A 111,046-nucleotide genomic window follows, 5' to 3' on the forward strand; every position below is an offset into this window, starting at 1 on the left:
CCGTGACGGCTCCTACGGTATTGCGACGGTGAGCGAGCGTGGCGAGATCATCGACCGTGTTGCGCTTCCCGCCCGCGCGCATGGAATGGCGACGAGCCACGCCACGGGCACGACCGTGGCCTTTGCGCGCCGGCCCGGCACCTTCTTCATGGCCTTCGATCCCGCGCGGCACCGCGAACCGATTGTGATGCACACGCCGGAGAACCGCCATTTCTATGGCCACGGGCAATTTTCCCCCGATGGCGCAATTCTCTATGCCAGCGAAAACGACTTCGACGGCAATCGCGGTGTTATCGGGCTTTACGACGCCAAAAATGGATTTGCCCGTATCGGCGAATACGATGCCCACGGCGTCGGTACGCATGATATGACGGTGAGCGATGACGGGCGGCTGATCGTGATCGCCAATGGCGGCATCGAAACCCACCCGGATTTCGGCCGTACCAAGCTCAATATCGACAGCATGCAACCCTCTCTCGTGCTTCTGGATGCCGCAACGGGCCAGTTAATCCAGAAACATACGATGCCGGACCGGCTGCGGCAGCTTTCCACCCGCCATGTAGACCTTGGCAATGACGGTCGCGTCTGGTTCGCATGCCAATATGAGGGACCACGCAACGATCTGCCGCCACTGGTCGGCCATTTCGCCAAGGGCGAGGATTTGGCCTTCGTCGACCTGCCGGAGGAAACGACGGTGCGCCTTGCCAATTATGTCGGCGCCATCGCCGTCAACCGGCGCGAGGGGCTGGTGGGTCTGACGTCGCCCAATGGCAATGCCGCGGTGACGCTGGATGCGAAAACCGGGCGGGTGGTTTCAGAGGTAAGCGTGCGCGACGCAGCGGGCGTTGCACCCTCCGCCCGGGGGATTGCGGTTTCTTCCTATGATGGATTTTTCGAAACCCTGCGCAGTGACGTGGCATGGGACCAGCATATCGTGCGCATCGCCAGCTAAAATACTGAAAAGGCACGGGAACCAAAGCGCGGCCGGCGCATTGGAAGCGTCATGAAAAACCTCAACGTGTATATTGTTTTCGTGGTTGCAGTTGTTGCCGTTGGGGCGCTGATCGGCGTCAACAATGTGCCCGGCGAATGGTATCAATCACTGCAAAAGCCGTTCTTCAATCCGCCTAACTGGATTTTCGGGCCGGTCTGGACGACGCTTTACGTGCTGATCGGCATCGCCGGCGCACGGACATGGATCAGGAAGCGGATGGGGACACGCATGCGCCTCTGGTTCACCCAGATGGTGCTGAATTTCCTGTGGTCGCCGATCTTTTTCGGCATGCAAAGCCCGGCGGGCGCACTGGTCATCATCGTGCCGATGCTGATCTGCATCCTCGCCTTCATCGCACTCACCTATCGCCGTGACAGGATATCGATGTGGCTTTTCGTTCCTTATGCCCTCTGGGTTGGCTTCGCCACCCTGCTGAATGCGAGTATCGGCCTCCTGAACTAAATGACTTCCGCACCCTTGCCTTGCCCGTCGTCCCACGCCATGTCAGTTTGCGGTGGAGACTTAGAGCAGGCAGGTAGGCCATGGAGATCACGGATCCCGGCGATTTTCGTCAGCGGATAGAAAGAAGCTTTGCGCGGCAGGGTGTCGTGCAGGCAATCGATGCGCAGATCAGCCGTATCGAACACCGGCTGGTGGAAATCGAATTGCCCTTTCATGAAAAGCTGACGCAGCAGCATGGCATATTGCATGCCGGCGTCATCGCCGCCGGTCTGGATACGGCCTGCACCTATGCCGCCTATACGATCATCGAGCCGGAAGCCTCGCTTTTGACCATCGAGTTCAAGGTCAACCTCATGTCGCCGGGTCGCGGCGATCGGTTCCTGTTTCGTGGCGAGATCATCAAGCCCGGAAATAATCTGATCGTTGCCGACGGCCGCGCCTATGCGCTTGCCGACGGACCGGCAAAACTGATCGCCTCCATGACAGGCACGATGATGGTGGTGAAGGGACGCGAGGACATTACCGGATGAGCTATCGGCTTTTGCATGTTGCGGATAAATCCGTTCTTTTTGTCATGGCGGCTCCCGCCGAATACGGCCCTCACCTGCAGGCGAGAATTTCACCCCTCATGATCGGCGTCGGCCCGGTTGAGGCAGCGGTTTCAGTCACGGCGGTTCTTGCCGGTCTCGATGCGGCGGATCATCTGCCCGACCTCGTCGTTTCGCTCGGTTCCGCCGGCTCGCGGACGCTGGAACAGACGGGCATTTATCAGGCGATTTCAGTTTCCTATCGCGACATGGACGCTTCCCCCTTCGGTTTTGAAAAGGGTTGCACGCCGTTTCTCGACCTGCCGGCCGAGGTGGCCTTGCCCTTCCGCATACCCGAAATTGCCGACGCACGGCTTTCCACCGGCGGCAATGTGGTTTCTGGCGCCGCCTATGGCTTGATCGATGCCGATATGGTGGAAATGGAGACCTTTGCCGTTTTGAGAGCCTGCCAGCGCTTCGGTGTGCCGCTTATCGGCCTGCGCGGTATTTCCGATGGCAAGGCCGATGTGAACCACGTGGACGACTGGACGGAGTATCTGCACATCATCGATGAAAAGCTGGCGGATGCCATCGACCGGCTTTGCCACGCCATTGAGGAGGGCGTGATCGCCCTTTGAAACCTTGCGATTTTCGCAAATTTCCGCTGGTTGATGCCCGCTTGCGGGTTGCCTAAAGCCGCCATTTTCTTTAAAGGCTCGCCATGACCCAGATAGCCCATCCCGACAGCATTCTCATCATCGATTTCGGCAGCCAGGTGACGCAGCTGATTGCGCGCCGCATCCGCGAAGCCGGGGTCTATTGCGAAATCCATCCGTTCCAGAATGCCGCAGAGGCGTTTGAGAAGCTTCAGCCCAAGGGCGTGATCTTCTCCGGCGGCCCCGCATCCGTGACGGCTGAAGGCAGCCCGCGCGCGCCGCAGGCGGTGTTCGACAGCAAGGTTCCGATCCTCGGCATCTGCTACGGCCAGCAGACGCTTTGCACGCAGCTCGGCGGTGTCGTCGAGGGCGGCCATGCGGCGGAATTCGGCCGCGCCGATATCGACATCAAAAAGGCGAGCCCGCTTTTCGAAGGCTTCTGGGATGAGGGCAAGAGCTATCCTGTCTGGATGAGCCATGGCGACCGCGTGACGAAGCTGCCGGAAGGTTTCGAGGTCATCGCCACCTCGGAAAACGCGCCCTTCGCCATCGCAGCCGACGAGACGCGTCACTATTACACCACCATGTTCCACCCGGAAGTGGTGCACACGCCTGATGGCGGCAAGCTGCTGTCCAACTTCGTGCACAAGATCGTTGGCCTGAAATCCGACTGGACAATGGCGGCCTATCGCGCCGAGATGATCCGCAAGATCCGCGATCAGGTCGGCACCGGCCGCGTGCTCTGCGCGCTCTCCGGCGGCGTCGATTCCTCGGTTGCGGCGATCCTCATCCATGAGGCGATCGGCGACCAGCTGACCTGCGTTTACGTCGATCACGGCCTGATGCGGCTTGGCGAGAGCGAGCAGGTGGTCGGCATGTTCCGCGACCATTACAATATTCCGCTTGTTCATGTGGACGCAGCCGATCTGTTCCTCGGCGAACTCTCGGGCGTTTCCGATCCGGAAGCAAAGCGCAAGACCATCGGTCGCCTGTTCATCGAGGTCTTCGAGGCCGAAGCGGCCAAGATCGCTTCGGATGGCAAGGGTGCACCGAAGTTTCTGGCGCAGGGCACGCTTTACCCTGACGTCATCGAAAGCGTTTCCTTCTCCGGCGGTCCGTCCGTCACCATCAAGAGCCACCACAATGTCGGCGGTCTTCCCGAGCGCATGAACATGCAGCTCGTTGAACCGCTGCGTGAGCTCTTCAAGGACGAAGTCCGCGCGCTCGGCCGCGAACTCGGCCTGCCGGAAAGCTTCATCGGCCGACACCCCTTCCCCGGTCCTGGTCTGGCGATCCGCTGCCCCGGCGCAATCACCCGCGAAAAGCTCGATATTCTGCGCAAGGCAGATGCGGTCTATCTCGACGAAATCCGCAAGGCCGGTCTCTATGACACGATCTGGCAGGCTTTCGCCGTGCTGCTGCCGGTGCAGACCGTCGGCGTCATGGGCGACTACCGCACCTATGACTTCGTCTGCGCGCTGCGTGCCGTGACCTCGGTGGATGGTATGACGGCAGATTTCTATCCCTACGACATGAATTTCCTCGGCCGCGCCGCGACCCGCATCATCAACGAAGTACGCGGCATCAACCGTGTCGTCTATGACGTTACGAGCAAGCCGCCCGGCACGATCGAGTGGGAATAACGGCTACAATCGACCCAGCTTAAACGATAACGCCGCGACTAGTTCGCGGCGTTTCTGTTTTGTCTTGCGAGGTAGATGATCTGGACGGTCAGGCCGACAATGAGGATCGCCAGCAACCCTGCCTGAACACCAAGAAGCAGCGGCGATTTCAAATCGGTGACAAAGGGATGACCGTCCGGAACACGGCGCAGGGTCTCCGTCGCCGTCGGTACCATCAAGAGAAACGCGCTGACACTGAGACAAATGGTTTCAACATATCTGGCGATGCGCGTTGAGCCGAGAATGCGCTCGATCCCGTAACCTGCAAGCAGGAACAGGATGGTGAGCGCGCCAATGGCGTAACTGACCGGCTGATGCGCCACGAGGAAGGCCGTCGCGGCACCAATCAACATGGACACAAAATAGATGGCGCCCGGCGTGGATCGGGGAACAATTCGACCGTGACGGGCAAACATGTAAATGGCCACGGGAATGGCCGGCAGGCTGCCGAGTGTGTGGACCCAGCCAAGCGGAGAAATTCCGAACATGAGAGATTACCTTTCTCTTCCCAAAGGTCGGGGGACCTGAGGAAGCAGACTGTTGACGACCTATCTGCAAGCGTAGTGCTGTCTATTTACCGGGTCTGGGTGTCGCTCAGGTCATGTATTCACCTCCCTGGCGACGTTTCGTTTTCAAGCGGTGATGCGTTCCAGCATGGGGCGGGTTATCGCGCCAAAGGTCGCGGCATCACCGTGGGCGCGGGCCGAGAGCATTGCGCCATGCACAGTGGCCATGAACATTTCAGCATTGGCCCTCGCCGTCCCGGTCATCACAAAGCGCCCTTGGGCGACGCCGCGCTCCAGCACGGCGGTGAGCCAGTCCGAGAGGCTTTGAAAATGCGCGCGCACTTCAAGAACGACAGATTCGGGAAGGACCGGTATTTCAGTGGCGAGCAGGGCGCAGACGCAGAAGGGATGGGTCGCGTCAGCGATACAGCCCTCCCAATAGCCGACATAAGCGCGAAGCTGTTCGAGCGGATCAGAGATGTTTCGCTCCAGTTCGGCGATCCCGGCTTCAGCTTCCTGCCTGTACTGCTCGACCAATTTGCGGACCAGGTCTGACTTGCTGGGGAAATGGTGGTGAATGCTGGCATTGCGAATGCCGACCACATTGGAGATATCCGCGTAGCTGAAACTGTTATAGCCGCCCCTTACAATGAGGGTGCGCGCGCAGCGAAGGATATCATCGGCTCTGGTCTGTGGGTTTTTCATATTCATTATCTACCAACTAGTAGGTAGAATGTCAACTTGACGCATCGTACTGTTATTTCCGGGCATTCCTCCTGCCTGTCGGGACGATTGTTCTCTTTTTGTTCTTTCAATTCCTTCTGACAATGATAATATCGCGGCCTTGGCAAAAGCCGTGGAGCATCGTCATGGGTTTCGAGTTGACGGATAAAGGAGGTGTAAGGCAGCTTTTCTTTGAAGGGCTGGAGCCGCCGAAAATACAGCGCTTCAATCCGCGATTGCGCAGCAAGGTCTTGATCGTGTTGAAACCGCCGGCAGCCTTGGCAGAGAGGATTTTTGCCGATGCCTCGCACCATGCGGAAGGACGGACGAGGCGTGCAGCCTATCCTGCGGAGCTTCTGCATATAACCCTGCTCTGTGTCGGATGTTTCGAGACTGCGCCTCGCGGGCTGATAAACAGGCTGAAGGCGGCACTGGGGGAAATCGAGGCGCGGCCTGTTCCTATCACTTTCGAAGAAACATCGCTTTTTGGTAATCGCAATAGTCTGGTGCTGCGAAGCGGCCGCGACATGCCGGAGATCAAGGCTCTGGTGAAGATGCTGCAACGTGCCCTTTGGCGGGCAAATCTTCCCTTTATTACGGCATCATCTTTTACGCCGCATCTCACCATGGTCTATGGCTGCGGAAAGATTGAGCCGATGCCGGCTGGTAAACCCTATAGCTGGCTGGCGGGCAATTTTGAGCTCGTCTTCAGCCACAATGGCGAAACACGGCACGAATCTCTGGCACGCTTTGCGCTTTCAGCGAAGGCGGATCGTTATGAGCGGCCGGAGAGCCAGTTATATTTATCGGAAAGAATGATCGGCCCGTCGAAGCGGCCGAAGCAGAGTGCAGCGGTGCGATGACGTGCGCTCAAAACGGCGGAGCAATCCTGTGCTGACAATTTATCCCGCATCTGCCGTTCGAGGACAATGCGGGAACCTTCCGGCGTGAATACAGAACGCTTCTCGAGCCATTCGCAGCACATCCAGCTCGCGCGTCGAAAACCGATATGAATTTCGACCCGAAGCGCAAGCGAGGCGATGCCGCCTCGCTACAAGTAACAACCAGCTTAGAGCTGTACCTTGTCGAAAGCCTTGCCGTCGATGCCGAGGGCTTCGAGATCGGCACGGGCCGGCTTGCGATGTGCGCGAACAGCGGCCGAAACCGAGAGCGCAGCACCGAGAACGGCGAAAGTTTCGCCGAAGAAGTTACGCGATGTCTTTGCAACCTGACGCATTTTTCTCTCCATCTTTGATACGCAAATAATGGGTATTTTCGGCCTCTTCTACAACTCATGATGTAGCAGGGAAGCCATGCAGCTTTGCTCGCGCTCGTTTAGATATCAGCCATGGCGATTCCGCATGGCTCAGATGTCACGCCTCTCAAACGGCGCAGAGCACTTCAGCGAGCGGGTTGAATAAGGTGGATATTTTGTTATGCCGGAGAGCTTGAAGACAACGAGGCTGGCAGCATGACGATCACCATTTACGGCATCAAGAACTGCGACACGATGAAGAAGGCCAGAAGCTGGCTGGAAACCAACGGCATCGACTATTCTTTTCATGACTACAAGGCGGCCGGCATTGACCGCGCCCATCTGGAGACATGGTGCGATGCCGCGGGTTGGGAAACGGTTCTCAACCGCGCCGGCACGACCTTCAGGAAACTGGATGATGGCCAGAAGGCCGATCTTAGCCGTGAGAAGGCCATCGGATTGATGCTGGAGCAGCCCTCGATGATCAAGCGTCCGGTACTCGAGGCCAAGGGCAAGATAACCGTCGGTTTCAAACCGGAAACCTACCAGACCTTCTTTGCCTGAGCCCAGCCGCCATGTCGAAAACGACCCGCGCCACCCAGATACTGACCAAGGCCGGTATTGCCTTTAACACCGTCACCTATGACTACGACCCGAATGCCGACCGCATCGGCCTGCAGGCGGCCGAGGCAATTGGCGAACCGCCGCATCTGGTGCTGAAAACGCTGATGGCGGAGCTGGACGGCAAACCGGTCTGCGTCGTTGTCCCTTCCGACCGTGAGGTGAGCATGAAGAAACTCGCCGCCGCCTTCGGAGGTAAATCCGCCAGCATGATGAAGCCTGCCGATGCGGAGCGGGCCACCGGTTACCACGTCGGCGGCATCAGCCCTTTCGGGCAGAAGAAGCAGGTGCCGACGGCCATTGAGGCCGAGGCCATGGCGCATGCGCATGTTTATGTGAATGGCGGGCAAAGGGGGTTGCAGGTGAGACTTTCGCCTCGCGATGCGCAGGCGGCACTGAAGGCCGTCATCGCTCCGCTGGTAGCGGACTGACGCTTTTCCCACCGCTTTTGAAAGCATTTGGCTTTCGAAAGGAATGGGCTATGGTCGGCGCCTCCGATTGAAATATACGAAGGCAGATCATGACCGTTTCTCCCATCGATCCCGTCAAACTCGAAAAACTGGCCGAAGTCGCCGTAAAAGTCGGCCTGCAATTGCAGAAGGATCAGGATCTGGTGATCACGGCACCGCTGGCGGCGCTGCCGCTGGTGCGGCTTTTGACCAAACATGCCTATCTCGCCGGCAGCGGGCTGGTCACCACCTTCTATTCCGATGAGGAAACGACGCTTGCCCGCTATCGCCACGCCAGCGACGCAAATTTCGACCGGGCTTCCGGCTGGCTCTATGAGGGCATGGCGAAAGCCTATGCCAACGGCGCTGCACGGCTGGCGATTGCCGGTGACAACCCCATGCTGCTGGCGGAGCAGGACCCTGCCAAGGTGGCGCGCGCCAACAAGGCCAATTCCACGGCCTACAAGCCAGCGCTGGAGAAGATTTCCAATTTCGACATCAACTGGAACATCATCTCCTATCCGAACCCCTCCTGGGCAAAGCAGGTCTTCCCGGATATTGCCGAGGACGAAGCAGTCCGAAAGCTCGCAGACGCCATCTTCGCCGCCTCGCGGGTTGATCTGGCCGATCCGGTCGCGGCATGGGCGGAGCATAACGCCAATCTTGCCAAGCGTTCGGCATGGCTGAATGGTGAGCGCTTCGCATCGCTGCATTTCACCGGTCCCGGCACGGATGTGACGATCGGGCTGGCGGACGGCCATGAATGGCATGGCGGCGCTTCCACAGCCAAGAACGGCGTAACCTGCAACCCGAATATTCCGACGGAAGAAGTGTTTACCACGCCGCATGCGCTGCGGGTGGATGGTTACGTTTCCAGCACCAAGCCCCTGTCGCATCAGGGAACACTGATCGACGATATCAGGGTGAAGTTCGAAGCCGGCCGCATCATCGAAGCCAAGGCTTCCATGGGCGAAGCGGTGCTGAACAAGGTGCTGGATACCGACGAGGGCGCGCGGCGTCTGGGCGAAGTGGCGCTGGTGCCGCATTCCTCACCGATCTCCGCAAGCGGTATCCTGTTCTACAACACGCTGTTTGACGAAAACGCCTCGTGCCACATTGCGCTTGGCCAATGCTACTCGAAATGCTTCGTTGATGGCGCTTCCTTGTCGCAGGATCAGATCAAGGCGCAGGGCGGCAATTCCAGCCTCATCCACATCGACTGGATGATCGGTTCCGACAAGGTGGATATTGACGGCGTGAAGCGGGATGGCTCCACGGTTCCGGTTATGCGCAAGGGCGAATGGGCCTGAGGGCGCTTACCTCGGCAACTGGCTGCGCTGACTGAGCCAGATGCTGAAAAGCACCGCGACAAACCCGGCGATCTGCGCTGGCGTGAGGCTTTCGCCGAGCGCCAGCCAGCCCAGAAGAGTTGCAACGACAGGGCTTAGAAAACCGAGCGATGCGGCAGCCGAGGGCTCGATGCGGGCAAGCCCGCGAAACCACAAAAGATAGGTCAGCGCCGCGCCGATGAGGCCGAGATAGGCCATGCCGAGAATATTGGCGGCGGTCGGCGCTGGCAGGGCCGGTTCCAGAACAAAGGCAACCGGCAAGAGCAAAATGCCGCCTGCGGTCAATTGCCAGGCGGTGAAGGTGAGATTGGAGACCGGCGGTCGCCATTTGCGGGTCAGCACCGTTCCGAAAGCCATGGAGACGGCACCGGCAAGTCCTGCGGCAACGCCGATACCATCCAGCGCAGCACCGGGCGTCAGAACCAAAAATGCTACACCTGTGATGCCCAGCAGTCCGGCGGCGATGGCAAGCGGCCTGACGGGTGCGGCCAGAAACAGCCGGGAAAGGCCAATGACGATGAGGGGTTGTACCGCACCCACCGTTGCCGCCACACCGCCCGGCAGCCGATAAGCCGACACGAAAAGCATCGCCCAGAAAAACGAAAAATTCAGCGCGCCAAGAATGAAGCTGCGCGGCCACCAGATGCCTTCCGGCAGCTTCCGGACGAGCAGCAACAGCAGGATGCCCGCCGGCAAAGCACGCAGCATGGCGACATGCAGAGGGTAGCCCTGTGGCAAAAATTCCGTGGTGACGAAATAGGTGGTTCCCCAGATGGCCGGGGCAAGCGCGGTCACCAGCACATCGGCGGCGTAGGTCGGATTTTTCTTCATTTCAAGAATCTCTACATCAAGACAAATCTACCCTATTCGATTTTATCTTGACGTCAAGATATCAATTGTTATGCCTTGATGATGAGTAAAGAACCGCTAGACCACGTCGATCATATTCTGGCGCAATGGCGCAAGGAGCGGCCCGATCTCGATGTCGGCCCCATGGGCCTGCTCGGGCGCCTCCACCGCCTCAGTACACATCTTGGCCGTGAGGTTGAGGCGGTGCTGCTGAGACATGGGCTCTCCTCCTCCGCTTTCGATGTGCTGGCGACATTGCGGCGGGCGGGCTCACCCTATCAGCTCTCTCCCGGCGATCTGCTGGCCATGACCATGGTGAGTTCCGGCACCATGACCAACCGGATCGACCAACTGGAAAAGGCCGGGCTGGTGGAGCGCATTCACAACCCGCATGACCGGCGCAGCGTGTTGATATCGCTGACGGAGCGTGGACTTGCCATTGTCGAGGATGCCGTCGGGGCGCATGTCGAAAACCAGCATCGTCTGGTCGCTCATCTCGGCAAAGAGGAGCAGGCGGCGCTGAACGGGCTGCTGAAGCGCTTTTTGCAGGATTTCGAGGAATAGGTTCATCGATCAGACAAACATCCAATCGAACCAGCGATGGGTGCTTGTTTCGGCGCGAAAAATCCTGTAAGCAATTTTCCATAAACCTGTACTACAGGTTGGAGGAAAAATGTATAACGCCATTTCCCATGAAACCGGTCTCGTCAGCAGCACGATCGGCGCAATCACCCGCCATATCCGCGAAAACGAACTGGCCCCCGGCGCGAAACTGCCGAGCGAACTTTCGCTTTCCCAGCAGCTCGGCGTCTCACGCACCGTCGTTCGCGAAGCTTTCCGGTCCCTTTCGGCCATGCGGCTGATCGATGTCAGCGCCGGCAAGCGCGCCACCGTGGCAACGCTTGATCATGGGGCGATGTCGCTGATGTTCGAGCATGGCATTCATACCGAGCAGATCAACATCCAGCAGATTTACGACGTACGCCGTACCATCGAGGTCAGAACCGTGACGCTCGCGGCACTCAGGCGCACGGATGCGGAAGCGCTCACCATTCTCGACCATGCCAATAATATGGGACGGGATTTCGGCGACAACGACAAAGTCATGGAACATGACCTTGCTTTCCACCTCGCCGTCGCCCGGGCTTCCAAGAACCCGGTTTTCGAGCTCATTCTCGGCGCGTTCCAGAATGTGACGCGCCAGACATGGCCGATCGGCTGGAAAAGCCGGACATCTGACGCCCAGCGTCACGCAGCCGGCGAGCTTCACGTCGCCATCGGGCAGGCTATTGCCGCCGGCGACCCGCAAACCGCTTCAACGCTTATGGCGCGGCATTTCGATGAAAGCGTGCATGCGCTTCTGGCCGCCGGCATAGCCTGATTTTTTCAACGCAGTCCCAGGCGGAAACTGACTGCCTCTGGAGGAGACACTTCATGAAAATCACCAAACTCGAGACCGTCCGCGTGGCGGAACGGGCAAACCTGCTCTGGGTTCTGGTCCACACGGATGAGGGCATTACCGGGCTTGGCGAAACCTTTTATGGTGCCGAGACGGTGGAAACTTATGTGCACGAATATATCGCGCCGCGCGTGATCGGCCGCGACCCGTTGCAGATCGACCTTCTGGCGCAGGATCTCGTCGGTTATCTCGGCTTCCGTTCATCGGGTGCGGAAGTACGTGGCAATTCCGCCTTCGATATCGCGCTATGGGATATTTTCGGCAAGGCCACCAACCAGCCGATCGCCCAGCTTCTCGGCGGTTTCAGCCGCAAGGAAATCCGCACTTACAATACCTGCGCAGGCACTGAATATATCAAGAAGGCCACCGGCCAGCAGACGGGCAATTACGGCCTCTCCGGCGGCAAGGACTATGATGATCTGAACGGCTTCCTGCACAGGGCGGACGAGCTTGCCCATTCGCTGCTGGAAGACGGCATTACGGCCATGAAGATCTGGCCTTTCGATGCGGCGGCGGAGAAGACACGCGGACAATATATCTCGATGCCGGACCTGAAAAGCGCGCTGGAGCCGTTTGAAAAAATCCGCAAAGCGGTCGGCGACAAGATGGATATCATGGTGGAGTTTCACTCCATGTGGCAGCTTCTGCCCGCCATGCAGATCGCCAAGGCGCTCACGCCATACCAGACCTTCTGGCATGAAGACCCGATCAAGATGGACAGTCTTTCCAGCCTGACGCGGTATGCCGCCGTGTCGCCCGCGCCGATTTCCGCATCCGAAACGCTCGGTTCCCGCTGGGCTTTCCGCGATCTTCTGGAAACCGGTGCTGCCGGTGTGGTGATGCTTGATATCAGCTGGTGCGGCGGGCTTTCGGAAGCACGCAAGATCGCCTCCATGGCGGAAGCCTGGCATCTGCCGGTCGCGCCGCATGATTGCACCGGGCCGGTGGTGCTTTGCGCCTCCACACATCTGTCGCTCAATGCGCCAAATGCGCTGGTGCAGGAAAGCGTGCGCGCCTTCTACAAGACCTGGTATCGCGATCTCGTGACCGCCTTGCCGGAAGTGAAAAACGGCATGATCACCGTGCCGCCGGGGGCCGGCCTTGGCATGGAACTGCATCCCGATATCGAAAAGACCTTCACCGTCAGCCGCCGTTTTTCGGATGCGGCATCGATCTGATCAAAACAGACTGCCCTGATTGCCGGGGCCTGAAGAAGCCGGTTTCGCCGGCTTCTTTTTTGGCGCGGCAGCCGCATCCGGGGACGGCGTCCCCTCACCCGTCGTGATGGCGGAGACCCGGCCATCGGCAAATTCCATCGATACGACAGCGCCGGAGGCAATGGCGGCAGCGCGGGTCAGCGGCCGGTTTTCCTCATCGCGGATCACAGCGTAACCGCGATTGAGCACGTTCTTGTAGGAGAGCGACTGCAGGATACGGTTGTGGGCGGCAAGGCCCGCGCGGTTCTGCGCCATGCGATGCAGGACGGCGGTATCGGCGCGGCGCGCGGCGGTGACGACGCGTTCCTTCTGCCGCTCCAGCTGGCCAAGCAGGCGGGCGGGCAGTGAACGCAGCGCGGAATCGAAGGCATCGACGCGGCCTTTCCCCTGCAACAGCCGGCGTTCCACCAAAGCTTCGGCCCGGTGCATGCGCTCGGTGATCCGTTGCCTGTGGTGTTTGAGACCGTTCAGAAGGGTTTCCGGCCGAAGCCCCGAAGCGGAGCGCTCAAAAGCGCGACGCTTGTTCAGCGTGGTCATTTCAAGCCCACGGCCGAGACCGCTTGCCGCTTCGTCGAAACGGCGGCGCGGCAGGGCCAGAAGCTGGTCGAGCGACGGCAGCGCCCGCACCAGCGCCCGCAGGCCCTGACGGCGATTGTCCATCTGCCGCGATACCGAGCCGGAAAGACGGGCAGCGAGCCCGGAAAGCTGCGCCTCAAGCTCGGCACGCACCGGCACGGCCATTTCGGCCGCTCCCGTCGGCGTCGGTGCGCGAACATCGGCGGCATAGTCGATCAATGTCGTATCCGTCTCGTGTCCGACGGCGGAAATCAGCGGAATTTCACTTTCCGCCGCGGCGCGCACGACGATTTCGTCGTTGAAACTCCAGAGGTCCTCCAGACCGCCGCCACCACGCGCGACAATCAGCACGTCAGGACGGGCAATCTCGCCACCGATCTTCAGCGCATTAAAACCACGAATGGCGTTCGCAATCTCCTCGCCAGAACCTTCGCCCTGCACCTTGACCGGCCAGACGACGACATGGACGGGAAAACGATCCGAAATGCGGTGAAGAATATCGCGAATGACCGCGCCCGTGGGCGAGGTAACGACGCCGATGACATGCGGCATGAACGGAAGGCGGCGCTTGCGGGCCGGATCGAACAGCCCTTCCGCCGCCAGACGCCGCCGGCGATCTTCCAGTAGCGCCATCAGTGCGCCGGCACCAGCCGGCTCGAGGCTTTCGATGACGATCTGGTATTTTGATGAGCCGGGAAAGGTGGTGACCTTGCCCGTCGCAATCACTTCCATGCCCTCTTCCGGGCGAAACTTCAGCCGCGAAAACGTGCCCTTCCAGATCACCGCATCGATGCGGGCGCGATCATCCTTCAGCGAGAAATAAGCGTGGCCGGAAGAATGCGGGCCGCGATAGCCGGAAATCTCGCCGCGCACCCGCACCTGCTCGAAAGCCGTCTCCACCGTGCGTTTGATGGAACCCGACAGTTCGGACACCGAGAACTCGGCAAGATTGCTCAATGCGGCGTGGGAGAAGATATCGCTCATGACCGTTTGTAACCAAAACCCGTCGATTCGGAAATGCCGGTGCTCGCCAGCCCGATTTTAACGGCGATGAAACCATATCCTCAACTAACGAGTTAGGAAAACAGGGAACGGAGGAGAAAACAAGGGTTCGTTAGGGAAGAAGACGCTAGGTCTTGTCCCGGGCCCGGCAACCAAAGAGGAGGCGGCATCCATGATTTTTCTTACCGCCACAGTGCTTGGCGTCACCGCAGTTGCGTTGCGTTCTGTCTTCAGCATCATTTTCATCTGCATGATGATTATCGGCGCTTATGGCATAGCGATGGCGCTTTCTTCGACAGCCGTGCCGTTGATGTCGCTGCTTTTGGCGCTGGCCGGTTATAATTTTGGCGTCGTCGGTGTCGTCATCGGCCTTCTCGTGCTGCAACGCCCGCGCTCCACTCAGCCGACGCTTTAAAAGCTAACGGCCTTGAGGCTTCCCCACTTTGCGCTGACAGAGATTTACGGACTGGCCGTTGACCTTGCCGTGACCTGTCTGCTGATTTTTTATATCGGTATCGATCCGTTGGCCGCCCGCCTGCCCGGTGCTGCGGCAGGGCTGGCGGCAAGCTGGCAGCTGAACCGTTCAAAGGGCGATACATCCGGGAGGGTGAGCGGATTTCTTACGAAAGCCGTTACACTTACCTCGCGTATCGTCGGCGTTGCGCTGTTTGCCCTGCTACAATGGCGCAATCCTCTGGTGCAGCCACTTATCCCGCTTGCCCTGTCAACGCTCGCCGCATTGGCACTGGCGCTATACGGCTACTGGCGGCTTCAAAGGCAGCGGCTGGATCGCGACTAAACCGTTTCCCAGCCGTCTTTTTCAGCCGCCCGGTAAATGGCGTCGATGAAAAGCTGGTTCTTCCTCGAGCTTTCCAGAGTGACGACTTCGCCCTCACCCTTCGCCGCCCGGGCAAAAGCCTCCGCCTCCAGCTTGTATTGACGGCTATCCTGAAACCTGAAGACTTGCGACTGGTTATGGGCCTGATTGGTCAGCTCGATCTCTTCCGCACCCCAGCGATTGGCGTTGAAGGGTGATTTGACCTCGAGGTAACCATCCGTGCCATGGAAGACCATGAGCTGACGGGCGGCAAGCTGGGTCGACAGATAAAAGCTCAGTTCGAAATCGCCGAAATCGGCCTTGACGCTGGAATAGATATCCGTACCGAATTGCCTGTCGCGCTCAACCGTGCCCTGCACCCGCTTCGGCTCCGCGCCGGTGGCAAAACGGGTTACGATGGTCGGGTAGACACCGATATCCGGCAGGGCGCCACCACCCAGTTCGGGAATATTGCGCATGTTACCGGGATCGCGATTGAAATAGCTGAAAGCGCCCTGCACATGTTTCAGCGTACCGATAGCGCCGGATGCCAGCAACTCCTTCACCTTGGCCCAGACCGGCGCATAGGTGACCATGAAGGCCTCGGACACAATAACGCCGTTGCGGTCGCGTGCGGCGATAAGCGTATCGATCTCTTCCGCTTTCAGCGCAATCGGCTTTTCGCACAGAACATGCTTGCCCGCATCGGCCGCCTTGATGCTCCATTCCACATGCTGCGCGGTTGGAAGCGGAATATAGACCGCATCGATGACATCCGACGCCAGCATCTCCTCATAGGAACCAAAGGCATGCGGCACGGAAAAGCGGTCTGCGACCGCACGCGCCTTGGCGTAATCGCGGCTGGCGATAGCGCTTACCACACAGTTTTGCGCATCCTGTATTGCCGGAATGACGTGATCCTGAGCGATTTTTGCCGTTGAGATTATTCCGAAGCGCAGCATTCCCGTTCTCCACTCTGCCATTTCTCGGAAACTTACCACCCCGGCACCGTGTGGCAAGCCGGCAAAGTCCGATCGCTACAAAGTATGGCTGGATGTGTCCTGCCTTTGTCGGCGTTGTTGCTTTTATCGAAATTCATAAAGGGGAATTATGTTATGAATAAACCCAACGGAGAAACATGAAATGTCCTCTTCTCACACCGCACTGCTCGTTATCGACGTTCAGGAATCCTTTCGGCACACCCCTTATTTCGAGGACAGCGGACTTGCTACCTATCTGGAGAAACAGCAGGGATTGATTGACGGCGCCATGGCCGCGGGAATTCCCGTTGTGCAAATCTTCCATGTTGATGGCGACAAGGCCTTCTCGAAAGACAGCGGCTATGTCCGTGCGCTGGAGGGTGTGGAAATCGTGCCCGACGTAACCTTCCACAAGAACCGTCATTCGGCCTTTGCCGGCACCGGCCTTGAAATCTGGCTGACGCAGAAGGGTATCAACCGGCTGATCGTCTCGGGCATCCGCACCGAACAATGCTGCGAAACGACCACGCGGCACGCTTCCGATCTCGGCTATAGCGTCGATTACGTCACCGAGGCGACGTTGACCTTTCCGATGACGCACGTCTCCGGCACAGTGTTCAGCGCCGACGATATTCGCAAACGCACCGAACTGGTGCTGGCCGGCCGCTTCGCACGCATCGCCACGGTGAAGGACGCGCTTACAACCCTGAAAGAAGCAGCCTGATGGATAGAGGCGGCACACGCATTATTCCCTTTTATACGCTTGTGCCGCCGCACGCGCTGTTACTCGATATTGCCGGCCCCCTGCAGGTGATCCGCTATGCCAATGACGAGCAGAGCGACATATTTTTCGACTGCCGCTACATTGCGGCAAGGGACAGGCAACAATCCTCGATCGGCCTTGACCTGTGCGGGCTGGAGCCCCTGCCGGCGGCACTTCCGGAAAATGCGTTCCTGCTGATCTCCGGCAGCACATCGCGTTCCGAGAGTGAACCGGAAACGCGGCGGGAGCGGCAGGCATTGACGGCATGGCTGGGCCGCGTCGCGCGTATCGACACCACCGTCATTTCCATCTGCTCCGGCGCGTTGCTGGCGGGTGAGGCAGGACTTTTCGACGGGCGAAGCTGCACGACGCATGCGGATTGCATCGAGGCGCTGCGACGCATCGCGTCATTGTCCCAGGTGGCCGAAAACCGACTGTTCGTCGAGGATGGCAACCGCTTCTCGAGTGCCGGCATCTCCACCGGCATAGACCTGATGCTGCATGTGGTTTCCCGGCTGACATCCCCGGCCGTTGCGGCGCGCATAGCAAAAACCATGGTCGTCTATCTCAGGCGCAACGGCAGCGATCCGCAAATTTCGCCGTGGCTGACAGGCCGTAACCACATGCACCCCGCCATTCACCGCGTGCAGGACCGGGTGATGGCCGAACCCGCACGGGACTGGTCGCTGGAAAATCTGGCCAATATTGCGGCCCTTAGCGAAAGGCATCTGTCTCGCCTGTTTCGCGAACATACCGGCATCAGCGTCATCGACTATGTGAACCTGATGCGGGTCAATCTCGCCCGCGATATTCTCGCCAACAGCCGCCTCGATATGGAGTCCATCGCCGAACGGGCGGGTTTTGCCTCCGCCCGGCATTTGCGGCGTGTGTGGCAACAGCATAATCGCCTTCCGCCCAGCCACTATCGCGGCTACCGGAGCTGATCGCGTCAGCTTCCGTCCATTGCCTGATGAGTGCCATCAAAGGAATTGAATGGTTATGCGGATGAGCAGTTGCTAACCTTGCCACAAAGTCAGCAACAGGAGCATTCCCCGTGGAAAAACGAAACCTCGGCCGCACCGGCCTCTCCATCGCCCCGATCGTCTTCGGCGGCAACGTGTTCGGCTGGACAGCGGATGAGAAGACTTCCTTTGCCCTGCTCGACGCTTTTTTCGATGCAGGGTTCAACGCCATCGACACGGCGGATGTCTATTCCGCCTGGGTGGACGGGCATGAGGGCGGCGAGTCCGAGGCCATCATCGGCAAATGGCTGAAGCAATCGAGCGTCAAGCGCGAGGATGCGGTCATCGTCACCAAGGTCGGCTTCGACAATCGCGGCCAGAAGACCGGCCTCAGCGCCAAGTGGATCGCAGAGGCTGTAGACGCTTCGCTGAAACGGCTTCAAACCGACTATATCGACCTTTATCTCGCCCACAAGCCTGACGCCGACGTGCCGCTGGAAGAGACGCTTGCCGCCTTTGCAAAGCTGAAGGAACAGGGAAAAATCCGCGCGATTGGTTGCTCCAACTATTCCGCCAGCCAGCTTCAGGATGCGCTTGATACGGCTGCGAAAAACAATCTGCCGCGTTATGACGTGCTGCAGCCGGAATATAATCTCTATAACCGCGCGGATTTCGAAGGTCCGCTTGCCGATCTTTGTGTGAAAGAAGAGATTGGCGTCATCAATTATTACAGCCTCGCCGCCGGCTTCCTGACCGGGAAATACCGCGCCAAGGCCGATACGGAAGGCGTCGCCCGCAGCTATCGCGTCGGCGAATATGTCAACACGCGCGGCCTTGCCCTTCTGGGCGCGATGGATGCTGTAGCGGTGCAGACAGGGGCCAAGCTTGCCGATATCGCGCTCGCCTGGCTGTTGCGGAAAAAGGCGATAACCGCGCCGATTGCCAGCGCCACCAGCCTGTCGCAGCTTGAAAGCTTCAAACGCGCCGTCGAGCTGAAACTGACCGATGAAATGATGACCCTTCTCGACAAGGCAGGCGCATAAGATGGAGCTTATAATTCGTGATGCGCAGTCGGCTGACCGGGCGGAATGGCTGCGACTGTGGAACGATTATCTCGCCTTTTATGAGGTTGAACTTGCCGATGACGTGACCAACCACACCTGGGCACGCATCCTTGATCCTGCATCACGCGTGTCCATGCGTGTGGCTTCGCTGGGCGACCAGATGGCCGGTTTCGCCATTCATCACTTTCATGATTCCACCTGGGTGAAGACGCCGGATTGCTATCTGGAAGACTTGTATGTCGATGGTGAAATCCGTGGCAAGGGGACAGGCCGAGCGCTGATGGACGACCTCATCGGTATCTGCAAGGAAAAGGGCTGGTCACGGCTTTACTGGAACACCGACGAGCACAATCACCGTGCTCAGAAGCTCTATGATAGCTACGTGAAGAGCGACGGCCATATCCGCTATCGCATCAAGCTCTGATCATGTTTTGAAGCGAAAAAAATCGACGAAAGCCCTCAGCGCCGGCCGCATCTGCCGGCGCGAGGGATAGTAGATGTAAAAACCGTCAAAGGGCGCGCACCAGTCCTCCAGCACGCGGATGAGCCGGCCCTCCCTGATATCGTCCTCGACGCGCTGTTCGAAAACAAAGGCAAGCCCTGCCCCGTCGATCGCCGCCCGGCGGATGAGGCTCTGGTCCGACAGGATCAAGGGTCCCTGGACATCGACCACCAGCGGCTTGCCGTCCTTCTCCAGTTCCCAGCGATAGATAAGGCCGCTGGCGAAACGCCTGCGAATGCAGCGATGCCGGATGAGATCCCTGGGATCGCGTGGCGGTGGATTTTTCGCAAAATAGAACGGAGAACCAACAATCGCGCCGCGCCACGCGCCGCTGGCTTTCACCGCAATCATATCCGCATCGAGGTGTTCCCCGAGCCGCAGACCGGCGTCGAACCCCTTTGCGACGATATCTTCGAAACGATCATCCGTTGAGATTTCGAGCGAAATATCGGGATAGAGCCGCAGGAACTCGCCCAACCGTGGTACGATGAGATCCTCGGCGGCCAGTCGCGGCAGGGTGATGCGCAAGGGACCGGCCGGCCTCCCGCCATGTTCGGCAAGCGTCTCGATGACCGCATCGATATCGGCGAGCGCCGGACCCAGCGTCTCGAGAAGCCGCCTGCCCTCCTCTGTCGGCGAGACGCTGCGGGTGGTACGATGAAGCAGGCGCAGGCCAAGGCTTGCCTCCAGCGACGACACCGCGTGGCTGACGGCGGAGGGCGCTATCGCGAGTTCGGCCGCGGCCTTGCGGAAGCTGCGGCCTTCGGCAACGGCGGCGAGAACGGCCAGTTGGGAGAGTTGCACACGGTTCATTGTTCTAAATGATAGAACAACCCAAGCGGATTTGCAGCGATTATTTTTATCGCCATGAGACGCTATTTTCTGATCACGCCCTGATGACGGGCGGTTCCTTATGGAAGGACGAACAGATGAAACAAAGAACCCTTGGAAACAACCTATCCGTTTCGGCGCTTGGCCTCGGCTGCATGGGAATGACCCATGCCTATAGCCCGACCGGCGATGAAAGCAGTGCAATAGCGACGCTGCACCGCGCCGTCGAACTCGGCGTTACCTTTTTTGATACGGCAGAGGTTTATGGGCCTTACAATAACGAGATTCTCGTCGGTAAAGGCTTGAAGCCCTATCGCGACAAGGTGGTCATCGCCACCAAGTTCGGTTTCCGGATCGACGCCAGCAAACCCGCAGGCCAGATGATGGTGGGCACCGACAGCCGGCCGGAAAATGTGCGCGCCGTCGCCGAAGCCTCGCTCAAACGCCTTGACGTCGATGTCATCGACCTGTTCTACCAGCATCGCGTCGATCCTGATGTCCCGATCGAAGATACGGTGGGCGCTATGGCGGATCTGGTCCGAGAGGGCAAGGTGAAACATCTCGGCCTGTCGGAAGCCAGTGCCGAAACGCTTCGCAAAGCGCATGCCATTCATCCGATTGCGGCCATTCAAAGCGAATATTCGCTTTGGACCCGCGATCCCGAAGAAAATGGCGTGCTGGATACCTGCCGTGAACTCGGCATCGGTTTCGTACCCTTCAGCCCGCTCGGCCGCGGCGCCTTGACGGGTGCGCTGAAGTCACTCGACGGACTTGCATCCGATGATTTCCGTCGCGGCCTGCCGCGCTTCCAAAGTGAAAATTTCGACGCCAATCTGGCGCTCATCAAGCTTCTGGAAGACATGGCGGCTGACAAGGGCGTTACCGCCGGGCAACTGGCGCTCGCCTGGGTTCTGGCGCAGGGCGACTTCATCGTTCCGATCCCCGGCACCACAAAAATTGCCAATCTGGAGAAAAATGTCGCTGCAGCGGATGTTTCACTGACGGCGGACGAAGTCGCGAGCCTCGGTGCGCTGCTCTCGCCGGCAAAGGTTGCGGGGGAACGATATCCCGAACGCATGTCGCAGATGGCCAACCGCTAAAAACAAAAAGCCGCGGCAACCGCCGCGGCTTCTTTCATTCCATCATCCGCTTTCAGGCACGCAGAACGCCGCCCGTCGACTTCTCGACATTGCCGACGATCTTGGCCGTCAGCGCCTCGAAATCCTCGTCCGTCAGCGTCTTGTCGACCGGCTGGATCTGGACCTCGATGGCGACCGACTTGCGGTTTTCGCCAAGCGATGCGCCTTCGAAGATGTCGAAGACATTGACGCCGGTGATCAGTTTGCGGTCGGCGCTGGTTGCGGCCTTGATGATCGCGCCTGCTTCCACTGACTTGTCGACCACAAAGGCGAAGTCACGCTTGACCGCCTGGAAAGGCGAAAGCTCGAGCGCAGGCTTGGTGCGGGTCGCCTTCTTCTTCGGCTCCGGCATGGCATCGAGATAGATCTCGAAACCGCTAAAAGCGCCGGAAACATCGAGTTCGGACAGCGTCTTCGGATGGAACTCACCGAAATATCCGAGCACGACCTTAGGTCCCATCTTGATGGTGCCGGAACGGCCGGGGTGATACCAGGCGGGAGCGCCTGCTTCGATCTGCACATTGGCCATGGGCAAGCCGCAGGCTTCGAGCACCGAGAGCGCATCGGCCTTGGCGTCGTAGACATCCACCGGCTTGCCGCCTCCCTTTGCTGCATTCGACCACATGCGGCCGCTGCCTGCGAGCGAGGCCGTACCACGGCGCACACCGCCTGCGACACGGCGCTGGGCTTCCGGCGTATCGCCCTCATAGGTGCCGGAGACCTCGAAGATCGCGACATCACCATGGCCCTTGTCGGCATTGCGCTGTGCCGCAGTCAGCAGACCAGGCAGCAGCGAGGGCCGCATGTCCGACATATCGGCTGCAATGGGGTTGGCGAGCTTCAGGGCCGGCGACCCGCCGCCGAAGAGCTTTGCCTGCGCTTCCGGAATGAAGGACCAGGTGACGGCCTCGAGCATGCCACGACTGGCAAGCGCGCGGCGCGCAATGCGGGTGCGGATTTGCAGCGTGGTCAGGATTCGGCCGTTGACAGCGCCGAAGTTTTCCAGCGGTTCCGGTTTGATATTGTCGACGCCATGGATGCGCATGACTTCTTCCACCAGATCGGCCTTGCCATCGACATCCGGTCGCCAGGACGGGACGGTGACGGAAACGCGCTCGCCCGTACCCTCGACCCCGAAACCGAGACCTTTGAGAATGGCGAGGCTCTCCTGCGAAGAGACTTCAAGGCCCGTGAGGCGCTTGACTTCCGCCAGCGGGAAATCAACGATCTTGGGCTGGTGGCCCTTGTAACCGACGACGCGGGCTTCGCCGGCAACGCCGCCGCACAGTTCCAGAACCAGTTCTGTGGTGCGTTCCAGACCCGGAACCATATAGTCCGGATCGACGCCGCGCTCGAAACGATAACGGGCATCGGTGATGATGCCAAGCGAACGGCCAGTCTTGGCGATATTGATCGGATCCCAAAGTGCGGACTCGATCAGCACATCAACGGTGTTTTCATCGCAGCCGGAATGTTCGCCGCCCATGACGCCGCCGATGGACTCGAGGCCCTTTTCATCGGCAATGACGACATTGTTCGGGCCGAGCTTATATTCCCGCTGGTCGAGCGCGAGGATGGTTTCACCCTCCTTCGCGCGGCGAACCGTAAGGTCGCCCTTGACCTTGGCAGCGTCGAAGACGTGCATCGGCCGGCCCTGATCGAAGGTCATGTAGTTGGTGATGTCGACGAGCGCGTTGATGGGGCGCAGGCCGATCGCCATCAGGCGCTGCTGCATCCATTTCGGGCTGGGGCCATTCTTCACGCCGCGAACGATGCGCAGTGAAAAGCCGGGGCAAAGCGCCGCATCATCCAGTTCCAGCTTCACATCAACAGGCGTTGCACCTTCAACCTTGAAGGATGGCGCGGGTCTCGTCTTCAGCTTGCCGAGACCGGAAGCGGCGAGATCACGGGCAATGCCATAGATCGAGGTGCAGTCAGGACGGTTCGGCGTCAGGTTGATTTCGACGACCGGATCATCGAGACCGGCATAGGTGGCGAAGGACGTACCAACAGGCGCATCCTGCGGCAGATCGATGATGCCGTCATGGTCGTCGGAAATGTTGAGCTCTTTTTCGGAGCACATCATGCCGTGGCTTTCGACACCGCGAATCTTACCGATAGCCAGCGTGACATCGATACCCGGAACATACATTCCGGGACGCGCCAACGCGCCGACGAGGCCGGCGCGGGCGTTCGGCGCACCGCAGACGATCTGCACCGGCTTGCCGTCACCGACATCCACCATCAACACCTTGAGGCGGTCAGCCTCAGGATGTTTTTCAGCAGAAACCACCTTGGCAATGACGAAAGGCTTGTAGGCCGCCTTGTCGTCAACGTCCTCGACTTCGAGACCGATCGCCGTCAGCCGTTCGCAAATCTCGTTCAGCGTCGCATCGGTTTCGAGATGCTCTTTCAGCCAGGAAAGAGTGAATTTCATGTCTTTGCTCCTTGGCTAACCGGATTAAACGCTCAAACCGCCGAACAGCGTCGGCATGTCGAGCGGGCGGAAGCCGTAATGGTTCATCCAGCGGACATCGGCGTTGAAGAAATCGCGCAGGTCCGGCATGCCGTATTTCAGCATGGCGATGCGGTCGAGGCCCATACCCCAGGCAAAGCCCTGATATTCATCAGGATCCAGCCCGCCGGCGCGCAGCACATTCGGGTGCACCATGCCGCAGCCGAGGATTTCCATCCAGTCGTTACCTTCGCCGAACTTGACGATCGGGCCGGAACGGTCGCACTGGATGTCCACCTCGAAGCTCGGCTCCGTGAACGGGAAGAAGGACGGGCGGAAGCGCATGACGACGCTGTCGACCTCAAAGAAGGTCTTGCAGAACTCTTCCAGCACCCAGCGCAGATTGCCGACATGCGCTTTCTTGTCGATGACAAGACCTTCGACCTGATGGAACATCGGCGAATGGGTAGCGTCGGAATCCTGACGATAGGTCTTGCCGGGAATGACGATGCGGATCGGCGGCTTCTGGCTTTCCATGGTGCGGATCTGCACGGGCGAGGTATGGGTGCGCAGCACCTTGCGCTCGCCCTTTTCATTCGCAGGCAAGAAGAAAGTGTCGTGCATCTCGCGGGCCGGATGGCCTTCGGGAAAATTCAGCGCCGTGAAGTTATAATAGTCGGTCTCGATGTCCGGGCCTTCGGCGATCGAAAAGCCCATATCCGCGAAGATGGCGGTGATTTCATCGACGATCTGGCTGATCGGATGAACGCGGCCACGCTCGGCTGGAGACTGGCGAACCGGCAGGCTGACATCCAGCGTTTCCGCCTTCAGGCGGGCGGTAATCGCGGCATCCTTCAGGCCGTTCTTGCGCTCGCCGATCAGGTCGGTGATTTCGGTCTTGAGCTGGTTGATGGCGGCACCCCGGGTCTGGCGCTCTTCCGGCGTCATGCTGCCAAGCGTCTTCAGAAGCTCCGAAACCGAGCCCTTCTTGCCGAGTGCGGAAACGCGCACGGCTTCGATGGCCGGCTCATCGGCAGCGGCGGCGATCTCCGACATCAGTTGCGATTTCAAGGTATCAAGTTCAGTCATCTTTTCCTGCCTTGCCGGTTTTTTTGAGAGCGGCTTCGGGGTTCACAGCATTCATCAGATAGTCGGTCGCCATGATAAAGCGTCGCAGATCACTACCCATCCGCACGCGCCCGATCAACCGGGCAACCGGTAAAAATCGCCCGAGAATGCCGGTGAGGCGGCACAATTCTTCCAGCGCCCGGGGCGGGGCGTTTTCACGCCAGCGGGAAAAGGCGGCGTCACAGGTTTCCGGCGCGTCACAGGCGCGTGTCGCGACCTGTAAAAACAGTAGCCAGATATCGCGCGCCTGCGCCGTTTCCAGTGGCATGACCTCCTGAGGGCGCTCCTCGAAATCCATGAAACCGACACGGCCCTCTTCAAGAAAGAAGTCGCGCACATGCGGGCGTCCATGGCACAGACCCGCCGCATGCAATTCACCGAGCGCCTCTGCAGATTTCACGAGCAGGGCATCGTGCTCGGCCGGTCGCGCTGCCTTAATCACATCCATCCGCTCCATGATGGTGGGGCCGACATCGCCCAGAACGACGGCCGTCAGCGAGGAATAGATGATGGGTGGCACGGGAAAACCACGGGCCTTGAAGACCTCCAGCGTTTCGAGTTCGCGGCGCATCAGTCCGACACCGTCTAGCGGCGGCGAAGGCCGCATGAAGGTGTAGGGAAGGAGTTTTGCGAGAAAAGTCTGCAGCTTCATCCACCAGGACGGCGTTTCCGTGCCCTGACGCTTGATCCAGACTGTGGCGGTGGAAAGCTCAAGTTTCTGCACACGGCGCTCGCTCTGAAGCAAAGCCCGCATCAAGGCCGCGATATCGCCATCCTCAAGATGGACGCGGAAACCCTTTGCCTTTTCCACTTCGCTTGCGGCAACCAGCATTTTTTGCCCCCGGGAGCCTCCCCGGACAAATACCGGCCGATGCCCCACCCTTTTGTCTCCGACAAATCCGGTGAACAGCGCCTGACGCTTTTGCCGGAATTGCCATGAACGTCTAAAACGAAAAACCCGCGCCGGAGGACCGGCGCGGGTTTTAAATGAACAACAGATTGTCCGCGCCGTAATTACTTTACAGCGGTTTCAAACTCATTGGTCGTACCGGCATCCTTGAGGTACTCAAGAGCCTTCTTCGCCGTTTCGACGAGTACACCGAATGCTGCCGGCTCATGGATAGCCATGTCGGACAGAACCTTGCGGTCGACTTCGATACCAGCCTTGTTCAGGCCGTCGATGAAGCGGCCGTAGGTCAGGCCGAATTCGCGAACAGCAGCATTGATACGCTGGATCCACAGAGCGCGGAAGTTGCGCTTGTTAACCTTGCGGTCGCGGTAAGCGTACTGCTTGGAACGATCCACGGCAGCCTTTGCTGCGCGGATGGTGTTCTTGCGGCGGCCGTAGAAGCCCTTGGCTGCCTTGAGTGTCTTGGTGTGCTTGGCGCGGGAAGTTACGCCACGTTTTACGCGTGCCATGTCATGATCTCCTTAAAGTGTCCAAAAGTGCGGAAAAGTCTCAGAGACCGTTCGGCAGGTAGTTCTTGACGACTTTCTTGCCGTCAGCTTCGGCGAGAACCATGGTTCCACGCGCGTCGCGAATGAACTTGTTGGTACGCTTGATCATGCCGTGGCGCTTACCGGCGGCGGCTGCAACAACCTTGCCGGTAGCGGTGATCTTGAACCGCTTTTTTGCAGCGGACTTCGTCTTCATCTTGGGCATTTTGCTACTCCGTGTTTTTGTATCGAAACAGGCAGACGAGGCCTATTTCAAGCTATTCAGGAACGGCCTCGGCATGCCCTGCCGGACCGTTCGGACGCGCGCTTATAACCGCAGTAGGCTAAAAGCGCAACGGGGAAAGAAAATTTCCCCTTGCGGCGGTGATTTACGCAGCTTTCAGGACTGGCGCAAATTATCTCGGGGCAAGAACCATCATCATCTGACGGCCTTCCAGCTTCGGCTCGGCTTCAACCTTGGCAATCGCCTGGGTATCTTCCTTCACCTGGAGGAGAAGCTTCATGCCAAGTTCCTGGTGGGCCATTTCACGGCCACGGAACTTCAGCGTCACCTTCACCTTGTCACCTTCGTCAAAGAACCGGTTCATCGCCTTCATCTTCACGTCATAGTCATGCGTGTCGATGTTGGGGCGCATCTTGATTTCTTTAACTTCGACGATCTTCTGCTTCTTGCGCGCTTCGGCGGCCTTTTTCTGGGTCGAGTATTTAAGCTTACCGAGATCGAGGATCTTGCATACAGGCGGTTCGGCGTTCGGCGAAATCTCAACGAGATCGAGACCGGAATCCTCCGCCATTTTCAAAGCCTGATCCGTCGGCATGCTACCGAGGTTCTGGCCCTCTTCATCAATAAGCTGAACTCTGGGAACCCGAATTTCCCGGTTGGAGCGCGGGCCCTCCTTGACGGGGGCATCGGCTTTGAAAGGTCTGCGAATGGTCGTATTCTCCTGATCTGTTTCTGGATCACGTCAGCAAAAAACAGCTTGTTTGGTACAAGCGGCGGAAATGTCGTTATTGCCGTGGCGAAGTCAATAGCATATCTGCCCGAAAAGATCACCTCTTGCCACGGTTTTTGCAAATACGTCGCCGATATTGCACGAAAATCAGGAGAATTGCATATACATGACCGAACAAGCCGCGGAATTCCTGCATATAGGAACGGGTGACGACGCCCGCAACATTGCTTTTCTACATCGCCGCGCGACATCACAGCCGGATGCACCCCTGCTCGTCTGGCTCGGCGGCTACCGCTCCGACATGACGGGAACCAAGGCGGTCGAGCTCGACCGCTTTGCAGAGGAAAACGGTCTTGCCTGCCTGCGGCTCGATTATTCCGGCCACGGAGCTTCTGGCGGCGATTTCAACAAAGGCACGATTTCCCGGTGGCTGGAAGAAGCGCTCGCCGTGGTGTGCACCAAGGCACCGTCGCGCGTCGTGCTCGTCGGTTCGTCCATGGGCGGGTGGATCGCGTTGCGCATGGTCGAGGAGCTGCGCAAGGCGGGCGACGCGCCCTCCGTCGCCGGTCTGGTTCTGATTGCCCCCGCTCCCGATTTCACGGCAGAACTGATAGAACCCAGCCTGACGGAAGCGGAAAAGACCTCGCTGGTGGAGAGAGGCTATTTCGAGGAACATTCGGAATACAGCCCCGAGCCCAACATCTTTACCCGGGCGCTGATGGAGGACGGAAAGCAGAACCGCGTGCTCACCGGCATCATCACCACCGGCTGCCCCGTTCACATCCTGCAGGGCATGCGCGACCCCGATGTTCCCTATCAGCATACGCTGAAGCTTGTTGAACATCTTCCCGCCGACGATGTCGTCCTGACGCTGATCCGCGACGGCGACCACCGGCTTTCCCGACCGCAGGATATCGACCGGATGCTGGCTGCCGTCAGAGCCCTTGCAATATAGGCATTTGCGCAACGCTCTTAACCATATTCAACGAGTCTTGCGTGCCACCCATTGGTAGCGATTGACTCACCCCCCCATCCCTCTTAACTTTTCGTTAAGAATTAAGGGACGGGTTTCATGATGAACGCACCGCTGGCGCGTGCACTGCTGTTTGCAGTTGCTGCCGGGCTAATGACTGCTGCCTCCGCCACGGCGGAAACCAAGGGAAGCCCTTCCATGGTGACGGGCGGGATTACCTCCCAGCCGATCGGCCATTACGAGTTCTGTCAGAAATATGCGGATGAATGCAACATTCGCAACAAGATGACGCCGCCGCCGCGTGTCACGGAATATGGCTGGGGCGTCATTCGTGAGATCAACACCTCCGTCAACACCACCATCGTGGCGATGACCGATCTGGAAATCTACGGCAAGGACGAAGTCTGGGAATATCCGACGACCGCCGGTGACTGCGAAGATTTCGTGCTGCTGAAGCGTAAGAAGCTGATCGAGCGCGGTTTCTCCGTGGCCGACCTGCTGATCACGGTCGTGCGCAAGCCGGACGGTGAAGGCCATGCCGTGCTGACGCTTCGCACCACCGATGGCGATTATATTCTCGACAACCTGACCGACGACGTGAAGCTCTGGACAGATACCAATTACACCTATCTGAAGCGGCAGGCGTCCTTCAATACGGGCCGCTGGGTCTCCATCGAAGATGGCCGCGACGTTCTGGTCGGCGCGTTGCGCTGATCGACAGCGATCATAGACTTGACGCAAAAAGCCCGCAGCAGACGCTGCGGGCTTTTTTATTCCTCAGCCATTGCCGATGATGATACCAGCCGCCAGCACCAGCGAACCGCCCAGCACCACCTGAAACACTGCCCGCAGGAACGGCGTTTCCATGAAGCGGTTCTGAATGAAGGCGATGGCCCAGAGTTCCACGAAAACAATGATGGCGGCGATGGCTGTGGCGACCCAGAAGTGCTGGATAAGATAAGGCAATGTGTGACCAAGCCCGCCGATCGCGGTCATGATGCCGGAGGCAAGGCCGCGCTTTAGCGGAGAACCCCGACCCGAAAGCTTGCCATCATCATGGGCGGCTTCGGTAAAGCCCATGGAAATACCCGCGCCGACGGAAGCCGAAAGGCCGATCAGAAAAGTCTGCCAGGTATCCTGCGTTGCGAAGGCGGCCGCGAAGATCGGCGCAAGCGTCGAGACGGAGCCATCCATCAGGCCCGCAAGGCCCGGCTGCACATAGGTTAGCAGAAATTGGCGTTTTGCGGTTTCAGCCTCTTCGGTCTTGCCATCTTCATCGAGATGCTTCTCTTGCAGCATATGCGCGACGTCTTCGTGACCCCGCTCCGCCTCAGCCAGATCACCGAGCAGCTGGCGCGTCGAGGCATCGGTGGTGCGCTTGACCGCTTCATCGTAGAACCGGATCGCCTGCGCTTCCATCAATTCGGCCTGGGCACGAATTTTCTCCAGCGACAGGTTTTTCACCAGCCAGTCCGGCGTGCGCTCGTAAAAACCACGCACATGTTCGCGGCGGATCAGCGGGATGGTTTCTCCAAAGCGGCGGCGATGCATATCGATCAGCACATTTCGATGCTGCTGCTCGACTTCGGCCATGTCATCGAAGACTTTTGCCGATTGCGGATATTGCCCGCGCAGGTGATCGGCGTAGGAGCGGTAAATACGGGAATCGTCCTCTTCCGACGAGATGGCGAGTGCCAGGATTTCCTGCTCGCCGAGCGAGGAGAAGGGGCGCTTGGACAGGGAAAAAAGACTGTGGAACATGGCTGAAACCTTTTTAGAATAATTCTAAATACAGCGACGCACCATCACAATCAAGCTTTTTAGAACAATTCTAATACGGCAATGCGTCGCATTGCCGAGCGTGGCCAAGCAGCGTAAATTCGCGGAAAAGGAAGTACGATGCAGGATCCGATTGCGGCAAGGGCCGCCCATAACGCGGAAATTCAAAACCGGGCGGAAAGCGCCATGGCGCAGATCGGCGTCGATGCCGGTTTCATCGATCTGCTGGTGGAGACATTTTATGGCCGCGTTCTAAAACATCCGACGCTCGGACCGGTCTTCGATGCGCGTCTGTCCGGGCGTTGGCCGGAACACATGGCCAAAATGAAGCAGTTCTGGTCGGCTGTCGCCTTCAAGAATGGCAGTTACGGTGGCAAGCCGGTGCAGGCGCATCTGGGCGTCAAAAACATGACAGCCGAACTTTTCCCGCAATGGCTGGCGCTGTTTTCGGCAACGCTTGACGATATCGCGCCGAGCAGAGAGGCCCATGACTGGTTCATGGAAACGGCCGAACGCATCGCCAGAAGCCTGACGCTCTCGCTGTTTTATAACCCTGCGCTGGACGATCCGGCGTTAAAACGCACGCAACCCTGACCACGGCGGGGCAGAGACCACAAGAAGAACGCGATCACGTGCCAAAACGGCGATCGACAGGCATTACAAAAGAGCGCGCAAGTTTGAAACATTCCCTCTTGATGGTTGCAAGGATAAATGTTTAGTAGCCCTTGGGAGGCGTACCGTGCGGTTCGCCTGTAATATACGGACGTATCAGGGCTTATCGACATGGATCGCAGATCATTTATCCGCAAGGCGGGCGCTCTTGGCGCCGGTGTTACCGCAACCGCGCTGGCCGCTCCGGCCATTGCGCAGGAAAACCCCAAAATCACCTGGCGCATGACGTCGTCCTTCACCAAGGGCCTCGACATTCTTTTCGGTGCCGGCCAGATGGTCGCCGATCACGTCAAGGAAGCTTCCGGCGGCAACTTCGTCATCCAGCATTTCGCCGGCGGTGAAATCGTGCCGGCGCTGCAGGCGGCGGATGCGGTGACGGCCGGAACCGTCGAAATGGCGCATACCTGCGCCTATTATTACGTTGGCAAGGACCCGACCTTCGCGCTTGGAACCTCGGTTCCGTTCGGTCTCAACGCGCGTCAGACGAATGCCTGGTTCAATCAGGCCGGCGGCAATGAGCTGCTCAACGAATTCCTTGCCCAGCACAATATCTACTCGATCCTGCTCGGCAACACAGGCGCTCAGATGGGCGGCTGGTTCCGCAAGGAAATCAATACCATCGACGACCTCAAAGGCCTGAAGATGCGCATTGCCGGCCTCACCGGCCAGGTGATGCAGAAGGTTGGCGTTACCCCGCAGCAGATCGCCGGTGGCGATGTCTATGCCGCTCTGGAAAAGGGTACAATCGACGCCACCGAATTTGTCGGCCCCTATGACGACCAGAAGCTCGGCTTCTACAAGGTCGCAAAGTACTACTACTATCCGGCATGGTGGGAAGGCGGCCCGGCCGTGCATGCCTTCGTGAACCTGCAGAAGTTCAACGAGTTGCCGGAAAATTACAAGCGCATCCTGAAAGACGCCTGCGCCGCCGGCAGCGCCAGCATGCTGGAGCGTTACGACGCGCACAACCCGAAGGCGCTGAAGGAACTCGTGGCGCAGGGCGCCATCCTGCGGCCGTTCAGCCAGGAAATCCTCGACGTCTGCCATAAGGCGGCGGTGGAGACCTATGCGGAGATTTCGGCAAAGAACGAGAGCTTCAAGAAGATCTACGAAAGCCAGCAGGCGTTCAAGAAAGACGCCTATCTCTGGGCGCAGATCGCCGAATATACCTATGACACCTACATGATGATCCAGCAGCGCAACGGCACGCTCTGATCCTCATCATTTCCCGACCATCTTCAGACGGTCATCCGGCATCTGCCGGGTGGCCGTTTTGTTTGGCGAAACCAGTTTCCATACTTCCCGTTCACGCCAGTCCACCGGGCTCATGCCGGTGACACGGCGAAATTCCCGGTTGAAGTTGGACTTGGTCTGGAAACCCGAGGAGAACATGATCGCGGTCACCGATTGCTCCGTCTCTTCCAGCAAACGACAGGCTTCGCGGATACGAAGCTGATTGACATATTGCGAGACATTGATGCCGAGGGAACGATTGATCGCACCGGAGATCTGCCGGCTTGGCAGGCCGAGGCGTCTGGCCAGCCGCGTCAGATTGAGGTTGTCGTCACGGTAAAGCGCCTGTGTTGTCATCAATTGGTCGAGGCTTGCGACGATGTCCCGGTCCTGGTCCGATGGCTCTGAGGGAGGCGGCAATTCACCAGCCGGCTCCGCAGCCGTTTGCGACGCTTTGCTTTTTCCAGCCAGGGCGGCCATCAGCCCGATCAGCAACAGCCCGAAAAGATTGGCATTGCTGACGAGCGCGGCGACATTTTCCCCATGCGCCCATTCAAAATCGAGGAACACGAGAAGATCAAACAGCGCCGAAACACATAGCGCCACGGCGGCGATGATCAGTGCCCTGTGCGCCGAGGTGACGCTGGCGAATTGCGCCTCGTCCAGCCCATCCGGCCCTTGTCCTCCCAGAAGAAGCAGTGCGGCGGCATGGCCGACAAAGATGAGGATCAGGGCAAGATCGATCGCGGCGGGCAAAGCGAATTCCAGAACGACGATCAACAAAGGCGAGAGCACAAGACTTGCCAGCATCGCCCTCCTGCTGTCTGCCTCGACCCTCATCAAGCCACGGAAGGCGATATAGACAAGTGGCGGCAGGCAGGCGGCGAGGACAGGCAAAACATAACGCACCGCATTCACGCCATACCCCCAGCGCAGGCCGACAAGAACCGATTGTACCGCGCAAAGCGCAATCAGAGCCAGAAAGGCGCGGTTCGTCCGCACGTCGTCTCCGCTTCGGAAAAAGACGATGAACATAACGACCAGCAGAAGCGCCACGACGAATGGCAGGGGAATGAAAAGCACGAATAAATATCCCGGATCGACGACCTGTTGTCTTTCCATGGACCAGATCGTGTTTCGGTACGACCTCAAACGCGATCAAGGACGCGAAAAACAGGTGACGGTGCAGATTGGGTCTCGTTCTTTCCGACCGCAAGAGGTTTTTCATGCGCCCCATCGTCACCATCACCACCATGCTGTTTTCCGCTCTCATTACCCAGCCGGCTTTTGCAAATGAAGCCGTTGGCGTCAGCGAAATCGCCATACCATCTCCCGAACGTGGCAAGGACCTTGCCGTCACCGTCTGGTATCCTTCGGAGAGCAACGGCACGCAGACGCTTTCCGGCGAGGACCGGATTTTTCAAGGCACGCCCGTCTTCAAGGACGGTGCGGTGCAATCGGGTCGCCTGCCGCTGGTGCTTCTGTCACACGGCTCGGGCTCGAGAGTAAGCGGCATGGCCTGGATCGCCGCAAAGCTTGCGAGCGAGGGTTTCATCGTCGCCGGCCCCAACCATCCCGGCACCACCAGCGGCGATTCAACACCTGCCGATACGCCGAAAATCTGGGAGCGGACGGGTGATCTTTCCACGATCCTTACAGCGCTGACGACGCAGGGCAAATGGTCCGGCGCGATCGATGCGCAGAGGATCGGCGTGCTCGGCTTTTCGCTCGGCGGCAGCGCGGCGATGGAGATTTCGGGCGCACGCGCCGATCTCACTGCCTACGCGCGTTATTGCGGAGAGTATGCCACGATGATGGATTGCCAATGGTTCGCTGGTGGCCGGGGTTATCTCAATAACGAGCCGGTCAGCGTGCCGAAGCTCGACCTCGGAACCCTCGACAAGGCCCGTTTCGAGCAGCAGAACCGCGACCCTCGCATCCGCTCTGCCGTGCTGGTAGATCCTGGCCTCGCACTCGCCTTCCAGCCGGTCAGCCTGAAAACAATCGATATTCCGCTGACCTTCATCAATCTCGGCAGCAAGGGGAAAATTCCACCGGCCGTGCTGGTGGACAGAATGGCGGCCGAGGTGCCTGGCTCGACCTATCAGCAGGTCGATGAGGCCAACCATTTCAGCTTCCTGCCCCTATGTAAGCCGGATGCCGATGCGTTTCTCAAATCTGTCGGCGAGCGCGACCCAATCTGCGAACCGGCCGGACCGCGCGAGCGCGCAGATATTCATGCTGAACTGGAAAAGATGATTGTTGCCGCCTTCAACCGCACGCTGAAACCGGGGCAATAAGCGGCGGAAATGCTCTAGCCGATCCGCTTATAAAACAGGGTCGTGCCGCAATAGCGCCCATCTGGAAACAGGGCGTAATCCGGAATGACCCCCACCCGCTCCCAGCCGAGGCGGGGATAAATCGCCTCCGCATCGCTGCCCGTGGCCGTATCCAGCACCAGCAGGGTACGGCCACGGGCTGCAGCTTCCTCTTCCACCTTTTGCATGAGCTTTCGGGCAAGCCCGAGACCGCGGGCCGACGGATGTACGAGAAGCTTCATCAGATCGCCTCGATGCGGCTGGTTGGGTTTGGAAGCAAGGCCCACCTGCACGGTGCCCACCACCTTGCCATCCACTTCCGCCACGGCATGGATTGTACCGCCCTCACCCGCCACTTCCGCCACGGCTCGCCAGAACGGTTCGGCATCCTGTGGCGAGAAAGGCAACATGAAACCGACGGATGCACCGCCATTGACGCAGGCGGAAAGGACTTCGCAGAGTTCCGGTAGGACGTCGAGCGTCTCTTGCCCGTTCAGCACTCGGATGGTGGCCATAAAAACTCCTGTCGGGAAAAATCAGCGCTGTCTTTGGTCCAGCACGACGGCGTAACGGGCGGGCTTTTCGGAAGGATTGTGAAAGACATGTCCTTCACCGACCGGCATGAAAAGGCAGTCTCCGGGCTCCATCAGATGCACCGTGCCGTCGCTCGTCATCTCCATAACCCCTTCGAAAAGCCAGACATATTGCGTCATGCCCCGGCTTGCCGCATGCGGCGGAAAGCCGACACGCGCGCCGGGTGGAAACTCGACCTCGACAATATCGACATCGGAACCGACACGCGGCGGGGAGATGGCGCGGCGGACATAACCGGTTTCGGGATCTTTCCAGAGCTGCTGGTTCCGCTTCTTCACCAGCGGGGAAACCGCCTGTTCATTTTCCGCGAAGAAACCGGAAAGCGACAGGCCGAGCGCGGCGCAGATGCGGGCGAGCAGCGACGCCGTCGGGCTCGCCTCACCCCGTTCGATGCGTGAAATCATGGCGCGGCTGACACCAGATTCAGAGGCAAGCCGATCCAGTGTCAGGCCGTTTTCAGCCCGCAGTACCCTGATCCGCTCACCAATCGAACGTTCGAGAATATGATCTTCGTTTTCCATCATATGATGATTATAATTCTCATATGATGGAGTCAATATCCACAATAGTGGAAACAACGATTACTCTCGGATGGCCATTATGGCGGAAGCGACGAAAGCCTCAGGCGCCGACCTGGGCAATCCAGTCGTTCAGATTATAGTAGTTTGTTACTCGGCTAACTTTTCCGTCTCTGAGGTCGAAGAAGGCACCGGCGGGCAGGACGTATTTCTGGCCATTAGCCTCGGGCAATCCTTCGTCGGTCTTGAGATATTCGCCATTGACGATGAATTCGGCGGAAGCGTGCTGGCCGTCCTCGCTCACCATGATGACCATGTCGGTGAGGTTTTCCTTATAGGAGCGGTTCATATGGTCCATGAAGGAAGCAAAAGCGGCCTTGCCGGTCTGGCGCTCACCCTGATTGATGTCATGCACCACCTCGTCATGAAGAAGCGCCAGAAAGGCATCCATGTCCTGACGGTTGAAGGCATCGTAATAGGCGCGGATGGTCTCTGTGGCGGTCATCGTCTTCTCCGTTCAATGCTTGCGCGGGTTTTCCATGACGGTATAACCAGTGCAACCGAAAGTGAAAATGCCCATGACCGTCGAAATCAAGTCTCTTTCCGGCATCGACGCCGTTGCCTGTTTTGACGACCTGGCGCGCCTGCGGATCGAGGTGTTCCGCGCCTTTCCCTATCTCTATGACGGCTCGCTGGATCATGAGCGAAAATATCTGGCAACCTATGCCGATACCGAAGGCGCGGTTTTCGTGCTGGCGCTGGATGATGGGCAGGTGGTGGGCATGTCCACCGGCATGCCGATGGCGGCGGAGACCGAAGAGGTCAAAACGCCGTTCCTTGCGGCCGGTTACGACCCGTCCAATCTGTTTTATTTTGGCGAAAGCGTGTTGCTATCGAATTATCGTGGTCATGGCCTCGGCGTGCGTTTCTTTGAAGAGCGAGAGGCCCATGCAAAACGTCTGGGCTTTAACTGGTGCACCTTTTGCGCGGTTGAGCGGCCGGCCGATCACCCGCGCCGCCCGGCCGACTACGTGCCGCTCAACGCCTTCTGGGAAAAGCGGGGCTATCGCCATCATCCCGAGCTGCGCACCAGCTTTACGTGGCAGGATATCGACGAGAGCACTCAAAGCCCGAAACCGCTGTCCTTCTGGATGAAGAACATCGCAACCGGAGACACAAACAAATGACCCGGTTAGCGGCCAGCCAATACGCCATCGAACTGATCGAGACATGGGAAGCCTATGCGGCGCATCTTTCCGCCATCGCGCGCGAGGCGAAAGAAAAGGGGGCCGAGTTGCTGCTTCTGCCGGAATATTCGGCCATGGCGCTGACCGGGCAATTACCGCCCGAGGCACGGTCGGATCTGCACCGCTCCATCGAAGAGATACAGCCGCTTATCCCCTCATGGGTGGAGCTTTGCGAGGAGCTGGCGCGACAGCACCAAATCCTGTTCCAGCCGGGCAGCGCACCGGTGAAGGACCCGGACGGCAAGTTTCGCAACCGGGCATGGCTGTTTGGGCCAGACGGGTTGATCGGTTATCAGGACAAGCAGATCATGACCCGTTTCGAGCGGGAACAGTGGAACATCCACGCCGGTATCGAGGGCCTGAAGGCTTTTGAGACGCCGATAGGCAATCTCGGCATCCTCATCTGTTACGACAACGAGTTTCCGATGCTGGGCCGCAGGCTGGCGGAGATGGGCGTCGAACTGGTCCTCGCTCCCAGTTGCACCGACACGCTGGCCGGCGCTTACCGGGTGCGCATCGGCGCGCAGGCGCGGGCGCTGGAAAATCAATATGCCGTTCTCTCCTCCCCCACCGCCGGTGAGGCCCCATGGTCGCCCGCCGTCGATGAAAATCGTGGCCGTGCGGCGCTTTACGTACCCTCCGATTACGGCATGCCGGCATCCGGCATCATTGCGGAAAGCGACGGCGATGCCGTGACGCAAAGTACGCTATTGATTGCCGATATTGATCTTACCGCCGTCGCAAGGCTCAGAACCGAGGGACAGGTGGCCACCCGTCGCGACTGGCCGGAGCAATTTGCGAGCTGAAAAGCCCATTTTAAAGGGCTTTTAACCAAATTCCCGCTTTGCGGCATGAGAAGCCCCTGCTATAGCGCGGGGCATGAGCACAAATTCGACCCGCACGCCCCTGGACCATATCCGCAACTTCTCGATCGTTGCCCACATCGATCACGGCAAATCGACGCTGGCCGACCGGTTGATCCAGTCGACGGGCGGCCTTGCCGAGCGCGACATGTCGGAACAGGTTCTCGATTCGATGGATATCGAGCGCGAGCGCGGCATCACCATCAAGGCCCAGACCGTGCGCCTGCACTATAAGGCGAATAACGGCGAGATTTATGTGCTGAACCTCATCGACACACCCGGCCACGTCGACTTTGCTTACGAAGTGTCCCGCTCGCTTTCGGCCTGCGAAGGTTCGCTGCTGGTGGTGGACGCATCGCAGGGCGTGGAAGCGCAGACGCTCGCCAATGTCTATCAGGCAATCGACAACAATCACGAGCTGGTGACGGTTCTCAACAAGGTCGATCTGCCGGCTGCCGAACCCGATCGCATCAAGGAACAGATCGAAGAGGTTATCGGCATCGACGCCTCCGAGGCGGTGCTGATCTCGGCCAAGACCGGCCTCGGCATCCCGGACGTTCTGGAAGCCATCGTCCACAAGCTGCCTCCGCCGAAGAGCGATGTCGGCGATAACGGGCCGCTCAAGGCGCTGCTGGTCGATAGCTGGTACGACACCTATCTCGGCGTCATGGTTCTGGTGCGCGTCATCGATGGCGTGCTGACCAAAGGTCAGCAGATCCGCATGATGGGTTCGGGCGCCAAATACGGCGTCGAGCGTATTGGCGTGTTGACCCCGAAGATGGTCAATGTCGATAGCCTCGGCCCCGGCGAGATCGGCTTCATCACTGCTTCGATCAAGGAAGTCGCCGATACGCGTGTTGGCGATACGATCACCGATGACAAGCGCCCGACGGCGCAGGCCCTGCCCGGCTTCAAGCCCGCGCAGCCGGTGGTATTCTGCGGTCTCTTCCCGGTGGATGCGGCTGACTTCGAGGATTTGCGCGCGGCTGTCGGCAAGCTTCGCCTCAACGACGCTTCCTTCTCTTTCGAAATGGAATCCTCCGCCGCTCTCGGCTTCGGTTTCCGTTGCGGCTTCCTCGGCCTGCTGCACCTCGAAATCATTCAGGAACGTCTCGAGCGCGAATTCAATCTCGATCTCGTCGCCACAGCACCTTCGGTCGTTTATGAAATGACGCTGACTGATGGCACGGAGAAGGAACTTCACAACCCGGCAGACATGCCTGACGTGGTGAAGATCAAGGAAATCCGCGAGCCGTGGATCAAGGCGACGATCCTGACGCCGGACGAATATCTCGGTGGCATCCTGAAACTCTGTCAGGACCGGCGCGGCCTGCAGACGGAACTGACCTACGTCGGCAACCGCGCGATGATCACCTATGAATTGCCGCTCAACGAAGTGGTGTTCGACTTTTACGACCGGTTGAAATCCATCTCCAAGGGTTACGCCTCGTTCGATTACACCATCATCGACTATCGCGAAGGCGATCTCGTCAAGATGTCGATCCTCGTCAATGGCGACCCGGTGGATGCGCTTTCCATGCTTGTGCACCGCTCGGCGGCCGACCGGCGCGGGCGCGGCATGTGCGAAAAGCTGAAAGAACTCATTCCGCCGCACATGTTCCAGATCCCGATCCAGGCCGCCATCGGCGGCAAGGTCATCGCCCGCGAAACCGTGCGCGCGCTGCGCAAGGACGTGACGGCGAAGTGCTATGGCGGCGACGCGACGCGCAAACGCAAACTTCTGGACAAGCAGAAGGAAGGCAAAAAGCGCATGCGCCAGTTCGGCAAGGTGGAAATTCCGCAGGAAGCCTTCATCGCCGCTCTGAAGATGAACGACGAATAAGCGGCAATCATATTGCCATCGCTGCTGTTGGAGGGGAGGCTTACAGCCTCCCCTTTGTATTTGAAGACTTATCGTTAAGTGTGCAGCTTTGCGCCCTTGGTGATCTTGTCGACGATCTTCTTGTCCGCCCTCAGCGCCATGCCAACCACCCTGGCATTGTCAGGAGAGAACTCCGAAAATACCTGACGGTTGGCGACATCGTGCCCGGTCGCGAACATTTCCTCAATGTAGAGTGATGTCGTGACATCGCGCTCGAGGGATCGTTGATGGATCTTTCGTAGCGCCTCCTGATCCGTGGCCATGACAACGATCGGCTGGATGGACAGGGGGTTATAGACGTTGCCTGCGCCATCGCGGTATGGTTCCCCGATGATCTCTCCGGTCTGGGCGACAATGCCCGACATGAGAAATGCGGTAACGTTCAGTTTTTGCCATACGGCAAGGTCATCGCGAAGGATGACGGCGATCTTGGTATCAAACATGCAAACTCAATCTGGCTGTGGTTACGAAAGAGAAGCAACCCTAGACCCTTCGCGCATCATCGATCTTGAACGTTCGTGCAAATTCGAGGGGATCGTGCAGGCGCCGGCAAGCGAGGGCATAGAACGCATCGAAGCGCGCTTTCATGGCAACGCCTATGCGCCGCATCGCCATGACACCTATGCGCTCGGCATCACGCTTTCCGGGGTCCAGACCTTTTCCTATCGCGGCACCTCGCATTTCAGCATGCCGGGAAATGTCATCGTGCTGCATCCCGACGAAGTGCACGATGGCGGCGCAGGCACGGATGAAGGCCTGCGCTACCGCATGCTCTATCTTCCGCCGGAAAAAATCGCGCAGGCGGGATATCAGGCGCTGCCCTTTGCAAGAAATCCCATCATCGAGGACCCCGCGTTCCGGCAATGTCTGATCGAGGCGCTGGGCAATCTCGAAAGCGAGCCGGACAATCTGCTCCTGACCGACTGGCAATCGAGACTGGCGGATCTGCTTTCCAAACATTCGAACGGTAGCGCTACAACCATTAAACGGATTGATCGCGCCGCCGTTTTGCGGTGTCGGGACTATCTGCTGGAGAACAGCGCTGACACTGTCGGTTCAGAGGAACTGGAGCGAATAAGCGGGCTCGACCGCTTTACGCTCTTCCGGCATTTCCGCGGCCTGCTGGGAACCAGCCCGCATCGTTATCTCATCATGCGGCGACTGCAAAAATGCAAGGAGATGATGCGGGCCGGCGCCAGCCTTGCTGAAACGGCATTTGCCTGCGGGTTTGCGGATCAGGCGCATTTCACCCGGCATTTCAAGAATGCTTTCGGCATGCCTCCCGGGCGCTGGCTGAGCCTCACCTCCAGCTGATCACTCCGGAAACAGGACCGACCGGTGGGCCGCCGCACCTGCCATGGCACCGTCTCCCACCGCAAGGGCGACCGAGCCTGCCGGTCTTGCGACATCACCACAGGCAAAGACGCCGCGGGCGGTGGTCTGTTTCATGGCGTCAGTTATAATGCTCGATCCCATGGGACCCTCCTCCACTGAGCAGCCGAGTTTTCCGATCCAGTCCGAGGTAATCCGCAGTTTCGGCTGGGTGAAAAGACCAGCCAGCGCAATGCTGCGGCCGTCGGCCAGAACGACATCCGCATGTCCGGCAATTTCCGCGATACGATCTTTTTCCACGCGGACACCGCGGGCGGACAGAAGTGCTGCCTGATCCTCATCCGGTACGAATATGCCATTGGTAAAGAAGGTCGTCTCACCCCAGTCCGGCAGCATCAGGGCGTGATGAATAGCCATGGGTGAAGCGGCAATGACGCCGATTTTCCCCTGATCGAGTTCGTAGCCATGGCAATAGGGGCAATGAAAGACCGAAGAACCCCAGCGCTCTTTCAGCCCGGCTATATCCGGCAGCTCATCGGTAACGCCCATGGCAAGGATGAGCCAGGCAGCACTTTCGCGGCGGCGACCGTCGATCTCGACGACGAAATCGCCAGAAGACCCCTCGACATCGGTCACACTGCCTTCCGCCCACTCTATTGTCTTGTAGCGCTCGATCTGGCGGCGCGCTTCGGCGACGATCTCGCCCGGCGCCTTGCCATCCTGACCAAGAAAACCGTGGGAATGGCTGGCAAAACGGTTCCTTCTTTTACCGGCATCCACAACAAGAACGTTCTTTCTGGCGCGGCCCAGCTGCAGGGCGGCGGAGAGACCGGCATAACTGCCGCCGATGATGATGACGTCGAATTTCATGATGCACCTATCGTTCAGGACCGGGCAGAAGCGCCCGTTCATTTTCACGATACTTATATTGTTACGTGATTTTTCGAGTCAAGAGTCACGCAACTTATATTGTTACGTCAATTCGAAACTGATAGCGTTGCGAAAAACAAATGGGCTTGCGCAATGAGACACGACACGCGCCTTTCAAGGGTGCTGCATATTCTGATCCATATGGAAAAACACGAGAGAGCGGCCACCTCTGAAAGCATCGCGGCCATGCTGCAGACCAATCCTGTGGTGGTGCGCAGGACCATGGCGGGCCTGCGGGAGCATGGTTATGTCTCATCGGAAAAAGGCCATGGCGGCGGGTGGGTTCTGGCGCGGCCGCTCAGCGAGATCACGCTGCTTGATATTTACCGGGCGCTCGGCGCACCGGAACTTTTTTCCATCGGCCTGGCGGGCGACAATCCGAACTGCGTTATCGAACAGGCCGTCAATGCAGCCCTTTTCGATGCCATGAACGAGGCGGAAACCATTCTCCTGTCGCGTTTTGGAAGCATAACGCTTGCGGCGCTGGCGGAAGAATCGATCGCCCGCTGGTCAAGAGTGTCCAATAACCCCTCGGCGATGGAGCAGCTTTAAAGGCGAAAGCTGATTGCACCCACGAAAAAACCGCCTGCCCGAAGGCAGACGGTTTTTTCATGTCAGTCAGCCCATTACGGCTGGGTCTGAGTGCCACCCGTATTCGGGCTTGCCGGGGCCGTGTTGTTTGCCGGCGGCGTTGCCGGGGCGGTCGGTGTCATCGGTGCCGGTGCCTGATCCGTGGCCGCGGGCGGCGTGGTGGACGATGTCGTGGCCGGATCAGTGGTCGGGCCGCTCATCTGCGACCAGGCGAAAACGCCCACCAGGACGACGACGATGATCGCCAGCCACGGTACCCAGGACGATGACGTGCGGGCACGCGGTTCATTGCTGATATTCAGTTCCGGACGAAGATCACGGTCCGGGCGCGGGTTGTTGGGATCGAATGTCATGGTATTTCTCCTCTTCACTCTGCGGAGAAAACGGCGTTCACGCGATTTTGTTCCGATTCATTCCTAAGCCTTCAGGACGGGCGGTGATCGGCCGCCTCCCGGAGCGCATCCGCCAGCACCGTCATGGTCTGCGGGCTGCCCATTTGCGATATGTTGAAACGCATGAAACTGGATGCATTCTGCGAGGAGCTGAAGACATTGCCGGGCGCCAGGACCACCTGTTGGGACAGCGCGCGGCGCGCCACATCGCCCGCATCCACTCCGTCCGGCAGGCGGCACCATAAAAACATGCCCGCCTGCGGCTCGATCCAGGGCACACAGCCAATCGACTTCAGACGTGCCGCCGCCTCCGGCATTACCGCGGCAAGACGCAGTCGAAGCGCGTCGACATGCTTGCGATAACTGCCATCCGTCAAAAGCGACAGCACCAGCGCCGCAGAAAAATGCGCTCCACCGAAAGCGGTGGCGATCTTGAGGTCGGTCAGTGCTTCCACCCATGCCAGAGGTGCCGCGATGAAACCGCACCGCACGGACGCCGACAGGGTTTTTGAAAAGCTGCCGATCTGGACAACACGGTTGAGACCATCGAAAGCAGCCAGCCGTGGTGCCGCCTGTGTTTCGAAATCGGCAAAAATATCATCCTCGATGATTGTCAGCCCCGCCTGTTCAGCCAGCATCAGCAGCCGATGGGCGGTAACGGCGGAAAGTCTGGCGCTGGTCGGATTATGGACCGCGGAATTGGTAATATAAAGACGCGGCTGGTGTTCTTTCAGCGCCTGCTCGAACAGCGGCAGGTCCGGCCCAGTTGGAGTGTAAGGCACGCCGATGACCCGGACGCGGTGTGCGCGCAGCAGCGCATGGAAATTGAAATAACAGGGATCGTCGACAATCACCGCATCCCCCGGCTGCAGCAGGAAACGGCAGAGAAGATCGATCGCCTGCGTACCGGAATCGGTGAGCATGATCTGGCCGGCGCCCGCCTGTACCCCATGTTCGGCAAGCCTGCGCGACAGAAGCTGGCGAAGTTGCAGCAGCCCCATGGGGCTCGCATAGTCCGTCAGCAGGGCAGTATCCGCACGGGCAAGCCCCCGCATCGCCCGCCGCAGTGCTTCTTCCGGCATCCAAGATGCAGGAAGCCAGCCGCAACCGGGCTTGGCAAGGACCGAGGCCTCATCCAGCGCCTGCCGGGACACCCACAAGGGATCCACCGCCCTATCAAGCCGCGGCTCGATATCAGCGAGCGACAGGGGTGCAAGCGGACCGGCCACGAAAAACCCGGAGCCCGGACGCGAACCTATCGTGCCATCCGCCACCAGACGGTCATAGGCCTCGACAACGGTGGAGGTGGAAACCTGCATCGTCTTTGCCAGCGCCCGCACCGAAGGCAAACGTGCGCCCGGCACGAGGCTGCGTGAGGCGATGCGCTGGCGGATGCTCGCCATCACCTTTTCTATGCGTGTTCCGGGCCCCATGCGCGTGACGGAAACAACCTGCTCGTTCAAACCGCTCTCCATCCGTACTGGGCCATCAACCATAACAGTTTCTTCAAATTGTATACGACTGTTGCTGTTCCTGCCAGCCGTTCCGGATCAAGAAAAACAAAATGCAGGAGATGACAATGGACAAGACGACAAGCGGCTGGCTGAACGGCCTTATCGGCGTAGTGATATTCAGCGGTTCGCTGCCGGCCACGCGTCTTGCAGTGACGGATTTCGATCCGGTGTTCCTGACTGTTGCCCGGGCAAGCATTGCCGGCATTCTGGCGCTTGCCCTGCTGTTGCTGTTCCAGCAAAAACGCCCGGCACGGAACGATATGACATCGCTTTTCATCGTCTCGTTCGGTGTGGTGGTGGGGTTTCCGCTTTTGACGGCGCTGGCACTGCGGCACGTGACATCAGCGCATTCCATCGTCTTCGTCGGGCTATTGCCGCTCGCAACCGCAGTCTTCGCCGTGTTGCGCGGTGGTGAACGTCCCCGCCCCGCCTTCTGGCTGTTTTCCTGCCTGGGCAGTGCTCTCGTGGCAGGTTTTTCACTGTCGAACTCGCTTTCAGCCGGAGTTGGGGCTTCACTTGCCGTCGATCTCCTGATGCTGGGCGCGATCATCGTCTGCGGGCTGGGTTATGCCGAGGGCGCCGCTCTGTCGCGTAAGCTGGGCGGCTGGCAGGTCATCTCCTGGGCACTCGTTCTCTCGCTGCCGGTGATGCTGCCGCTTGCCTTTTTCACCGGACCGGAAACACTTGCCGGAATCGATCCGCAGGCCTGGGGCGGCCTTGCCTATGTGTCGCTGTTCAGCATGCTGATCGGCTTCATCTTCTGGTATCGCGGACTGGCGCTCGGCGGTATTGCCGCTGTGGGTCAGTTGCAATTGCTGCAGCCGTTCTTCGGGCTGGTGCTTGCAGCAACCCTGCTGCATGAGGAGGTGAGCCCTGCCATGATCGGAGTTACGCTTGTGGTGGTGCTGTGCGTTGCGGGTGCCAGAAAATTCGCGCGCTGACGCCCACCCGGATCAGCTTGAACGGCGGTCGATCCAGCGATGCCATGCGTCTTCGCTGCCGTTGAAGACATTGAGATCGATACGGCCATCGACACCATGCGACAGGCCGGAGCCGGAATATTGCCAGAACAGCCACTTACGACCGGGATAGACCACGGACGGATGCTGGGCGACGGCGCGCAGCCAGAAGGGATAATCCTGGAATTCGCCGGTGAGATTGTCCTTATAAAAATCAGGCGCCGTATAAATGATCGGCCGCTGTCCATAATGGCGCTCAAGCTTGGTCATGAAGACGCGCATCTTTTCCAGCACGCGCTCACGGGAATGGCGCATCTTGCAGCTCGACTCGCCATTATATTCCACGTCGATGACAGGTGGCAGCGCATCGGGATCGCGCGGCACATTGCGAATGAACCAGTCCGCCTGCTCGCTGGCCGAGCGGCACCAATAAAAGAAGTGGTAGGCGCCGCGGCGGATGCCTGCTTCTTTCGCACGCTGCCAGTTGGTGCGGAACATCGGGTCAAGATGATCACCGCCATCCGTCGCCTTGATGAAGGCGAAATTGGCGCCGCGAGTGCGCAGCTGCGGCCAATTTATATTTGCCTGCCAGCGGGATACATCCACGCCGTGAACCTGAAAATGGCGCGGCTGAACGCGGCCGAAATTGATTGGCTTGGCATCGCTGAAACTGGAGCGGAAAATACGCGAGCGGATTTGTGCGCCAGCGCCTGCTGCCGGGGCGGCTGCCATGGCCAATTGCACCGGACGCTCCATTTCGCGAACCATCGGGCGCTCCGCCGGCCGCACCATTCCCGCCTGTGACTGTGCTGGCAAGCCAATTTCGGGCGCATTCTGAAGCAGGGATGCTTTTGGCGTGACGGCGGAAAAGGCTTTGGGCTCTTCAGGCACCGGCCCGCCCCATGCCAACACTTCCTGCCGTGGCTGGGCGGTGATGGCCTGCGTGCCGACACTTGCCTGCGGCACGGGTGCCGACGGCGTGACCGAACTCGTCGTCTCCTTCGAAGGCAAGCCAGCCACCAGGCTTTCCGGCCCGGAACTGGTGCAGCCACCTAACAAAAGGCAACCGAAGAAAAGTGCTGGCACAGCCGATGATCGCATGAGAACCCGTACGCAAAACAAATCGGGGGCACTCAAACGCCGCCCGGAGACCTCGAAATACAATTGCTAACGGAAGATTATCAAAAAAGACTGAATCTTATCTTTACGCCGGCACCTGCCAATGCGCCTGTCATTTCTGGCAGGCAAAATGCTTCGAGTTCTCACAAGGCGGCGAGGATCAGGCCGTCATGGTGCTCAAATCAACGGTATCGGCACCGGGGGAGTTTTTCTTGATCGACTCGATCGCATGAACCGCCGAGGCCTTGGCCTTGTATCCTTCCGACGAGAACATCGTTTCACCGTTGGATGCCTTGAAGCGGAAGCGATATTCGCCGGCCTTGTCCTGATAAATCTCAAATTTGTACATGTTCTTCACATCTCCTTGGTGATGATGGTGAAACGATCGCAACCTTGATCGCCTAGGTCATGTTAACAACGAAAATAATCCGCTTAAATGAGCCCCACCCAGGCGCATGCAATTTCCAGACCAGCTGCGTCAGCCATATCTGCGCGCGCGCCGCGATGGTCGCTGTATTTTTCCAGCCAGCCGGGCGCCATTTTTTCGACCGATGCCGGAAAGGCCTCGCACCAGCTATCCACCACGGCTGTGGATGCTTCGAAATGGAACTGGGTGCCATAAACCGCCCGACCTAGACGGAAGGCCTGATTTTGCGTCGCTTCATTGGTTGCCAGCCGTATCGCGCCCGGCGGAAGGGTAAACGTATCGCGATGCCACTGAAAAATCGGGAATATTTCATCCAGCCCCGCCAATAAAGGATCGGACGCACCATCTTCCGTCAGCGATACATCTTCCCAGCCGAATTCAGGTGGGCCGGCGAGAATATTTTCTCCCCCATAGGCGCGCGCCAGCAGCTGGCTGCCAAGGCACACACCCATCACGGCCTTATCGGCATCGCCAAAGGCTTTCATCAAAAGCGCAAGGTCTGGAAGATAGGGGTAAAGCGCGTCATCAAGAGCATTCTGCTCACCGCCCAGAACGATGAGCGCATCATGCTCACCGGCACTGACGGGAAGAGGCTCACCCGCATAGGCGCGGATGATGTGCGTTTCCGCGCCCGCCTTTTCCAGTGCGACGCCGAGTTGTCCGTGCGGTGTGCCCGCCATATTTTCGATAATTACAACGCGCATGCAGCCTCTTGATGATGGCGGAAACCCAATCGGCGAAGTTGCCGATCAAATCCAAGCTTCACCACGAGAAAAACGGATTTTCAAGAGGCATGAAACGACGGCGGGGCGATGTTAGGCAAGCCCCGCCGGTAATCCTTAAAATTCCCGAGACAGTTTTGCGTCGACGGAATGCCGATTGCCGCCACGAACGGCGAAAAACAGGAAGATTGCTGCCCAGAGGATCGACTTTTCTGCGCCGCCCAGACCCTCCGCCTTTACGATGCCGTGAAAATAGACCGTCACCAAAAGGACGATCATCGCCGCGAAGGACGCAGGCCGCGTGAAGAGACCGATCGCCACCAGAATGCCGCCGAAAAACTCTGTGGCGGCCAGAAGCGGCGACCAGAACACGCCTGGATAAAAGCCAAGGCTTTCTACCATGCCGACCGCCCCGAAAGGGTTGGCGATCTTGCCGAAACCATGGGTGACAAGAAGAACACCCGCCGCGACGCGCAGAATGGTCTCCACCAGATCATGCGTCGAATTGTAAAGCGGTGCGACAGCAGGAACGAAAAGACGCTGACGGTTATTGTCGAACTGGGCCATAGGATCTCCACGTTTCAGCCTTCGATGGCTTATCTGTTCGCAAAGCTCCGTGATAAGAACAAGAACGCGCCGGGTAAAAACATGAGTGTTATAGTTGACATTATCGTGACCGGACCTTGAAGGAGACGTAACCATGAGTGACACCAAGCCTCACATAACCATTCGCTATTGCACGCAATGCAACTGGCTGCTGCGCGCGGGCTGGATGGCACAGGAGATTTTGCAAACCTTCGCTTCTGATATCGGCGAAGTCAGCCTCATTCCCTCAACCGGCGGCCTGTTTGAGATCACTGTGGACGGAGCCATCATATGGGAACGCAAGCGCGATGGCGGTTTTCCCAGCCCAAAAGAGCTCAAACAGAGAATCCGCGATATCATCGATCCGGACCGCGATCTCGGCCATGTGGACAGAACGAAGCATGACGGACTCGACACCTGACCCGGCGACATGTTTCAACAGCCTCTAACCAAGTTTTTTCCCTTTAAAATCAATGATCGTCATAAAAGTTCAAAAAGCCTGTTGACACCGGGCGGCTGCCCTCGTACATCGCTCTCCGTCGCCCAGATGGCGGAATTGGTAGACGCGCCAGCTTCAGGTGCTGGTACTCGAAAGGGTGTGGAGGTTCGAGTCCTCTTCTGGGCACCATTCCTTTTTTGATCTTAGCCAGATCAATGACTTAGACGAAAAAACAGCAACATGCAGGCCTCCCGCGAAACGCAGGGGCGCATGTTGTGTTTTTTCGATCTGATCAACTCCTGGCTCCCGTTTCCCCAAAAAAACGATTGCCGCCTGCGGGAACGCAACATTTGTCACGCCGACAAAATGCCTGCCGTTCCTTCATGCAAAATCATTGTATTTGAAAGCCTCGTCTGGCCTCGCCGAGTTTACGGCTGGGAGTCTTTGTCGCCACTGTTTTGCGAGTGTTGTTCGCAATTCGGCGTACAGGAAAGCACGGTTCGTTCCGTCTGGCGGAAAACGCGAACCGTATTGCCTTCATCGATGGAGACGAGAATGCGCTCATCGACGATCGGATTGCCGTCGGCATCAAGAAGCACGAGATTTGTCGTTCCGAAACTGCGGCCGGTCAGCACAATGGTTGTGGCATCGGCGACCGTGGCATCAGCAACTTTCGAATTCCCAACAATAACCTTGCTGACGGGACGATCGAGACGGAGAACACGGGCGTGGTTCATCGAAACGCGCAATATGTCTTCCTGGGCGAAAACAGATTGCGACGAGCCTCCCATAATGACGGACAAGCCGACCACAATTTTCGCCAGTTTTCCGGATGACACGCTTTTGGCCCTTGTTCATAAACTGCACTTCACTGCGTCGCAGAATGCGCGGTTTTAGTGAATGAAGCGTTAAATGGCGAGAGTACACGATGTGGGCAGTAACCATGCACAGTTGAAGTCATTTTTCGCCCCAACCGGTCTGCATCAAAATTGGACATATATGTTCCATTGAGGGAGTAGCTTTCCAAAAATGGGAATTCCCTCGCAGCGGAATATATTTGTTTATCAGCAAATATAAAAATACGGGCAATACTTTTTATCTTTGTTTACCAAGAGAAACTCATCATGCCGTTTACTTTAGATTAAGCCTTTTTTTTAAGTGCTTGGAAATCGCTCGGATGTAGTTTGAACGCAACCGAACAACGGAAAACAGTTGTCGGCGTGCTGAACCAAACAAGAGTTAGGAGATACTCATGACCAAGATTTTCGCTCGTTTCCTCAAGGACGAATCCGGCGCCACGGCAATTGAATATGGCCTGATCGCCGCGCTTATTTCCGTTGCAATCATCGGTGGCGCAACGACCGTCGGCAGCCAAATCGGTACACTTTTCAAGAACATTGGGACGAAGATGACGACTGCCGCCACTGCATCTGGAAAGTAATTTCCGCATAATTTTGTAGATGGCCGCCCCTAAAAAAGGGCGGCCATCTTGGTATTTTCAGGCAACCTCCCTGCGTTGTTGCCACTCTTTTACCAAATCCTCTGTAGGATTAATCCGATGGTCGTAGCAGCAATTTTTCTGACCTTGCCTTTGTGCCTCGCTTTTGCTGCGCTGAACGATCTATTCAGCATGACCATACCGAACAGAATACCGCTCATCTTGCTAGTTTGCTTCCTTGTGATCGCACCGTTTACGGGCATGGAATGGCAAACTTTCGCAATGAGCATTGCAGCGGCGGCGGCTGTTTTTTTTGCCTGTTTTACGCTCTTCGCGGCCAATGTGATGGGCGGTGGGGACGCCAAATTGTTGACCGCAGCTACGGTCTGGTATGGATTCAACTCTTCGCTTATCGAATTCCTGCTCGGGGTTACCGTCATAGGTGGCGTATTAACGCTTGGTATCCTGCTTTTGCGATCACGCTCGCAGGAAATCATGGCGATCGGCATTCCCATTCCGGATTCCCTGCTGGTGGCAAAAAAAATCCCTTATGGCATCGGCATCGCCATTGCCGGCCTTCTGACCTATGGTGAGGCGCCGCTTGTAAAGGCCGCCATCGCCAGTCTTTCCTGAACGAGTTACAGTGTTCACGGATTAAAGGCCCATTAACCACAAATCCAAGCATAATATTAACCATAATTATACCAATCACACGCCATCCTGAGGGGAGAGCAACCTGATTCCCTCAAGGATCGAGCATGAAACCGTCGCGTATCGTCATTCTATCCGTTGCCCTGGTCGCTGCCGGTCTTGCCGGTCTCGTCGCCATGCAGATTTCCGGCGCAAAGCAGGTCATCGAAAAAGCGGAGACGATTATCCAGAAGGAACCGACGGTCAATGTTCTCGTTTCCTCCGTCAACTTGCCCGTCGGCAGCCGCCTGAACGATAGTTCAATGCGCTGGACACCATGGCCGCAGGGCAATGTCGTCGATAATTTCATAACCGAAGCAAAAAACCCGAATGCGATCACCGAACTCACCGGCGCTGTTGTGCGGTTGCCCCTGTTCGAGGGTGAACCGGTACGACCGGAAAAAGTCGTCGATTCCAGCACCCGCATCATGTCTTCGCTTCTGCCGGCTGGAAAACGCGCCGTCGCCACGGAAATTTCCGTCTCCACCGGCGCCGGCGGTTTCGTGCTTCCGAATGACCGGGTCGATGTCATCATGGTTCGCAAGGGCGATAACGGCAATTTCCTCACTGAGAATGTTTTGAACAATGTCCGGGTTCTCGCAATCGACCAACAGATAAAGGAAGGCGAGGACGGCATTTCCGCCGTCGTCGGTGCGACTGCAACTCTGGAACTGACCCCAGAACAGGCGAAAATCATAACGGTGGCGCAGCAGATGGCGGATCGCCTCACTCTTGCTCTGCGCTCGATCGCCGACGCGCAGGAAAACGATACGCTTTCAGCGGGCTATCTTCTCAACGGCGGCTCCGGTCAGCCGGAAATTCAGGTGATCAAGTCCGGATCGATCGTCAAGGGCAGTCAAGGAGCATCACAATGACCGGGGGGTTCATGACAAGGCGTGTTAAAAAACACCTGCGTTCATCGATGCTGGGCGGGCTTGCATTCTGCGTAGCTTTTTCAGGCATTCCAGGCCCGCATTCGCCTGAATTTCTGCGCCTTGGCGAAGCTGCGGCACAAAGTGCAAGTATCGTGCGGATTACCGAGAGTGGGTCAGGCATCCGCAAACGCCTGAAGCTCGGCCTCAACAAGGCGCTGGTCATTGATCTGCCTGAGGATGCCCACGACATTCTCGTTGCGGACCCAAGCCTTGCCGATGCCGTAACACGCACTTCGCGCCGTATTTACCTCTTCGGAAAAACGGTGGGACAGACCAATATTTTCATTTTCGGTGAGGGCGGTCGCGAAATCGTCAGCCTCGATCTTGAAGTAGAGCGCGACATCTCCGGTCTTGAGGCGAATATCCGCCGTTTTATTCCCGAGTCGGATATCAAGGTGGAAATCGTTTCGGACAACATCGTCCTTACCGGATCTGTGCGCACGCCGCAGGATTCTGCGCGTGCCGTGCAGCTCGCCGACGCGTTTCTGAAGGGCGGGGAAGCCACCACCCGCAACATATCACTCACCGGCGGTGACAATGGCGGCGATGCGGCTATTTTTGCCGAACGACGCCAATTATCGCAAATCGTCAACATGTTGACGATCGAGGGCGAGGATCAGGTAACACTGAAGGTGACTGTCGCCGAAGTCAGCCGGCAGGTGTTGAAACAGCTCGGCTTCAATGGTTCCATCGGCAGCTCGACAAGCAATAACGGATTTGAGTTCTCAAATCCGTCCAATCTTGGGAATGCAATTAGCACTGCCTCGCGAATAGCCAGCGGTTCAATAGGTTCCGGCTCTCTGAACTTTGCCAGCTATCTCAACGCCATGGAGCAGGCCGGTGTCGTGCGTACCCTTGCGGAACCTAGTCTCACCGCCATCTCCGGTGAACAGGCCAAGTTCTATGTGGGGGGAGATTTCCGGATCGCCGGAACCCAGGAAGTTACGCTCGACAAGGATACAAATACTCCGACCATCACCCGCGAAACGGAAACAGTCGACTACGGCATCACCCTGAATTTCAAACCCGTGGTGCTTTCACCGGGAAGAATAAGTCTCAAAATTGAGACCAATGTCTCCGAGCCGACCTATGAAGGCAACGTGGTAACCGGCAACTATGGGCGGAACATTCCCGGCTCGACCTATATGTCGGTCCGCAAGCGCGAAACCTCCACAACCGTCGAACTTCCGTCCGGCGGATCGATCGTGATCGCGGGTCTTGTTCAGGACAATGTCCGTCAGGCCATGTCCGGACTTCCGGGCATGTCGAAAATCCCGATTTTCGGCACGCTTTTCCGCAGCAAGGACTTTATCCGCAACGAAACGGAGCTTGTCATCATCGCCACGCCTTATCTGGTGCGGCCTGTTGCGCGCAACCAGATTGCCCGGCCGGATGACAACTTCAACCCGGAAAACGATGCCGCCATGTATTTCATGAACCGCGTCAACAAGGTCTATGGCCGAAAAGACCAGGTCCAGGCAGCGCCCTATCAGGGATCAGTGGGGTTCATCTACAAATGACGACACGCGCGCGAAATCTCCTCTTCAGAGCAAGCCCGGTCAGGGCAGGAAACGTCATGCCGGAAATAACCCCCTCTTCTTCCCTCAGACGGGCCGGTCTCGTCTCCATGGTTGCGCTCGCCGCCGGCCTGCTGCAAGGCTGCGCTCGCGATCCGCTGACGACCAATGCCATTCCCGATGATTATCGCACTCGCCATCCGATCACCCTGTCGGAAGCGGAGCATTCGCTGGATATTCCGGTTTCGGCGGGCGACAACCGGCTGACCACCGCAGTGGCGGATAACGTCCGTGGTTTCGCCCAGAATTATGCCTCCATGTCGACCGGTATCATCAATATTCAGACACCGTCGGGATCGGCCAATTCGGCGGCGGCCTCAAGAATGGCGAAGCAGATCCGCTCTACGCTTTCCGGTGCTGGCGTACCCTCGGGCAAAATCATGGAAACGCGTTATGCGGCATCCCCGAATGGCGACGCCGCGCCCATCCGTCTGAGTTACGTCGCCGTCACCGCCATGACCGGGCAATGTGGCCAGTGGCCCGAAGACCTTTCGGACAATACCTTCGCCAACAAGAACTGGTACAATTTCGGATGCGCTTCGCAGAGTAATCTCGCCGCGCAGATTGCCAATCCCATGGATCTGGTCGGCCCGCGGGGCATGAGTCCGATCGATGCCGAGCGCCGCGCGGTGGTCATTGACGCCTACCGCGGCAAGAGCACGACGGCGGCGACGGACTGATGCGGTTCCAACATTTGTTACGGCAGGATAGACGATGAGCGCTGTGGAATACGATATCAAGTCAAACAGCGGCACTGACGCCGAAGCGCCCGTTCGCGTCGGGGATATGGATCGCCTGCGGCCCCTGCCCCGCATTTCCGTCCATGCCTTCTGTGTCAGCGACAATATGCAAGGCGTCATGGACGCATTGTCCGGTGACAGGCGCATGAGCAAGGTGACCCTTCGGGTGACCAAGGGGGATATCAACGCGGCAGCCACGATGTTTTCCGCCTCACCCACACCCAATCTCATCATTCTGGAGACGGCAAGCGCACCCGCTTCGCTGCTGGATGATCTCGCCCCCCTGGCGGAAGTCTGCGACCCCACCACCCGTGTCATCATCATCGGCCGACACAATGACATCACGCTTTATCGCGATCTCATCCGTAACGGTATTTCCGAATATCTTGTCGCCCCGGTCACCATGGCCGATCTGCTTGCCTCGATCGCGACGATCTTCGTCGATCCAGAGGCGGAGCCGCTCGGCCGCAACATCGCCTTCATCGGCGCCAAAGGCGGGGTTGGGTCGTCAACGATCGCGCATAATTGCGCCTTCGGCATTTCCACGCTGTTCGCCACGGAAACAATTCTGGCGGATATGGACCTCGCCTATGGCACGGCCAATATCGATTTCGATCAGGACCCTGCCCAAGGCATGGCGGAAGCCGTGTTTTCACCGGAGAGGCTGGACGAGGTGTTTCTCGACCGTCTCTTGACGAAATGTTCCGACCATCTGTCGCTCCTGGCGGCGCCGTCGCTTCTCGACAGGACCTATGATCTCGATCGTCAGGCTTTTCTGCCTATACTCGAGGTTCTACAGCGTAGTGCCCCAGTTGCAGTCCTCGACCTTCCCCACCAATGGTGCGATTGGACACGGGCAGTCCTTGCGGAAGCCGACGAGGTGGTGATTACGGCCGTTCCGGATCTCGCAAATCTGCGCAACACGAAGAACCTGTTCGACGCACTGCTAAAACTGCGGCCCAACGACAAGTTGCCACACCTCATTCTCAATCAGGTGGGTGTGCCAAAGCGGCCGGAGATCGCCCCGACGGACTTCTTCGAGCCGCTGGGAATCGAGCCCATCGCAATCATCCCATTCGATACCCAGCTGTTCGGCAATGCCGCCAACAGCGGACGCATGATCAGCGAGATGGATGAAAAATCCCAAATCGCGGAAACCTTCTCACAGATCGCCCATACGATTACGGGCCGCACCGTGCTGCGCAAAAGCAGACGTGGCGGCCTGGACAAACTCAAGAATATTCTCAAGCGCAAATAGGGTTTGCCCCTGCGCCTTTAGACGGAAACGCCGATGTTCGGAAAACGCGGGTCTGAAGGCCCAGCCAGAAGCATAAAGCCGGATCTGGCCGCAGCTATACCCATGCAGGCGGCGGTGGCGGCCGAAACTCGGCCTCTTGCGATCGACACGCTGGAGCCCGGCCAGTCGCCCGCAGCGCGACAGGTCAACGCGACATCGCAATCGCTGCAGAAAAAACGTGCCCGCACGGAAGATTATTACAATACCAAGAGCCAGGTTTTCTCCGCGCTCATCGATACGATCGACCTTTCGCAGCTCGCCAAGCTCGACGCGGAGAGCGCTCGCGAGGAAATTCGCGATATCGTCAACGATATCATCACGATCAAGAATTTCGCCATGTCGATTGCCGAGCAGGAAGAACTGCTCGAAGATATCTGCAATGACGTTCTCGGTTACGGCCCGCTGGAGCCGCTTCTCGCCCGCGACGATATTGCCGATATCATGGTCAACGGATCCGGCCAGACCTTCATCGAAGTCGGCGGCAAGACCATCGAATCCGACATCCGCTTTCGTGACAATGGTCAGCTATTGTCCATCTGCCAGCGTATCGTCAGCCAGGTCGGCCGACGCGTGGACGAATCGAGCCCGATATGCGACGCCCGCCTGCCGGACGGATCGCGCGTCAACGTCATCGCGCCACCGCTCGCCATCGACGGGCCGGCGCTGACGATCCGAAAATTCAAGAAGGACAAGTTGACGCTCGACCAGCTGGTGCGTTTTGGCGCAATCACGCCCGAGGGCGCGACCTTGCTCAAGATCATCGGACGCGTCCGCTGCAATATCGTTATCTCCGGGGGCACCGGCTCCGGCAAGACCACGCTGCTCAACTGCCTGACAAGTTTCATCGACAGGGACGAACGTGTCATCACCTGTGAGGACACGGCTGAACTGCAATTGCAGCAGCCGCATGTGGTGAGGCTGGAAACACGCCCGCCGAACATCGAAGGTGAAGGCGAGATCACGATGCGCGATCTGGTCAAGAACTGCCTTCGTATGCGCCCAGAACGCATCATCGTCGGCGAAGTGCGCGGACCTGAGGTTTTCGACCTGCTTCAGGCCATGAATACCGGTCACGACGGCTCGATGGGGACGCTCCACGCCAACACGCCGCGCGAATGCCTCAGCCGTATCGAGTCGATGATCGCCATGGGCGGCTTTACCCTGCCGGCCAAGACGGTACGCGAAATTATCTCCGGATCGATCGATATCGTCGTTCAGGCGGCGCGCCTGCGTGATGGCTCCCGCCGGATAACGCAGATCACCGAAGTGATTGGCATGGAAGGCGATGTCATCGTTACCCAGGATCTGATGCGATATGAAATCGAAGGCGAAGATGCGCAGGGCAAGCTGATCGGCAGACATGTTTCGACGGGCATCAGCAAACCGCATTTCTGGGATCGCGCACGCTACTACGGCGAAGAGAAACGTCTTGCGGCCGCGCTCGATGAAATGGAAAAGACAGCCTAAGGGAAAGCGACTGCCATGGACTCTACAATCCTGTTACTGGCCGTGCTTGTCGCCATTTCGGCAGGAGCGCTGGCTTATGCCTTCCTTTTCCAGCAGATAGAGGTCGAAAAAAAGACCACCAGCCGCTTCAAGCGGGTCAAGGCCGCCGAAACGGATCACGCCAATATCAAAGCCGCACGCGACCGTGTCCAGGAACTCGGCAAACGCCGTAAATCCATGCAGGACAGCCTGCGGGAAATGGAAAAAAAACAGAGTGAAAAGGCAAAAAAGGCAAAGAATGTCGGTTTGCGCGACAAACTGGTTCAGGCTGGCCTGCAGCTTTCGATCCGCCAGTTCTACCTTCTGAGCGCAGGTGCGGCGGTTGCCTCTGGTTTCGTCGCAATTCTCTATGGTCTGTCGCCGCTTATCGCTCTACTTATAGCAGTGGTCGCGGGATTGGGACTGCCACGATGGGTATTGGGGTTTCTTCTCAAGCGGCGGCAGAAGAAATTCCTGGAGGAATTCCCCAATTCGCTGGACGTCATGTGCCGGTCTATCAAATCCGGACTTCCGTTGAACGACGCCGTGCGATTGATCGCATCGGATGGCCAGGAGCCGGTGAAAACGGAATTTCAGCGGGTCGTCGACGCACAACAGGTCGGTATTAGCATTCCGCAGGCAATCGAACGCATGATGCTGACCATGCCACTGTTCGAGGTCAGCTTCTTCGGCACCGTCATCACCATTCAGGCACAGGCGGGCGGCAATCTTTCCGAAGCGCTGTCCAATCTTTCCAAAGTCCTGCGTGACCGCAAGAAGATGCGCGCCAAGGTGAATGCCCTCTCAATGGAGGCGAAAGCCTCGGCGGTCATCATTGGGGCGCTACCTTTCATCGTCATGACGCTGGTGCACTTCACGTCGCCCGATTACCTGTCTGTACTTTTCACCGATTTGCGCGGGCACATCATTCTCGGAGCATCCGGCATCTGGATGCTGATTGGCATTTTCATCATGCGTCAAATGATCAATTTCGATATTTGAGGGCGGGGCCATGACAGGAAATCTCGTTTCCCGACTGACGGATCCGCAAACGATCATTGCCATTCTGGTCACGCTTGCGGTTTTTGCCACCCTTTACACCCTCATCATGCCGTTCTTCGAGCGAAAGGACTTCAACAAGCGCATGAAAGCGGTATCAACGGAACGCGATGTTATCCGCAGCCGCGAACGCGAGCGCCTCGCAACGACCTCCAGAGACGGAAAAACCTCGTTGCGCGGCAACAACAACAAATCCGCGCGCCGCATTGTCGAAAGGTTCAATCTCCAGGAAGCACTTGCGGACGCGAATACGATGAACAAGCTGCGTGCAGCGGGTTTTCGTTCACAGAATGCGCTCAACACATTTCTCGCCGCGCGGTTCGTCCTGCCATTCGCCTTTCTTGCCATTGCCGTTACCTGGGTTTTCATTCTGGGAAACCTTGCCGACAAGGCCTTTGTCGTCAGGCTGATGGCGGTTCTGCTTTTCGGTTATATCGGGTTTTACGCGCCGAATATCTACGTTTCCAACGCCATGACAAAGCGGCAGGGGTCGATCAAGCGTGCGTGGCCGGATGCGCTGGATTTGATGCTGATCTGCATAGAATCCGGTGTCTCAATGGAAGCCGCGATGCGCCGCGTTGCGGAAGAAGTGGGCGAGCAGTCACCAGAACTGGCGGAGGAAATGATGCTGACGACAGCGGAGCTCTCCTTCCTTCAGGACAGGCGCATTGCGCTCGAGAATTTCGGTATGCGCACACAGCTGGATGGTGTCAAAAGCGTGGTGCAGGCGCTTATCCAGGCGGAGCGCTATGGCACGCCGCTGGCTCAGGCGCTACGCGTTCTGGCGCAGGAAGGCCGTGACGAGCGCATGAACGAGGCCGAAAAGAAAGCCGCCGCGCTGCCACCGAAACTGACCGTGCCGATGATCATATTCTTCCTGCCGGTGCTCATCGCCGTCATTCTCGGGCCGGCCATCATCCGGGTTATGGATACATTCAAATAAAGAAAAACCGCCGGCATTTTGCGCGGCGGTATATTCCGATCCCTGCTGGCAAGATCGCAGGCCCGCTCATTCCGGCGGCCATAGCTGAAAGCCTTATCAGCCTGCAGGCTTTGCGTCTTTTTTCGCCAGTTGCTGCCAGGAATTCTGCTGCGAGAGCATCGCACGCAGATAGGTGAGATTTGCCTGCGCCTGCTGCGAGGAAAGCTCCTGAACCGCGATACGCTCGGCTTCGGCGAAGCGTCCCTGAAGCCCCACAACAAGCGCAAGGTTCTGGCGGACACGGCTATCGGCGCCGGGCTGCGAGATGGCGGATTGCAGATATGTCTCGGCGGTGCGGGGATCGCTCGACAGGACATAGGACATGCCGAGGTTCGAAAGCACGCTTGGATCGTTCGGCTTGAGGTCGAGCGCCTGACGGTATCTCGAGCGGGCCTCGTTCGAACGGCCCAGTTGGTCAAGCACCGCGCCTTCGGCGGAATAAAGGCGCCAATCGGGTCGGTCGGGGGTCTGCGCCCGCTGTATGGTCGACAGCGCCTGCTCCAGCTGGCCTGCAGCCGCCTGCGCCTTGCCATAGGCAGCAAGTACATCGCGATCCGCCGGGTTGGCGATGGCGATCTGTTGCATGACGGCAAGCGCCTGCGTGTTCTTGCCCGTCATCATCAGAACGCTGGCATAGTTCATGCCAACCGACTTGTCCTTGGGGCTGCGCTCATAGGCTTTACCGGCGGTCTCTTCCGCCTGCCGCAACTGGTCCATATTCATATGTTCATAAGAACGCGTGGCCGTGGGAATGGAACCGGTCGACATGCGATCAGGCTTGTTGGTGCTCGCACATCCGGAAACGGCCAAAACCAGCGCTACCAGACACGTTCCCCGCAGCAACCCGGTCCGGCCTGTTTCGCCCAAAGAAAAAGCAGTCATGGCAGCGCCCCCGCCCAAAAATGATCGATCTTGCGCCCGACATACGACAGACTCACATGACGCAACTTTCACTAAAGCAATAATCTGTTAACCCTAACAGAGCGTTAATCGCACCGATTCACGACACTGGAGCGCCGCGTCCGAGAGGGCGTAAAAGGCCGCTCCGGCACTTTGAAACTGCGCGTCGTTCCTGTCGAAAATCATTCCGATTTTCGGGCCGATGCACCAACGGAAGCATACAATGGCGCCCTATCAGTTCATCGAACGCCCCACCCCCTTCAGTTCAAAAGCCGGTAACACCTTGCCGGTTTTCGCCGTCACGCCAGCCCATATCGAACAGGGCGCCATCGATCCTGTCGCTCTGGACTGGGCGAAAAAGGCGGGGTTCAAGGCAGAAGCAGGCGCCATCCTGCTCGTGCCTTCCGCCGACGGTTCGCTGGGTGGCGCGCTTCTTGGGCTTGGCGGCAATCCATCCGAAATTCCCTTCATAACCGGGAAACTCGCCCGTGAACTGCCGGAAGGCGAATGGCACATCGAAACCGCGCCCTTGACCGCCAACCGCCTGGCGCTCGGCTTCGGCCTCGGCAGCTATCGCTTCGACAAATACAGAACCAACAAGACCAACGGGGCAAAGCTTCTCATTCCGCAGGATGCGGAAGACGGCGAGATCAAGCGCATTCTGGCCGGCGTTTTCCTTGCGCGCGATCTCATCAATATACCAGCCAATGACATGGGACCGGATGAGCTTGAAATCGCCTTCCGTGCCCTTGCCGCTCACTATAAGGCGAAGGTCAGCGTCACCACCGGCGACGATCTGTTGAAGGAAAACTTCCCGCTGATCCACGCCGTTGGCCGCGCCAGCGAAAGCGCGCCGCGCCTCCTTGAGATGAACTGGGGCAAGAAGGGCAATCCGCGTCTCACCCTCGTCGGCAAGGGTGTCTGCTTTGATACCGGCGGTCTCGATATCAAACCCGCTGCCTCCATGGCTTTGATGAAGAAGGATATGGGCGGAGCGGCCAATGTTCTCGGCCTTGCACTGATGATCATGGATGCGAAGCTGCCGGTCGATCTTCGTGTGCTTGTACCAGCCGTCGAAAACTCCATCTCTTCCAATGCCTTCCGCCCCGGCGACATCTACAAAAGCCGCAAAGGACTGACGGTGCAGATCGACAACACCGATGCGGAGGGACGTCTCGTTCTAGCGGATGCGCTGGCCTATGCCGATGAAGACGCGCCAGACCTGATGATCGACATGGCGACGCTGACGGGCGCCGCCCGTGTTGCTCTCGGCCCGGATCTGCCGCCTTTCTATACCGATAACGAAGACCTGGCCCATGACATCGCGGAAGCCAGCATCGATATCGACGACCCGCTGTGGCGGATGCCGCTCTATATGGGATATGACAAGGATATCCGCTCCCGGGCAGCCGACATCACCAACGCGCCGTCAGGCGGCATGGCCGGCTCGATCACCGCAGCCCTGTTTCTCAAGCGTTTCGTGACCAATACCAAGCGCTGGGCGCATTTCGATATTTACGGCTGGTCGCTGAGCGAGAGGCATCACTCGTCGATCGGCGGCGAGGCGCAGGGTATCCGGGCGCTCTTCCATTACATCGCCCATCAATTCGCGAAGTAATTTGCTTCCACGGGCGCTTCGTTCACCGGAGCGCCCAGTCTCGATTAAACCAAAACCTTCTGTTCCTTGTGGTCTTCCTCGCCGAAGAACTTCAGGTAACGCTCCACTTCGGCCGGTTCGCCCGTCGCCTTTTGCGGATTATCCGAAAGCTTCACCGCCGGCCGGCCATTGGCGTCGCTGACCTTGCAGACGATGGAGATGGGCTTGAGGCTGGCGATGGTCTTCGGCGCGCAGCCGGCAAAATCATTGGTCAGATTGGTGCCCCAGCCGAAACTCATGCGCACCCGGCCTTCGAAATGCCGGTAGGTGTCGATAATGGCGTTGACGTCGAGACCGTCGGAGAAGATCAGCATCTTCTTGCGCGGATCGCGGCCCATCTTCTGCCACCACTCGATGATCTTTTCGCCGCCTTCGATCGGCGGCGCGCTGTCTGGACGGAAACCAGTCCAGTCAGCCACCCATTCCGGCGCATTGCGCAGAAACGCTGCCGTACCGAAGGCATCAGGCAACACGATCAGCAGGTTGCCGCCATAAAGCCGGTTCCAGTCCTTCAGAACCTGATAGGGGGCGGCGGCCAGTTCCTCGTTCGTCTGGGCAAGTGCTGCAACGACCATCGGCAATTCATGCGCGTTGGTACCCACGGCTTCGAGATCGGAATCCATGGCGAGCAGGACATTGCTCGTACCCGTGAAAGCCGGTCCAATGCCTTCCTTCAGCGCCTCGACGCACCAGCGCTGCCACAGGAAGCTGTGGCGACGGCGGGTGCCGAAATCGGAAATGCGCAGGCCCGGCAGTTCCCGCAGCCGTTCGACCTTTTCCCACATCTTGGCCTTTGCGCGGGCATAAAGGACATCCAGCGTGAAATAACCGAGCGAGCGCATGGCGCTGCGTGAGCGTAGTTCATTGATGATCGCCAGCGCCGGAATTTCCCAGAGCGTCGTATCCATCCAGCGGCCATGGAAGTTAAGCTCATACTGCCCGTCACGCTTGAAAAGCTCATATTCCGGCAATTGATAGCTCGAAAGCCAGGAGAGGAATTCCGGCTCGAAAATCTGCGAACGACCGTAAAAGGAGTTACCCGCGAGCCAGATATTTTCCTTCTTGGAGAGACGCAGGGTGCGCGCGTGATCGAGCTGCTCGCGCAGTTCCATCTCATCGATCTCTTCGGCCAGCCGCACCGTCTTTGTGCGGTTGATCAAGGAAAATGTCGCGTCGACTTCCGGATAGAGTTTCCAGATCATCTGCAACATCAATAGCTTGTAGAAATCCGTATCGATCAGGCTGCGGACGATCGGATCGAGCTTCCAGGTGTGATTGTGGACACGGGTGGCTATATCGGTCTTCGTCATGCTCGCATTCCCCAACATCGGCCGAGACCCGACGTCACCCCGCACCTCGGCAGGTCTCAACCTGTCATGGCAAAGACTTATCTGAAAAAGCGACAACAAGTCCAGAGCACCGACGGCAGAGGGCCTTAGTTTTGCTCGCGCATCGGATTTTTCGAAAAGCGTACCGCACTTTTCGGGCAGAGGCGCTCAATCCCTTTGCCTCAGAAGGTCGGGTCGACGGGATTGATGCCGGGATACCAGTCCTTCGAGACCGGATTTCTGCCACCGAAGCTGGAAATGCCATTTTCATCCGTGCAGCGATAACCCTGAACGGGAAGTCCCCGGCTGCCGAAAACATCGCGGTAGGCGCCGCGGGAATATCCGGTTCTTCCAAGTTCGCTGTGGCAGGTATAACGGACCTTGGGCTGCAGCGTGCGTGGGTCTTTGACGCCGGGCAGGTTCGCATAGGCATCGGGCGCGGGGGCAAAGCCATTCTGGAAAACGGTCTGCGCCTGCACCGAGGCGCACAATAGAACCGCCATCAGAAACGCTGCCAATTTTGTCGCCGTTTTTGTCTTCATTGATGCCGATCCCGTACCATCCTTCATCCGATGTAGGCCGTTGACGGCCTTCCTACAAAGGGCGGGGCGGGCACGATTTCGTGAAAACGGCTTTCTCAGCCTTCCAGACGCCGAAAAGCCGTCGGCTTTTCATAAAGCCAGCCGATACGCTCGACGGCCGCATCGAGATTTTCGCGTGCGACATTCATCGTATGGCCATTGGCGTGTAACAGCGTTTCTTCGTTTTCCATGAGGCCGACATGACCCTTCCAGAAGACCAGATCGCCGCGTCGCAATTCGTCGCGCTCTATTTCCACGCCGAGCGATTTTACCTGCATGTCGGTATCGCGCAAAACGCGTCGTCCCGTCATTGCCATGGAAAGCTGCACGAGGCCGGAACAATCGATGCCGAAGCCGGAGCGGCCGCCCCAGAGATAGGGCGTCTCGATAAAGCGCAGCGCTACCGCCACATAATCCTCTTCAAGAGCATCACCGACTGCCCGGCAATGGGCGGCAATGATGCCCTCGCCTTTTTCAGTCATCAGATAGCGGGTGCCGCGTGTCTCCGCTTCACCGACGATGCGAATAAGGCTGCCCATGGAAAGGGCCGCGACCGGTGGTTTGCGCAATTCAGCGGCAGGATAGAGAAAGGTTCGCGGCGCGATGATACGATGGGTGGCGGCAACGACATCACCAATGGCCGTGTCCGGCACGTAACCGGCGTAACCATCGGCATCCGCCTGCACCCATGCCCAACCGTTCGCTCTATCGAAAACACGGACGGTTTCGCCAAACAAAAGCTCCGTGTCGATACCGGAGGCAAGGTCTGGCGTCGGCCGCAGGCCAACGACCGGCAACGCGATCTGCGCGGGCGAGCCGCTGACAAAGCGGTCGGCCTGAACCGCACCTTGCAGTTTTTCATCGGCGAGGTCAGAGCGGAAGACATTCAGGCGGCGGTCGAGCATCATGGGTTTCACGTCCAGAGTTAGATCTTACGCGCCTGATCAATAATCAGATCGCCGAATTTTTCCAGATAGAGCGCACCTGTGACGGTGCGTTTTATCACAACATTGCGTCTGTCCCGCTCATCCCTCACCCTGTCGACCAGCCCGAGCGCACCGAGACTATCAAGTGCGCGGGTGATGACCGGCTTGGTCACGCCCAGCATTGCTGCGAGACCGCGAACGGTGTGCGGCGGCGGCACAAGATAAATCTGCAGCAGAATGGCGGTCTGACGCAAGGTCAAATCCGGCGCATCGGCTTTGACCTGCGCCATGGAGAGGCGATGCCAAAGCCCCAGGGCCTCCGTGGGCGAAAGTTCTGCAGGCAAGCCGGTCAACCTTCCAGTCGTTGTCCTATCGTTTTCCTGCAACGGAAGGCAAAACTCAAGAACCATACGGCCACAAACAAAACCGCCGCGCTGTTGTGGACCTGACAGGTCGAACAGCGCGGCGGTGTTTTTGGACCCGTTTTTCGGGCTTCCCACGTCCCCTCTGGACTTAAAACAAGAGAAGCAGGAAGCGTGCCATTTTTATTGCGGCGCACAAATACGAGAAAAAACAACCACTTGCCGTGCAATAGCGGTGCCATGGCTAGATTTTCTGCAAACGACGATTTGCAATAGAAATAAGCAAACAGGAATTCAGTGCTTAAAAACTGCCTTCCGCCGCAACAGCGGAAGGCAAGGATCGTTCGGGATCAGATTTCCGCCCCACGGGCCGCATCAGCGGCATTCGCACCTTGCTGCCGGTTATGCCGGATCGACGACCAGAGCGAAATGCCGATCAGGGTCGCACCGCCAAGGCCGGTAATGACCTCCGGTATATGGAACATGGTCTGCACATACATGATGACCGACAGGATAAGGATCGCGTAAAAAGCGCCGTGTTCCAGATAGCGGTATTCGGCAAGCGTTCCCTTCTCAACCAGCATGATTGTCATCGAGCGCACATACATGGCGCCGATGCCAAGGCCGATGGCGATGATGAACAGGTTCTGGGTCAGTGCGAAAGCACCGATCACGCCATCAAAGGAGAAGCTGGCATCGAGCACTTCGAGATAAAGAAACGCACCGAAGCCACCTTTTGCAGCCCCTTGCAGCACTTCCTGGCTACGGTCGAGAATACCGCCGACGACTTCCACCAGGAGGAAGGTCAAGAGACCCCAAACCGCCGAATGGAAGAAGGTGTTGGCCGCGACCGGACCGAGTTCCGGATTGTCACTGGCGCCGATGATGCGGGAGAAGACCAGCATGACGACCAGCACGAAGGCGATTTCGATACCCTTGACGGAGGAATAGGTCGCAGCCTTTTCCTCGATCCAACGCACCCAGTGCACGTCCTTTTCATGGTCGAAGAAGAAGTTGAGACCGACCATCATCAGGAAGGTGCCGCCAAAAGCCGCAATCGGCAGATGGGCGTCACGCATGATTTCCGCATAACGTTCCGGCTGCGTCGCCGCCATGACGATTGCCGTCCAGGGGCCGACATTGGCGGCAACGACGACGATCAGCAGCGGGAAGACGATACGCATGCCGAAAACGGCGATCAGGATACCCCAGGTCAGGAAGCGATGCTGCCAGACCGGCGTCATATCCTTGAGCTTATTGGCATTAACGATGGCATTGTCGAAGGACAGCGAAATTTCCAGCACGGCAAGCACCGCGCAGATGAAAAAGATCGTCGCTGTGCCACTGACCGTTCCGGTCATTTCCCAGCCGAGATAACCGCCGAGGATCAAACCGACGATGGTGACGATAAAAGCCCACTTGAAGTAGGAAAGCGTGGATTTCTGGGCGGCGCTCATGTCCGGTCACCTTCGATGACGAGGACGTTCACGGGCAGATGCAGAGCATCAGCCCGCACGCAGAAAGCACGCGCGCGAAGCACATTCAGGTTTTTCATAGTTTTTAATCCGCCGGCCAATTTTTGCAGGCGGTACCGACATCGCGAGAGCGCCGTAAAACTCTCGCCAGAGGGGCCCGGCACCTTTGTTTCCTCTGTCCATGCGAGACATATGATCGCAGGACCTTCTCTTACTCCCTGAAGATCACGTCTTCGTCAAGTCCTGTGATGATTGCCGCGGCAGACAAAGCAGGATCAGACCTGCTCTGCAGCCAGTCCTTCAGCGATTTCGCGGCGGCGCTTGATGGTATTTTCGCGAAAGAAAATATAGAGACCGGATAGAACGATCAGGCCTGCGCCGACGACGATGCTCGCCTGCGGTACGTCGCCGAAGAACAGCCAGCCGAAGATAACCGCCCAGAGCAGCAAGGTATATTGCAGCGGCGCGACGGTCGCAGCATCGGCAAGCTTCAGGGCCCGGTTGACTAGCACATGCGCCGCCATGGCGACAACGCCAAGCAGGCTGAGGAACGCCAGATCGAAGCTGGACTGCACCGGCAACCATCCAGACGGCGTCAGGAAAACCGCGACAATCCCCGCAAGGGCGGCGCCGATGATCTGCCAGAAGGCGAGCACGGTATCGGGCGTGTTACGTAGCTGGCGTCCGGACAACATCATGAAAGCGAAGGCCGCACTGCCGAGAATGGAGAACAGCGCAGCGGAGGTCAGGCTTGCCGAACTGGGTTTCAGCGCGATGAGAACGCCGACGAAACCGATGGCGATGGCCGTCCACCGGCGCCAGCCAACCTTTTCCCCGAGCAGAAATGGTGCCAGAGCCGCTACATAAATCGGCGCTGCCAGCCAGTAGGTCATGACATCTGCCAGCGGCAGGCTGGCAACCGCGAAATAGAAACAGAAAAGCTCTGCAGTGGAGAAGAAGACACGCGCCACCTGCAGTCCGGGCCGCTCGACCTTCACGAGGCCGGAAAGGCCTGCTCGCCATACGATGGGAACGAGGATGACAAGGGCCGCAGCACTTCGGATCAGGATGACCTGCCCCTGGCTATAGGTCGATACCAGCCATTTTCCCATGGCGTCGTTCAGCGCAAAAAGCAGCATTCCAAGCAGCATCACGGCCACGCCGAGGCCAGTCGGCGAAAGCTTTCGTATCATATTCGGCATGTCAGGTTCCGTCCTCTCCCATTGGCTGCATTGGTCGTCCAGCCGGCCATCATTTGTCAAGCCCGGAGCGCCTGCCGTGAGCAATAATATTACTAATAGATCGGCCTATCGACCTCAGGCGAAGATTCCTCGCTCTTCGGCAACGAGTTCCTGAAGAAAATCCACGACGGTGCGGACACGAACCAATTGGCGGGCGGATTCGTGATAGGCTGTCCAGTAGGACCTGATGATACCGAGATGCGGCATGATCCTCAGAAGTTCAGGATACTGCCCGGCAATGTAATTGTGCAGAATGCCGATGCCAGCGCCCGACCGCACCGCCTCCGTCTGGCCGGTGGCGCTGGAGATTTCAAAGGCGGCATCCCAGTCGCGCATGATCTCACCAGTGAAGTTCAGGGAAGGCGAGAAGATTAAGTCCTCCACGTAACCGATCCGACGATGGCGCTTGAGCGCTTCGACATCCGCCGGCGTTCCATATTCGGCCAGATAATCCGCGGAAGCATAAAGCCCGAGCGAATAGTCGGTGAGCTTCGAAAACATCAGCCTGCCCTGCTCCGGCCGCTCGATGGTGATGGCGATATCGGCCTCGCGCTGCGACAAAGAGAAGGAGCGCGGCACCGGTACCAGCTGGATTTTCAGGTCTGGATAACGGGCCGTCAGCCGGCCAAGCCGTGGAGCGAGAAAGGACACGCCGAGGCCATCCGGCGCGCCGATGCGCACTGTTCCAGCCACTGCCGTATCGACACGGCCGAGATTGGCCTGGGCATTCAGCATTTCGGTTTCCATGCGCTCGGCAGCACCCAAAAACCGCTGACCCTCCTCGGTCATTTCGCAGCCATTCGTCCGGCGGATAAACAACTGGGTCTTCAGCGCCTGCTCCAAAAGCGTCAGCCGCCGAGAAAGCGTCGCATGGTTCAGACCGAGCCGTTTCGATGCGGCTAGAATCTGCCCGGAGCGGGCAACGGCAAGGAATATGCGGACGTCATCCCAATTCATGGCTTGCTGCGCATCATTACGGGTTCAACTTCGATCAAAGTCAGCGATGTCACCATTCCCGCCACCCCCTCTTTATATTTCAGGAAATGCGGCGTCTGCAGATGCGCCTCATATGCCGCCTGGTTCGCATAGATTTCGAGGATGCGAATCTTTTCCGGGCTGCCTTTGATCGCCACCGCATTTAATGCAAGCACGCCATTTTCAAGACGGACAGAAGCCTCGATCTCCTCTGCAAGCAATCTGCGATAGGCTTCCAGATGGGTCGGATCGATTTCTATTTCAGCCATCCTCACGACAGGTTCATCGCTTGCCATCTTTTGACTTTCTTTTTTGAATGGCGAACTCGCCGTGCCGGATCAGGAAACGCCTCAAAATGCTCATCGTGCTTTAATTTACGCACAACGGTTTCTTATCCGAGTTCATTGCTTTGTACAAATTCAAGTGCAATGCTGCACCCATCAAAAAATCGCGGAGGATTACCCATGAAGGAAATCGGTCATTTCATTAACGGCAAGCATGTGCCCGGCACCAGCGGCCGCACATCTGATGTCTACAACCCGGCGACCGGCGAAGTGCAGGCAACCGTTGCGCTTGCGAGCGAAGCCGACCTGCGCGCCGCCGTTGAAAGCGCCAAGGCTGCACAGCCGAAATGGGCTGCCACCAACCCGCAGCGCCGCGCCCGCGTCTTTTTCAAATTCGTCGAACTTCTGAACCGGGACTTGAACGAGCTGGCGGTGCTGCTTTCCAGCGAGCATGGCAAGACTGTTGAGGATTCCAAGGGCGATATCATTCGCGGCCTTGAAGTCTGCGAATTCGTCTGCGGCATTCCGCATCTGCAAAAGGGTGAGTTCACCGAGGGCGCTGGTCCGGCCATCGACATGTATTCGATCCGCCAGCCGGTCGGCATCGGCGCAGGCATCACGCCGTTCAATTTCCCCGGCATGATCCCGATGTGGATGTTCGCACCGGCGATCGCCTGCGGCAACGCCTTCATCCTCAAGCCTTCCGAGCGCGATCCGTCGCTGCCGATCCGCCTTGCCGAACTGATGATCGAAGCCGGTCTCCCGGCCGGTATCCTCAACGTCGTCAATGGTGACAAGGGCGCTGTCGATGCCATCCTCACCGATCCCGATATCGGCGCGGTTTCCTTCGTCGGCTCGACGCCGATCGCCCGCTATGTCTATGGCACTGCCGCGATAAACGGCAAGCGCGCGCAGTGCTTCGGCGGCGCGAAGAACCACATGATCATCATGCCGGATGCCGATCTCGATCAGGCCGTGAACGCCTTGATGGGCGCGGGTTACGGTTCGGCCGGCGAGCGCTGCATGGCCGTTTCCGTTGCGGTTCCGGTCGGCGAAGAGACGGCCAACCGTCTCATTGAGAAGCTCATCCCGCAGATCGAAGCGCTGAAGATCGGCCCCTATACCGACGACAAGGCCGATATGGGTCCTCTTATCACCAAGGAAGCGCAGGCACGCGTTCAGGGACTGATCAACAGCGGCGTCGAGCAGGGTGCGAAGCTTCTGGTCGATGGCCGCGACTTCAAGCTGCAGGGCTATGAAGACGGCTACTTCGTCGGCGGCTGCCTGTTCGACCACGTCACGCCTGATATGGACATCTACAAGACGGAAATCTTCGGACCGGTTCTGTCCGTCGTGCGCGCCAAGAATTACGAAGATGCGCTGGAACTGCCGATGAAGCATGAATATGGCAACGGCGTCGCGATCTACACCCGTGACGGCGATGCCGCCCGCGATTTCGCAAGCCGCATCAACATCGGCATGATCGGCATCAACGTTCCGATCCCGGTTCCGCTTGCCTACCACTCCTTCGGCGGCTGGAAAGCCTCGAGCTTCGGTGACCTTAACCAGCACGGTACGGATTCGATCAAGTTCTGGACCAAAACCAAGACGATCACCTCACGCTGGCCCTCCGGCATCAAGTCGGGTGCGGAATTCGTCATGCCGACAATGAAATAAGCCGAAAAGCCTGTAACCAAAACAAAAAGCCCCGCTGCGAAAACAGCGGGGCTTTTTTTGATTAAAAAGATTACTAAAAAAATCAAGTTTCTTTCGTCAAAATAATTCCACTTAAAGCTGTTATCGCGTAAGAGAGCCGTTGCGGCGTGGGGACGCTGCCAATCGACGACTACGGGGAAGCCTGCAAACTCAATCTGCCCGGAGAGGGGCATGTCATGAGGGACTATTATGAGTGAAATCTCAGTCAGCGCGGATCAGCGTGCACTCGAACGTGGCTCGTTCAGTGGAAATGCCAAGGAATATTTTGGAATCTGGATCGTCAATATACTGCTGACGATCGTCACGATCGGCATCTACTCCGCCTGGGCAAAGGTACGCCGCAAGCGTTATTTCAATGGCAATACCGTGCTGGCCGGCCGCGCTTTCGGTTATCACGCCACCGGCGGGCAAATCTTCAAGGGTCGGCTGATTGCATTTGCCTTCATCGTCGTCTCGCAGCTTGTTGGCCTCATCCATCCGTTTCTGGTCTTCGTGCCGGCGATCCTGCTGATGATCTTCTTTCCCTGGCTAATCACGCGCAGCATTCGTTTCAATGCGCGGGTGACGAGCTATCGCAATGTCCGTTTCGATTTCGTCGGCACTGCGGGAGGCGCCTTCGTCTCCATTCTGCTCGGCAGCCTCGTCGCGCTTTTCTCCTTCGGCATTCTGGCGCCACTGTCCAGCCGCTGGGCAAACCGCTACATTTTCAGCAACCTGCGTTACGGTGACCGGCCTTTCAGTGCCGATCCGAAGCTCAGCGCGCTTTACCGGGTCTGGATCATTCCTGCGATCATGGTGGTGATTGGCAGCATCGTGGTCGGTTTCTTCGGCATTGCCGCCTTTGCGGCCAATAGTGCGATCCTCGAAGACGAGACGGCCGCCATGGTTACCGCGCTTGCCTCCCTCTATGTCGGCCTTTTCGGCGCATTTCTGGTTTATGGCCTCGCGGGCGTCGTCTATCGCACCGGCGTTCGCAACGTCGTTATTTCGTCCATGCTGCTGGATGGAAAGCACGACCTGCACAGCGACCTGCATCGCGGGCGCTACCTCTGGATCGTCATCTCCAACCTTGTTGTCACCGTTTTCACACTCGGCCTTATGCGGCCATGGGCGGCGGTGCGCGAAGCGCGTTACACCGTGGAGCGCACCGCGATCCGCTTCAACGGCGATGTGGGCGAGGTCCTTTCTTCGATGGAAGCGACGGGGGCCGCCGTCAGCGCCGAATATATGGATATGGAAGGTTTCGAATTTGGTTTCTGATACCGGAGAGACCGTTTCGGGCGAGTGGCATGCCGCTCGCTCCAGCCTTTCCAGCGCCGCCAGGCTAAAACTTGGCGGCACGGTCCTTCTCGTGCTCGACGCGAAGGACAAACACGTCAGAACCCAGGCCGAGATAAAAACGGTCGAGATCAGCCACCGGGTCGGCGCCATTCCCCGGGAGTTGCATTTTCCCGATGGTTCGCTGTTCGAAACACGTGACAATGACGGCGTGGACAGATTGCTGCACGCGCATATCGCCAGACGCACCGGCGTCGTGCACTGGCTGGAACAGTTCCGCCCGCGATTGATCGGCATCACCGCCACCGCCGTTCTTCTGGCCTATGGCACCTACAAGCTGGCGCTTCCCGCGCTCGTCGAACTGGCAGTCGCGGTCACCCCGCCGATCGTTCCGCAGATCATGTCGGCCAGTACCATGCAGGCCTTCGACCAGACAGTCTTCTCCGCAAGCGAACTACCGCACGAGGAGCAGGATGCCATCCGCGCGGAATTTGCCCGGATCGCCGCCCATGCGCAGGGTTCGCCCGACGACTACAAGCTGAATTTCCGCAAGGGCGGTTATATCGGCCCCAATGCCTTCGCGCTGCCGGATGGAACGCTGGTACTGACGGACGAGCTGGTGGAACTGGCAGGTGACGACAGGCAGATGATCACCGGCGTTCTCGCGCATGAAATCGGCCATGTGGAATATGAGCACAGCCTGCGACAGCTTTACCGCGCAGCCGGTGTCGCCGGTCTCGTCATGCTGATTGCCGGCGATGTGGGTTCAGCCATGGAAGATATTCTCACCCAGGGTGGCGGTCTTCTGGCGCTATCCCATTCGCGCGATGCCGAGCGGCAGGCGGACGAGCGCTCGGTGGAACTGATGCGCAAGGCTGGGCTCGACCCCACCGCCATCGAACGCTTCTTCGCATTACTTGAAGAAAAACTGGGCGACAAGGGCGGCACCAGCATCGTCTCCACCCATCCGGGAACACCGGAAAGGCGTAAAGCAATCCTCGATTACAACGCTTCACTCGATAACAAACCGGCGGGCAACTGACCCGCCGATAATCCCGGTACTTGAGTTGCATGCCTTGAGAATGGCGTCAGTTGGTCGGACCGTCGTTGAAACCCACTTCGTCCACCAGTTCGGACGCCTGTTTGCGATGAGCGGCAATGTCCGTCAGCGGCAGCTTGTCCGGATTGATGGGGCCAAAGCCCTTGACGACATCGGACGGCTCGGCACCCGGCAGCACCGGATATTCAAAGACCTGCTTGGCGTAGATTTCCTGCGCCTCGCGGGACGCCAGGAATTCCATCAGCTTCAGCGCATTGTCCTTGTTGGGCGCATATTTCGTCAGCGCCATGCCGGAAATATTCACATGCGTGCCGCGGTCGCCGGCATTGGGGAAGATCACCCGCACCGATCCCGCCCACACTTTTTCTTCCGGCTCCTGATCATTGGTCAGCATCAGGCCGACATAATAGGTGTTGCCGAGCGCGATGTCGCATTCGCCGGAAAAGATCGATTTCGCCTGGCTGCGGTCGGTTCCATCCGGCTTGCGCGCGAGATTGTTCTTCAGACCGGTCAGCCATGTGCGGGTGTAATCAACGCCATGATGGGCGATCATCGAGGCGATCAGCGCAATATTGTAGGAATGCTGGCCGTCACGAATGCAGATCTTGCCCTTCCATTTCGGGTCGGCAAGCTCCTCATAGGTGATGTCCTTCTGGGTCACCCGCTCCCTCGAGGCATAGACCACCCGGCCGCGCGTCGTCAGGCCGAACCATTCGCCCTGCGGATCGCGCAGATTGGCGGGGATGTCCTTTTCTATCACTGGATCGTTCAGAACCGGCTGCGTGACGCCGCCTTCTTTCGCCTCGACGAGACGGGCGATATCAACCGTCAGCAGCAGATCGGCGGGCGAATTGACACCCTCGGCCTGGATGCGCTCCACCAGCCCCTTATCGAGGAAAAGAACATTGGCCTCTATGCCCGTTTCTTTCGTGAAGGCATCGAGCAGCGGCTGGATCAGCTCAGGCTGGCGGTAGGAATAGACATTCACCTCGCCTTCCGCAAAAGCTGCGGGCGCACCGGAAAAGATCGTCAGCCCTGAAAAAACGGCAGCGGAAAAATACGATTTCAAGCTTGCCATTACGAATGCCTCCATTACATTCAGATTCTTGACTTGTTTGTTCATGAATCATTGAGGCGGTCAACAAGGCTGTTCGAGAAATATCGAATGGCCGCCAGTTTTTTCGGTTTCTGGAATTGTTCTAAACTGAAAAAGAGACTATATAACTCCACATTGAGAGTTAGGAGACCAGCATGCGTTTGACCAAACAGACCAACTATGCCGTTCGCATGTTGATGTATTGCGCTGCGAATGAAGGCAAGCTGAGCCGCATTCCAGAGATCGCCAGAGCTTACGGCGTATCTGAGCTGTTCCTTTTCAAAATCCTGCAGCCGCTCAACAAGGCGGGCCTCGTGGAAACCGTGCGTGGCCGCAATGGCGGCGTGCGGCTCGGCAAGCCTGCCGAAAAGATCAGCCTGTTCGACGTGGTGCGCGTGACCGAAGACAGCTTTGCCATGGCGGAATGCTTCGAGGACGGCGCCGTTGAGTGTCCGCTTGTGGATAGCTGCGGCCTGAACTCGGCGCTGCGCAAGGCGCTCAATGCCTTCTTCGATGTTCTCGCGGAATATTCGATCGACGATCTCGTCAAGGCGCGCCCGCAGATCAATTTCCTGCTCGGAATCGATACGGAAATGCCGAAGGCCATGACCCTTCCCGCCGCCTGATCACGCGAATAGCAGAACAGCGAAAGCCAAAGCCCGTACCCACAGGTCGCGGGCTTTTCTTTTATAAACTACTCTTGAAATATAATATTTTTGGCGATGCAGGTTGACGCCGCCAGACGAAGCGGCGCATTTGGTCGCGAGCTTTTTTGAAGCAAACAATCAGCGTCGCAATGATCATCAAGCCTGAATTCCATACATTTGCGCTTACCGCCCTTGTCGGCAGCATGGGCGCACTGCTCGCCAGCCTGCTTCATGTTCCCGCCCCCTTCCTTTCGGGACCGGCGCTTGCCGTGACGATTACCGGACTGGCGGGCGTAAAGCTCGGAATTCCCGCCTTCATCCGCAATGCCTGTTTTGTCGTCGTTGGTATTTCGATGGGAACGAGCGTAACGCCCTCGGTCATCGATGCGGCAAAGACATGGCCACTGAGCTTCGTCGTCGTGCTCGTCGCCGTCGTCATCATGCTCTACGTCGCCTACTGGATCCTGCATTACGGCTTCGGATACGACCGGACGACGGCGATGCTGGGCGCCTCCCCCGGTCACCTCAGTTATATCATCAGCCTTGGGGCGGAAACGAAAAGCGACCTTGCGACCGTCAGCATCGTGCAAAGTGTCAGAGTGCTGGCGCTGACGCTTTCCGTGCCGCTGATCGTCGAATATTTCGATCTGGTCAGCACCGAACCGCTGATCACCAATCCGCCAATGGGTCTGCCAACGCTGGCGCTAACCATCGCCGCATCGCTTCTGACCGGCTGGCTTTTCCTGCGCTGGAGATTTCCGGCAGCCCTGCTGCTTGGCGGCGTGGCCGTTTCCATCGGAACGCACATTACCGGCCTCACGCAAGGCGGTGTTCCCACCTGGCTCAGCCTGCCGGTCTATGTGCTGATCGGCTGTCTCATCGGCACGCGTTTTTCCAACGTATCGCTGATGGAAGTGCGCAAGGGTTTTCTGGCCGGCTTCGTCGTCACCATCGCCGTAATGGTGATCGCCGGCAGCATCGCCTGGATGATTTCCAGCGTCACCGGCGTTCCGCTCAATGCCGTGATGATCGCCTATGCGCCGGGCGGCCTCGAAACCATGGCGGCCATGGCGGTGATGATGCATGCCGATACCGCCTATGTCGGCTCCCACCACGTCATAAGGCTTCTGTTCCTCTCCGTACTCATGCCGCTCGTCATGGGCAAGGACGCCCGCAAACGGAACGACAAGACCTGACGGCAGCAGACCGGATGACCAGCGCGAAAAATCCGGATGGCATGCAACCATTTCTCCTCCCGGCCGTTCCTCTTTGGCCGCAATTGCGGCGGCGATATTTCGCCTGTTCGGCAGGCTGACCCACCGGAGGAACATTCATGAATCGCTTGATGACGTTGACGGGCGCCGGACTTGCGCTTGCCTTTTCTGTTTCCATCGCTCAGGCGCAGGTGGTGGTGTCGTCGAAGATCGACACCGAGGGCGGTGTTCTCGGCAACATCATCCTTGCCGTGCTGAACAAGAATAATATCGAGACAACCGATCGCATCCAGCTTGGCGCCACCCCGGTGGTGAGGAAGGCGATCACGGCGGGCGAAATCGATATCTACCCGGAATATACCGGCAATGCCGCCTTCTTTTTCTCCAAGGCAGATGATCCGCTGTGGAAGGATGCCGCAAAGGGCTATGAAGAGGCTAAAACGCTCGATTACGACGCCAACAAGATCGTCTGGCTGCAACCCTCGCCGGCAAACAACACCTGGGCTATCGCACTGCGCAAGGATGTCGCCGACAAGAACAATCTGAAGTCGCTTTCGGATTTCGGCAAATATGTCGCCGGTGGCGGCGAGGTGGTTCTTGCCGCTTCCTCCGAATTCGTCAATTCCGCCGCCGCCTTGCCGGCGTTTCAGACGACCTATGGCTTCACCCTGAAATCGGAGCAGCTGATCACGCTGTCCGGCGGCGACACGGCCGCCACGATCGCCGCTGCCGCCAATCAGACCAACAACGCCAATGCCGCCATGGTTTATGGCACCGATGGGGGCATCGCGCCTTCGGGGCTTGTCGTGCTGGAAGACGACAAGCACGTGCAGCCGGTCTATCAGCCCGCGCCGATCATTCGCGAAGAGGTTCTGAAAAAGAACCCCAATATCGAGGAATTGCTGAAACCCGTGTTCGAAAAACTTGATCTGGCAACGCTGCAGGATCTGAATGCCCGCGTGCAGGTGGGCGGCGAACAAGCCAAGGCCGTGGCAACCGACTTCCTGACAAAGAACGGTTTCCTCAAGTAATAGCTTGTGAAATGGTAGATCGGGATGACGAGAACATATGTCGCTTTCGTCATCCCGCTCGCACTTAATACCCAAGGGGAGCGAAATTTGTCGAAATGGCCTGACAAGGTGGGCGTGCTGATTTCGTGCCTTCTCCTTTATGCGCTTTTCGCGTCGCCCTTCATGATATTCCGCGCCAACCGGATCGTTCAGGGTGAAACACGGACGATCTTCGAGGCGCTTCCGGCTACGGCCTCAATGCTCCTCGTCGCCCTCATCCTTCTCGCCACCTTCGTCGCCTTTTTCCGCTTTCCGGTGCGGCTGAAACTCGCAGCCGCACTGGTTGGCCTTGCGGCGCTGGCGATCTTCGTCGGGCAGGCCGCGTCCGTCCTGACACCTGAAGGAAACAGTTTTGCCCGCGTTTCGCCTGCCAGCGGTTTCTGGCTGATGTTTGCCGGGCTGTCATTGCTTGCGACGGACTGCATTGCCCGTCTCCAGCCGAAACCCGCCTTGCGCATTTTGCTGTTGCTGCTGGCGATTGCCTCGCTTGCAGGGATCTTAACCAGCGGTCTCTGGAGCGATCTCTCCATCATCAAGGAATATACCGGCCGGGCCGACATATTCTGGACAGAGGCGCTACGGCATGTGGAGCTGGCCATCGGTTCGCTGATCGCCGCGACCGTCGCGGGCATTCCGCTGGGAATACTCTGTTACAAGGTCGAACGGTTGCGTGCCGGCCTGCTGAACAGCCTCAACATCATCCAGACCATCCCGTCCATCGCTCTTTTCGGCCTTCTGATCGCGCCGCTCGGATGGATCGCCGCCACTGTGCCGGGCGCGGCAAAGATCGGCATTGCCGGCATCGGCATGGCGCCCGCCTTTGTGGCGCTGTTTCTCTATTCACTGCTGCCGGTCGTTTCCAACACGGTGGTCGGCCTTTCCGGCGTTTCGCAAGCAGTCCGGGAAGCGGCGCGCGGGCTTGGCATGACGCCGGTGCAAAGGCTGCTGCGGGTGGAGTTTCCGCTGGCCATGCCGGTCATCCTTACCGGCATTCGCATCGTGCTGGTGCAGAATATCGGGCTGGCGACGATCGCCGCACTGATCGGCGGCGGCGGTTTTGGCGTTTTCGTATTTCAGGGCATCGGACAGACGGCCATGGACCTCGTGCTGCTCGGCACCGTGCCGACCGTTCTCCTCGGCTTTGCCGCCGCGATCACACTCGACGCCCTCATCGACAGTAATCTCTTCAGCGCAGGCGGAAGGCAACAGGCATGATCGAGATCGACACCATCACGAAACGATATGGCGATGCAGCCGTAGTTGATCAGGTATCGCTGACGGTTGCGCCGCGCACCGTCACCGTCATCGTCGGCACATCAGGATCGGGAAAAACCACGCTGCTGCGGATGATAAACCGGCTGGTGGAACCGACCTCCGGCACGATCCGGATCGACGGCGAGGATGTCAGCACGATGCCGGGTTACAAACTGCGCCGACAGATCGGCTATGCCATTCAAGGCCATGGCCTGTTTCCACACAGGACCGTGGCGGAGAATATCGCCACCGTTCCACAGTTGGTCGGCTGGGACCGCAAACGTATCGAGGCGAAAATCGATGCGCTGATGCACCTCTTTCAGCTTGATCCTGCGCTTTATGCCGACCGTTTTCCGCATGAGCTTTCCGGCGGCCAGCAGCAGCGTGTCGGCGTGGCGCGGGCGCTCGCCGCAGAGCCGAACATTTTGTTGATGGACGAACCCTTCGGCGCACTCGACCCGGTGATCCGCGCCAAAGCGCAGAACGATCTTCTCGATATCCAGAAAAAGCTCGGCGTTACCGTGGTCCTCGTCACCCATGATATGGACGAGGCCTTTCATCTGGCGGACCGTATTGCCGTGATGGACAAGGGCCGCATCGTGCAGGACTGCCCGCCGGCCGAACTGGTGCTGAAACCGGCAACCGATTTCGTGCGCACCATGATCGGCGAAAACGAACGCGCGCTGAAACTGCTTTCGGTTCTCTCCATTGCTGACATCGTGGAGCCGGGAAGCGCCGAGGGAGAACCGCTCACCGAACATACAAGCCAGCGCGATGCCCTGTCAGCGATGTTATGGGCGGGCTGTGATGTCTTGCCGGTCGTTAAAGACGATGGCCAAATCGCCGGCCGGGTGCGGCGGGACGTTCTCCTCCAGCGTGCTGCCGGAGCCTCATGAAAAACGCGGCCTCTTTCCTTGCAATCGGATTTCTGGTGCTGGTGCTGATCGTCTTTCTTGCAGCGCCGCAAATCTTCGCGCCGATATTCCGCCCTCTGGTGCAGGCCAATGCACCGGCGATCTACACGCAGGCCAATCTGCTTTCCCTCACTCTCTCGCATCTGACCACCGTGGCGATCGCCACGGGACTGGCCACATTGGTAGCGGGCGCGCTCGCAGTTCTCGTCACCCGGCCTTTCGGGGCGGATTTCCTGCCGCTGTCGCGTAGCATCGTCAATATTGGCCAGACCTTCCCGCCCGTGGCGGTACTGGCGCTTGCGGTGCCGATGATCGGTTTCGGGGAGAAACCGACGCTTATTGCGCTGTTTTTATACGCATTGCTGCCCGTGTTCGAAAATACGCTGACGGGGCTTACGACCCTGCCCGCCACGGTGATGGATGCCGCAAGGGGGAGCGGCATGACCGGCTGGCAGCGGCTTGTCAAAGTGGAACTACCGCTTGCTCTGCCGGCCATTCTTGCAGGTATACGGCTGTCGGCAGTCATCAGCCTTTCAACCGCCACCATCGGCTCCACCGTCGCCGCGCGCACGCTTGGCGAAGTGATCATCGCCGGCCTGCAATCCAACAATCTCGCCTTCATCCTGCAGGGCGGCTTGATTGTCGCCGCACTGGCAATCCTGATCCACGCTGCCTTTTCCGCGCTGGAAAGGACCGCAGCCCGCAAAACCGGGCACTGACACGGGCAAGCTCCGCATTTTTATATTCCCGATACCTGCCACACATGTTAGGGGCTGACCGTCGAAACAGAAACATCAGAGGTTCGGGTGACACAGGCAATCGTTGTGATGGGAGTGAGCGGCTCTGGCAAGTCCACGGTCGCAGAGGAACTGGCCGAAAAACTGGGCATTGCCTTCATAGAGGGCGACAAGCTTCACCCGAAATCCAACGTCGATAAAATGTCCGAGGGCATTCCCCTGACCGACGATGATCGCTGGCCCTGGCTTGACCTGATCGGCGCGGAACTGCGTAAGGGCAGCGAAAACAACGGTGTCGTAGTTTCCTGCTCCGCACTCAAGAAAATCTATCGCGACCGCCTTCGCACGGCTACCGGCGGGCCGCTTGTTTTCGTTTATCTGGATGGCAGCCTGGAACTTCTCAGCCGGCGCATGGGTGAACGCAAGGGCCATTTCATGCCGCTCTCGTTGCTTCAGACCCAGCTCGCCACGCTGGAAGTGCCAACCGGCGAACCGGGCGTCGTCACCGTCAGCATCGATACTACACCGGAAGAAATCGCGAAAAATGCGCTTTCCGGTTTGAAGACGGTGACGTTCTAAAACCCGAGCTTGTCCCGCATGCCGTACCACCATGCACCAAGCATGGTCAGCGGTACACGGAACGTCTTTCCGCCGGGGAACGGATAGTTGGGCAGCGAACTCCAGATATCGAAACGTTCAGCGTGGCCGGCAACGGCCTCACCCAATATCTTGCCGAGCAAATGCGTGGTGGTGACGCCGTGGCCGCTGTCGCCATGCGAAAAATAGACATTGTCGGACAGTTTGCCCATATGCGGGATGCGTGTCAGCGTCAGCGCGAAGTTGCCACTCCAGGCGAAGTCGATCCTGGTCTTTTCCAGTTGCGGAAAGGTCTTCAGCATGTTCGGGCGGATCACACCGGTCAGGTCGGCCGGATCGCTGCCGCCATAACCGATGCCGCCGCCATAAAGCAGGCGGTTATCCGAGGTGCGACGATAATAGTCGAGAATGTAATTGGCATCCTCGACGCAATAATCGGCGGGCAAAAGCGCCTCGATCAGATCGACATCGAGCGGCTCCGTCGCCATGACCTGACTTGACACCGGCATCATCCGCTCGCCGATTTCCGGCAGCAATGTGCCGAGATAGGCATTACCGCAGACGAGGACATATTTCGCCTTGACGCTGCCCGTTGCCGTGCGCACGACGGGGTTTGCACCCTGCTCCAGCGAAATGACCCGCGAATTTTCGAATATGCGGGCACCAAGGCTTTCCGCCGCCGCCGCTTCGCCTTGCACCAGATTGAGCGGGTGAATGTGACCGCCGAACCGGTCGATCATGCCGCCGGCATAACGCTCAGTCTTTACATATTTTCCAACATCGCCCTTGGCAACCATCTCAAGCCCGCCATGGCCGTGTTTTTCCCAATGGGCCTTGTGAGCCTCCATTTCGCGGATCTGTTTTGGTGTGAAGGCCGCGAAAAAGCCGCCATCGACAAGATCGCAATCGATGGCGTACTTGGCGATACGTTCGCGGATGATCGCGCCGCCTTCCAGCGACATTTCCCCGAGTTTCACTGCCTTTTCGTTACCGTAACGCCCGGCGATGGTTTCGAGGTCGCGGCTGTAACCGTTGACGATCTGGCCGCCATTGCGCCCCGAAGCGCCGAAGCCAACCCGCACACCTTCCAGCACGATGACCGAATAACCGCGCTCACTGAGTTCAAGTGCCGCGGAAATGCCGGTGAACCCGCCGCCGATGACGCAGATATCGGCTTCCAGCGCGCCTTCAAGCGTCGGCCGCACGGATTTGACATTGGCGGAGGCCGCATACCATGACGATGTATGGCCGGGATTGGGAATAGTCGTTACCTCAGCCATCTCACACCGTCCTGATATAGGCGTCATATTCGACGTCAGTTACACGCAGGGAAAATTCGGAAAGCTCCTGCTGCTTGCAGGCGGAAAACAGCGTGCGATAACGCTGGCCGAGCGTCGCATAGGCAAAGCTCGAGCGCGTGAAACGCTGCAGGGCGTAGTCCCAGTTGGTGGGTAGCGGTTCATGATTGATGGCGTGGCTGTCGCCGGCAATCGCGCCGCCGGGCTGGCGCTTCTCCTTCATGCCGGCAAGTGCGGCACTCAGGATCATCGCCACGACGAGATAGGGATTGGTATCGGCACCGGCGACACGATGTTCGATACGGGTCGCGGCCTTGCTGGCAACGATGACGCGCACCGCCGCCGAGCGGTTGTCGATGCCCCAGGAGGCGTAGGTCGGCGCATGTTCACTCGGCGTCAGACGGCGGTAGGAATTGGCATGGGGGGCGAAGATCGCCATGCTTTCCCCCATGTTTTCCAACAGGCCGCCGACCGAATGCATCAGCGCATCCGACGGGCCGTTTTCGCCAGCATAGATATTCCTGCCGTCCTTATCGAGAACGGAAAAATGCACATGCATACCGTTGCCGGCCTGCAAGCCGTAAGGCTTGGCCATGAAGGTGGCGTCGAGTTCATGCCGCCGCGCCACGCCCTTGACGATGCGTTTCAGGAAGACGGCGAAATCAGCGGCCTGCAACGCGTCCGGCACATGGTTGAGGTTGATTTCATATTGGCCGGGGCCGTTTTCCCGCAGCGTCGTATCGGCAAGCACACCCTGCGCCCGGCAGGCCGTGGCGATATCGTGGAAGACATCCTCGAAATCCTGCAATTCGGAAATCGACAGAACCTGGGTCTGGCCCGTGTGCCAGCGTCCCTCACGGCTGTGCGGCGGGCGCACGGGGTCAAGTGCAGAGCGGACTGGATCGATCAGGTAAAATTCCAGTTCCGTGGCGACCACCGGCGTGAGGCCGGCCTTTTTGTATGTTTCCAGAACCCGCGCCAGCACATTGCGCGGATCGCCGTAAAAGCCGGTTCCATCCGGGTTTTTCATCGCGAGCAGGACTTGAGCTGTCGGGCGGCCAAGCCATGTTACCCGCGATAACGTACCGGGAACAGGAAAGCAGAACCCATCCGGATCACCCGTGCCTTCGGCGAGACCTGCGGCATGCACATCTCGGCCCCAGATATCCAGCGCATAAACGGAACGGGGGATCGCCATTCCCTTTTCGAGCACGTCGATTGCCCTCTCCCGCGGAATCCATTTGCCGCGCGGAACGCCGTTCGCGTCTATGACGAAGGCTTCGAGAATTTCGATATCGGGGTTATCGGCGAAAAATTTCTTTGCTTTTTCAATATCATCCATCATGCACCAGCAGGCCGTTTCTCTTCTGTTTCGCGCGCGGAAGCGCTTCGCTAACGAAAATCATCCTGCTGCTGATAGATGAGAAACCTCGCCACCATGATGACGTTTGCCCCTTTTCCCTCTTGATAAGCCCATGTTACGTGGGCGGCCGCAGGAAGGCCAGTGGATTCGGCTATCAGGGATTGAACCTTTCCGGGCGATAGGCGTCAATGGCGGTAACAGGCGTTTCTCCCAGCATCGTTTCCGCCAGAACGCGGCCGGTGATCGGCCCCAGCGTGAGACCGTGATGGGCATGCCCGAACGAGAACCACAGGGTTCTGTGGCGCGGCGCCTTGCCGATGATCGGCATCATATCCGGCGTGCAGGGACGTGCGCCCATCCACGGTTCGGTATCCAACCGGCCACCCAGAGGAAAGACGGTGCGGGCCACCCGTTCCGCCCGCTCGATCTGCACGGGGGATTTCGGCGCATCGCGTTCGGCAAATTCAGCACCTGTCGTGAGGCGGATGCCCTTGCGCATCGGTGCCAGGAAATAACCGCGCTCGGCATCGATCAGCCAGTTGTTGAGCTTTGTCCCCTCCTGCGGCGCATAATGCATGTGATAGCCACGCTTCACCCCGAGCGGGAAACGATAACCCAGCCTCTCTGTCACCGTATCTGCCCACGGACCAAGCGCCAGGACGGCATGTTCGGCCTCGACCGCGCCGGTTTCGGTGCGCACCGTCCAGCCACTTACTGTCTGGCTAAGCGTCGATGCATCGCCCCGGATAAAGGTGCCGCCGAGGTTTTCGAACAGTTTGAGATAGGCGAGCGTCAGCGCGTGCGGATCGAGCACCGACCAGGGATCGTTCCATTTCAGGCCGCCGACGAAATCACGGCTGAGATGCGGTTCGGCCGTTGCGAGTTCTTCGGCGTCGAGTTTCGTGTGGGAAATGCCGTGGTCACGCGTAAGCCGCTCAGCGAAGGCATAGTCGGCATCCCGCCTTGCGGCAGTCCTGTAAGCCTCCATCCAGCCGTTCTTGACGATCAGATCGCCGGCTTTCGCCTCGTCGATCAAAATACTGTGTTCGGAAACCGAATGCTCAATCAGCGGCGCATAGGCGCGGGCAATCGCCGCGTGGCGCGTGGCTGCGGAATTATACCAGTAGCGACCGAGAAAAGGCGCGATCTTTGGCAAGGCAGAAAGGTGATAACGGGCATCGATGCTGTTATTCAGCGAATAACGCAGTAGCAGCGCCAGGTCCTGCGGAAAGGCGTAAGGCACGACGCCTTCTCTCTGGATCAGCCCGGCATTGCCGAAAGAGGTCTCCTCGCCCGGTCCGCGCCGGTCAACCAGCACCACCGATTTGCCCCTTCGGGCCAGTTGCAAAGCGACGGAGACCCCGATGATCCCCGCTCCCAGAACAATCACATCCGCTGCCATGGCAATCAATCCGTTTCCGCATCACGTCTCTCGCAACATGGGTCGGCATTTTCCGCGAAGCAACAGAAAAATCATTACCTTAATAGAAACAGCGATGCGCCTACTGGCTCACCGCTTTGGTTTCGACAGCCTCGATATTGAAGGCCGCAGCCAGCAGCGCCTTGGTATAGTCCTGCTGCGGGCTGGCGAAAATCTCCGCCGCTGCACCGCTCTCCACCACCTTGCCGTGGCGCATGACGATCAGGTCGTTGGCGAGCGCCTTCACCACCTTCAGATCGTGACTGATGAAGAGGTATGCGAGTTCGTGCTTGGCCTGGAGATCGCGCAGCAGATCGACGACCTGCGCCTGCACGCTCATGTCGAGCGCGGATGTCGGCTCATCCAGCATGACGAAACGCGGTTTCAGCACCATGGCACGGGCGATGGCGATGCGCTGACGCTGGCCACCGGAAAATTCATGTGGATACCGCCAGCGGGTGGCCGGGTCGAGGCCGACCTCTTCCAGCGCGGTGGCGACACGCGTATCGCGCTCGTCGGCGGATAGAGACCGCTCGTGCACCTTCAGGCCCTCGGCGACGATTTCGCCCACCGACATGCGCGGGCTGAGCGAACCGTAAGGGTCCTGAAATACCACCTGCAACCGGTTTCTGAGCGGCTTCATCATCTCATAGGAGTAATGATCGATCGACTGGCCGATGAAGCTGATGCGTCCCTCGGATGCGATCAGCCGGGAGAGCGCCAGACCAAGCGTCGTCTTGCCCGAGCCGGATTCACCCACCACGCCCACCGTTTGACCGGCTCGCAGGGTAATATCGATGCCGTCCACCGCCTTCACATGGTCGACAACCCGGCGCATCAGCCCCGCCTTGATCGGGAACCAGACCTTGATGTCGTCGCCCTGCATGACCACGGGTTTGCTGGCATCGGAATGCGGGGGCTCGCCCTTCGGCTCTGCTGCAAGGAGATGGCGCGTGTAGGCGTGCTGCGGATCGGTAAACACCTGCTCCACGGTGCCGGTCTCGACGATCTTACCCTTGGTCATGACGCAGACGCGGTCGGCAAATTTGCGGACGATGCCGAGGTCGTGGGTGATGAACAGCATGGACATGCCGTGTTTCGTCTTCAGATCACTCAGAAGCTCAAGGATCTGCGCCTGCACCGTCACGTCGAGCGCCGTGGTCGGCTCATCGGCGATCAGCAGTTTCGGCCGGTTGGCAAGCGCCATGGCGATCATCACACGCTGCCGCTGGCCGCCGGACAATTCATGCGGATAGGCTTTGAGGCGTTTTTCCGGTTCGCGGATGCCGACCTGCAACAATAGTTCCAGCGTGCGCGCCCGCGCCTCAGCCCCGGTGATTGCCTGGTGCAGCTCGAGAATCTCGCCGATCTGCCGCTCGATGGTGTGGAGCGGATTGAGCGAGGTCATCGGCTCCTGGAAAATCATGGTGATGTCGTTGCCGCGCACCGCGCGCAACGCCCGTTCCGGAAGGGTGAGCATGTCCTTGCCGTCGAACAGGATTTTGCCCGACGGATGGCTCGCCGCCGGATAGGGCAGCAATTTGAGAATGGAATTCGCGGTCACGGACTTGCCGGAACCGGACTCGCCAACGAGAGCAACGACTTCGCCCGGCATGAGGTCGAAGGAGACGTGATCCACGGCGACGCTGGTTGCACCACCCTGATGAAAGGCAACCGAAAGGTCACGGACGGAGAGAAGTGGCTGGATGGTTTTTTCCGTCATGGCGATCACCGGAACGTCTTGCGTGGATCGAAGGCGTCGCGCACCGCTTCACCGACGAAAATCAACAACGAGAGCATGATGGACATGGTAAAAAACGCGGTGAGGCCAAGCCAGGGGGCCTGAAGGTTGTTCTTGCCCTGCGCGATCATCTCGCCCAGCGACGGTGAGCCCGGCGGCATGCCGAAGCCGAGGAAATCGAGCGAGGTGAGCGTCGTGATCGAACCCGAGAGGATGAAGGGCAGGAAGGTCAGTGTCGCCACCATGGCGTTGGGCAGAAGATGCCGGAACATGATCGTCCAGTTGCCGACGCCGAGCGCACGGGCAGCTCGGACATATTCGAAGTTTCTGGCGCGCAGGAATTCTGCACGCACAATGCCGACGAAACCGACCCATGAGAAGAGCAGCATGATGCCGAGCAACACGAAGAAGCCGGGTGGCATAATGGCAGCGATGATGAGCAGGATATAGAGCACCGGCATGGATGACCAGATTTCGATGAAACGCTGCAGAAGCAGGTCAGTCCAGCCGCCGAAATAGCCCTGAATGGCGCCGGCGGTGACGCCGACCAGAGCCGACGCGATGGTCAGCGTCAGGCCGAACAGCACGGAGATGCGGAAACCATAGATCATCCGCGCCGTGACATCGCGTGCCTGATTGTCGGTTCCGAGCCAGTTGAGATTACCAAGCGTGCAACCGGGATCGGCATTACCCTGCGGATAGGCGGAGCAGCGGTCTTTTTCATCCATCAGCCAGAAGGGCGCGGTGGGTGCCGAATGCGGAATATTGGAGTTGACCGTCTGGTAGGAATAACGGATCGGCGGCCAGATCATCCAGCCATTGGCGTTGATCTCGTCCTGGATGAAGGAGGATTTGTAGTCGGTCTGGGCAAGGAAGCCGCCGAACTTCTCTTCCGGATAATCGACCATGACCGGCACCAGTATCTCGCCTTTGTAGGAAGCGAGAATGGGTTTGTCATTGGCGATGAATTCCGCGATCAGGCTCAGGAAAAACAGGATCAGGAACAGCCAGAAGGACCAGTAACCGCGCCGGTTCGCCTTGAAATTCTGCCAGCGGCGCTTGGTCGTCGGCGAAAACCACGGGCGCTTCGGCTTTACCAGTGTCTCGGCAGCGGCGGTGTTGGCGAGCGTCATCACACGTCCCTCCGCTCGAAGTCGATACGCGGATCGATCCATGTATAGATAAGGTCGGAAAGGAGACCGACCACAAGGCCCATCAGCGAGAAGATGAACAGCGTGCCGAACACGATCGGGTAATCACGATTGACGACCGAGAGATAGCCGAGGCGGCCGAGACCATCCAGCGAGAAGATGTTCTCGATCAGCAGCGAGCCGGTGAAGAAGGCCGAGATGAAGGCGCCCGGAAAACCGGCAATCACGATCAGCATCGCATTGCGGAAGACGTGGCCATAGAGAACCTTGCGTTCGGAGAGACCCTTGGCGCGGGCGGTAACGACATATTGCTTCTTGATCTCGTCGATGAAGGAATTTTTCGTCAGAAGCGTCGTTGTTGCGAAAGCCGAGAGCGACAGCGCAATCAATGGCAGCGTCAGATGCCAGAAGTAGTCGATGATCTTCTGCCACCAGTTCAGCTGGTCAAAATTATCCGACACCAGACCGCGAAGCGGGAACCAGTCGAAGAACGATCCGCCGGCGAAAAGCACGATGAGCAGGATACCGAACAGGAAGCTCGGCACCGCATAACCAATGATGATGATGCCTGATGTCCAGACATCGAAAGTCGAGCCATCGGAGACGGCTTTCTTGATGCCGAGGGGAATGGAGATGATGTAGGAGATGATCAGGATCCAGAAACCAAGCGACATCGACACCGGCAGCTTGTCGATGATGAGATCGATGACCGAGGAATTGCGGAAGAAGCTGTCGCCGAAATCGAAGCGGATGTAATTCCACATCATTTCGAGAAAACGGGTGAGCGGCGGCTTGTCGAAACCGAACTGCTTCTCGAGCTTGGCGATCAGCTCCGGGTCGAGACCCTGCGCACCGCGATATTTCGAGCCGCTTTCATCAAAACCGCCGGACTGGCCCATAAGATCGCCGCCGCCCGAAAGCCGGTCGGAAGCGCTGTCGCCCTGCCCCGTCAGCTGCGCGACGACCTGCTCCACCGGCCCGCCCGGCGCAAACTGGATGACGAGAAACGAAATGCCCATGATGCCGATGATGGTCGGGATCATCAGCGCCAGACGTCTGAGGATATAGGCGCCCATCAGCCTCTGCTCCCGGGAGATACGTCAGCGGTTTTCGTTTCAGTCAAACCCGGTCCTTTCATGAAAGCGCGGCCCGCGCGCTCCAAGCGATTCGTTTCGCCCTATGTGAATCAAGCCTTCGCCGCGAAAGCAAGGCCGGCGTCAGTTTCCGGCCTGGCTGGACCACCATGCATCCGGAAAACCGATGCCATATTCAGGCAGGTTTTCAGGGCGGGTGAGTGTGTTCCAGTAGGCGATGAACATCTCGCCGCGGTAAAATTGCGGAATGACGTAGCTGTTTGCCAGAAGCACCCGGTCGAGTGCGCGCGCCGCAGCCACCTGTTCATCCCGGTTGGGCGCAAATATGACCTTCCTGACAAGAGCATCGACGGCGGGGTTCTTGATGCCGGCGAGATTGTTGGACCCCTGCCGGTCGGCCGCGGCAGAGCCCCAGAAATCTGCCTGTTCATTGCCGGGGTTGGCCGATGTCGCCCAGAGCTTGACCGCAACGTCGAAATCGAAGCTGCGGGTGCGGTTGGTATATTGCGAGGCATCGACCGTGCGGATGGTGGCGTTGATGCCGATCTTCTTGAGGTTCTGGACATAGGGCAGGATGGTTCTCTCCATGCCGGAGGAATCGATCAGGAATTCCATATCAAGCTGCTGCCCGGTTGCCGCGTTGACCATGCGGTTGCCGCGCAGCTCGTATCCGGCCTCCTTCATCAGCTTCACCGCCTCACGCAGATTGTCGCGCTGCTTGGCAGGATCGCCTGCCACCGGGTTGCGGTATTCAGTAGTGAAGACTTCCGGCGGCACCTGATCTTTCAGCTCCTGCAGCAGTTCCAGCTCGCGCCCGGTCGGCAGGCCGGAAGAGGCCAGCTCACTACCCATGAAGAAGCTGTTGATACGCTGGAACTGGCCGTAAGCCAGCGTGCGGTTCAGCTCCTCGAAATCGAAGGCGTAATTGAGCGCCTTGCGCAGGTTGGGGTTCTGGAACTTTTCGCGGCGCATGTTCGGCACAAAGGCCTGCATGATGCCGACGGAGCGATAGATATTCGGCAGTTCCTCTTTCTTGACGTGGCCTTCCTTGACTGCCGGAAAATCATAACCCGTGACCCAGCGGCTGGATGAGGCTTCCTGGCGGAAATCGACGGTGCCGGACTTGAAGGCCTGGAATTCCACATCCTGATCGGAAAAGAAGCTGTAGGTGATGGTTTTGAAATTGTTCATCCCGACATTCACATTGACGTCCTTGCCCCAATAGTCGTCGCGACGCTCATAGGTCATCGTGGAACCGGGAGACAGCGAGGCGATCTTGTAGGCCCCAGAGCCCATCACCGGCTCCAGCGTGCCACGGGAAATGTCGCGCGGCTTGCCGTCTGGACCTGCAGCCTCCCACCAGTGCTTCGGAACGATCAGCAATTGCCCGACGATCTGCGGCAATTCGCGATTGTTCTTTTCATCGAAGGTGAAGGTGATGTCCCTTTCGCCACTCACCTCCGCCTTGGTGACGTGGGTGTAATAGGTAGCAAGCTGCGGGCTCAGATCCTTGGCCTTTTCGAAGCTGAAAACCACATCCTCCGGCGTCACCGGTTTGCCATCAGCCCATTTGGCCTCCGCCCGCAGCCGGAATGTTGCCTTCGAAATATCGTCGGGATAGCTGACGCCCTCAGCCAGAAGCCCGTAGGATGCCGAGAGTTCCTCTTCCGTTGATTTCATCAGCGTGTCGAAGACCAGCGAAAGTCCTGTCGCCGCCTCGCCCTTGGCGAGCAGCGGGTTGAGCGTGTCGAAAGTTCCCGTCGTCGACATGCGCAGCGCACCGCCTTTCGGCGCCTTGGTGTTCACATAGTCGAAATGATCGAAGCCATCAGGATGTTTCAGTTCCCCGACCGTCGAAATCCCCTTTCGCCAGACACCGCCCGACTGGGCGGAGGCCGCTGCCGGCATCAGCATGGCGGATGCCGCAAGGGCGATCAGAAGGCGGGATTTCAGTGGTGCCAATATCATCGGGGGAATGTCCCTGTTTTCGTGTTTGTTGGAGAGAGCATAAAACAAAGATTGGCAAAAAACAGATGCTTCGGCTCACAAGCTCTTTATCGGCACCCTTAATCTGTCTGCTTTGCACAAACCGGGCGAAACATGGTTTCAACAAAATCCCGTTCCAGTTTACTCTAAGGGGAAGAGAATCATCTGATCGGACGGGCACGGCTATATGACGGCGGGATCATCGAGAGTTTTCAAGGCGGCCATGCTGGCGATTTCGGTCGTCTCCGCGCTGCAGTTGCAGATGGAAACCGCATCGGCCGAGGACAGGCCCGCGAAGGAAGTGTTTGGCCATACGGCCCTGCCTTCCGCAGCGGCCTCGCAGCCCATCGGCTCCTATGCCAAGGGCTGCCAGTCCGGCGCGATCGCCATGCCGACCGACGGTCCCGGCTGGCAGGCCATGCGGCTTTCGCGCAACCGGCGCTGGGGCCAGCCGCAGCTGATTTCCTTCCTCGAGCGCTTTTCGCAGGATGCCCAGAAAATCGGCTGGCCGGGTCTGTTGCTCGGCGATATTTCCCAGCCGCGCGGCGGGCCGATGCTGACCGGCCATGCCTCGCACCAAATCGGCTTGGATGTCGATGTCTGGTGGCGGCCAATGCCTAACCCCCGGCTGAGCGTGGAGCAGCGCGAAACCGTGCCGTTCATCTCCATGCTGGACAAGGGCAAATTCCTGACAGTCGATGATCGCAAATGGTCGCCGCTCAATGCCCGGCTGGTGATGATGGCAGCGAGCTATCCGCAGGTGGAACGCGTCTTCGTCAACCCGGCCATCAAGCAGAAACTCTGCCAGACATGGACCGGCGACCGCACCTTCATGGGCAAGATCAGGCCGATCTACGGGCATGACGAACATTTCCACATTCGCCTCGAATGCCCGCCCGGCGCGCCGAACTGCAAACCGCAGGCGGCCGTGGGCAAGGGCGATGGCTGCGACAAGTCGCTAGCCTGGTGGTTTACCAAAGAACCATGGGCGCCGCCGAAAAAAGACCCCAATGCCAAACCGGTGAAACCGCGCCCCGTCATGGTCTCCGACCTGCCCGCCGCCTGCGCCGCCGTGGCTGCCGCCCCTTCCGTCAACCCCGAGGGTATTGCGGCGCAGGCCTATTCCCCCGCGCCGGTTCAGGCAGTGCGCCAGCAAAGCGTGGAACAGGTTATTCAGAACGCTCCGACCCTCCAGCCGCCTTCGGATATTCCACTGCCGACCCAGCGCCCGACATTGAACTGATACAGAAATGAGGCATTCAACAGCTTCCCTTTTCAAATGGCGGCAAGCTGTTATAGAAGGCTTCAAATCGATTTAATTCTTTACGGGGACGGGCTGGGACCATGGAAGGGCAACGCTGTATCGCGCTCATCGCTCACGACGAGAAAAAAGACGATATGGCGGATTTCGCCCGTCAGCATCAAAAAGCGCTCTCCAGTTTCAAGATCGTCGCCACCGGCACGACCGGCGGCCGCGTCCAGGAAGCCTGTCCGGGGCTCGACGTCATTCGCCTCAAGAGCGGCCCGCTTGGCGGCGACCAGCAGATCGGCGCGATGATCGCGACCGGCGCGGTAGACATGCTGATCTTCTTCACCGACCCGCTCACGGCAATGCCGCATGATGTGGATGTGAAGGCGCTGACCCGGCTGGCCACGGTCTATGACATTCCCATGGCGCTCAACCGCGCCACCGCAGAAAACCTGATCGACTTCAATTCCGCCGACTGACCCGCACCCACCAATATGGAACAGGCAATGCCGAAGACGTCCGATACCGAATATCTGTCCTTCCCGATCCTTCTTGGCGACATCGGCGGCACCAATGCCCGCTTTTCCATTCTGATCGATTCCTTTGCGGAACCCGTGCACCTCACCACCGTGAAGACAGCGGAATATCCGACGATCGACGACGCCATCCAGCAGGCGGTTCTGGACAAGACCTCGCTTCAGCCGGTCTCGACCATTCTTGCGATTGCCGGCCCTATCGAAGGCGACGAGATTCCGCTCACCAACTGCCATTGGGTTGTCAAGCCGAAGGGCATGCTGGCTAATCTCGGCCTGAAGGATGTTATCGTCATCAATGATTTCGAAGCACAGGCTCTGGCGATTGCAGCGCTTGACGACGACAACCGCGAACCTATCGGCGCCGGCAAGAAAGACATGCTGGCGTCGCGCGTCGTTCTTGGGCCGGGCACGGGCCTCGGGGTCGCCGGTCTGGTTTACGCCCGCCATATGTGGTTCCCGGTGCCCGGAGAAGGCGGCCATATCGATGTCGGCCCAAGAAGTGCACGTGACTATGCGGTTTTCCCGCATATCGAAACCATCGAGGGCCGCGTCGCCGGCGAACAGATCCTGTGCGGACGCGGACTGGTCAATCTTTACCGCGCCGTCTGCAAGACCGATGGCATCGAACCCGTTTTTTCCGATCCAGCCGACATCACCTCGCAGGGGCTTTCGGGCCAGAATCCGCAGGCAAAAGAAACGCTTTCGCTTTTCAGCACCTATCTCGGCCGTGTGGCTGGCGATCTCGCGCTGATCTTCATGGCCAAGGGCGGCGTTTATCTCGCCGGCGGCATTTCGCAGAAGATCATCCCGGCGCTGAAGAGCCCGGAATTCCGGGCCGCCTTTGAAGACAAGGCGCCACACAGCGCGCTGATGCGGACCATTCCGACCTTCGTCGTCACCCATCCACAGGCAGCGCTTTCCGGTCTTGCCACCTATGCGAGAACACCTGCCGATTTCGGCCTGGCGCTGGATGGTCGGCGCTGGAGAGCCTGATCGGCCCTTCCCATGTGATGCTTGCGAAGCGGGCGGGCGGTCTTTAACGTCGCCGCTGCAAACATCAAACGTCCGATACCGGCGGGTTTCGATCCGTCCGACATGAAAAGTGAGTGAAAACATGGGCAGCAGCGGCATGAAACTGGTGGTGGTCGGCGCGGCGGGCCGCATGGGACAGGCACTGATCCGCCTCATTCACCAGACACCCGGCGTGATGCTGCATGCCGCCGTCGCACGCGAGGGCTCCGCCTTTGTCGGCCGCGATGCCGGCGAGATTGCCGGTCTCGGCCCGATCGGCATCGAAATCACCAGCGATCCGTTGCAGGCCTTCCTGCATGCCGAAGGGGTGATCGATTTCACCTCACCGGCAACCAGCGTCACCTTTGCCGGTCTCGCCGCGCAGGCCCGCATCGTGCATGTCATCGGCACCACCGGCTGCTCGCCGGAAGATGAGGACAAATTCAAGGCGGCGGCGCGCCATGCACGCATCGTCAAGTCAGGCAATATGAGCCTCGGCGTCAACCTGCTCAGCGTTTTGACGCAGCAGGCGGCGCAGGCGCTGGATGCGCAAAACTGGGATATCGAGATCCTGGAAATGCACCACAAGCACAAGGTAGACGCGCCTTCCGGGACCGCGCTTTTGCTGGGCGAAGCGGCAGCCGCCGGCCGCAAGGTCGATCTCACCACCTCTTCCGTGCGCGTGCGCGACGGACATACGGGTGCGCGGGAGACCGGCACCATCGGTTTCGCCACGCTGCGCGGCGGCTCGGTGATCGGTGAACATTCGGTGATCTTCGCCGGCGAGGGCGAACGCGTCGAGCTGTCCCACTATGCCGGAGACCGCTCCATTTTCGCGCGCGGTGCGATTACGGCGGCCGTCTGGGCTTTAGACAAGAAGCCGGGCTTCTATTCCATGCTGGATGTGCTCGGCCTTTCACAGGCGGAGTAAGCCCGTACCCTAATTTTCGACCGTGAATTCGACGGTATCGGCCGAAAATCGGCTGACGGCATATTGCACCGGCACGCCATCCATATCGGCATTCAGCGCCTGAGTGACAAGCAGGATCGCGCCCGGCGACAGCTCGAGATCGGCCAGATCCTGCGTATCGGCGTGGCTGGCTGAAATGACGGTCGAGATGCGCACGTAGTCTGCCACGCCGAGCGCCTTGAAAGCAGCCGTGATCGAGCCGCTTTTCTGATAGGCATCGCCTATTCCGGCAAAACGATCCGCCGGAAACCACGTGGTTGAACGGGACACCGGCCGGGTGTCGGCCTTGCGCAGGGTCTCCAGACGCACGAGCGGTGCACCGGCGGGTAATTGCAACCGCGTTGCGAGATCGGCGGTGGCCGGCTCGGTCGTGTGGGAAAGAAGCAGCGCCTCCATTTCCTTCACCTGATCGCCGATGCCTGCCGTGAACCGCGTCCGCAGCGAAATCGGAAAACTCAGCCGTTCCTTGCGAGCGATCATCGTGCCACGCCCTTGCCTCGGCTCAAGGATGCCTTCACTCGCCAATGCGGCAATGGCGCTTCTGACGGTGTGGCGGTTGACGCCGAATTTTTCGGCCAGCGTCATTTCAGGCGGCAACATGCCGGTTTCATCGTGATCGCCCGCTGCAATCTCGCCTCTGATCCGGTCGGCGATTTGCCGCCAGAGCGCTACGCCGTTCTTTCTTTTCATTGCTGCTGCAGAGCTCATGTCACACGCTTGTCATTCATCGACGTTAATTGTAACTTATATTGTATAGTTGTCTATATCAATAGACATTAGAGGTCAAGCGATGAATAACGAAGCTGCGAATATACAGACGGAAAGGAAGCGGGTGGCGGCACTTCTTGCCCGCGCTACCGTTCAGGAACTTGAGGCGGTCTGGAACCGGCAGGACGCCAGCCCGCAAACGGAAAATATGCGCGGACCGGAAACCGGCCTCGTCATGGTCAAGGGCCGTATCGGCGGCGGCGGCGCGCCTTTCAACCTGGGTGAAACCACTGTTACCCGCGCGACGATCAAGCTTGCTTCCGGCACTGTCGGCCATGCGCATGTTCTCGGTACCGGCCGCAAGAAGGCCTGGTACGCGGCCGTTTTCGACGCGCTCTGGCAGGAAAACCCCACCCGCGACTTCATCGAAGCCGAGCTTCTCTCGCCGGTCGAAAAAAGACTGGCCGAAGAAAAGCAGCGGAAAACAAAAGAGACCGCCGCCACGCGGGTCGATTTCTTCACCATGGTTCGAGGAGAAGATTGATGGGTGTCAAAGCCGAAGCATTGACGGGCGGCTTTTCCGACGCCGTCTTCGATTCCCAACGGGTTTTTAAAAAGCTGATGGACGGCATGGCCCGTCCGGGCACACCGCAGACGATCGAAACCGCAGTCGCCCCGCCGGCGCCGCTTGCCACTGCAACGGGTGCGGTTCTGCTGGCGCTTTGCGACCACGACACGCCGGTCTGGCTGAGCAGCACGCTGCGAAAAACTGCCGTGCCGGGTTGGGTTGGGTTTCACACCGGCGCGATTGCGACGGAAGAAAAGGGTGCTGCGCAGTTCGCCGTGATCGAGGCGGGCAGCACCATCGCCTCCTTCGGCCTCTTCGCTCAGGGAAGCCAGGAATATCCCGACCGTTCGACGACGGTCATCATCGAATTGCCCGATCTTGATGGCGGACAGGAGTTGTCACTGTCCGGCCCCGGCATCCGCCACATCAATATCATCAGCCCTTCCGGCCTGCCGGAGATATTTCCGAGGCTCTGGGCGGAGAACAACGCCATTTTCCCGCGCGGCGTTGATGTCATTTTGACCTGCGCCGACAAATTCGTCTGCCTGCCGCGCACGACGCGCATTAAATCCGTGGAGGCATAAGATGTATGTTGCTGTCAAAGGCGGCGAAACCGCCATCGCCAACGCCCACCGACTTCTGGCCGACAAAAGGCGCGGAGACCGTGGCCTGCCCACCATGACCGTGGCGCAGATCGTTTCGCAGCTTTCACTCGCGGTCGACCGCGTCATGGCGGAAGCCTCGCTTTACGACCAGTCGCTTGCAGCCCTTGCCGTCAAGCAGGCGCGCGGTGACATGATCGAGGCCATCTTCCTGCTGCGCGCCTATCGCACCACGTTGCCGCGGTTCGGCTATTCGCTGCCGGTCAATACGGCTGACATGACGGTGCAGCGACGCGTTTCCGCGACCTACAAGGATTTGCCGGGCGGGCAATTGCTGGGGCCGACCTTCGATTATACCCATCGTCTGCTCGATCCCTCGCTCCTCGAGGACGAGGTTGTCGAAACCGCTGCCATTCGTGAAGGCGAACCGGATTATGTCATGCGGGTTTCCGACATTCTGGCGGAAGAAGGGCTGATCGAAAGCGATGGCGATATGCCTGACGATCATGTTGCCGGCGATCTGACGCGCGAGCCGATGGAGTTTCCGATGCCACGCGACCTGCGCCTGCAATCGCTGGCGCGCGGTGACGAGGGCTTTCTTCTCGCACTCGCCTATTCGACGCAACGCGGTTACGGCCGCACGCATCCCTTCGTCGGTGAAATCCGCATCGGTGATGTTGAAGTGGAGCTGGATGTTCCCGAACTCGGCTTTGCCGTCTCGCTTGGCGATATCAAGGTCACCGAATGCCAGATGGTCAACCAGTTCAAGGGTTCTGCCAAGGCGCCACCGCAATTCACCCGCGGTTACGGGCTGGTGTTCGGCCAGAGCGAACGCAAGGCGATGGCCATGTCGCTGGTGGATCGCGCGCTTCGCGCCGGTGAATTCGGCGAAGATGTCGTCGCCCCGGCGCAGGATGAGGAATTCGTCATCTCACATGCAGACAATGTGCAGGCGACGGGTTTCGTCGAACATCTGAAGCTGCCGCATTATGTGGATTTTCAGGCCGAACTCGGTCTGGTCAGGAAGATGCGCGCCGATTTCGAGGCGATCAATACTGATGGCGCGGAATGGATGGGCGATGCAGCCGAATAGCTCAGCGGCTGTGCTGCTCCCCAAACCAGTAAGCGCAAAAGACGGTCGATGCTGCAAACACAGCAAAAAACACGGCTGCAAGAATTCCAATCTCCATGAGCTTGTACTCCTTTTTTCGCAAGGTTAACGCGCAATGCTTAAAGAAGTTTCATTTGACGACGGGCTGGCTGCCTACAACTTCGCCTATCTGGACGAACAGACCAAGCGGATGATCCGCCGGGTGATCCTGAAGGCCATTGCCATTCCCGGTTATCAGGTTCCCTTCGCTTCCCGTGAAATGCCCATGCCCTATGGCTGGGGCACCGGCGGCGTGCAAGTGACGGCCTCCATCCTCGGTCCCAATGATGTCCTGAAGGTCATCGATCAGGGAGCCGACGACACCACCAATGCGGTGTCCATTCGTGCCTTTTTCCAGAAGGTGGCGAATGTTGCCGTCACCACCCGCACCGGGGACGCGACCATCATCCAGACGCGGCACCGCATTCCCGAAGAAGAGCTGCATTCGGGACAGGTTCTGGTCTATCAGGTTCCCATCCCCGAACCGTTACGCTTCCTCGAGCCGCGCGAGACCGAAACCCGCGTCATGCATGCGCTGGAGGAATACGGCCTGATGCACGTCAAGCTTTACGAGGACATCGCCCGCAACGGCCGCATCTCCACCACCTATGCCTATCCGGTAAAGGTTGCCGGGCGTTATGTAATGGACCCCTCGCCGACGCCGAAATTCGACAATCCGAAAATGAATATGTCGGACGCCCTGCAACTGTTCGGCGCAGGACGCGAAAAACGCATTTACGCCGTACCGCCCTATACTGACGTCGTGAGCCTCGATTTCGAGGACCATCCGTTTGAAATCCAGCGCTTCGACAAGCCCTGCGCGCTGTGTGGCGGCGAGAACGTCTATCTGGACGAGGTGGTGCTTGATGACAAGGGCGGACGAATGTTCGTCTGCTCCGATACCGACCATTGCGAGGACCGCCGCGCCCATGGCCACAAGGGCCACCTGCTTGCGGATGTGAAGGAGGCCGCAGAATGAGCGACGCACCGCTTTTGAAAGTCCGGGACGTTTCCAAATATTACGGCGACCGCGCCGGTTGCCGCAACGTTTCCTTTGAACTCTACCCGGGCGAGGTTCTGGCCATTGTCGGTGAATCCGGTTCGGGCAAGACCACCCTCCTCAACTGCATTTCCACCCGGCTGATGCCAACGGCGGGCAGCGTGGAATATCGCATGCGCGACGGCTCGGTGCGTGATCTCTACCACATGGGCGAGGCCGAACGGCGTTTCCTGATGCGGACCGACTGGGGTTTCGTGCACCAGAATCCGGCGGACGGGTTGCGTATGGCGGTGTCGGCCGGCGCCAATGTCGGCGAACGGCTGATGGCTGTGGGCAACCGGCACTACGGTAACATTCGCCAATCGGCCAGCGAGTGGCTGGAACGGGTGGAAATCGGCACCGACCGTATCGACGATCAGCCGCGCGCCTTTTCCGGCGGCATGCGCCAGCGCCTGCAGATCGCCCGCAATCTTGTCACCTCACCGCGCCTCGTCTTCATGGACGAACCGACAGGCGGCCTCGATGTCTCCGTGCAGGCGCGCCTGCTCGATCTGGTGCGCGGTCTCGTCAACGATCTCGGCCTTGCCGTCGTCGTCGTCACCCATGATCTGGCGGTGGCACGACTGCTGTCTCACCGCATGATGGTGATGAAGGGCGGCGACGTCATTGAGCATGGTCTCACCGACCGGGTGCTGGACGATCCGCGCGAGCCCTACACGCAATTGCTTGTTTCCTCCATTTTGCAGGTTTGACGCCATGGCGACGCCCCTTATCGTTTCGGAAGTTTTCAAAAGCTTCACCATGCATCTGCGCGACGGCATCGAGTTGCCGGTCGTGCGCGATGTCAATTTCTCCGTTTCCGGCGGCGAATGCGTCGTGCTCGGCGGCCCTTCGGGTATCGGCAAAAGCTCGATCCTGAAAATGCTCTATGGCAACTACGCCATCGACAGCGGGCAGATTCTCATCCGCCACCAGGATCAAGTCGTTGATATCGGCAATGCCTCGCCGCGCACGATCCTCGAAATTCGCCATCGCACCATCGGTTATGTCAGCCAGTTCCTGCGCACCGTGCCGCGTGTTCCGGCAATCGACGTCGTCGCCGAACCGCTCTTCGCGCGCAAGGTTGCCGCCGAGGAGGCGCGCGAGCAGGCGGCCATGCTGCTGTCGAAACTCAACCTGCCGCGCGAACTGTGGTCCCTGCCGCCGGCGACCTTTTCGGGCGGCGAGCAGCAGCGCGTCAACATTGCGCGCGGCTTCATCACCGATCATGCGATCCTGCTTCTCGATGAGCCAACGGCATCGCTGGATGCCGCCAACCGGCGGGTGGTCGTTGACATGATCATCGAGAAAAAAGCGAAAGGCACGGCGTTGCTGGGTATCTTCCACGACGAGGAAGTGCGGGAAGCCGTTGCCGACCGCATTCTCGACGTCTCGCAATTCTCTCCCCGGAAGGCAGCGGCATGAGTGTCAAGGTCGGTCTCGAACCTGTCATTCACGACACCGCCCGTGTCACCAATTCCTCGATCGGCCGCTATACCGAGGTTTCGGAGCGCTGCCGCCTTGAGGAGGTCGAGATGGGCGATTACTCCTATGTCATGCAGGACGGCGCGATCTGGTGCGCCACCATCGGCAAATTCGTCAATATCGCCGCCTCCGTCCGCATCAACGCCACCAATCACCCGATGCAGCGGGCGACGTTGCACCATTTCACCTACCGCGCCCGCAGCTACTGGGACGACGCCGAGGATGAAACGGACTTCTTCGCTGCCCGCCGCGCCAAGCGCGTGGTGATCGGCCACGACGTGTGGATCGGCCATGGCGCAACCATCCTGCCCGGTGTGACGGTTGGAAACGGTGCGGTAATCGGGGCTGGCGCGGTCGTATCGAAAGATGTCGCGCCCTATACCATCGTCGGTGGCGTGCCCGCCCGGCTGATCCGTGAGCGTTTTCCGGCGGAGCTTGGCCGGCGCATGGACGATCTGAATTGGTGGAATTGGGACCATGCCAGACTGCGCGGCGCACTCGATGATTTCCGCGCGCTCACCGCCGAGGATTTCGTGGCGAAATACGGTGGATGAACTCCGCTCATACCGAAGCGATTGCAAATCCCGGGGCCACGTCCCGGGATTTCTGTTTGTCGGCTCCAGATATGCCCGGCTGATGACATGCCTGACGAAAGGTTTGTCGGCGAACCCCAGGATGTCGTATCTGCGAATTCTGTAATATTTTCTTCATTAAACTGACACTCACAGTTCATGGACCGCTGTTAGGTCGAACCCCGTCATAAGAAGATTGGACGGGGAAATGAGCTTTCACCTGAAGCAAGTCACGCGCCGTTTCGGCAACCACACTGCGGTCGATGCCGTGAATGTCGAGATACCGCAGGGGCAGATGGTCGGCGTGATCGGACGCTCGGGCGCCGGCAAATCGACGCTGCTGCGCATGATCAACCGCCTCGTCGATCCCTCCTCGGGTTCCATCCATTTCAACGACATGGAAGTTTCGTCGTTGAAGGGTGCGGCGCTGCGCAACTGGCAGCGCGACTGCGCCATGATCTTCCAGCAGTTCAATCTGGTGCCGCGCCTTGACGTGCTCACCAATGTCATGCTCGGCCGTCTCAACCACCGTTCGACGGCGCTCAGCCTGTTTAATATCTTCACCAATGATGAGCGTCTGATGGCGATCGCTGCCCTTGAGCGGCTCGGCATCGAACATGTGGCCATGCAGGCTGCGGGCACGCTTTCCGGTGGCCAGCAGCAGCGCGTGGCCATCGCTCGCGCCCTGATGCAGTCTCCGAAGATGGTTCTGGCCGACGAGCCAATCGCCTCGCTCGATCCCCTCAATGCCAAGATTGTGATGGACGCGCTGCGCGACATCAACGAGCGCGAAGGCATCACCGTCATCACCAATCTGCACACGCTGGATACGGCGCGCAATTATTGCGAACGCATCATCGGTATGTCGCAGGGCCGCGTCGTCTTCGACGGAACGCCGGCGGAGCTGACCGCTGCGGCCGTCACGGAGATTTACGGAACCGATTCTCAAGGCTCCGGCATTGACGAGACCATGACCTCGACCAGCATCAACATTCCCGGCGCGCAGCTTCCCGCACGTCCGGTGCATCAATCTGCCGGTCCCGAACCGCTCGCTCTCGCCGGGCTCTGAGGAACCGCTCAGCATCGTTTGTGCCCGCGTCAAGGGCCGGTACTTCACAACAAACTCCGGCTCGCCGGGAAACAGGAGAAAGTCCATGTTGAAGAAAATCCTTCTTTCGGCAGTCGCCCTTGGCGTTCTGGCCGGTTCCGCCATGGCTCAGGACGTCAAGGTCCTGCGTATCGGTCTCGACGGTTCGGAAAACGAAGCCGACCAGATCCGCAACACGAAGTGCGTTGCCGATGGCCTCAAGGCTGCGACCGGCGTTTCCGAAGTTCAGGTTTTCCCGTCGCCGGACTATAACGGCGTCATCCAGGGTCTGCTCGGCGGCACCATTGACATCGCCTCCATGGGCGCTTCCTCCTACGCCAAGATCGCTCTCGCCGATCCGAAGGCCGTTGACCCGATCCTGACGACGGCTGGCGCTGACGGTTCGACCGGTTATTACACGATCATGGTTGCCCGCAAAGACAGCGGCATCAAGACGCTGGCAGACGCCAAGGGCAAGAAGATCGGCTTTGCCGATCCTGACTCCACCTCTGGCTTCCTCGTCCCGAACGTGGCTATCCCGAAGGAAACCGGCACTCCGGTGAAGGAATACTTCTCCGAAACCGGCTTCGGTGGCGGTCATGAAAACCTCGTTCTCGCCGTTCTCGACAAGAAGTTCGACGTTGGCACGACCTTCGGTTCGGGCGTCGGCAAGTGGGAAGAAGGCTACACGGCCGGCAACCTCTACCAGATGGTCAAGAAGGGCAACCTCGACATGGACGATATCGTCGAAGTCTGGAAGTCGCCGCTGATCCCGAACGGCCCGCTCATGGTCACCAACAAGCTCGGCGACACCATGAAGCAGAAGGTGGAAGACTTCTTCATGGAACTGCCGAAGAAAGACCTCGCCTGCTTCCAGGGTTTCACCCAGGGCAAGAACACTGCTTACATCAAGGTCGACCCGTCCTTCTACCAGACGATCATCGACGCCCGTAAGTCCGTTATCGGCGGCTGATCCTGCGATCATACTCGGAAGCGGCGGTGCCTTGCGGCGCCGCCGCTTTTGCCAATAAAGGAAAAGCGGCATGGCGACCACACTGCATCATGGCACCCCATCGACCAAGGGATTGAGCGCATCGTCCCAAACGGTCATGCGTCATTATCAACAGCAGCTTGCGACAAGGCGGATTTATACCGTCATTTCGCTCGTGATCTTCCTCGTCATCCTCGCCGCTTCACTGAATTTCGCCAACGCGGCCAATTCAGGCAAGTTTTTCGAGCGCCTGCCCTATTTCTTCGACTTTATGAAAACCTTCGTGCCGGACAGTCCGCTTGAAATCTTCCGGGCGATGTTCGACCTGCCGTCGCCCTATGCGAATGGTTCGCTGAAATATAACTACGTCGCGGATCGTGTTTACGTCACCGACAGCTTTTACATCCCGCACTTCATCTATCAGTTGATCATCACGCTCAATATCGCGCTGGTCTCGACAATCATCGGCACCAGCTTTGCCTTCGTGCTCTGCTTCTTCGCCTCGACCAATCTCGTCGGTGCGGGGATCGTGCGCTGGGTCGTTCGCCGGGTCATGGAAGTCCTGCGCGCCTTTCCGGAAATCGTCGTCGCCGGGCTGCTGACCGCCATTCTCTCGATCGGCCCAATTGCCGCGATCATCGCGATTTCAGTCCACACGATCGGCGCTCTGGGGAAGCTGTTCTTCGAAGTGGTGGAAAATGCCGACATGAAGCCGGATGAAGGCCTTCGCGCATCCGGCGCCAACTGGCTGGAGCGCGTTCGCTTCGCCATCGTGCCGCAGGTTCTGCCCAATTTCGTCTCCTACGCGCTGCTGCGCGCCGAAATCAACGTGCGCGCCTCCACCATCATCGGTGCGGTCGGCGGCGGCGGCATCGGCGAGGTGTTCCGGCTGTCGATCGGCAACGATCACGCCTCCAAGACCTATGCCATCATCATCCTGCTGCTGATCACCATCATCGCCGTCGACCAGTTTTCCAGCTGGCTGCGCCGCAGACTGATCGGCCATCAATCCTTCGAATTCGGACGGGGAGCGGCCTGATGTCCTCCAGCTTCATTCTCAACACTGCCGAGCGCGAAAGGCTGACGGCCGCGCATCCCGCGATTTTCAAACGCGGCTTCATGCAGCGTTACGGTCTGCTGGTCGGTATTCTCGCTGCCGTCATTTATCTCATCAGCTGCTTTTTCTTCTTCAACGTCGGGCCGGCTTTCATGCAAGGCCGCTGGGATCGTGCCTCAAGCTATATTCAGGACTGGTATTCCTGGCGTGCCCAGCCGCGCCTGCGCTTCGAAGATGGCAAAGTAGCGCCGCAATGGTCGAGCCGCGGGCAATATCCGGTCGACTCAAAGATCGACTGGCTGCAGCCTCTTCCGGATGGCGGCTACAGCGTGGTTTATGCGGGCATGGAAAACCGCCTCGACGTGACGCCGACCCGGGTGGATGTCTATGTCGACGGCAAGAACTATCCCGTCATCATCAATGGCGAGCAGGCGCGGGCGCCTGAGGAACTGCCGGCAGAAATCCAGCAGGACGGCAACAAGGTTCTCGTCCATTATGGTTTTGCCGGACAGGCGGAAATCCGCACCAGTCAGGTCTATGTACAGCGCCGTTTCCTCGGATGGGCAAACTTCCTGTTCGACACCAAGTCGGAATTCTGGGGCAAAGGATATGGCGAACTCGCGGCTCTGGCGCTGTGGGGAGAAAGGCTCGATCCCGAGCGCTCCAATATCAGCCATATGGGCGATGATTTCCTCGATAACAGCGTCTGGCAGCATGCGGATATTCTTTCCAAGCTGATGCAGACGCTGGTCATGGCTTTTGTGGGTACGCTGTTCGGCACGCTCGTTGCCCTACCGCTCGCCTTCATCGCCGCCCGCAATATCACTGCCAACAGGGCCGCCAACTGGGGCATGAAACGCCTGTTCGACTTCCTGCGTTCGATCGACATGCTGATCTGGGCGCTGTTCTTCACCCGCAGCTTCGGTCCCGGACCGATCCCCGGCATTGCCGCGATCTTCTTCACCGATACCGGAGCGCTCGGCAAGGTCTATGCCGAGGCGCTGGAGAATGTCGATGACAAGCAGCGCGAGGGCGTCAAATCGGTCGGTGCATCCCCGATTGCCGTCAATCGTTTCGGCGTGCTTCCGCAGGTGCTGCCGGTCTTCATTTCCCAGTCGCTCTATTTCTGGGAAAGCAACACCCGCTCCGCCACGATCATCGGTGCGGTGGGTGCGGGCGGTATCGGCCTGAAGCTGCTGGAAGCGATGGGTACCAATGCCGACTGGGACAAGGTTGCCTATATGGTTTTGCTCATCCTCTTCGTCGTTTTCCTGTTCGACCATATCTCCAATTCGCTGCGTTCGCGCCTGATCGGAAAAACGCAACACTAGGCCATTAAAAGGGGCGGGATTGTATGCGAAGGCCGTAACGGCTTTCCTTTCCCCGCCCCATAAAACCACCCGCCCAAAGACGGTTTTTTGTCCCTGACGCATTCACCCCGAGGTCCGGGCGCCCCAAAGGTGCGTGCGGGGGCTTAACCGCATTTCGAATGTGCTTTTTTCCATCTGCATCATCATTCTGTCACGGAAAGCGATTACCTCGCACTCCTGACCTTGCGGGAAGCGGGCGAGTCACGCCAAATAGCTTCTCATCCCATGGTTTTCCATGACACTGAAGAGTGCTTGCCGTGCGCTACGCCATCTATTTTTCTCCGGCTAAAGATCATCCGCTGACTGAAGCAGCGTCGCGCTGGCTTGGGCGCAATGCATTTTCCGGTACGCTGCATGATGACCATGACGCCTATGCGGAAACGACGGAAGAACCCCGCCGTTACGGTTTCCACGCAACCCTGAAAGCCCCTTTCGAGCTTGCCGAAAAATACAGCGAGGCCGAGCTTCTCGCCGCTGTCGAAGGTTTTGCCGCAAGCCAGTCGGCCTTCGATATTCCGCGTGTCGTCGTTGGCGCTCTCGGGCCGTTTTTCGCGCTGATTCCAGACCGGACCTACCAGCCGCTGCAGGATTTTGCCGCCGAGATCGTCGACCATTTCGACCGGTTTCGCGCGCCTCTTTCCGAGACCGATATTGCCCGCCGGCGGCCACAAATGCTGACGGAAAGCCAGCGGCAGAATCTGTCGCTCTGGGGTTATCCGCATGTCATGGACGACTTCCGTTTTCACATGACGCTGACCGGCCGTATCGACGAGGGCGACCAGCCCGCCATGCATGAGGTGCTTTCGGCGCGTTTTGCCGAATTCGTCGATCAGCCTCTCACCATTTCCGGCCTCGCTTTGTTCATTGAAGAAACGCGCGGCGCGCCCTTTACCGTTCACCGCTGGCACCCGCTTGGCCAGCAGCCAAAGAAAGATGCGACCCCATGACCGAGCACGCCCTGTCCAATGCCCGTATCGTTTTAGAAGACGATATTATTCTGGGATCCGTTCTGATCCGTGACGGCAAGATTGCTGATATCAGCGAAGGCGCCTCCAAAACCGGAGAAGATCTCGAAGGCGATTTTCTGATCCCGGGTCTGGTGGAACTGCATACCGACCATCTGGAACAGCACTACTCACCGCGCCCCGGCGTGATCTGGGATAAGATCGCCGCCATTCAGGCCCATGATGCACAGGTTGCGTCATCAGGCATCACCACCGTGTTCGATTGCCTGCGGCTCGGCTCGGACGAGGATGGCGGTTTCAAAAAGGGCGAGATGCGGGAAATGGCTGATGCCATCGAGGCGGCGGCGGATCAGAACCGCCTGCGCGCCGATCACCTGCTGCATCTGCGCTGTGAGGTCGCTTCCGCCGATGTGCTGGAACATTTCGAAGACTTCGAAACCGATCCGCGCGTGCGGCTGATTTCGCTGATGGATCACTCCCCGGGTCAGCGCCAGTTCCAGTCGATGGACCAATATATCTTCTATTATCAGAAGAAACGCGGATTGAGCGACGAGGCTTTTGCCGAGTTCGTGCGCCGGCGGCAGGCCGCATCGGCTGAATATTCCGCCAAGCACCGTGATTATCTGGCCGCCAGCTGCGCCAAGCGCGGCATCACCGTCGCAAGCCATGACGACGCCACCGAAGCACATGTGGGCGAAGCCATCGGCCACGGCGTGAAACTGGCGGAATTCCCCACCAGCGTCGAGGCTGCAAAAGCCTCGCACAGCGCCGGCATGAGTGTCTTGATGGGCGCTCCGAACATCGTTCGCGGCAAGTCCCACTCCGGCAACATCGCCGCCCGCGATCTCGCCGAAATCGGTGTGCTGGATGTTCTTTCTTCCGATTACGTGCCGTTCAGCCTGCTTTTCGCACCGTTCCTGCTCGCTGATCAGGTGGAAGCCATCACCCTGCCGGAAGCGCTCCGTATGGTCACTGTGACGCCAGCTCGGACGGTTGGTCTTCTTGATCGCGGCCGTATCGCGACGGGATTGCGGGCCGATCTGGTTCGGGTTCACCGCGAAGATGGCGTGCCCGTCACCCGCTCGGTCTGGCGTCAGGGCAAGCGCGTGGCATGACCGGCAACGGAGAAGACAGCCGGCGCGAGAAAACGCCTGGCACGATGATCGTGGTTGTCGGCCCGAGCGGGGCCGGCAAGGATACGCTGATGGACTATGCGGCAACGCAATTGTCCGGGCGGCGCGGCTTCCACTTCACCCGCCGGGTCATTACCCGCAGCGGTGATGCGGGCGGCGAAAATCACGATGCCGTTTCGATGCAGGAGTTCAACCGGCTGCAGGAAGAGGGCGCATTCGCCGTCTCCTGGCAGGCGCATGGGCTGAAATATGGCATTCCGGCTGCGGTCTATCACCAGCTTGAGGCGGGAGACGTGGTCATCGCCAACGGCTCCCGCTCGGCCTTGCCTGAGTTCAGCTCCGCCTTTTCCCGCCTCAGGGTGGTGAACATCGTCGCCCGACCGGAGGTGCTGGCGCGGCGGCTGGAACAGCGCGGTCGGGAAAGCCGCGAGGATATTCTGCGGCGCCTGGAACGCAGCTCGCTTACCGTCGTCGGAGACTTTGACGTGACGACGGTCGATAATAGCGGCGCGATCGAAGATGCGGGCAAGACCATCATGCGGGTGCTGGAACAAAGCGCCGGCCCCGACCGATCTTAAAATCGGCTTGGACTGCTCGACAAATGGCCGCGCAAAGCTTACCATCAAGCGACAATTTCCAAACATGGTACGCCAAGGCGAGGGATGCCCGAAAAGAGGGTCAGTGACGAGATAACTGTGGTGGCTGGTCTGGCCGCCGGCGTTAGCAACTATGCGCGGTCGCGGGGCATCGATATCGTCCCCATCTGTAAGGCTCTCGATATTGATCCCGCCACTTTCGACAGTCTGACGGAACGCATCAGCCTCGACAGATTATGCCGATTGCTCGAAACCTGCGCCTTGATTTCCGGTGACGATGCCTTTGGTCTGCAATGCGCCTCCGCCTTTCCGGCCGGCGCATCCGGCGCATTTGGTTACGGCCTGATCAGCGCGCCGACGGTGCGGGCTTTCCTGCGGTTTCTTCAGGACCACGTTTATTACGCGACCAACAACAGCAATTTCACCATGGTTGCGGATACCGCGCATGTAACGCTTTCCTGGTCCTTTGCGCCTGTTATCGCCAAGCGTGATCAATATGTGGATCTATCCCTGACAGTTCTGATCCAGCGCCTTCGCGATATTCTGGGTGAGCGCATCAATCAGGTCGAAATCGGTCTGGAGCGGCAGAAACCGAATAATATTCAGATATTTAAAGAAAGAATGACCAAGCGAATCAGCTTCTCCCAGGCGATCCACACGATGCGTCTTCCTGTATCGCTCCTCGACGTGGCCAATCCAAACGCAGATGAGCGGCTGTTCGAACTGATGAACCTGCAATGCCGGATGCTGCGACCGGAAACATCAGCGGATGCAACACATTTCATCGATCAGGTAAAACGGTATATGCAGATGCGGCTGTCGGATGCGGAGCTTTCGCTTGGCGAAATCGCACCCTACTTCAATCTTTCCGAACGGAGTTTTCAGCGGCGGCTTGCCGAACTTGGCACCAATCTCAACGAGATAAAAGACGCCATACGCAAAAATGCCGGCTTCAAGTTGCTGGTGGAAAGCGACCTTTCGGTTTCCGACATAAGCTATCGACTGGGCTATTCGACGCCCGGTGCGTTTTCGCGTTCCGTTTCGCGCTGGTTTGGGGCAACGCCGACGGATATTCGCAAAAAACATGCGCATCATTCCGCCGGATAGTACAGATTTCCAGCACCAATATTTCGAAATTACACATTAAAATTCAGAATTATGTCGGCTTCGTCCGGCTCCTGTGCCGAAACATAACACTAAAAACGTAAAACTTGGCGCGAGATGTTATTCTATCGGCGCAGTATATCGCCTATTAGAGCGCCGCGTGGCCCTTCGGGTGTGACGGAAAACATTCCAAAGCTTTGAATCTGCACATTGTTCTGACCCAGAACCGAGCCCGGTTTTGCAAATATCAGTGTGGCAGCGTTCCCCATGCCCAGGAACAACGTCGAGGCGGGGCCGGCTGGCTGCGAAAGTAGCCGTTATTGCATATTCCTGATGCCAGATGAAACCTATTGGCGAAACTGACGTTTCCGTTCGCGTGCAGACAGAACGTTCGCGGGCGGCCCTCAGGGAACGAAATTATTACCTGATCGCACCGCCGGGAAGGTCAATCTCTTTTGAGGCAGAAAGAACATGTCTTTAAAAACGCCGCATGAACATCGCCAGACGCGCGAGATCGCCCTGTCGGACCGGGAACGGCACTATCTGGGACTGGTGGCGCGGGGTAAACATCCCTCCCACATCGCCCTTGTGACCGGTGCGACCGAGGCAGAGGTGAAGGACGCGCTGGAAGTGGTGCGTAACCGGCTGGGTGCCACCAATCTGCTGAATGCCGTCAGCATTGCGCTGCTGCGTGGCCTGATCGAGCAGGATATCTAAGTTTTTCGCTCCAGAGGCTTATGTGGAAACGTCCCCTTCCCGTAAGCCGAAACCGGATGAGCGGCTTTCTGCGTCAAAATCCCCTCATTTCGATGGCGGGATGGCGGACCAAAAGCGGACCGGAAATGATTTCCGGTCCATATCGACGCAAATGCAAAGCGGCCATAAACGGTTTGCCCGGCGGATCATCAGGTCCGCCGGGTTTTTCATTTTACAACTGTTTAAAGCGACTGGATTTCAGCGAGAATATCGCTTTCGACGACGATGCCGCTTTCCAGCGCCTGCCGGCGAACGCCCTGGCTACGGCGGCCGGGCAAACGCACATTCTCCTGCTTTTCTATCTCGCCGGCGATGAGCGCCAGTCGTTCAGTAAAGACTGCACCACCCGAGGATACCGGGTCCATGGCGATAATCGTGTGGCCAAGCGACGGTGGCGCACCCTTGTCATCCAGAAGGGAAGATGCTTCGAACGCGAAATTTCCGCCGGTCAGCGCGGCAGCCATGATTTCCACCATCAGCGCCAGTGCGGCACCTTTTGCCTCGCCTGCGGGCACCATGGTTCCCTCGATGGCTTCTTCAGGATCGGTGGTTGGCCGGCCGTTCCTGTCAAGCGCCCAGTCTCCCGGAATAGTCTCGCCCTTCTGTCGGGCCGCCATGATCTTTCCGCGCGCGACCTTGGAAAGCGCCAGATCGATCACCAGAGGATCGGCGTCGCCAACCGGGGTAGCGAATGCGATCGGATTGGTGCCATAGAGGGGTTTGTTGCCACCCCACGGAGCCATGGATGCTGGTGCATTGGCGAACATCAGCGCGACAAGACCCATCTCGGCAAAACGTTCGACAGTTAATGCCATGACGCCGGCGTGATGGGAACGATGGATGGCGGCAAGTGCAATGCCCTGCTGCCGGGCCATTTCAGGCAACTGCTCCAGCGCGCAATCAATCGCCGGATAGGCATAGCCGTGGTTGGCGTCGATGGACACGACACCCGGCTTCACGCGTGTCACCACCGGCCGCGCCTTGCCATCAACTTTTCCCACCCGCGCCTGGCGGACATAAACGGGGATACGGCGAAAACCGTGACCGCTCTGGCCGGCAGCTTCGGATGCGACGAGCGCCTTCGCGACCGAGCGGGCGTTCTGCGGCAGAACGCCGTTGCGCTCAAAGATTGAGGATACGAGATCCTCCGCCTCTGCGATTGAGAATTTCATTCCGGAATGCCTCTGCTTGGTAATGTCGACAAGACCTACACCATCGAAAACATTCGCGAAATCTTATTCACGCGCAAACGGATCGGCGCGTGAGGAATAGTGGACATGTCCATTTGATTTAAGCGGGTTCTAGCGGATGCTGATTGGCAGCGTGATCGTCTTGCTTGCGTCCGGAGGCGGAGCAGGCACGGGTGACGCGCTCTGGATCCAGGCCGCAATCTGCTGGTCGATTGAGGAATCGCCGGTAGACTGGACCACGCTGACCCCGCTGATCGCGCCTGCATCATTGACCCTGAACCGCACCGTTGCCGTCATTGCATCACTGCGAAGCGAACGTGGCTTGCGCCGCTGGATATGTGAGCGAACCTTCGATCCCCACTTCGCCGGTGAGGCGGAAGACGAAGAAAAGAAACCGGCATTGTTCCGTGATGCCGCCGTCCTGTCGGACTGCTGCGCCTCGGCCTTCGCCGTTTCACGCAATTCCGAGGCCTGCTGCGGTTTGGGGCGCTGGCGCTCGACCTTCTTTTTCTCTTCCGGTTCTTTCTTTTCGACCTTCTTTTCAACGGGCGGCGGTGGCGGCCGAATGACAGGCAAGGGAACCTCGATATTTTCGAGTTCCGCCATCATCTGTTCCTGCACGGGGTCGATCTGCTCCACCGGTTCAGGAATTTCCTGCGGCTCGACAATCTCCTCAACCGGCGGTTCCGGCGGCTGCACGGGTTCCGGCGGCGGCGTTTCCGCAACCGGCTCCGGTGGCGGCGGCTCCTCCGGGGTAGGTTCCTCCATCGGCTGGCTGTTGTCGCTTTTTACCTCTTCGGCGTCCTCGACATCCTGCGCCGGCGTCGTTTCTTCGGTGTTGACGGCTTCCGGTATCGCCGCCATTTCGATC

General features: G+C 58.7%; 120 protein-coding genes and 1 tRNA gene (2 of these 121 cut by a window edge). 72 read left to right on the top strand and 49 right to left on the bottom strand.

All coding sequences use genetic code 11. The features are described 5' to 3' along the window. From DXT96_RS13890 to guaA, 5 genes are all read left to right on the top strand, one after another. On the top strand, positions 1 to 952 hold the 3' portion of the coding sequence (locus tag DXT96_RS13890) for a DUF1513 domain-containing protein (RefSeq protein WP_153515225.1). Its footprint begins 143 nt before the window's first position; the window shows 952 of its 1,095 coding nt (coding positions 144-1,095); its start codon lies beyond the left edge, outside the window; its stop codon occupies positions 950 to 952. A gap of 51 nt (positions 953 to 1,003) precedes the next feature. After that, a complete protein-coding gene (locus DXT96_RS13895; RefSeq protein WP_153515226.1) occupies positions 1,004 to 1,456 on the top strand; it encodes a TspO/MBR family protein in 453 nt (150 codons plus the stop codon). 80 nt (positions 1,457 to 1,536) lie between these two features. Continuing rightward, positions 1,537 to 1,986: a PaaI family thioesterase gene (locus DXT96_RS13900; RefSeq protein ID WP_153515227.1), complete on the top strand. Its 450-nt coding sequence runs from the start codon at positions 1,537 to 1,539 to the stop codon at positions 1,984 to 1,986. Continuing rightward, complete coding sequence (locus DXT96_RS13905; RefSeq protein WP_153515228.1) at positions 1,983 to 2,621, top strand: 5'-methylthioadenosine/S-adenosylhomocysteine nucleosidase; 639 nt, start codon at positions 1,983 to 1,985, stop codon at positions 2,619 to 2,621. The genes DXT96_RS13900 and DXT96_RS13905 overlap by 4 nt, the downstream gene beginning before the upstream one ends. Positions 2,622 to 2,704: 83 nt before the next feature. After that, entirely contained in the window at positions 2,705 to 4,282 is a 1,578-nt protein-coding gene (gene guaA / locus DXT96_RS13910) for a glutamine-hydrolyzing GMP synthase (RefSeq protein WP_153515229.1), read from the top strand. A 38-nt stretch (positions 4,283 to 4,320) separates the two neighbouring features. On the opposite strand, the gene DXT96_RS13915 is transcribed toward guaA, so the two are convergent. From DXT96_RS13915 to DXT96_RS27205, 3 genes are all read right to left on the bottom strand, one after another. Next, the gene (locus tag DXT96_RS13915; RefSeq protein ID WP_153515230.1) at positions 4,321 to 4,809 is read right to left on the bottom strand and encodes a hypothetical protein; all 489 of its coding nucleotides are present in this window, start codon (positions 4,807 to 4,809) and stop codon (positions 4,321 to 4,323) included. Positions 4,810 to 4,953: 144 nt separating this feature from the next. Continuing rightward, positions 4,954 to 5,532: a TetR/AcrR family transcriptional regulator gene (locus DXT96_RS13920; RefSeq protein ID WP_153515231.1), complete on the bottom strand. Its 579-nt coding sequence runs from the start codon at positions 5,530 to 5,532 to the stop codon at positions 4,954 to 4,956. Between the two features lie 5 nt (positions 5,533 to 5,537). Continuing rightward, a complete protein-coding gene (locus DXT96_RS27205; RefSeq protein ID WP_246670574.1) occupies positions 5,538 to 5,912 on the bottom strand; it encodes a hypothetical protein in 375 nt (124 codons plus the stop codon). Between DXT96_RS27205 and DXT96_RS13925 the strand changes: the two genes are divergently transcribed. After that, a complete protein-coding gene (locus DXT96_RS13925; protein ID WP_371418876.1) occupies positions 5,808 to 6,413 on the top strand; it encodes a 2'-5' RNA ligase family protein in 606 nt (201 codons plus the stop codon). The genes DXT96_RS27205 and DXT96_RS13925 overlap by 105 nt on opposite strands. 206 nt (positions 6,414 to 6,619) lie before the next feature. Here DXT96_RS13925 and DXT96_RS26955 read toward each other — a convergent pair whose 3' ends face one another. Further along, positions 6,620 to 6,787, bottom strand: coding sequence for a hypothetical protein (locus tag DXT96_RS26955; RefSeq protein ID WP_003503889.1), 168 nt, complete (start codon positions 6,785 to 6,787; stop codon positions 6,620 to 6,622). Between the two features lie 234 nt (positions 6,788 to 7,021). On the opposite strand from DXT96_RS26955, the gene DXT96_RS13935 reads away from it, so the two are divergent. From DXT96_RS13935 to DXT96_RS13945, 3 genes are all read left to right on the top strand, one after another. Beyond that, positions 7,022 to 7,369, top strand: a complete 348-nt coding sequence (locus DXT96_RS13935) for an ArsC family reductase (protein ID WP_153515233.1) — start codon at positions 7,022 to 7,024, stop codon at positions 7,367 to 7,369. An 11-nt stretch (positions 7,370 to 7,380) separates the two neighbouring features. Continuing rightward, positions 7,381 to 7,857 carry a Cys-tRNA(Pro) deacylase gene (gene ybaK, locus DXT96_RS13940; RefSeq protein WP_153515234.1) on the top strand — a complete coding sequence of 159 codons (477 nt, stop codon included), beginning with the start codon at positions 7,381 to 7,383 and terminating at the stop codon, positions 7,855 to 7,857. Between the two features lie 89 nt (positions 7,858 to 7,946). After that, entirely contained in the window at positions 7,947 to 9,185 is a 1,239-nt protein-coding gene (locus tag DXT96_RS13945) for an aminopeptidase (RefSeq protein WP_153515235.1), read from the top strand. A 6-nt stretch (positions 9,186 to 9,191) separates the two neighbouring features. Here DXT96_RS13945 and DXT96_RS13950 read toward each other — a convergent pair whose 3' ends face one another. Next, a complete protein-coding gene (locus DXT96_RS13950; RefSeq protein WP_153515236.1) occupies positions 9,192 to 10,055 on the bottom strand; it encodes an EamA family transporter in 864 nt (287 codons plus the stop codon). An 81-nt stretch (positions 10,056 to 10,136) separates the two neighbouring features. On the opposite strand from DXT96_RS13950, the gene DXT96_RS13955 reads away from it, so the two are divergent. The 3 genes from DXT96_RS13955 to DXT96_RS13965 all read left to right on the top strand — a co-directional run bounded on the left by DXT96_RS13955 (position 10,137) and on the right by DXT96_RS13965 (position 12,710). Next, complete coding sequence (locus DXT96_RS13955) at positions 10,137 to 10,637, top strand: MarR family winged helix-turn-helix transcriptional regulator (RefSeq protein ID WP_149898978.1); 501 nt, start codon at positions 10,137 to 10,139, stop codon at positions 10,635 to 10,637. A 109-nt stretch (positions 10,638 to 10,746) separates the two neighbouring features. Further along, a complete protein-coding gene (locus DXT96_RS13960; RefSeq protein WP_149898349.1) occupies positions 10,747 to 11,454 on the top strand; it encodes a FadR/GntR family transcriptional regulator in 708 nt (235 codons plus the stop codon). Positions 11,455 to 11,507: 53 nt separating this feature from the next. Continuing rightward, positions 11,508 to 12,710, top strand: a complete 1,203-nt coding sequence (locus DXT96_RS13965; protein WP_149898348.1) for a mandelate racemase/muconate lactonizing enzyme family protein — start codon at positions 11,508 to 11,510, stop codon at positions 12,708 to 12,710. Here the strand turns inward: DXT96_RS13965 and xseA are convergent, their stop codons facing one another. Then, positions 12,711 to 14,309, bottom strand: a complete 1,599-nt coding sequence (gene xseA / locus DXT96_RS13970; protein ID WP_153515237.1) for an exodeoxyribonuclease VII large subunit — start codon at positions 14,307 to 14,309, stop codon at positions 12,711 to 12,713. A gap of 190 nt (positions 14,310 to 14,499) precedes the next feature. Here xseA and DXT96_RS13975 point away from each other — a divergent pair, with 190 nt between their 5' ends. Next, positions 14,500 to 14,742 (top strand): hypothetical protein, encoded by a 243-nt coding sequence (locus tag DXT96_RS13975; RefSeq protein WP_046799247.1) that lies wholly within the window; start codon positions 14,500 to 14,502, stop codon positions 14,740 to 14,742. A gap of 12 nt (positions 14,743 to 14,754) precedes the next feature. Further along, positions 14,755 to 15,126 (top strand): hypothetical protein, encoded by a 372-nt coding sequence (locus tag DXT96_RS13980; protein ID WP_153515238.1) that lies wholly within the window; start codon positions 14,755 to 14,757, stop codon positions 15,124 to 15,126. On the opposite strand, the gene DXT96_RS13985 is transcribed toward DXT96_RS13980, so the two are convergent. Continuing rightward, a complete protein-coding gene (locus DXT96_RS13985; protein WP_153515239.1) occupies positions 15,123 to 16,106 on the bottom strand; it encodes a Gfo/Idh/MocA family protein in 984 nt (327 codons plus the stop codon). The two genes, DXT96_RS13980 and DXT96_RS13985, sit on opposite strands and share 4 nt — an antisense overlap. A gap of 181 nt (positions 16,107 to 16,287) precedes the next feature. On the opposite strand from DXT96_RS13985, the gene DXT96_RS13990 reads away from it, so the two are divergent. From DXT96_RS13990 to DXT96_RS14005, 4 genes are all read left to right on the top strand, one after another. After that, a complete protein-coding gene (locus DXT96_RS13990; protein WP_153515240.1) occupies positions 16,288 to 16,848 on the top strand; it encodes an isochorismatase family protein in 561 nt (186 codons plus the stop codon). Then, positions 16,848 to 17,831 carry a GlxA family transcriptional regulator gene (locus DXT96_RS13995; protein WP_153515241.1) on the top strand — a complete coding sequence of 328 codons (984 nt, stop codon included), beginning with the start codon at positions 16,848 to 16,850 and terminating at the stop codon, positions 17,829 to 17,831. Before DXT96_RS13990 ends, DXT96_RS13995 begins: the two co-directional genes overlap by 1 nt. A gap of 110 nt (positions 17,832 to 17,941) precedes the next feature. Beyond that, positions 17,942 to 18,892, top strand: coding sequence for an aldo/keto reductase (locus tag DXT96_RS14000; protein WP_371418864.1), 951 nt, complete (start codon positions 17,942 to 17,944; stop codon positions 18,890 to 18,892). Position 18,893: 1 nt separating this feature from the next. Then, positions 18,894 to 19,337 (top strand): GNAT family N-acetyltransferase, encoded by a 444-nt coding sequence (locus DXT96_RS14005; RefSeq protein ID WP_153515242.1) that lies wholly within the window; start codon positions 18,894 to 18,896, stop codon positions 19,335 to 19,337. On the opposite strand, the gene DXT96_RS14010 is transcribed toward DXT96_RS14005, so the two are convergent. Continuing rightward, complete coding sequence (locus tag DXT96_RS14010; protein ID WP_153515243.1) at positions 19,338 to 20,228, bottom strand: LysR family transcriptional regulator; 891 nt, start codon at positions 20,226 to 20,228, stop codon at positions 19,338 to 19,340. Positions 20,229 to 20,344: 116 nt separating this feature from the next. Here DXT96_RS14010 and DXT96_RS14015 point away from each other — a divergent pair, with 116 nt between their 5' ends. Then, positions 20,345 to 21,346 carry an aldo/keto reductase gene (locus DXT96_RS14015; protein ID WP_153515244.1) on the top strand — a complete coding sequence of 334 codons (1,002 nt, stop codon included), beginning with the start codon at positions 20,345 to 20,347 and terminating at the stop codon, positions 21,344 to 21,346. 52 nt (positions 21,347 to 21,398) lie between these two features. On the opposite strand, the gene pheT is transcribed toward DXT96_RS14015, so the two are convergent. The 6 genes from pheT to infC all read right to left on the bottom strand — a co-directional run bounded on the left by pheT (position 21,399) and on the right by infC (position 27,358). After that, the gene (gene pheT / locus DXT96_RS14020; protein ID WP_153515245.1) at positions 21,399 to 23,822 is read right to left on the bottom strand and encodes a phenylalanine--tRNA ligase subunit beta; all 2,424 of its coding nucleotides are present in this window, start codon (positions 23,820 to 23,822) and stop codon (positions 21,399 to 21,401) included. A 24-nt stretch (positions 23,823 to 23,846) separates the two neighbouring features. Continuing rightward, positions 23,847 to 24,929, bottom strand: coding sequence for a phenylalanine--tRNA ligase subunit alpha (pheS, locus tag DXT96_RS14025; protein WP_153515246.1), 1,083 nt, complete (start codon positions 24,927 to 24,929; stop codon positions 23,847 to 23,849). Next, complete coding sequence (locus DXT96_RS14030; RefSeq protein WP_153515247.1) at positions 24,922 to 25,800, bottom strand: phosphotransferase; 879 nt, start codon at positions 25,798 to 25,800, stop codon at positions 24,922 to 24,924. The genes pheS and DXT96_RS14030 overlap by 8 nt, the downstream gene beginning before the upstream one ends. A gap of 182 nt (positions 25,801 to 25,982) precedes the next feature. Next, positions 25,983 to 26,387: a 50S ribosomal protein L20 gene (gene rplT / locus DXT96_RS14035; protein ID WP_097101173.1), complete on the bottom strand. Its 405-nt coding sequence runs from the start codon at positions 26,385 to 26,387 to the stop codon at positions 25,983 to 25,985. A gap of 40 nt (positions 26,388 to 26,427) precedes the next feature. Beyond that, entirely contained in the window at positions 26,428 to 26,631 is a 204-nt protein-coding gene (rpmI, locus tag DXT96_RS14040; RefSeq protein WP_003493355.1) for a 50S ribosomal protein L35, read from the bottom strand. 190 nt (positions 26,632 to 26,821) lie between these two features. After that, on the bottom strand, positions 26,822 to 27,358 hold the full coding sequence (gene infC, locus DXT96_RS14045; protein ID WP_174374197.1) for a translation initiation factor IF-3: 537 nt from the start codon (positions 27,356 to 27,358) through the stop codon (positions 26,822 to 26,824). Between the two features lie 187 nt (positions 27,359 to 27,545). Between infC and DXT96_RS14050 the strand changes: the two genes are divergently transcribed. Together DXT96_RS14050 and DXT96_RS14055 are read left to right on the top strand one after the other, a co-directional pair. Next, complete coding sequence (locus DXT96_RS14050; protein WP_153515248.1) at positions 27,546 to 28,334, top strand: carboxylesterase; 789 nt, start codon at positions 27,546 to 27,548, stop codon at positions 28,332 to 28,334. A 117-nt stretch (positions 28,335 to 28,451) separates the two neighbouring features. Then, positions 28,452 to 29,066, top strand: coding sequence for a transglutaminase-like cysteine peptidase (locus DXT96_RS14055; RefSeq protein WP_153515249.1), 615 nt, complete (start codon positions 28,452 to 28,454; stop codon positions 29,064 to 29,066). 63 nt (positions 29,067 to 29,129) lie between these two features. Here DXT96_RS14055 and mbfA read toward each other — a convergent pair whose 3' ends face one another. Next, on the bottom strand, positions 29,130 to 30,113 hold the full coding sequence (mbfA, locus tag DXT96_RS14060; protein WP_153515250.1) for an iron exporter MbfA: 984 nt from the start codon (positions 30,111 to 30,113) through the stop codon (positions 29,130 to 29,132). A gap of 138 nt (positions 30,114 to 30,251) precedes the next feature. On the opposite strand from mbfA, the gene DXT96_RS14065 reads away from it, so the two are divergent. Both DXT96_RS14065 and DXT96_RS14070 read left to right on the top strand, forming a co-directional pair. Next, on the top strand, positions 30,252 to 30,725 hold the full coding sequence (locus DXT96_RS14065; RefSeq protein WP_153515251.1) for a group III truncated hemoglobin: 474 nt from the start codon (positions 30,252 to 30,254) through the stop codon (positions 30,723 to 30,725). Positions 30,726 to 30,914: 189 nt separating this feature from the next. After that, complete coding sequence (locus DXT96_RS14070) at positions 30,915 to 32,018, top strand: TRAP transporter substrate-binding protein (protein WP_149898329.1); 1,104 nt, start codon at positions 30,915 to 30,917, stop codon at positions 32,016 to 32,018. Between the two features lie 6 nt (positions 32,019 to 32,024). Here the strand turns inward: DXT96_RS14070 and DXT96_RS14075 are convergent, their stop codons facing one another. Next, positions 32,025 to 33,119: a helix-turn-helix domain-containing protein gene (locus tag DXT96_RS14075; RefSeq protein ID WP_371418877.1), complete on the bottom strand. Its 1,095-nt coding sequence runs from the start codon at positions 33,117 to 33,119 to the stop codon at positions 32,025 to 32,027. 143 nt (positions 33,120 to 33,262) lie between these two features. Between DXT96_RS14075 and DXT96_RS14080 the strand changes: the two genes are divergently transcribed. After that, complete coding sequence (locus tag DXT96_RS14080; RefSeq protein ID WP_153515253.1) at positions 33,263 to 34,336, top strand: dienelactone hydrolase family protein; 1,074 nt, start codon at positions 33,263 to 33,265, stop codon at positions 34,334 to 34,336. Between the two features lie 14 nt (positions 34,337 to 34,350). Here the strand turns inward: DXT96_RS14080 and DXT96_RS14085 are convergent, their stop codons facing one another. The 3 genes from DXT96_RS14085 to DXT96_RS14095 all read right to left on the bottom strand — a co-directional run bounded on the left by DXT96_RS14085 (position 34,351) and on the right by DXT96_RS14095 (position 35,971). Continuing rightward, positions 34,351 to 34,869, bottom strand: a complete 519-nt coding sequence (locus DXT96_RS14085; RefSeq protein WP_153515254.1) for a GNAT family N-acetyltransferase — start codon at positions 34,867 to 34,869, stop codon at positions 34,351 to 34,353. Between the two features lie 21 nt (positions 34,870 to 34,890). After that, on the bottom strand, positions 34,891 to 35,472 hold the full coding sequence (locus DXT96_RS14090) for a helix-turn-helix domain-containing protein (RefSeq protein ID WP_153515255.1): 582 nt from the start codon (positions 35,470 to 35,472) through the stop codon (positions 34,891 to 34,893). 97 nt (positions 35,473 to 35,569) lie between these two features. Next, positions 35,570 to 35,971, bottom strand: a complete 402-nt coding sequence (locus DXT96_RS14095) for a ketosteroid isomerase-related protein (RefSeq protein WP_149898324.1) — start codon at positions 35,969 to 35,971, stop codon at positions 35,570 to 35,572. A 73-nt stretch (positions 35,972 to 36,044) separates the two neighbouring features. On the opposite strand from DXT96_RS14095, the gene DXT96_RS14100 reads away from it, so the two are divergent. The 3 genes from DXT96_RS14100 (at position 36,045) to lepA (ending at position 39,419) form a co-directional block, all read left to right on the top strand. After that, a complete protein-coding gene (locus DXT96_RS14100; protein ID WP_194287638.1) occupies positions 36,045 to 36,653 on the top strand; it encodes a GNAT family N-acetyltransferase in 609 nt (202 codons plus the stop codon). Further along, entirely contained in the window at positions 36,650 to 37,519 is an 870-nt protein-coding gene (locus DXT96_RS14105) for a carbon-nitrogen hydrolase family protein (protein WP_153515257.1), read from the top strand. The genes DXT96_RS14100 and DXT96_RS14105 overlap by 4 nt, the downstream gene beginning before the upstream one ends. Positions 37,520 to 37,580: 61 nt before the next feature. Beyond that, complete coding sequence (lepA, locus tag DXT96_RS14110; RefSeq protein WP_174374195.1) at positions 37,581 to 39,419, top strand: translation elongation factor 4; 1,839 nt, start codon at positions 37,581 to 37,583, stop codon at positions 39,417 to 39,419. Positions 39,420 to 39,493: 74 nt separating this feature from the next. Here lepA and DXT96_RS14115 read toward each other — a convergent pair whose 3' ends face one another. After that, on the bottom strand, positions 39,494 to 39,901 hold the full coding sequence (locus tag DXT96_RS14115) for a DUF2000 family protein (protein ID WP_153515258.1): 408 nt from the start codon (positions 39,899 to 39,901) through the stop codon (positions 39,494 to 39,496). A gap of 94 nt (positions 39,902 to 39,995) precedes the next feature. Between DXT96_RS14115 and DXT96_RS14120 the strand changes: the two genes are divergently transcribed. Beyond that, complete coding sequence (locus tag DXT96_RS14120; RefSeq protein WP_371418878.1) at positions 39,996 to 40,772, top strand: AraC family transcriptional regulator; 777 nt, start codon at positions 39,996 to 39,998, stop codon at positions 40,770 to 40,772. Here the strand turns inward: DXT96_RS14120 and DXT96_RS14125 are convergent, their stop codons facing one another. Then, entirely contained in the window at positions 40,773 to 41,660 is an 888-nt protein-coding gene (locus DXT96_RS14125) for an NAD(P)/FAD-dependent oxidoreductase (protein WP_153515259.1), read from the bottom strand. It abuts the gene before it with no gap. A gap of 153 nt (positions 41,661 to 41,813) precedes the next feature. Between DXT96_RS14125 and DXT96_RS14130 the strand changes: the two genes are divergently transcribed. After that, positions 41,814 to 42,272, top strand: a complete 459-nt coding sequence (locus tag DXT96_RS14130) for an Rrf2 family transcriptional regulator (protein ID WP_153515260.1) — start codon at positions 41,814 to 41,816, stop codon at positions 42,270 to 42,272. A 74-nt stretch (positions 42,273 to 42,346) separates the two neighbouring features. On the opposite strand, the gene DXT96_RS14135 is transcribed toward DXT96_RS14130, so the two are convergent. Continuing rightward, a complete protein-coding gene (locus DXT96_RS14135; protein WP_153515261.1) occupies positions 42,347 to 42,664 on the bottom strand; it encodes a hypothetical protein in 318 nt (105 codons plus the stop codon). 71 nt (positions 42,665 to 42,735) lie between these two features. Then, positions 42,736 to 44,178 (bottom strand): PLP-dependent aminotransferase family protein, encoded by a 1,443-nt coding sequence (locus tag DXT96_RS14140; protein WP_371418879.1) that lies wholly within the window; start codon positions 44,176 to 44,178, stop codon positions 42,736 to 42,738. 104 nt (positions 44,179 to 44,282) lie between these two features. Between DXT96_RS14140 and DXT96_RS14145 the strand changes: the two genes are divergently transcribed. Beyond that, on the top strand, positions 44,283 to 45,158 hold the full coding sequence (locus tag DXT96_RS14145) for a DMT family transporter (protein ID WP_153515262.1): 876 nt from the start codon (positions 44,283 to 44,285) through the stop codon (positions 45,156 to 45,158). 12 nt (positions 45,159 to 45,170) lie between these two features. On the opposite strand, the gene DXT96_RS14150 is transcribed toward DXT96_RS14145, so the two are convergent. The 4 genes from DXT96_RS14150 to DXT96_RS14165 form a co-directional block, all read right to left on the bottom strand. Next, positions 45,171 to 46,277, bottom strand: a complete 1,107-nt coding sequence (locus DXT96_RS14150; RefSeq protein ID WP_153515263.1) for a GH25 family lysozyme — start codon at positions 46,275 to 46,277, stop codon at positions 45,171 to 45,173. Positions 46,278 to 46,455: 178 nt separating this feature from the next. Then, a complete protein-coding gene (locus DXT96_RS14155; protein WP_153515264.1) occupies positions 46,456 to 46,644 on the bottom strand; it encodes a YegP family protein in 189 nt (62 codons plus the stop codon). Positions 46,645 to 46,727: 83 nt separating this feature from the next. Then, entirely contained in the window at positions 46,728 to 47,426 is a 699-nt protein-coding gene (locus DXT96_RS14160; RefSeq protein ID WP_174374095.1) for a type 1 glutamine amidotransferase, read from the bottom strand. Between the two features lie 135 nt (positions 47,427 to 47,561). After that, positions 47,562 to 48,011 carry a DoxX family protein gene (locus DXT96_RS14165; protein ID WP_149898313.1) on the bottom strand — a complete coding sequence of 150 codons (450 nt, stop codon included), beginning with the start codon at positions 48,009 to 48,011 and terminating at the stop codon, positions 47,562 to 47,564. Between the two features lie 133 nt (positions 48,012 to 48,144). Here DXT96_RS14165 and DXT96_RS14170 point away from each other — a divergent pair, with 133 nt between their 5' ends. Together DXT96_RS14170 and DXT96_RS14175 are read left to right on the top strand one after the other, a co-directional pair. Continuing rightward, positions 48,145 to 48,450, top strand: coding sequence for a SelT/SelW/SelH family protein (locus DXT96_RS14170; protein WP_153515265.1), 306 nt, complete (start codon positions 48,145 to 48,147; stop codon positions 48,448 to 48,450). 120 nt (positions 48,451 to 48,570) lie between these two features. After that, positions 48,571 to 48,657: transfer RNA gene (locus DXT96_RS14175), tRNA-Leu, on the top strand. A 239-nt stretch (positions 48,658 to 48,896) separates the two neighbouring features. Here the strand turns inward: DXT96_RS14175 and DXT96_RS14180 are convergent. Further along, positions 48,897 to 49,259, bottom strand: coding sequence for a pilus assembly protein N-terminal domain-containing protein (locus tag DXT96_RS14180; protein WP_153515366.1), 363 nt, complete (start codon positions 49,257 to 49,259; stop codon positions 48,897 to 48,899). 461 nt (positions 49,260 to 49,720) lie between these two features. Here DXT96_RS14180 and DXT96_RS14185 point away from each other — a divergent pair, with 461 nt between their 5' ends. The 9 genes from DXT96_RS14185 to DXT96_RS14225 all read left to right on the top strand — a co-directional run bounded on the left by DXT96_RS14185 (position 49,721) and on the right by DXT96_RS14225 (position 58,632). Then, the gene (locus DXT96_RS14185) at positions 49,721 to 49,909 is read left to right on the top strand and encodes a Flp family type IVb pilin (RefSeq protein WP_153515266.1); all 189 of its coding nucleotides are present in this window, start codon (positions 49,721 to 49,723) and stop codon (positions 49,907 to 49,909) included. 117 nt (positions 49,910 to 50,026) lie between these two features. After that, positions 50,027 to 50,539, top strand: a complete 513-nt coding sequence (locus tag DXT96_RS14190) for a prepilin peptidase (RefSeq protein WP_153515267.1) — start codon at positions 50,027 to 50,029, stop codon at positions 50,537 to 50,539. A gap of 125 nt (positions 50,540 to 50,664) precedes the next feature. Then, the gene (cpaB, locus tag DXT96_RS14195) at positions 50,665 to 51,471 is read left to right on the top strand and encodes a Flp pilus assembly protein CpaB (RefSeq protein ID WP_149898295.1); all 807 of its coding nucleotides are present in this window, start codon (positions 50,665 to 50,667) and stop codon (positions 51,469 to 51,471) included. Further along, on the top strand, positions 51,468 to 53,051 hold the full coding sequence (locus DXT96_RS14200) for a type II and III secretion system protein family protein (protein WP_149898294.1): 1,584 nt from the start codon (positions 51,468 to 51,470) through the stop codon (positions 53,049 to 53,051). The genes cpaB and DXT96_RS14200 overlap by 4 nt, the downstream gene beginning before the upstream one ends. 56 nt (positions 53,052 to 53,107) lie before the next feature. Next, complete coding sequence (locus DXT96_RS14205) at positions 53,108 to 53,788, top strand: CpaD family pilus assembly protein (RefSeq protein ID WP_149898293.1); 681 nt, start codon at positions 53,108 to 53,110, stop codon at positions 53,786 to 53,788. Between the two features lie 34 nt (positions 53,789 to 53,822). Beyond that, positions 53,823 to 55,106, top strand: a complete 1,284-nt coding sequence (locus tag DXT96_RS14210; RefSeq protein ID WP_153515268.1) for a CpaE family protein — start codon at positions 53,823 to 53,825, stop codon at positions 55,104 to 55,106. A 33-nt stretch (positions 55,107 to 55,139) separates the two neighbouring features. Continuing rightward, positions 55,140 to 56,612 (top strand): CpaF family protein, encoded by a 1,473-nt coding sequence (locus tag DXT96_RS14215; protein WP_153515269.1) that lies wholly within the window; start codon positions 55,140 to 55,142, stop codon positions 56,610 to 56,612. Positions 56,613 to 56,627: 15 nt separating this feature from the next. Beyond that, the gene (locus DXT96_RS14220; protein ID WP_149898290.1) at positions 56,628 to 57,632 is read left to right on the top strand and encodes a type II secretion system F family protein; all 1,005 of its coding nucleotides are present in this window, start codon (positions 56,628 to 56,630) and stop codon (positions 57,630 to 57,632) included. Between the two features lie 10 nt (positions 57,633 to 57,642). Next, positions 57,643 to 58,632 (top strand): type II secretion system F family protein, encoded by a 990-nt coding sequence (locus DXT96_RS14225; RefSeq protein ID WP_153515270.1) that lies wholly within the window; start codon positions 57,643 to 57,645, stop codon positions 58,630 to 58,632. 96 nt (positions 58,633 to 58,728) lie between these two features. On the opposite strand, the gene DXT96_RS14230 is transcribed toward DXT96_RS14225, so the two are convergent. After that, on the bottom strand, positions 58,729 to 59,553 hold the full coding sequence (locus DXT96_RS14230) for a tetratricopeptide repeat protein (RefSeq protein WP_153515271.1): 825 nt from the start codon (positions 59,551 to 59,553) through the stop codon (positions 58,729 to 58,731). A 241-nt stretch (positions 59,554 to 59,794) separates the two neighbouring features. On the opposite strand from DXT96_RS14230, the gene DXT96_RS14235 reads away from it, so the two are divergent. Next, on the top strand, positions 59,795 to 61,189 hold the full coding sequence (locus tag DXT96_RS14235; protein ID WP_153515272.1) for a M17 family metallopeptidase: 1,395 nt from the start codon (positions 59,795 to 59,797) through the stop codon (positions 61,187 to 61,189). 44 nt (positions 61,190 to 61,233) lie between these two features. Here DXT96_RS14235 and pncB read toward each other — a convergent pair whose 3' ends face one another. The 9 genes from pncB to DXT96_RS14280 form a co-directional block, all read right to left on the bottom strand. Further along, complete coding sequence (pncB, locus tag DXT96_RS14240) at positions 61,234 to 62,538, bottom strand: nicotinate phosphoribosyltransferase (RefSeq protein ID WP_046799208.1); 1,305 nt, start codon at positions 62,536 to 62,538, stop codon at positions 61,234 to 61,236. A 200-nt stretch (positions 62,539 to 62,738) separates the two neighbouring features. Continuing rightward, complete coding sequence (locus DXT96_RS14245; RefSeq protein ID WP_153515273.1) at positions 62,739 to 63,098, bottom strand: hypothetical protein; 360 nt, start codon at positions 63,096 to 63,098, stop codon at positions 62,739 to 62,741. Between the two features lie 95 nt (positions 63,099 to 63,193). Beyond that, a complete protein-coding gene (locus DXT96_RS14250) occupies positions 63,194 to 64,045 on the bottom strand; it encodes a C40 family peptidase (protein ID WP_153515274.1) in 852 nt (283 codons plus the stop codon). A gap of 17 nt (positions 64,046 to 64,062) precedes the next feature. Beyond that, positions 64,063 to 64,407, bottom strand: a complete 345-nt coding sequence (locus DXT96_RS14255) for a helix-turn-helix domain-containing protein (protein WP_149898284.1) — start codon at positions 64,405 to 64,407, stop codon at positions 64,063 to 64,065. Positions 64,408 to 64,412: 5 nt separating this feature from the next. Continuing rightward, positions 64,413 to 64,667 (bottom strand): hypothetical protein, encoded by a 255-nt coding sequence (locus DXT96_RS14260; RefSeq protein ID WP_153515275.1) that lies wholly within the window; start codon positions 64,665 to 64,667, stop codon positions 64,413 to 64,415. A 108-nt stretch (positions 64,668 to 64,775) separates the two neighbouring features. After that, positions 64,776 to 65,882 (bottom strand): DUF475 domain-containing protein, encoded by a 1,107-nt coding sequence (locus DXT96_RS14265; protein WP_153515276.1) that lies wholly within the window; start codon positions 65,880 to 65,882, stop codon positions 64,776 to 64,778. Positions 65,883 to 66,175: 293 nt separating this feature from the next. After that, positions 66,176 to 67,093, bottom strand: a complete 918-nt coding sequence (locus DXT96_RS14270; RefSeq protein ID WP_153515367.1) for a DMT family transporter — start codon at positions 67,091 to 67,093, stop codon at positions 66,176 to 66,178. 123 nt (positions 67,094 to 67,216) lie between these two features. Continuing rightward, a complete protein-coding gene (locus tag DXT96_RS14275) occupies positions 67,217 to 68,098 on the bottom strand; it encodes a LysR family transcriptional regulator (RefSeq protein WP_153515277.1) in 882 nt (293 codons plus the stop codon). Continuing rightward, on the bottom strand, positions 68,095 to 68,412 hold the full coding sequence (locus DXT96_RS14280; protein WP_137085739.1) for a putative quinol monooxygenase: 318 nt from the start codon (positions 68,410 to 68,412) through the stop codon (positions 68,095 to 68,097). Before DXT96_RS14280 ends, DXT96_RS14275 begins: the two co-directional genes overlap by 4 nt. A gap of 168 nt (positions 68,413 to 68,580) precedes the next feature. Here DXT96_RS14280 and DXT96_RS14285 point away from each other — a divergent pair, with 168 nt between their 5' ends. From DXT96_RS14285 to DXT96_RS14295, 3 genes are all read left to right on the top strand, one after another. Beyond that, the gene (locus DXT96_RS14285; protein WP_153515278.1) at positions 68,581 to 70,077 is read left to right on the top strand and encodes a CoA-acylating methylmalonate-semialdehyde dehydrogenase; all 1,497 of its coding nucleotides are present in this window, start codon (positions 68,581 to 68,583) and stop codon (positions 70,075 to 70,077) included. A gap of 228 nt (positions 70,078 to 70,305) precedes the next feature. Continuing rightward, complete coding sequence (locus tag DXT96_RS14290; protein ID WP_153515279.1) at positions 70,306 to 71,376, top strand: YjgN family protein; 1,071 nt, start codon at positions 70,306 to 70,308, stop codon at positions 71,374 to 71,376. Continuing rightward, positions 71,366 to 72,436, top strand: coding sequence for a M48 family metallopeptidase (locus tag DXT96_RS14295; RefSeq protein ID WP_153515280.1), 1,071 nt, complete (start codon positions 71,366 to 71,368; stop codon positions 72,434 to 72,436). The genes DXT96_RS14290 and DXT96_RS14295 overlap by 11 nt, the downstream gene beginning before the upstream one ends. 46 nt (positions 72,437 to 72,482) lie before the next feature. On the opposite strand, the gene DXT96_RS14300 is transcribed toward DXT96_RS14295, so the two are convergent. Further along, the gene (locus DXT96_RS14300; protein ID WP_194287640.1) at positions 72,483 to 73,532 is read right to left on the bottom strand and encodes a Fe(3+) ABC transporter substrate-binding protein; all 1,050 of its coding nucleotides are present in this window, start codon (positions 73,530 to 73,532) and stop codon (positions 72,483 to 72,485) included. Positions 73,533 to 73,705: 173 nt separating this feature from the next. On the opposite strand from DXT96_RS14300, the gene rirA reads away from it, so the two are divergent. The 7 genes from rirA (at position 73,706) to DXT96_RS14335 (ending at position 79,965) form a co-directional block, all read left to right on the top strand. After that, positions 73,706 to 74,176, top strand: coding sequence for an iron-responsive transcriptional regulator RirA (gene rirA / locus DXT96_RS14305; RefSeq protein WP_142840815.1), 471 nt, complete (start codon positions 73,706 to 73,708; stop codon positions 74,174 to 74,176). 170 nt (positions 74,177 to 74,346) lie between these two features. Beyond that, a complete protein-coding gene (locus DXT96_RS14310) occupies positions 74,347 to 75,393 on the top strand; it encodes an AbrB family transcriptional regulator (protein WP_153515282.1) in 1,047 nt (348 codons plus the stop codon). Between the two features lie 137 nt (positions 75,394 to 75,530). Further along, complete coding sequence (locus DXT96_RS14315; protein ID WP_153515283.1) at positions 75,531 to 76,442, top strand: ABC transporter substrate-binding protein; 912 nt, start codon at positions 75,531 to 75,533, stop codon at positions 76,440 to 76,442. An 87-nt stretch (positions 76,443 to 76,529) separates the two neighbouring features. Next, positions 76,530 to 77,696, top strand: a complete 1,167-nt coding sequence (locus DXT96_RS14320; RefSeq protein WP_194287641.1) for an ABC transporter permease — start codon at positions 76,530 to 76,532, stop codon at positions 77,694 to 77,696. Next, positions 77,693 to 78,631 carry an ABC transporter ATP-binding protein gene (locus tag DXT96_RS14325; protein ID WP_153515284.1) on the top strand — a complete coding sequence of 313 codons (939 nt, stop codon included), beginning with the start codon at positions 77,693 to 77,695 and terminating at the stop codon, positions 78,629 to 78,631. Before DXT96_RS14320 ends, DXT96_RS14325 begins: the two co-directional genes overlap by 4 nt. Continuing rightward, positions 78,628 to 79,368: an ABC transporter permease gene (locus DXT96_RS14330; protein ID WP_149898274.1), complete on the top strand. Its 741-nt coding sequence runs from the start codon at positions 78,628 to 78,630 to the stop codon at positions 79,366 to 79,368. The genes DXT96_RS14325 and DXT96_RS14330 overlap by 4 nt, the downstream gene beginning before the upstream one ends. A 108-nt stretch (positions 79,369 to 79,476) precedes the next feature. Continuing rightward, the gene (locus DXT96_RS14335; RefSeq protein WP_153515369.1) at positions 79,477 to 79,965 is read left to right on the top strand and encodes a gluconokinase; all 489 of its coding nucleotides are present in this window, start codon (positions 79,477 to 79,479) and stop codon (positions 79,963 to 79,965) included. Here DXT96_RS14335 and DXT96_RS14340 read toward each other — a convergent pair. From DXT96_RS14340 to DXT96_RS14370, 7 genes are all read right to left on the bottom strand, one after another. Further along, positions 79,962 to 81,263, bottom strand: a complete 1,302-nt coding sequence (locus DXT96_RS14340; RefSeq protein WP_194287642.1) for an FAD-binding oxidoreductase — start codon at positions 81,261 to 81,263, stop codon at positions 79,962 to 79,964. The two genes, DXT96_RS14335 and DXT96_RS14340, sit on opposite strands and share 4 nt — an antisense overlap. A gap of 1 nt (position 81,264) precedes the next feature. Next, complete coding sequence (locus tag DXT96_RS14345; RefSeq protein ID WP_188355934.1) at positions 81,265 to 82,626, bottom strand: glutamine synthetase family protein; 1,362 nt, start codon at positions 82,624 to 82,626, stop codon at positions 81,265 to 81,267. 172 nt (positions 82,627 to 82,798) lie between these two features. Then, on the bottom strand, positions 82,799 to 84,046 hold the full coding sequence (locus tag DXT96_RS14350) for an FAD-binding oxidoreductase (RefSeq protein ID WP_153515286.1): 1,248 nt from the start codon (positions 84,044 to 84,046) through the stop codon (positions 82,799 to 82,801). A 100-nt stretch (positions 84,047 to 84,146) separates the two neighbouring features. Continuing rightward, positions 84,147 to 85,787 (bottom strand): ABC transporter ATP-binding protein, encoded by a 1,641-nt coding sequence (locus DXT96_RS14355; RefSeq protein WP_149898271.1) that lies wholly within the window; start codon positions 85,785 to 85,787, stop codon positions 84,147 to 84,149. Positions 85,788 to 85,792: 5 nt separating this feature from the next. Continuing rightward, a complete protein-coding gene (locus DXT96_RS14360; RefSeq protein WP_153515287.1) occupies positions 85,793 to 86,938 on the bottom strand; it encodes an ABC transporter permease in 1,146 nt (381 codons plus the stop codon). Further along, positions 86,938 to 88,032 (bottom strand): microcin C ABC transporter permease YejB, encoded by a 1,095-nt coding sequence (locus tag DXT96_RS14365; RefSeq protein ID WP_149898269.1) that lies wholly within the window; start codon positions 88,030 to 88,032, stop codon positions 86,938 to 86,940. The genes DXT96_RS14360 and DXT96_RS14365 overlap by 1 nt, the downstream gene beginning before the upstream one ends. 141 nt (positions 88,033 to 88,173) lie before the next feature. After that, complete coding sequence (locus DXT96_RS14370) at positions 88,174 to 90,018, bottom strand: extracellular solute-binding protein (RefSeq protein ID WP_153515288.1); 1,845 nt, start codon at positions 90,016 to 90,018, stop codon at positions 88,174 to 88,176. A gap of 205 nt (positions 90,019 to 90,223) precedes the next feature. Here DXT96_RS14370 and mepA point away from each other — a divergent pair, with 205 nt between their 5' ends. The 4 genes from mepA to dapB all read left to right on the top strand — a co-directional run bounded on the left by mepA (position 90,224) and on the right by dapB (position 93,763). Beyond that, entirely contained in the window at positions 90,224 to 91,279 is a 1,056-nt protein-coding gene (gene mepA, locus DXT96_RS14375) for a penicillin-insensitive murein endopeptidase (protein WP_153515289.1), read from the top strand. A gap of 101 nt (positions 91,280 to 91,380) precedes the next feature. Next, positions 91,381 to 91,764, top strand: a complete 384-nt coding sequence (locus DXT96_RS14380; RefSeq protein WP_149898267.1) for a methylglyoxal synthase — start codon at positions 91,381 to 91,383, stop codon at positions 91,762 to 91,764. Between the two features lie 27 nt (positions 91,765 to 91,791). Continuing rightward, positions 91,792 to 92,814, top strand: coding sequence for a glucokinase (locus DXT96_RS14385; protein ID WP_149898266.1), 1,023 nt, complete (start codon positions 91,792 to 91,794; stop codon positions 92,812 to 92,814). 121 nt (positions 92,815 to 92,935) lie between these two features. Next, the gene (gene dapB, locus DXT96_RS14390) at positions 92,936 to 93,763 is read left to right on the top strand and encodes a 4-hydroxy-tetrahydrodipicolinate reductase (RefSeq protein WP_153515370.1); all 828 of its coding nucleotides are present in this window, start codon (positions 92,936 to 92,938) and stop codon (positions 93,761 to 93,763) included. A 9-nt stretch (positions 93,764 to 93,772) separates the two neighbouring features. Here the strand turns inward: dapB and phnF are convergent, their stop codons facing one another. Further along, positions 93,773 to 94,510 carry a phosphonate metabolism transcriptional regulator PhnF gene (phnF, locus tag DXT96_RS14395; protein WP_153515290.1) on the bottom strand — a complete coding sequence of 246 codons (738 nt, stop codon included), beginning with the start codon at positions 94,508 to 94,510 and terminating at the stop codon, positions 93,773 to 93,775. 82 nt (positions 94,511 to 94,592) lie between these two features. Between phnF and phnG the strand changes: the two genes are divergently transcribed. From phnG to DXT96_RS14475, 16 genes are all read left to right on the top strand, one after another. Continuing rightward, a complete protein-coding gene (gene phnG / locus DXT96_RS14400; RefSeq protein WP_153515291.1) occupies positions 94,593 to 95,054 on the top strand; it encodes a phosphonate C-P lyase system protein PhnG in 462 nt (153 codons plus the stop codon). Then, a complete protein-coding gene (phnH, locus tag DXT96_RS14405; RefSeq protein ID WP_174374071.1) occupies positions 95,054 to 95,662 on the top strand; it encodes a phosphonate C-P lyase system protein PhnH in 609 nt (202 codons plus the stop codon). The genes phnG and phnH overlap by 1 nt, the downstream gene beginning before the upstream one ends. A gap of 1 nt (position 95,663) precedes the next feature. Continuing rightward, a complete protein-coding gene (locus DXT96_RS14410) occupies positions 95,664 to 96,773 on the top strand; it encodes a carbon-phosphorus lyase complex subunit PhnI (RefSeq protein ID WP_153515292.1) in 1,110 nt (369 codons plus the stop codon). A gap of 133 nt (positions 96,774 to 96,906) precedes the next feature. Next, positions 96,907 to 97,809, top strand: a complete 903-nt coding sequence (locus tag DXT96_RS14415; RefSeq protein ID WP_153515293.1) for an alpha-D-ribose 1-methylphosphonate 5-phosphate C-P-lyase PhnJ — start codon at positions 96,907 to 96,909, stop codon at positions 97,807 to 97,809. Next, the gene (gene phnK / locus DXT96_RS14420) at positions 97,806 to 98,582 is read left to right on the top strand and encodes a phosphonate C-P lyase system protein PhnK (RefSeq protein ID WP_003524419.1); all 777 of its coding nucleotides are present in this window, start codon (positions 97,806 to 97,808) and stop codon (positions 98,580 to 98,582) included. The genes DXT96_RS14415 and phnK overlap by 4 nt, the downstream gene beginning before the upstream one ends. Before the next feature lie 4 nt (positions 98,583 to 98,586). Continuing rightward, a complete protein-coding gene (gene phnL, locus DXT96_RS14425) occupies positions 98,587 to 99,294 on the top strand; it encodes a phosphonate C-P lyase system protein PhnL (RefSeq protein ID WP_149898259.1) in 708 nt (235 codons plus the stop codon). Next, complete coding sequence (locus DXT96_RS14430; RefSeq protein ID WP_153515294.1) at positions 99,291 to 99,908, top strand: DapH/DapD/GlmU-related protein; 618 nt, start codon at positions 99,291 to 99,293, stop codon at positions 99,906 to 99,908. The genes phnL and DXT96_RS14430 overlap by 4 nt, the downstream gene beginning before the upstream one ends. 226 nt (positions 99,909 to 100,134) lie before the next feature. After that, entirely contained in the window at positions 100,135 to 100,995 is an 861-nt protein-coding gene (phnC, locus tag DXT96_RS14435) for a phosphonate ABC transporter ATP-binding protein (protein WP_153515295.1), read from the top strand. An 85-nt stretch (positions 100,996 to 101,080) separates the two neighbouring features. Continuing rightward, complete coding sequence (gene phnD, locus DXT96_RS14440) at positions 101,081 to 101,986, top strand: phosphonate ABC transporter substrate-binding protein (protein ID WP_153515296.1); 906 nt, start codon at positions 101,081 to 101,083, stop codon at positions 101,984 to 101,986. A gap of 70 nt (positions 101,987 to 102,056) precedes the next feature. Next, entirely contained in the window at positions 102,057 to 103,043 is a 987-nt protein-coding gene (phnE, locus tag DXT96_RS14445) for a phosphonate ABC transporter, permease protein PhnE (RefSeq protein ID WP_149898255.1), read from the top strand. Then, complete coding sequence (phnE, locus tag DXT96_RS14450) at positions 103,043 to 104,392, top strand: phosphonate ABC transporter, permease protein PhnE (protein WP_153515297.1); 1,350 nt, start codon at positions 103,043 to 103,045, stop codon at positions 104,390 to 104,392. Before phnE (DXT96_RS14445) ends, phnE (DXT96_RS14450) begins: the two co-directional genes overlap by 1 nt. 287 nt (positions 104,393 to 104,679) lie before the next feature. Further along, the gene (locus tag DXT96_RS14455) at positions 104,680 to 105,378 is read left to right on the top strand and encodes a DUF1045 domain-containing protein (RefSeq protein ID WP_371418866.1); all 699 of its coding nucleotides are present in this window, start codon (positions 104,680 to 104,682) and stop codon (positions 105,376 to 105,378) included. Next, entirely contained in the window at positions 105,375 to 106,511 is a 1,137-nt protein-coding gene (locus DXT96_RS14460; RefSeq protein ID WP_149898252.1) for an alpha-D-ribose 1-methylphosphonate 5-triphosphate diphosphatase, read from the top strand. The genes DXT96_RS14455 and DXT96_RS14460 overlap by 4 nt, the downstream gene beginning before the upstream one ends. Further along, positions 106,508 to 107,107 carry a phosphonate metabolism protein/1,5-bisphosphokinase (PRPP-forming) PhnN gene (gene phnN / locus DXT96_RS14465; protein ID WP_194287643.1) on the top strand — a complete coding sequence of 200 codons (600 nt, stop codon included), beginning with the start codon at positions 106,508 to 106,510 and terminating at the stop codon, positions 107,105 to 107,107. The genes DXT96_RS14460 and phnN overlap by 4 nt, the downstream gene beginning before the upstream one ends. Positions 107,108 to 107,191: 84 nt before the next feature. Further along, entirely contained in the window at positions 107,192 to 108,232 is a 1,041-nt protein-coding gene (locus DXT96_RS14470) for an AraC family transcriptional regulator (protein WP_153515298.1), read from the top strand. A 468-nt stretch (positions 108,233 to 108,700) separates the two neighbouring features. Beyond that, on the top strand, positions 108,701 to 108,946 hold the full coding sequence (locus tag DXT96_RS14475; protein WP_046799167.1) for a LuxR C-terminal-related transcriptional regulator: 246 nt from the start codon (positions 108,701 to 108,703) through the stop codon (positions 108,944 to 108,946). Positions 108,947 to 109,167: 221 nt separating this feature from the next. Here DXT96_RS14475 and DXT96_RS14480 read toward each other — a convergent pair whose 3' ends face one another. Continuing rightward, on the bottom strand, positions 109,168 to 110,157 hold the full coding sequence (locus DXT96_RS14480; protein WP_153515299.1) for an Ldh family oxidoreductase: 990 nt from the start codon (positions 110,155 to 110,157) through the stop codon (positions 109,168 to 109,170). Positions 110,158 to 110,286: 129 nt separating this feature from the next. Beyond that, positions 110,287 to 111,046, bottom strand: the 3' portion of a protein-coding gene (locus DXT96_RS14485) for a TonB family protein (protein WP_149898249.1). 167 nt of this gene lie beyond the right edge of the window; only the last 760 of its 927 coding nucleotides appear in the window; its start codon lies off the right edge, out of view — the gene reads right to left on this strand; it ends in the stop codon at positions 110,287 to 110,289.

The organism is Agrobacterium sp. ICMP 6402 (assembly GCF_009498615.1).
GTDB classification, from domain to species: Bacteria; Pseudomonadota; Alphaproteobacteria; order Rhizobiales; family Rhizobiaceae; genus Agrobacterium; species Agrobacterium burrii.

Coding starts and splice junctions, on each gene's coding strand:
- DXT96_RS13895 (WP_153515226.1), top strand. CDS start 1,004: ATGAAAAACCTCAACGTGTATATTGTTTTCGTGGTTGCAGTTGTTGCC.
- DXT96_RS13900 (WP_153515227.1), top strand. CDS start 1,537: ATGGAGATCACGGATCCCGGCGATTTTCGTCAGCGGATAGAAAGAAGC.
- DXT96_RS13905 (WP_153515228.1), top strand. CDS start 1,983: ATGAGCTATCGGCTTTTGCATGTTGCGGATAAATCCGTTCTTTTTGTC.
- guaA (WP_153515229.1), top strand. CDS start 2,705: ATGACCCAGATAGCCCATCCCGACAGCATTCTCATCATCGATTTCGGC.
- DXT96_RS13915 (WP_153515230.1), bottom strand. CDS start 4,809: ATGTTCGGAATTTCTCCGCTTGGCTGGGTCCACACACTCGGCAGCCTG.
- DXT96_RS13920 (WP_153515231.1), bottom strand. CDS start 5,532: ATGAAAAACCCACAGACCAGAGCCGATGATATCCTTCGCTGCGCGCGC.
- DXT96_RS27205 (WP_246670574.1), bottom strand. CDS start 5,912: ATGCAGAAGCTCCGCAGGATAGGCTGCACGCCTCGTCCGTCCTTCCGC.
- DXT96_RS26955 (WP_003503889.1), bottom strand. CDS start 6,787: ATGCGTCAGGTTGCAAAGACATCGCGTAACTTCTTCGGCGAAACTTTC.
- DXT96_RS13935 (WP_153515233.1), top strand. CDS start 7,022: ATGACGATCACCATTTACGGCATCAAGAACTGCGACACGATGAAGAAG.
- ybaK (WP_153515234.1), top strand. CDS start 7,381: ATGTCGAAAACGACCCGCGCCACCCAGATACTGACCAAGGCCGGTATT.
- DXT96_RS13945 (WP_153515235.1), top strand. CDS start 7,947: ATGACCGTTTCTCCCATCGATCCCGTCAAACTCGAAAAACTGGCCGAA.
- DXT96_RS13950 (WP_153515236.1), bottom strand. CDS start 10,055: ATGAAGAAAAATCCGACCTACGCCGCCGATGTGCTGGTGACCGCGCTT.
- DXT96_RS13955 (WP_149898978.1), top strand. CDS start 10,137: ATGAGTAAAGAACCGCTAGACCACGTCGATCATATTCTGGCGCAATGG.
- DXT96_RS13960 (WP_149898349.1), top strand. CDS start 10,747: ATGTATAACGCCATTTCCCATGAAACCGGTCTCGTCAGCAGCACGATC.
- DXT96_RS13965 (WP_149898348.1), top strand. CDS start 11,508: ATGAAAATCACCAAACTCGAGACCGTCCGCGTGGCGGAACGGGCAAAC.
- xseA (WP_153515237.1), bottom strand. CDS start 14,309: ATGAGCGATATCTTCTCCCACGCCGCATTGAGCAATCTTGCCGAGTTC.
- DXT96_RS13975 (WP_046799247.1), top strand. CDS start 14,500: ATGATTTTTCTTACCGCCACAGTGCTTGGCGTCACCGCAGTTGCGTTG.
- DXT96_RS13985 (WP_153515239.1), bottom strand. CDS start 16,106: ATGCTGCGCTTCGGAATAATCTCAACGGCAAAAATCGCTCAGGATCAC.
- DXT96_RS13990 (WP_153515240.1), top strand. CDS start 16,288: ATGTCCTCTTCTCACACCGCACTGCTCGTTATCGACGTTCAGGAATCC.
- DXT96_RS13995 (WP_153515241.1), top strand. CDS start 16,848: ATGGATAGAGGCGGCACACGCATTATTCCCTTTTATACGCTTGTGCCG.
- DXT96_RS14005 (WP_153515242.1), top strand. CDS start 18,894: ATGGAGCTTATAATTCGTGATGCGCAGTCGGCTGACCGGGCGGAATGG.
- DXT96_RS14010 (WP_153515243.1), bottom strand. CDS start 20,228: ATGAACCGTGTGCAACTCTCCCAACTGGCCGTTCTCGCCGCCGTTGCC.
- DXT96_RS14015 (WP_153515244.1), top strand. CDS start 20,345: ATGAAACAAAGAACCCTTGGAAACAACCTATCCGTTTCGGCGCTTGGC.
- pheT (WP_153515245.1), bottom strand. CDS start 23,822: ATGAAATTCACTCTTTCCTGGCTGAAAGAGCATCTCGAAACCGATGCG.
- pheS (WP_153515246.1), bottom strand. CDS start 24,929: ATGACTGAACTTGATACCTTGAAATCGCAACTGATGTCGGAGATCGCC.
- DXT96_RS14030 (WP_153515247.1), bottom strand. CDS start 25,800: ATGCTGGTTGCCGCAAGCGAAGTGGAAAAGGCAAAGGGTTTCCGCGTC.
- rplT (WP_097101173.1), bottom strand. CDS start 26,387: ATGGCACGCGTAAAACGTGGCGTAACTTCCCGCGCCAAGCACACCAAG.
- rpmI (WP_003493355.1), bottom strand. CDS start 26,631: ATGCCCAAGATGAAGACGAAGTCCGCTGCAAAAAAGCGGTTCAAGATC.
- DXT96_RS14050 (WP_153515248.1), top strand. CDS start 27,546: ATGACCGAACAAGCCGCGGAATTCCTGCATATAGGAACGGGTGACGAC.
- DXT96_RS14055 (WP_153515249.1), top strand. CDS start 28,452: ATGATGAACGCACCGCTGGCGCGTGCACTGCTGTTTGCAGTTGCTGCC.
- mbfA (WP_153515250.1), bottom strand. CDS start 30,113: ATGTTCCACAGTCTTTTTTCCCTGTCCAAGCGCCCCTTCTCCTCGCTC.
- DXT96_RS14065 (WP_153515251.1), top strand. CDS start 30,252: ATGCAGGATCCGATTGCGGCAAGGGCCGCCCATAACGCGGAAATTCAA.
- DXT96_RS14070 (WP_149898329.1), top strand. CDS start 30,915: ATGGATCGCAGATCATTTATCCGCAAGGCGGGCGCTCTTGGCGCCGGT.
- DXT96_RS14080 (WP_153515253.1), top strand. CDS start 33,263: ATGCGCCCCATCGTCACCATCACCACCATGCTGTTTTCCGCTCTCATT.
- DXT96_RS14085 (WP_153515254.1), bottom strand. CDS start 34,869: ATGGCCACCATCCGAGTGCTGAACGGGCAAGAGACGCTCGACGTCCTA.
- DXT96_RS14090 (WP_153515255.1), bottom strand. CDS start 35,472: ATGATGGAAAACGAAGATCATATTCTCGAACGTTCGATTGGTGAGCGG.
- DXT96_RS14095 (WP_149898324.1), bottom strand. CDS start 35,971: ATGACCGCCACAGAGACCATCCGCGCCTATTACGATGCCTTCAACCGT.
- DXT96_RS14100 (WP_194287638.1), top strand. CDS start 36,045: ATGACCGTCGAAATCAAGTCTCTTTCCGGCATCGACGCCGTTGCCTGT.
- DXT96_RS14105 (WP_153515257.1), top strand. CDS start 36,650: ATGACCCGGTTAGCGGCCAGCCAATACGCCATCGAACTGATCGAGACA.
- DXT96_RS14115 (WP_153515258.1), bottom strand. CDS start 39,901: ATGTTTGATACCAAGATCGCCGTCATCCTTCGCGATGACCTTGCCGTA.
- DXT96_RS14125 (WP_153515259.1), bottom strand. CDS start 41,660: ATGAAATTCGACGTCATCATCATCGGCGGCAGTTATGCCGGTCTCTCC.
- DXT96_RS14130 (WP_153515260.1), top strand. CDS start 41,814: ATGAGACACGACACGCGCCTTTCAAGGGTGCTGCATATTCTGATCCAT.
- DXT96_RS14135 (WP_153515261.1), bottom strand. CDS start 42,664: ATGACATTCGATCCCAACAACCCGCGCCCGGACCGTGATCTTCGTCCG.
- DXT96_RS14140 (WP_371418879.1), bottom strand. CDS start 44,178: ATGGAGAGCGGTTTGAACGAGCAGGTTGTTTCCGTCACGCGCATGGGG.
- DXT96_RS14145 (WP_153515262.1), top strand. CDS start 44,283: ATGGACAAGACGACAAGCGGCTGGCTGAACGGCCTTATCGGCGTAGTG.
- DXT96_RS14150 (WP_153515263.1), bottom strand. CDS start 46,277: ATGCGATCATCGGCTGTGCCAGCACTTTTCTTCGGTTGCCTTTTGTTA.
- DXT96_RS14155 (WP_153515264.1), bottom strand. CDS start 46,644: ATGTACAAATTTGAGATTTATCAGGACAAGGCCGGCGAATATCGCTTC.
- DXT96_RS14160 (WP_174374095.1), bottom strand. CDS start 47,426: ATGCGCGTTGTAATTATCGAAAATATGGCGGGCACACCGCACGGACAA.
- DXT96_RS14165 (WP_149898313.1), bottom strand. CDS start 48,011: ATGGCCCAGTTCGACAATAACCGTCAGCGTCTTTTCGTTCCTGCTGTC.
- DXT96_RS14170 (WP_153515265.1), top strand. CDS start 48,145: ATGAGTGACACCAAGCCTCACATAACCATTCGCTATTGCACGCAATGC.
- DXT96_RS14180 (WP_153515366.1), bottom strand. CDS start 49,259: ATGGGAGGCTCGTCGCAATCTGTTTTCGCCCAGGAAGACATATTGCGC.
- DXT96_RS14185 (WP_153515266.1), top strand. CDS start 49,721: ATGACCAAGATTTTCGCTCGTTTCCTCAAGGACGAATCCGGCGCCACG.
- DXT96_RS14190 (WP_153515267.1), top strand. CDS start 50,027: ATGGTCGTAGCAGCAATTTTTCTGACCTTGCCTTTGTGCCTCGCTTTT.
- cpaB (WP_149898295.1), top strand. CDS start 50,665: ATGAAACCGTCGCGTATCGTCATTCTATCCGTTGCCCTGGTCGCTGCC.
- DXT96_RS14200 (WP_149898294.1), top strand. CDS start 51,468: ATGACCGGGGGGTTCATGACAAGGCGTGTTAAAAAACACCTGCGTTCA.
- DXT96_RS14205 (WP_149898293.1), top strand. CDS start 53,108: ATGCCGGAAATAACCCCCTCTTCTTCCCTCAGACGGGCCGGTCTCGTC.
- DXT96_RS14210 (WP_153515268.1), top strand. CDS start 53,823: ATGAGCGCTGTGGAATACGATATCAAGTCAAACAGCGGCACTGACGCC.
- DXT96_RS14215 (WP_153515269.1), top strand. CDS start 55,140: ATGTTCGGAAAACGCGGGTCTGAAGGCCCAGCCAGAAGCATAAAGCCG.
- DXT96_RS14220 (WP_149898290.1), top strand. CDS start 56,628: ATGGACTCTACAATCCTGTTACTGGCCGTGCTTGTCGCCATTTCGGCA.
- DXT96_RS14225 (WP_153515270.1), top strand. CDS start 57,643: ATGACAGGAAATCTCGTTTCCCGACTGACGGATCCGCAAACGATCATT.
- DXT96_RS14230 (WP_153515271.1), bottom strand. CDS start 59,553: ATGACTGCTTTTTCTTTGGGCGAAACAGGCCGGACCGGGTTGCTGCGG.
- DXT96_RS14235 (WP_153515272.1), top strand. CDS start 59,795: ATGGCGCCCTATCAGTTCATCGAACGCCCCACCCCCTTCAGTTCAAAA.
- pncB (WP_046799208.1), bottom strand. CDS start 62,538: ATGACGAAGACCGATATAGCCACCCGTGTCCACAATCACACCTGGAAG.
- DXT96_RS14245 (WP_153515273.1), bottom strand. CDS start 63,098: ATGAAGACAAAAACGGCGACAAAATTGGCAGCGTTTCTGATGGCGGTT.
- DXT96_RS14250 (WP_153515274.1), bottom strand. CDS start 64,045: ATGATGCTCGACCGCCGCCTGAATGTCTTCCGCTCTGACCTCGCCGAT.
- DXT96_RS14260 (WP_153515275.1), bottom strand. CDS start 64,667: ATGGCACCGCTATTGCACGGCAAGTGGTTGTTTTTTCTCGTATTTGTG.
- DXT96_RS14265 (WP_153515276.1), bottom strand. CDS start 65,882: ATGAGCGCCGCCCAGAAATCCACGCTTTCCTACTTCAAGTGGGCTTTT.
- DXT96_RS14270 (WP_153515367.1), bottom strand. CDS start 67,093: ATGATACGAAAGCTTTCGCCGACTGGCCTCGGCGTGGCCGTGATGCTG.
- DXT96_RS14275 (WP_153515277.1), bottom strand. CDS start 68,098: ATGAATTGGGATGACGTCCGCATATTCCTTGCCGTTGCCCGCTCCGGG.
- DXT96_RS14280 (WP_137085739.1), bottom strand. CDS start 68,412: ATGGCAAGCGATGAACCTGTCGTGAGGATGGCTGAAATAGAAATCGAT.
- DXT96_RS14285 (WP_153515278.1), top strand. CDS start 68,581: ATGAAGGAAATCGGTCATTTCATTAACGGCAAGCATGTGCCCGGCACC.
- DXT96_RS14290 (WP_153515279.1), top strand. CDS start 70,306: ATGAGTGAAATCTCAGTCAGCGCGGATCAGCGTGCACTCGAACGTGGC.
- DXT96_RS14300 (WP_194287640.1), bottom strand. CDS start 73,532: ATGGCAAGCTTGAAATCGTATTTTTCCGCTGCCGTTTTTTCAGGGCTG.
- rirA (WP_142840815.1), top strand. CDS start 73,706: ATGCGTTTGACCAAACAGACCAACTATGCCGTTCGCATGTTGATGTAT.
- DXT96_RS14310 (WP_153515282.1), top strand. CDS start 74,347: ATGATCATCAAGCCTGAATTCCATACATTTGCGCTTACCGCCCTTGTC.
- DXT96_RS14315 (WP_153515283.1), top strand. CDS start 75,531: ATGAATCGCTTGATGACGTTGACGGGCGCCGGACTTGCGCTTGCCTTT.
- DXT96_RS14325 (WP_153515284.1), top strand. CDS start 77,693: ATGATCGAGATCGACACCATCACGAAACGATATGGCGATGCAGCCGTA.
- DXT96_RS14330 (WP_149898274.1), top strand. CDS start 78,628: ATGAAAAACGCGGCCTCTTTCCTTGCAATCGGATTTCTGGTGCTGGTG.
- DXT96_RS14335 (WP_153515369.1), top strand. CDS start 79,477: ATGGGAGTGAGCGGCTCTGGCAAGTCCACGGTCGCAGAGGAACTGGCC.
- DXT96_RS14340 (WP_194287642.1), bottom strand. CDS start 81,263: ATGGCTGAGGTAACGACTATTCCCAATCCCGGCCATACATCGTCATGG.
- DXT96_RS14345 (WP_188355934.1), bottom strand. CDS start 82,626: ATGATGGATGATATTGAAAAAGCAAAGAAATTTTTCGCCGATAACCCC.
- DXT96_RS14350 (WP_153515286.1), bottom strand. CDS start 84,046: ATGGCAGCGGATGTGATTGTTCTGGGAGCGGGGATCATCGGGGTCTCC.
- DXT96_RS14355 (WP_149898271.1), bottom strand. CDS start 85,787: ATGACGGAAAAAACCATCCAGCCACTTCTCTCCGTCCGTGACCTTTCG.
- DXT96_RS14360 (WP_153515287.1), bottom strand. CDS start 86,938: ATGACGCTCGCCAACACCGCCGCTGCCGAGACACTGGTAAAGCCGAAG.
- DXT96_RS14365 (WP_149898269.1), bottom strand. CDS start 88,032: ATGGGCGCCTATATCCTCAGACGTCTGGCGCTGATGATCCCGACCATC.
- DXT96_RS14370 (WP_153515288.1), bottom strand. CDS start 90,018: ATGATATTGGCACCACTGAAATCCCGCCTTCTGATCGCCCTTGCGGCA.
- mepA (WP_153515289.1), top strand. CDS start 90,224: ATGACGGCGGGATCATCGAGAGTTTTCAAGGCGGCCATGCTGGCGATT.
- DXT96_RS14380 (WP_149898267.1), top strand. CDS start 91,381: ATGGAAGGGCAACGCTGTATCGCGCTCATCGCTCACGACGAGAAAAAA.
- DXT96_RS14385 (WP_149898266.1), top strand. CDS start 91,792: ATGCCGAAGACGTCCGATACCGAATATCTGTCCTTCCCGATCCTTCTT.
- dapB (WP_153515370.1), top strand. CDS start 92,936: ATGGGCAGCAGCGGCATGAAACTGGTGGTGGTCGGCGCGGCGGGCCGC.
- phnF (WP_153515290.1), bottom strand. CDS start 94,510: ATGAGCTCTGCAGCAGCAATGAAAAGAAAGAACGGCGTAGCGCTCTGG.
- phnG (WP_153515291.1), top strand. CDS start 94,593: ATGAATAACGAAGCTGCGAATATACAGACGGAAAGGAAGCGGGTGGCG.
- phnH (WP_174374071.1), top strand. CDS start 95,054: ATGGGTGTCAAAGCCGAAGCATTGACGGGCGGCTTTTCCGACGCCGTC.
- DXT96_RS14410 (WP_153515292.1), top strand. CDS start 95,664: ATGTATGTTGCTGTCAAAGGCGGCGAAACCGCCATCGCCAACGCCCAC.
- DXT96_RS14415 (WP_153515293.1), top strand. CDS start 96,907: ATGCTTAAAGAAGTTTCATTTGACGACGGGCTGGCTGCCTACAACTTC.
- phnK (WP_003524419.1), top strand. CDS start 97,806: ATGAGCGACGCACCGCTTTTGAAAGTCCGGGACGTTTCCAAATATTAC.
- phnL (WP_149898259.1), top strand. CDS start 98,587: ATGGCGACGCCCCTTATCGTTTCGGAAGTTTTCAAAAGCTTCACCATG.
- DXT96_RS14430 (WP_153515294.1), top strand. CDS start 99,291: ATGAGTGTCAAGGTCGGTCTCGAACCTGTCATTCACGACACCGCCCGT.
- phnC (WP_153515295.1), top strand. CDS start 100,135: ATGAGCTTTCACCTGAAGCAAGTCACGCGCCGTTTCGGCAACCACACT.
- phnD (WP_153515296.1), top strand. CDS start 101,081: ATGTTGAAGAAAATCCTTCTTTCGGCAGTCGCCCTTGGCGTTCTGGCC.
- phnE (WP_149898255.1), top strand. CDS start 102,057: ATGGCGACCACACTGCATCATGGCACCCCATCGACCAAGGGATTGAGC.
- phnE (WP_153515297.1), top strand. CDS start 103,043: ATGTCCTCCAGCTTCATTCTCAACACTGCCGAGCGCGAAAGGCTGACG.
- DXT96_RS14460 (WP_149898252.1), top strand. CDS start 105,375: ATGACCGAGCACGCCCTGTCCAATGCCCGTATCGTTTTAGAAGACGAT.
- phnN (WP_194287643.1), top strand. CDS start 106,508: ATGACCGGCAACGGAGAAGACAGCCGGCGCGAGAAAACGCCTGGCACG.
- DXT96_RS14470 (WP_153515298.1), top strand. CDS start 107,192: ATGCCCGAAAAGAGGGTCAGTGACGAGATAACTGTGGTGGCTGGTCTG.
- DXT96_RS14475 (WP_046799167.1), top strand. CDS start 108,701: ATGTCTTTAAAAACGCCGCATGAACATCGCCAGACGCGCGAGATCGCC.
- DXT96_RS14480 (WP_153515299.1), bottom strand. CDS start 110,157: ATGAAATTCTCAATCGCAGAGGCGGAGGATCTCGTATCCTCAATCTTT.